Annotated in this window: 107 protein-coding genes, 1 tRNA gene and 1 riboswitch (1 of these 109 running past the window's edge); of the genes, 88 read left to right on the forward strand and 20 right to left on the reverse strand. The window is 38.1% G+C overall.

The window, feature by feature from the left end; genetic code table 11:
* Positions 1-467: 467 nt before the first annotated feature.
* Together VXN63_RS06320 and VXN63_RS06325 are read left to right on the forward strand one after the other, a co-directional pair.
* Positions 468-1,043, forward strand: coding sequence for a hypothetical protein (locus VXN63_RS06320; protein WP_327757170.1), 576 nt, complete (start codon positions 468-470; stop codon positions 1,041-1,043).
* 28 nt (positions 1,044-1,071) lie between these two features.
* A complete protein-coding gene (locus VXN63_RS06325; RefSeq protein ID WP_327757386.1) occupies positions 1,072-1,383 on the forward strand; it encodes a polymorphic toxin type 44 domain-containing protein in 312 nt (103 codons plus the stop codon).
* Positions 1,384-1,562: 179 nt separating this feature from the next.
* Here VXN63_RS06325 and VXN63_RS06330 read toward each other — a convergent pair whose 3' ends face one another.
* Positions 1,563-1,934 carry a winged helix-turn-helix transcriptional regulator gene (locus VXN63_RS06330; protein WP_327757171.1) on the reverse strand — a complete coding sequence of 124 codons (372 nt, stop codon included), beginning with the start codon at positions 1,932-1,934 and terminating at the stop codon, positions 1,563-1,565.
* A gap of 203 nt (positions 1,935-2,137) precedes the next feature.
* Between VXN63_RS06330 and VXN63_RS06335 the strand changes: the two genes are divergently transcribed.
* The 6 genes from VXN63_RS06335 (at position 2,138) to VXN63_RS06360 (ending at position 7,828) form a co-directional block, all read left to right on the forward strand.
* Positions 2,138-2,860, forward strand: a complete 723-nt coding sequence (locus VXN63_RS06335; protein WP_327757172.1) for an NADPH-dependent F420 reductase — start codon at positions 2,138-2,140, stop codon at positions 2,858-2,860.
* 139 nt (positions 2,861-2,999) lie between these two features.
* Positions 3,000-3,425 (forward strand): MarR family winged helix-turn-helix transcriptional regulator, encoded by a 426-nt coding sequence (locus tag VXN63_RS06340; RefSeq protein WP_327757173.1) that lies wholly within the window; start codon positions 3,000-3,002, stop codon positions 3,423-3,425.
* A gap of 182 nt (positions 3,426-3,607) precedes the next feature.
* On the forward strand, positions 3,608-4,102 hold the full coding sequence (locus VXN63_RS06345; protein WP_327757174.1) for a flavin reductase family protein: 495 nt from the start codon (positions 3,608-3,610) through the stop codon (positions 4,100-4,102).
* A gap of 123 nt (positions 4,103-4,225) precedes the next feature.
* On the forward strand, positions 4,226-5,557 hold the full coding sequence (locus VXN63_RS06350; protein WP_327757175.1) for an NtaA/DmoA family FMN-dependent monooxygenase: 1,332 nt from the start codon (positions 4,226-4,228) through the stop codon (positions 5,555-5,557).
* 179 nt (positions 5,558-5,736) lie between these two features.
* Positions 5,737-6,696: an NAD(P)H-dependent flavin oxidoreductase gene (locus VXN63_RS06355; RefSeq protein WP_327757176.1), complete on the forward strand. Its 960-nt coding sequence runs from the start codon at positions 5,737-5,739 to the stop codon at positions 6,694-6,696.
* Positions 6,697-7,279: 583 nt separating this feature from the next.
* Positions 7,280-7,828 (forward strand): GNAT family N-acetyltransferase, encoded by a 549-nt coding sequence (locus tag VXN63_RS06360; RefSeq protein WP_327757177.1) that lies wholly within the window; start codon positions 7,280-7,282, stop codon positions 7,826-7,828.
* Between the two features lie 272 nt (positions 7,829-8,100).
* On the opposite strand, the gene VXN63_RS06365 is transcribed toward VXN63_RS06360, so the two are convergent.
* Both VXN63_RS06365 and VXN63_RS06370 read right to left on the reverse strand, forming a co-directional pair.
* On the reverse strand, positions 8,101-8,424 hold the full coding sequence (locus tag VXN63_RS06365) for a hypothetical protein (RefSeq protein WP_327757178.1): 324 nt from the start codon (positions 8,422-8,424) through the stop codon (positions 8,101-8,103).
* A 372-nt stretch (positions 8,425-8,796) separates the two neighbouring features.
* Entirely contained in the window at positions 8,797-9,822 is a 1,026-nt protein-coding gene (locus VXN63_RS06370) for a N(5)-(carboxyethyl)ornithine synthase (protein ID WP_327757179.1), read from the reverse strand.
* Positions 9,823-10,171: 349 nt separating this feature from the next.
* Here VXN63_RS06370 and VXN63_RS06375 point away from each other — a divergent pair, with 349 nt between their 5' ends.
* The 6 genes from VXN63_RS06375 to VXN63_RS06400 all read left to right on the forward strand — a co-directional run bounded on the left by VXN63_RS06375 (position 10,172) and on the right by VXN63_RS06400 (position 16,268).
* Positions 10,172-11,497 (forward strand): ABC transporter substrate-binding protein, encoded by a 1,326-nt coding sequence (locus tag VXN63_RS06375; protein ID WP_327757181.1) that lies wholly within the window; start codon positions 10,172-10,174, stop codon positions 11,495-11,497.
* A gap of 97 nt (positions 11,498-11,594) precedes the next feature.
* Positions 11,595-12,455 carry a carbohydrate ABC transporter permease gene (locus tag VXN63_RS06380; protein ID WP_327757182.1) on the forward strand — a complete coding sequence of 287 codons (861 nt, stop codon included), beginning with the start codon at positions 11,595-11,597 and terminating at the stop codon, positions 12,453-12,455.
* Positions 12,455-13,273, forward strand: a complete 819-nt coding sequence (locus VXN63_RS06385; protein WP_327757183.1) for a carbohydrate ABC transporter permease — start codon at positions 12,455-12,457, stop codon at positions 13,271-13,273. The genes VXN63_RS06380 and VXN63_RS06385 overlap by 1 nt, the downstream gene beginning before the upstream one ends.
* A 26-nt stretch (positions 13,274-13,299) precedes the next feature.
* Positions 13,300-14,025: a DUF624 domain-containing protein gene (locus VXN63_RS06390; RefSeq protein ID WP_327757184.1), complete on the forward strand. Its 726-nt coding sequence runs from the start codon at positions 13,300-13,302 to the stop codon at positions 14,023-14,025.
* 49 nt (positions 14,026-14,074) lie between these two features.
* Complete coding sequence (locus tag VXN63_RS06395) at positions 14,075-15,151, forward strand: mechanosensitive ion channel family protein (protein WP_327757185.1); 1,077 nt, start codon at positions 14,075-14,077, stop codon at positions 15,149-15,151.
* 250 nt (positions 15,152-15,401) lie between these two features.
* Entirely contained in the window at positions 15,402-16,268 is an 867-nt protein-coding gene (locus tag VXN63_RS06400; protein WP_327757186.1) for a helix-turn-helix domain-containing protein, read from the forward strand.
* 109 nt (positions 16,269-16,377) lie between these two features.
* On the opposite strand, the gene VXN63_RS06405 is transcribed toward VXN63_RS06400, so the two are convergent.
* Positions 16,378-17,298 carry a VOC family protein gene (locus VXN63_RS06405; RefSeq protein WP_327757187.1) on the reverse strand — a complete coding sequence of 307 codons (921 nt, stop codon included), beginning with the start codon at positions 17,296-17,298 and terminating at the stop codon, positions 16,378-16,380.
* Positions 17,299-17,521: 223 nt separating this feature from the next.
* Here VXN63_RS06405 and VXN63_RS06410 point away from each other — a divergent pair, with 223 nt between their 5' ends.
* The 9 genes from VXN63_RS06410 (at position 17,522) to VXN63_RS06450 (ending at position 24,753) form a co-directional block, all read left to right on the forward strand.
* The gene (locus tag VXN63_RS06410; RefSeq protein ID WP_327757188.1) at positions 17,522-18,586 is read left to right on the forward strand and encodes a DUF871 domain-containing protein; all 1,065 of its coding nucleotides are present in this window, start codon (positions 17,522-17,524) and stop codon (positions 18,584-18,586) included.
* The gene (gene murQ / locus VXN63_RS06415; RefSeq protein ID WP_327757189.1) at positions 18,587-19,468 is read left to right on the forward strand and encodes an N-acetylmuramic acid 6-phosphate etherase; all 882 of its coding nucleotides are present in this window, start codon (positions 18,587-18,589) and stop codon (positions 19,466-19,468) included.
* 36 nt (positions 19,469-19,504) lie between these two features.
* On the forward strand, positions 19,505-20,356 hold the full coding sequence (locus VXN63_RS06420; RefSeq protein ID WP_327757190.1) for a MurR/RpiR family transcriptional regulator: 852 nt from the start codon (positions 19,505-19,507) through the stop codon (positions 20,354-20,356).
* A 105-nt stretch (positions 20,357-20,461) separates the two neighbouring features.
* Positions 20,462-21,394, forward strand: coding sequence for an aminoglycoside phosphotransferase family protein (locus VXN63_RS06425; RefSeq protein ID WP_327757192.1), 933 nt, complete (start codon positions 20,462-20,464; stop codon positions 21,392-21,394).
* Between the two features lie 259 nt (positions 21,395-21,653).
* Positions 21,654-22,205, forward strand: a complete 552-nt coding sequence (locus VXN63_RS06430) for a GNAT family N-acetyltransferase (protein ID WP_327757194.1) — start codon at positions 21,654-21,656, stop codon at positions 22,203-22,205.
* Positions 22,206-22,357: 152 nt separating this feature from the next.
* Positions 22,358-22,786: a VOC family protein gene (locus VXN63_RS06435; RefSeq protein ID WP_327757195.1), complete on the forward strand. Its 429-nt coding sequence runs from the start codon at positions 22,358-22,360 to the stop codon at positions 22,784-22,786.
* A gap of 2 nt (positions 22,787-22,788) precedes the next feature.
* The gene (locus VXN63_RS06440; RefSeq protein ID WP_327757196.1) at positions 22,789-23,553 is read left to right on the forward strand and encodes a DNA alkylation repair protein; all 765 of its coding nucleotides are present in this window, start codon (positions 22,789-22,791) and stop codon (positions 23,551-23,553) included.
* A gap of 21 nt (positions 23,554-23,574) precedes the next feature.
* A complete protein-coding gene (locus VXN63_RS06445) occupies positions 23,575-24,159 on the forward strand; it encodes a TetR/AcrR family transcriptional regulator (RefSeq protein ID WP_327757197.1) in 585 nt (194 codons plus the stop codon).
* A gap of 75 nt (positions 24,160-24,234) precedes the next feature.
* Positions 24,235-24,753, forward strand: a complete 519-nt coding sequence (locus VXN63_RS06450; protein ID WP_327757198.1) for an RDD family protein — start codon at positions 24,235-24,237, stop codon at positions 24,751-24,753.
* Positions 24,754-24,810: 57 nt separating this feature from the next.
* Here the strand turns inward: VXN63_RS06450 and VXN63_RS06455 are convergent, their stop codons facing one another.
* The gene (locus VXN63_RS06455) at positions 24,811-25,422 is read right to left on the reverse strand and encodes a DJ-1/PfpI family protein (protein WP_327757199.1); all 612 of its coding nucleotides are present in this window, start codon (positions 25,420-25,422) and stop codon (positions 24,811-24,813) included.
* 126 nt (positions 25,423-25,548) lie between these two features.
* Entirely contained in the window at positions 25,549-25,935 is a 387-nt protein-coding gene (locus VXN63_RS06460) for a YtxH domain-containing protein (protein ID WP_327757200.1), read from the reverse strand.
* 617 nt (positions 25,936-26,552) lie between these two features.
* Between VXN63_RS06460 and VXN63_RS06465 the strand changes: the two genes are divergently transcribed.
* From VXN63_RS06465 to VXN63_RS06515, 11 genes are all read left to right on the forward strand, one after another.
* Positions 26,553-27,092 carry a hypothetical protein gene (locus tag VXN63_RS06465; RefSeq protein WP_327757201.1) on the forward strand — a complete coding sequence of 180 codons (540 nt, stop codon included), beginning with the start codon at positions 26,553-26,555 and terminating at the stop codon, positions 27,090-27,092.
* Between the two features lie 19 nt (positions 27,093-27,111).
* Positions 27,112-28,374 carry an efflux RND transporter periplasmic adaptor subunit gene (locus VXN63_RS06470; protein ID WP_327757202.1) on the forward strand — a complete coding sequence of 421 codons (1,263 nt, stop codon included), beginning with the start codon at positions 27,112-27,114 and terminating at the stop codon, positions 28,372-28,374.
* A complete protein-coding gene (locus VXN63_RS06475) occupies positions 28,367-29,041 on the forward strand; it encodes an ABC transporter ATP-binding protein (RefSeq protein ID WP_327757203.1) in 675 nt (224 codons plus the stop codon). The genes VXN63_RS06470 and VXN63_RS06475 overlap by 8 nt, the downstream gene beginning before the upstream one ends.
* Positions 29,042-29,045: 4 nt before the next feature.
* A complete protein-coding gene (locus VXN63_RS06480) occupies positions 29,046-30,251 on the forward strand; it encodes an ABC transporter permease (protein ID WP_327757204.1) in 1,206 nt (401 codons plus the stop codon).
* A gap of 399 nt (positions 30,252-30,650) precedes the next feature.
* Complete coding sequence (locus VXN63_RS06485; protein WP_327757205.1) at positions 30,651-30,965, forward strand: PadR family transcriptional regulator; 315 nt, start codon at positions 30,651-30,653, stop codon at positions 30,963-30,965.
* Between the two features lie 13 nt (positions 30,966-30,978).
* On the forward strand, positions 30,979-31,686 hold the full coding sequence (locus tag VXN63_RS06490; protein ID WP_327757206.1) for a hypothetical protein: 708 nt from the start codon (positions 30,979-30,981) through the stop codon (positions 31,684-31,686).
* 46 nt (positions 31,687-31,732) lie between these two features.
* The gene (locus VXN63_RS06495; protein WP_327757207.1) at positions 31,733-32,428 is read left to right on the forward strand and encodes a hypothetical protein; all 696 of its coding nucleotides are present in this window, start codon (positions 31,733-31,735) and stop codon (positions 32,426-32,428) included.
* Positions 32,429-32,468: 40 nt separating this feature from the next.
* Positions 32,469-33,200 carry a hypothetical protein gene (locus VXN63_RS06500; RefSeq protein ID WP_327757208.1) on the forward strand — a complete coding sequence of 244 codons (732 nt, stop codon included), beginning with the start codon at positions 32,469-32,471 and terminating at the stop codon, positions 33,198-33,200.
* 255 nt (positions 33,201-33,455) lie between these two features.
* Positions 33,456-34,625, forward strand: a complete 1,170-nt coding sequence (locus VXN63_RS06505; protein ID WP_327757209.1) for a hydroxymethylglutaryl-CoA synthase — start codon at positions 33,456-33,458, stop codon at positions 34,623-34,625.
* Between the two features lie 59 nt (positions 34,626-34,684).
* Positions 34,685-35,902 carry an acetyl-CoA C-acetyltransferase gene (locus tag VXN63_RS06510; RefSeq protein ID WP_327757210.1) on the forward strand — a complete coding sequence of 406 codons (1,218 nt, stop codon included), beginning with the start codon at positions 34,685-34,687 and terminating at the stop codon, positions 35,900-35,902.
* A gap of 140 nt (positions 35,903-36,042) precedes the next feature.
* Positions 36,043-36,453, forward strand: a complete 411-nt coding sequence (locus VXN63_RS06515; protein WP_327757211.1) for a hypothetical protein — start codon at positions 36,043-36,045, stop codon at positions 36,451-36,453.
* A 53-nt stretch (positions 36,454-36,506) separates the two neighbouring features.
* Here VXN63_RS06515 and mscL read toward each other — a convergent pair whose 3' ends face one another.
* On the reverse strand, positions 36,507-36,893 hold the full coding sequence (mscL, locus tag VXN63_RS06520; RefSeq protein WP_327757212.1) for a large conductance mechanosensitive channel protein MscL: 387 nt from the start codon (positions 36,891-36,893) through the stop codon (positions 36,507-36,509).
* Between the two features lie 361 nt (positions 36,894-37,254).
* Here mscL and VXN63_RS06525 point away from each other — a divergent pair, with 361 nt between their 5' ends.
* From VXN63_RS06525 to VXN63_RS06635, 23 genes are all read left to right on the forward strand, one after another.
* Complete coding sequence (locus VXN63_RS06525; protein ID WP_327757213.1) at positions 37,255-38,316, forward strand: phosphate/phosphite/phosphonate ABC transporter substrate-binding protein; 1,062 nt, start codon at positions 37,255-37,257, stop codon at positions 38,314-38,316.
* Positions 38,317-38,422: 106 nt separating this feature from the next.
* The gene (gene phnC / locus VXN63_RS06530) at positions 38,423-39,202 is read left to right on the forward strand and encodes a phosphonate ABC transporter ATP-binding protein (protein ID WP_327757214.1); all 780 of its coding nucleotides are present in this window, start codon (positions 38,423-38,425) and stop codon (positions 39,200-39,202) included.
* Between the two features lie 12 nt (positions 39,203-39,214).
* Positions 39,215-40,042 carry a phosphonate ABC transporter, permease protein PhnE gene (phnE, locus tag VXN63_RS06535; protein ID WP_327757215.1) on the forward strand — a complete coding sequence of 276 codons (828 nt, stop codon included), beginning with the start codon at positions 39,215-39,217 and terminating at the stop codon, positions 40,040-40,042.
* A 14-nt stretch (positions 40,043-40,056) separates the two neighbouring features.
* Positions 40,057-40,872 (forward strand): phosphonate ABC transporter, permease protein PhnE, encoded by an 816-nt coding sequence (gene phnE / locus VXN63_RS06540; protein WP_327757216.1) that lies wholly within the window; start codon positions 40,057-40,059, stop codon positions 40,870-40,872.
* A gap of 104 nt (positions 40,873-40,976) precedes the next feature.
* Positions 40,977-42,299 (forward strand): MATE family efflux transporter, encoded by a 1,323-nt coding sequence (locus VXN63_RS06545; protein ID WP_327757217.1) that lies wholly within the window; start codon positions 40,977-40,979, stop codon positions 42,297-42,299.
* A 168-nt stretch (positions 42,300-42,467) separates the two neighbouring features.
* Positions 42,468-43,028, forward strand: coding sequence for a DUF1697 domain-containing protein (locus VXN63_RS06550; protein WP_327757218.1), 561 nt, complete (start codon positions 42,468-42,470; stop codon positions 43,026-43,028).
* Positions 43,029-43,371: 343 nt separating this feature from the next.
* Positions 43,372-43,485: riboswitch (FMN riboswitch) on the forward strand.
* 246 nt (positions 43,486-43,731) lie between these two features.
* A complete protein-coding gene (ribD, locus tag VXN63_RS06555) occupies positions 43,732-44,799 on the forward strand; it encodes a bifunctional diaminohydroxyphosphoribosylaminopyrimidine deaminase/5-amino-6-(5-phosphoribosylamino)uracil reductase RibD (protein ID WP_327757387.1) in 1,068 nt (355 codons plus the stop codon).
* Positions 44,800-44,813: 14 nt separating this feature from the next.
* The gene (locus tag VXN63_RS06560; protein ID WP_327757219.1) at positions 44,814-45,467 is read left to right on the forward strand and encodes a riboflavin synthase; all 654 of its coding nucleotides are present in this window, start codon (positions 44,814-44,816) and stop codon (positions 45,465-45,467) included.
* 14 nt (positions 45,468-45,481) lie between these two features.
* Complete coding sequence (locus VXN63_RS06565; RefSeq protein WP_327757220.1) at positions 45,482-46,669, forward strand: bifunctional 3,4-dihydroxy-2-butanone-4-phosphate synthase/GTP cyclohydrolase II; 1,188 nt, start codon at positions 45,482-45,484, stop codon at positions 46,667-46,669.
* Positions 46,670-46,694: 25 nt separating this feature from the next.
* A complete protein-coding gene (gene ribH, locus VXN63_RS06570) occupies positions 46,695-47,156 on the forward strand; it encodes a 6,7-dimethyl-8-ribityllumazine synthase (RefSeq protein ID WP_327757221.1) in 462 nt (153 codons plus the stop codon).
* Between the two features lie 252 nt (positions 47,157-47,408).
* A complete protein-coding gene (locus VXN63_RS06575) occupies positions 47,409-49,685 on the forward strand; it encodes a glycosyl hydrolase family 95 catalytic domain-containing protein (RefSeq protein WP_327757222.1) in 2,277 nt (758 codons plus the stop codon).
* Positions 49,669-51,468 (forward strand): cache domain-containing sensor histidine kinase, encoded by a 1,800-nt coding sequence (locus VXN63_RS06580; protein ID WP_327757223.1) that lies wholly within the window; start codon positions 49,669-49,671, stop codon positions 51,466-51,468. The genes VXN63_RS06575 and VXN63_RS06580 overlap by 17 nt, the downstream gene beginning before the upstream one ends.
* A gap of 1 nt (position 51,469) precedes the next feature.
* Positions 51,470-52,963 (forward strand): response regulator transcription factor, encoded by a 1,494-nt coding sequence (locus VXN63_RS06585; protein WP_327757224.1) that lies wholly within the window; start codon positions 51,470-51,472, stop codon positions 52,961-52,963.
* Complete coding sequence (locus tag VXN63_RS06590) at positions 52,960-53,625, forward strand: DUF624 domain-containing protein (protein WP_327757225.1); 666 nt, start codon at positions 52,960-52,962, stop codon at positions 53,623-53,625. The genes VXN63_RS06585 and VXN63_RS06590 overlap by 4 nt, the downstream gene beginning before the upstream one ends.
* A gap of 143 nt (positions 53,626-53,768) precedes the next feature.
* On the forward strand, positions 53,769-54,749 hold the full coding sequence (locus VXN63_RS06595; RefSeq protein ID WP_327757226.1) for an ABC transporter permease: 981 nt from the start codon (positions 53,769-53,771) through the stop codon (positions 54,747-54,749).
* Between the two features lie 14 nt (positions 54,750-54,763).
* Positions 54,764-55,696, forward strand: coding sequence for a carbohydrate ABC transporter permease (locus VXN63_RS06600; protein ID WP_327757227.1), 933 nt, complete (start codon positions 54,764-54,766; stop codon positions 55,694-55,696).
* Between the two features lie 49 nt (positions 55,697-55,745).
* Positions 55,746-57,422: an ABC transporter substrate-binding protein gene (locus tag VXN63_RS06605; RefSeq protein WP_327757228.1), complete on the forward strand. Its 1,677-nt coding sequence runs from the start codon at positions 55,746-55,748 to the stop codon at positions 57,420-57,422.
* Between the two features lie 93 nt (positions 57,423-57,515).
* Entirely contained in the window at positions 57,516-58,427 is a 912-nt protein-coding gene (locus tag VXN63_RS06610; RefSeq protein WP_327757229.1) for an ROK family protein, read from the forward strand.
* Position 58,428: 1 nt separating this feature from the next.
* A complete protein-coding gene (locus VXN63_RS06615; RefSeq protein WP_327757230.1) occupies positions 58,429-59,898 on the forward strand; it encodes a glycoside hydrolase family 1 protein in 1,470 nt (489 codons plus the stop codon).
* Between the two features lie 10 nt (positions 59,899-59,908).
* Positions 59,909-62,224 (forward strand): alpha-xylosidase, encoded by a 2,316-nt coding sequence (gene yicI / locus VXN63_RS06620; protein WP_327757231.1) that lies wholly within the window; start codon positions 59,909-59,911, stop codon positions 62,222-62,224.
* Positions 62,225-62,244: 20 nt separating this feature from the next.
* Positions 62,245-64,269: a beta-galactosidase gene (locus VXN63_RS06625; protein ID WP_327757232.1), complete on the forward strand. Its 2,025-nt coding sequence runs from the start codon at positions 62,245-62,247 to the stop codon at positions 64,267-64,269.
* Between the two features lie 63 nt (positions 64,270-64,332).
* Positions 64,333-66,543, forward strand: coding sequence for a cellulase family glycosylhydrolase (locus tag VXN63_RS06630; protein ID WP_327757233.1), 2,211 nt, complete (start codon positions 64,333-64,335; stop codon positions 66,541-66,543).
* A 123-nt stretch (positions 66,544-66,666) separates the two neighbouring features.
* On the forward strand, positions 66,667-66,999 hold the full coding sequence (locus tag VXN63_RS06635) for a tRNA-binding protein (RefSeq protein ID WP_327757234.1): 333 nt from the start codon (positions 66,667-66,669) through the stop codon (positions 66,997-66,999).
* 71 nt (positions 67,000-67,070) lie between these two features.
* Here VXN63_RS06635 and VXN63_RS06640 read toward each other — a convergent pair whose 3' ends face one another.
* Positions 67,071-68,360: a hydroxymethylglutaryl-CoA reductase, degradative gene (locus VXN63_RS06640; RefSeq protein ID WP_327757235.1), complete on the reverse strand. Its 1,290-nt coding sequence runs from the start codon at positions 68,358-68,360 to the stop codon at positions 67,071-67,073.
* Positions 68,361-68,498: 138 nt separating this feature from the next.
* Here VXN63_RS06640 and VXN63_RS06645 point away from each other — a divergent pair.
* Both VXN63_RS06645 and VXN63_RS06650 read left to right on the forward strand, forming a co-directional pair.
* Positions 68,499-68,571 (forward strand) — tRNA-Val (locus tag VXN63_RS06645).
* A gap of 219 nt (positions 68,572-68,790) precedes the next feature.
* The gene (locus VXN63_RS06650; protein ID WP_327757236.1) at positions 68,791-69,258 is read left to right on the forward strand and encodes a LapA family protein; all 468 of its coding nucleotides are present in this window, start codon (positions 68,791-68,793) and stop codon (positions 69,256-69,258) included.
* Positions 69,259-69,516: 258 nt separating this feature from the next.
* On the opposite strand, the gene VXN63_RS06655 is transcribed toward VXN63_RS06650, so the two are convergent.
* A complete protein-coding gene (locus VXN63_RS06655; protein ID WP_327757237.1) occupies positions 69,517-70,020 on the reverse strand; it encodes a hypothetical protein in 504 nt (167 codons plus the stop codon).
* 286 nt (positions 70,021-70,306) lie between these two features.
* Between VXN63_RS06655 and VXN63_RS06660 the strand changes: the two genes are divergently transcribed.
* From VXN63_RS06660 to VXN63_RS06670, 3 genes are all read left to right on the forward strand, one after another.
* Complete coding sequence (locus VXN63_RS06660; RefSeq protein ID WP_327757238.1) at positions 70,307-70,750, forward strand: hypothetical protein; 444 nt, start codon at positions 70,307-70,309, stop codon at positions 70,748-70,750.
* 44 nt (positions 70,751-70,794) lie between these two features.
* The gene (locus VXN63_RS06665) at positions 70,795-71,172 is read left to right on the forward strand and encodes a hypothetical protein (RefSeq protein ID WP_327757239.1); all 378 of its coding nucleotides are present in this window, start codon (positions 70,795-70,797) and stop codon (positions 71,170-71,172) included.
* A 138-nt stretch (positions 71,173-71,310) separates the two neighbouring features.
* Positions 71,311-71,838: a topology modulation protein gene (locus tag VXN63_RS06670; RefSeq protein ID WP_327757240.1), complete on the forward strand. Its 528-nt coding sequence runs from the start codon at positions 71,311-71,313 to the stop codon at positions 71,836-71,838.
* A 103-nt stretch (positions 71,839-71,941) separates the two neighbouring features.
* On the opposite strand, the gene VXN63_RS06675 is transcribed toward VXN63_RS06670, so the two are convergent.
* From VXN63_RS06675 to VXN63_RS06685, 3 genes are all read right to left on the reverse strand, one after another.
* On the reverse strand, positions 71,942-72,373 hold the full coding sequence (locus tag VXN63_RS06675; protein ID WP_327757241.1) for a MarR family winged helix-turn-helix transcriptional regulator: 432 nt from the start codon (positions 72,371-72,373) through the stop codon (positions 71,942-71,944).
* 61 nt (positions 72,374-72,434) lie between these two features.
* On the reverse strand, positions 72,435-73,598 hold the full coding sequence (locus VXN63_RS06680; RefSeq protein WP_327757242.1) for an NADH-dependent flavin oxidoreductase: 1,164 nt from the start codon (positions 73,596-73,598) through the stop codon (positions 72,435-72,437).
* Positions 73,599-73,769: 171 nt separating this feature from the next.
* The gene (locus tag VXN63_RS06685) at positions 73,770-74,549 is read right to left on the reverse strand and encodes a helix-turn-helix transcriptional regulator (RefSeq protein ID WP_327757243.1); all 780 of its coding nucleotides are present in this window, start codon (positions 74,547-74,549) and stop codon (positions 73,770-73,772) included.
* 523 nt (positions 74,550-75,072) lie between these two features.
* Here VXN63_RS06685 and VXN63_RS06690 point away from each other — a divergent pair.
* On the forward strand, positions 75,073-76,203 hold the full coding sequence (locus VXN63_RS06690) for an LCP family protein (protein WP_327757244.1): 1,131 nt from the start codon (positions 75,073-75,075) through the stop codon (positions 76,201-76,203).
* Positions 76,196-76,564, forward strand: coding sequence for an endolytic transglycosylase MltG (locus tag VXN63_RS06695; protein ID WP_327757245.1), 369 nt, complete (start codon positions 76,196-76,198; stop codon positions 76,562-76,564). The genes VXN63_RS06690 and VXN63_RS06695 overlap by 8 nt, the downstream gene beginning before the upstream one ends.
* 186 nt (positions 76,565-76,750) lie before the next feature.
* Here VXN63_RS06695 and VXN63_RS06700 read toward each other — a convergent pair whose 3' ends face one another.
* A complete protein-coding gene (locus tag VXN63_RS06700; RefSeq protein ID WP_327757246.1) occupies positions 76,751-78,379 on the reverse strand; it encodes an ABC-F family ATP-binding cassette domain-containing protein in 1,629 nt (542 codons plus the stop codon).
* Positions 78,380-78,808: 429 nt separating this feature from the next.
* On the opposite strand from VXN63_RS06700, the gene VXN63_RS06705 reads away from it, so the two are divergent.
* Entirely contained in the window at positions 78,809-79,729 is a 921-nt protein-coding gene (locus VXN63_RS06705; protein WP_327757247.1) for a methyl-accepting chemotaxis protein, read from the forward strand.
* 119 nt (positions 79,730-79,848) lie between these two features.
* On the forward strand, positions 79,849-81,219 hold the full coding sequence (locus VXN63_RS06710; RefSeq protein WP_327757248.1) for an aldehyde dehydrogenase: 1,371 nt from the start codon (positions 79,849-79,851) through the stop codon (positions 81,217-81,219).
* Positions 81,220-81,262: 43 nt separating this feature from the next.
* Here the strand turns inward: VXN63_RS06710 and VXN63_RS06715 are convergent, their stop codons facing one another.
* Together VXN63_RS06715 and chrA are read right to left on the reverse strand one after the other, a co-directional pair.
* Positions 81,263-81,547, reverse strand: coding sequence for a hypothetical protein (locus VXN63_RS06715; protein WP_327757250.1), 285 nt, complete (start codon positions 81,545-81,547; stop codon positions 81,263-81,265).
* 40 nt (positions 81,548-81,587) lie between these two features.
* Positions 81,588-82,778, reverse strand: coding sequence for a chromate efflux transporter (chrA, locus tag VXN63_RS06720; protein WP_327757251.1), 1,191 nt, complete (start codon positions 82,776-82,778; stop codon positions 81,588-81,590).
* 174 nt (positions 82,779-82,952) lie between these two features.
* Between chrA and VXN63_RS06725 the strand changes: the two genes are divergently transcribed.
* The 4 genes from VXN63_RS06725 to VXN63_RS06740 all read left to right on the forward strand — a co-directional run bounded on the left by VXN63_RS06725 (position 82,953) and on the right by VXN63_RS06740 (position 86,675).
* Positions 82,953-83,282 (forward strand): ArsR/SmtB family transcription factor, encoded by a 330-nt coding sequence (locus VXN63_RS06725; RefSeq protein ID WP_327757252.1) that lies wholly within the window; start codon positions 82,953-82,955, stop codon positions 83,280-83,282.
* 15 nt (positions 83,283-83,297) lie between these two features.
* Complete coding sequence (locus VXN63_RS06730) at positions 83,298-84,959, forward strand: FAD-dependent oxidoreductase (RefSeq protein ID WP_327757253.1); 1,662 nt, start codon at positions 83,298-83,300, stop codon at positions 84,957-84,959.
* A gap of 113 nt (positions 84,960-85,072) precedes the next feature.
* Positions 85,073-86,125, forward strand: coding sequence for an ACR3 family arsenite efflux transporter (arsB, locus tag VXN63_RS06735; protein WP_327757254.1), 1,053 nt, complete (start codon positions 85,073-85,075; stop codon positions 86,123-86,125).
* Positions 86,126-86,258: 133 nt separating this feature from the next.
* Positions 86,259-86,675, forward strand: a complete 417-nt coding sequence (locus VXN63_RS06740; RefSeq protein WP_327757255.1) for a GNAT family N-acetyltransferase — start codon at positions 86,259-86,261, stop codon at positions 86,673-86,675.
* 89 nt (positions 86,676-86,764) lie between these two features.
* On the opposite strand, the gene VXN63_RS06745 is transcribed toward VXN63_RS06740, so the two are convergent.
* Positions 86,765-87,223 (reverse strand): GNAT family N-acetyltransferase, encoded by a 459-nt coding sequence (locus tag VXN63_RS06745; protein WP_327757256.1) that lies wholly within the window; start codon positions 87,221-87,223, stop codon positions 86,765-86,767.
* Between the two features lie 665 nt (positions 87,224-87,888).
* Positions 87,889-88,776: a helix-turn-helix domain-containing protein gene (locus tag VXN63_RS06750; RefSeq protein ID WP_327757257.1), complete on the reverse strand. Its 888-nt coding sequence runs from the start codon at positions 88,774-88,776 to the stop codon at positions 87,889-87,891.
* Positions 88,777-89,145: 369 nt separating this feature from the next.
* Here VXN63_RS06750 and rsmG point away from each other — a divergent pair, with 369 nt between their 5' ends.
* From rsmG to VXN63_RS06790, 8 genes are all read left to right on the forward strand, one after another.
* Complete coding sequence (gene rsmG / locus VXN63_RS06755; RefSeq protein WP_327757258.1) at positions 89,146-89,862, forward strand: 16S rRNA (guanine(527)-N(7))-methyltransferase RsmG; 717 nt, start codon at positions 89,146-89,148, stop codon at positions 89,860-89,862.
* Between the two features lie 28 nt (positions 89,863-89,890).
* Positions 89,891-90,655, forward strand: a complete 765-nt coding sequence (locus VXN63_RS06760; protein WP_327757259.1) for a ParA family protein — start codon at positions 89,891-89,893, stop codon at positions 90,653-90,655.
* A complete protein-coding gene (locus tag VXN63_RS06765; protein WP_225742964.1) occupies positions 90,645-91,526 on the forward strand; it encodes a ParB/RepB/Spo0J family partition protein in 882 nt (293 codons plus the stop codon). The genes VXN63_RS06760 and VXN63_RS06765 overlap by 11 nt, the downstream gene beginning before the upstream one ends.
* Positions 91,527-91,544: 18 nt before the next feature.
* Complete coding sequence (locus VXN63_RS06770; protein WP_327757260.1) at positions 91,545-91,748, forward strand: DUF951 domain-containing protein; 204 nt, start codon at positions 91,545-91,547, stop codon at positions 91,746-91,748.
* A gap of 58 nt (positions 91,749-91,806) precedes the next feature.
* Positions 91,807-92,907, forward strand: a complete 1,101-nt coding sequence (ychF, locus tag VXN63_RS06775) for a redox-regulated ATPase YchF (protein ID WP_327757261.1) — start codon at positions 91,807-91,809, stop codon at positions 92,905-92,907.
* Positions 92,908-92,937: 30 nt separating this feature from the next.
* The gene (locus VXN63_RS06780; protein WP_327757262.1) at positions 92,938-93,657 is read left to right on the forward strand and encodes a DUF1129 domain-containing protein; all 720 of its coding nucleotides are present in this window, start codon (positions 92,938-92,940) and stop codon (positions 93,655-93,657) included.
* 289 nt (positions 93,658-93,946) lie between these two features.
* Positions 93,947-95,425 (forward strand): IMP dehydrogenase, encoded by a 1,479-nt coding sequence (gene guaB / locus VXN63_RS06785; protein ID WP_327757263.1) that lies wholly within the window; start codon positions 93,947-93,949, stop codon positions 95,423-95,425.
* A gap of 122 nt (positions 95,426-95,547) precedes the next feature.
* Positions 95,548-96,315 carry a CPBP family intramembrane glutamic endopeptidase gene (locus tag VXN63_RS06790; protein WP_327757264.1) on the forward strand — a complete coding sequence of 256 codons (768 nt, stop codon included), beginning with the start codon at positions 95,548-95,550 and terminating at the stop codon, positions 96,313-96,315.
* 56 nt (positions 96,316-96,371) lie between these two features.
* Here the strand turns inward: VXN63_RS06790 and VXN63_RS06795 are convergent, their stop codons facing one another.
* Positions 96,372-96,881, reverse strand: a complete 510-nt coding sequence (locus tag VXN63_RS06795; protein ID WP_327757265.1) for a methylated-DNA--[protein]-cysteine S-methyltransferase — start codon at positions 96,879-96,881, stop codon at positions 96,372-96,374.
* A 33-nt stretch (positions 96,882-96,914) separates the two neighbouring features.
* Positions 96,915-97,568 carry a deoxynucleoside kinase gene (locus VXN63_RS06800; RefSeq protein WP_327757266.1) on the reverse strand — a complete coding sequence of 218 codons (654 nt, stop codon included), beginning with the start codon at positions 97,566-97,568 and terminating at the stop codon, positions 96,915-96,917.
* Positions 97,569-98,088: 520 nt separating this feature from the next.
* Between VXN63_RS06800 and VXN63_RS06805 the strand changes: the two genes are divergently transcribed.
* Positions 98,089-106,692 (forward strand): LPXTG cell wall anchor domain-containing protein, encoded by an 8,604-nt coding sequence (locus VXN63_RS06805; protein ID WP_327757267.1) that lies wholly within the window; start codon positions 98,089-98,091, stop codon positions 106,690-106,692.
* 93 nt (positions 106,693-106,785) lie between these two features.
* Here VXN63_RS06805 and VXN63_RS06810 read toward each other — a convergent pair whose 3' ends face one another.
* On the reverse strand, positions 106,786-107,478 hold the full coding sequence (locus VXN63_RS06810; protein WP_327757268.1) for a class A sortase: 693 nt from the start codon (positions 107,476-107,478) through the stop codon (positions 106,786-106,788).
* 219 nt (positions 107,479-107,697) lie between these two features.
* On the opposite strand from VXN63_RS06810, the gene VXN63_RS06815 reads away from it, so the two are divergent.
* The 9 genes from VXN63_RS06815 to VXN63_RS06855 all read left to right on the forward strand — a co-directional run.
* A complete protein-coding gene (locus VXN63_RS06815; protein ID WP_327757269.1) occupies positions 107,698-108,813 on the forward strand; it encodes an SDR family oxidoreductase in 1,116 nt (371 codons plus the stop codon).
* 138 nt (positions 108,814-108,951) lie between these two features.
* Positions 108,952-109,686 carry a glycerophosphodiester phosphodiesterase gene (locus VXN63_RS06820; RefSeq protein WP_327757270.1) on the forward strand — a complete coding sequence of 245 codons (735 nt, stop codon included), beginning with the start codon at positions 108,952-108,954 and terminating at the stop codon, positions 109,684-109,686.
* Positions 109,687-109,930: 244 nt separating this feature from the next.
* Positions 109,931-110,623: a glycerophosphodiester phosphodiesterase gene (locus tag VXN63_RS06825; protein ID WP_327757271.1), complete on the forward strand. Its 693-nt coding sequence runs from the start codon at positions 109,931-109,933 to the stop codon at positions 110,621-110,623.
* On the forward strand, positions 110,595-111,503 hold the full coding sequence (locus VXN63_RS06830; RefSeq protein WP_327757272.1) for an ABC transporter permease: 909 nt from the start codon (positions 110,595-110,597) through the stop codon (positions 111,501-111,503). Before VXN63_RS06825 ends, VXN63_RS06830 begins: the two co-directional genes overlap by 29 nt.
* Before the next feature lie 41 nt (positions 111,504-111,544).
* Entirely contained in the window at positions 111,545-112,522 is a 978-nt protein-coding gene (locus tag VXN63_RS06835; protein ID WP_327757273.1) for an ABC transporter ATP-binding protein, read from the forward strand.
* Positions 112,523-112,527: 5 nt separating this feature from the next.
* Complete coding sequence (locus VXN63_RS06840; protein ID WP_327757274.1) at positions 112,528-113,676, forward strand: extracellular solute-binding protein; 1,149 nt, start codon at positions 112,528-112,530, stop codon at positions 113,674-113,676.
* Positions 113,677-113,786: 110 nt separating this feature from the next.
* Positions 113,787-114,653 carry an ABC transporter permease gene (locus VXN63_RS06845; RefSeq protein WP_327757276.1) on the forward strand — a complete coding sequence of 289 codons (867 nt, stop codon included), beginning with the start codon at positions 113,787-113,789 and terminating at the stop codon, positions 114,651-114,653.
* Complete coding sequence (locus VXN63_RS06850) at positions 114,650-115,105, forward strand: hypothetical protein (RefSeq protein ID WP_327757277.1); 456 nt, start codon at positions 114,650-114,652, stop codon at positions 115,103-115,105. Before VXN63_RS06845 ends, VXN63_RS06850 begins: the two co-directional genes overlap by 4 nt.
* 4 nt (positions 115,106-115,109) lie before the next feature.
* Positions 115,110-115,343, forward strand: partial view of a CehA/McbA family metallohydrolase gene (locus tag VXN63_RS06855; protein WP_327757278.1) — the start only. It continues 738 nt past the right edge of the window; the window shows 234 of its 972 coding nt (coding positions 1-234); it begins with the start codon at positions 115,110-115,112; its stop codon lies off the right edge, out of view.

The raw sequence follows: 115,343 nt of genomic DNA on the forward strand, positions 1-115,343 counted from the left end.
AAAACAAAGTATCGTACATTTTACACAGAAGTCTGGACTTGACTAGAGAAAAACTGATTATTTAATGATCTAATTTCGATTCATACCAACGGTTAATTATTAAGTATCAAAACATTATTAGCGAAAGGAGAGGGGGATTTTTTAGGTGAATACAAAAAAGAGTTTACTTGCATTAATGGTTATAGATATTCTATTTATTGGAACATATGCAGTGTATCTTTTTAGTCCAATTTATCTTGGATATTATCCGATAGGAATTACTCAAATTTTATTATTAGTAGTATGTCTAACTTTCTTTATCCTCTATGGAAAAAATATGCTTAATGATACAAAAAAAGTCCAGTCGCAAATTATATACTTTTTATTTTACTTATTATTGGATATTTAGTTTCTATGGGGGCGCTTGCTTTTAGTATATTTTGGTGGGCTGTTTTTATGCCCTTATAATAAAAAGAAGGTGGATTTTTATGAAATTAAAAAGAAGTTTTATTCTATTAAGTACAACTCTATTATTAAGTCCAGTGATGTTCAATATGAGCACTGTATCTGCTTCTGAAGCTAATATGCGTACAAATATTTCAAATGGCGACAAAATTGATATTGATGAGTTCGAAGATAACTACTTAAATTCTGATAACTTAGATAATATAGAAGATGTTGATCAAATATTTTTAGATACGTACAATGAATCTAAAAATTTGGAAGTAGAAGATATAGAAGCTGATGAAGATCTGTATGGAATATTGCTAAAAAATCCAGAACAAATTTTTTTAAACTCAGCGGGGCTTTTAGAAGTTGATTATGTAAACATATCTGATTTTGAAAATTTTTCTGAGAATGATAAAAATATGTTGATTGATTTTGTAGAAAGAATGAATTTTTTAGTAAGTAATCGAGCGCTTTCGATCGATGATAACCTTTTATTTTCTTATCCCTATGATCTAGAAATTGAAAAGGAAGTAGAAACTAAATCTGGTTTTTCGATTCAAGCTAATATAATTTCAATTATGACGAGTACTAGAAAAAACGCTAAACTTCTATAACGCAGCTCCTTTTAAAACGAAACATATCATCGGCGGAGTATACTTTGCCGGTAAAGTTAAAAGCGGTGGGGATTGGGATTATAAAGCAACTTTAGGTACTAAAAAAGTTTACAATGTTTCTGATTTAGGACGATCAATGTCAGGTGAAGCTATTGGCAACTTTCACTATGGTTATGTAGGAAGAGCTATATTCTCTGATGTTACACTCAAAAGCGCGGCTGGAATGTATCAATTAGTCAGTGGAACTTCAAGCGCTAAATTTTATAATTCTTTCTTCGATGACCCTAAAGATCAGACACAAATTCAACTGGGAATTAATAAATATAATTCAGAACATTAATTAAAATTAAATCAATCAATCTCAAAAATTTAGAGGCGGGGACTTATGTCCCAGCCTCTTTTTTGCATACAACATTCTTACTTATTGTTGCGTTTTTACGAATCTTTCACTAAATCACATTTTTGCTGTCCGAAGAATAAACAACAAATACTATTTAATATTAGTTAAATCAAAATCCATTACTTTGATTTTTCACCATATTTTTTCCCAAAACTTTCCATAATATCAATAATAGGAATGAACTCCTGACCTTTGGTGGTTAATGAATATTCTACACGTGGAGGTACTTCTGGAAAAACTTCTCGTTTGATTAATCCATCTGCTTCTAATTCTCTCAACTGTTTTGTAAGGGATCCTTGCGATATATCCCATAAAAATACCTTGATTTCACTATACCGTCGTTCTTTATTTTTTAAAAACCAAAGAATAATATATTTCCAACGTCCAGAAAGTATATTTTGCGTATATGCAATGCCATAAACATCTCTATGTTCATTAATAAATTCTTTTTCAAATCCATCCTTACATATTCTAGCCATACTAATATCCATTCCTTCTCATTAGTACAAAAAAATGTACTACGTCTTTTTTTATTGCCTACTTCAAAAGTTAGAGTAATGTGTTTAGTATAGTGTTTGTGATTATAATAAGCAATTACCTCTTCATAATATTAGATTGCACTCAAAAGGGTATAAATCACTTGTAATAGTTATTAAATCGCAAATGAAGAAAATTAATTTTAGGAGGAACACTAATGAAAATTGGAATAATCGGTGCTGGACCAATAGGGACAAATATTGCTAAAAAATTGGTCAATAAAGGGCATGATGTAAAAATTGCAGATACCCTTGGATTCGATAATATGGCAGGAAAAGAAATTTCGGGGACACCTGTGATTGTAGAAGATGTCATAAAAAATATTGACAGTCTTATCATCTCTCTACCTTCTCATGTAATGCCAAGTATTCGTACGATTATCGATCAAGCGGGTAAAGATGTAATCGTTATAGACACATCAAATTACTATCCATTTAGAGACAGTAAAATTGAAGACATTGAGAATGGTATGGTCGAAAGTGTTTGGGTTTCCAACCAATTAGGCAGACCTGTCATTAAAGCGATTAGTAATCAATTAGCTCATACTTTGGAAAATAAAGGAACCCCAGAAGATACTAGTGGACGTATTGCAATGACGGTTTCAGGCGATGATCAATCACAAAAACAACTAGTCATGGACCTAGTAAATGATTTAGGTTTCGATCCAGTAGATAGTGGTTCTTTAAGTGAGTCATGGAGACAACAACCAGGTACCCCTGCTTACTGTACGGAATTAATAAAAGCAGATTTGAAAGACGCCTTAAAAAGAGCAGATAAAGAAAAAGCACCTTTACTAAGAGATAAAGTGATGGAGAACTTTTCAGCTGATTTTACTCACTCAGATATCGTAAACTTAAATAGAGAAATTTATAATTCATAAATTTAGTAGAGTAAATATTTACTAGTTAATCTTCAGTTTTTTAAAAGTTGCTAAAATTTATCATAGTATACTATTGACACTTTAAATATTTCATTATATGCTTAGCAAGCTAAGTATAACGGGGAATTGGAGGTGCTACATGGAAGACAGCCTTGATTGTCAAATTCGTGAGCTATTAGATAAAGTTTCATTCCGTATGCGTCGCGATTATAGTGAAAGTCTAAGAGAAATCAATTTGTATGTTGGTCAAGATAAATTACTTAATCGCTTATGGTCTGGAGATGGAATTACACAAAAGCAACTATGCGATTATTTAAATTGTGAACCACCTACTGTAACGAATATGGTTAAATCACTAGAGGAAAATGGATTTATTTATCGAGAACGTGACCAAAAGGATTCAAGAATTATGCGAATTTTTTTAACCAAAGAAGGAAATGAACTGAGAGAACCAATTGACGAAAGATGGACGAAGCAACAAAATAAGTTGCTTAAATCGACTATACCAGAAGAACGGTTGCTATTGAGACGTCTTTTAAAGCAAATGGAAAGTAACTTGTCATAGCGTCTATTCACAAAAAAGGTTTAAAAAACTAAACTTTTTTGTGAATAAATAGATGTTTATATATAATGAGAACTTCCAACCAAAAACTTAGCTTGCTAAATAAATATTCTGGTTTATCAATAGGGAAATTCATTGATTTATATCATAATAAACTAGAATAATAGTAAAAGGAGACTTCATAGATGTTAGATAAAGCTGATAAGCAGTTATTTAAAGAAGCTTTAGGTAATTATCCGACAGGAGTAGCTATAGTTACGACGATAAATAGTGAAGGGGATCCAGTTGGACTAACAATCAATTCATTTACTTCTCTATCTATGGATCATCTTCTCATACTCTGGTCTATCGATCATCAATCTTCCTCAATCCATACGTTTAAACAAGCCGGAAAGTTTGTAATACATTTACTGGCAGAAGACCAAAAAGAACTAGTAAGAACTTTTTCCAAAAAAGATTCCGATCGTTTTAGTGAGATAAACTGGTCACTTTCAGCTAGTAAATTGCCAATTATTGAAGGCGGGATTGCTGTTTTTGAATGTGAAACAGTTCAAACAGTAGAGGCAGGAGATCATACTATTTTAATAGGATCAGTGAAAAATATACGAGTAGAAGGAAAAAGTCCGCTACTGTATCATCGTAAAATAGCTGGCTCAATACCGTTAGGATTTCATGTTTAATCAGGAATAAATGTATAACGAATGATGTGGCAGATAAATATATCCCAGTATCAATCAAAATTAATAGTTAGCAAACTAAGTATTAATACTTTTGATAACGTAAACAGTAAGGAGGAAGATAGAATGGAAAACAAAAAAATGCAATTAGCACTACAAATGGTTGCTGGCTATGGTGGAGAATTCACTTCTTGGAGAATGCCTGGCGCTGACCCGACAAGTTATATCAATATTGATAGTTATGTAGAAGGGGCAAAATTAGCAGAAAAAGGTAAATTTCATATGATTTTCATTGCTGACACGCCAGCATTGAGTAACGATTTGGGCACTCACTCGCCGATGTATCCTATGGATCCAATGTTATCTTTAATGGCTGTGGCTAGAGAAACTGAATATATTGGTCTAGTAGCTACAATGTCAACAACATTTAACTATCCGTATAATATAGCACGTCAATACAAAGCGTTAGATATTATTAGTAGAGGCCGTGTGGGGTGGAATGCGGTGACAACATCTGCTCCCGAAGCAGCAGCCAATTTTGGGAGTCGTGTGGATAGTCGCGAAATAAGATATAGTAAGGCCCACGAGAGTATTCAAATTGTTCAATCACTATGGGGAAGTTGGGGAAAAGACGCATTAACTTTGGATACTGAAGAGGGCGAATTTGCCAATATGGGCAAAGTACAACCAATTAATCTTCAAGGGAAATATTATGCTTCGAAAGGTCCTTTACCCATTCCTCCTTCTGAACAAGGCCAACCTGTAATTTTTCAAGCAGGTGGTGGAACGGAAGGGTTGGAATTGGCTGGACGATATGCTTCAGGGGTCTATGCTAATCCTTACGATATAGAGTCAGCCCGTGAGCATAGAGCTGCTATTCGCCAAAGTGCGAGCCGTTTTGGTAGAAACCCAGATGATATCAAGATGCTTACAGGTTTTATGTTTTCATTAGGTTCAACTGAAGAAGAAGCTTTGGAAAGACGCAGACAAATTATGAGTTTTGATCCTAAGGAAATACCAAACAGAGTCAGTTATCTGGGGATGATGGTGGGTGTACCGATGTCAGTAGAATCAATAGACATTGATCAACCTTTGGAAGAAAAGCTGTTGAAAAGAGCTCGTCCTAATCCTAGAGATCCTCGTTCTGAAAAAGCCTTAGAATTATTGAAAAAAGGTATATCGATTCGCAATGTTCTCGCTCACGGTGTAATTAACTATCACCCATTAGTTGCGGGGACACCAGTACAAGTTGCTGACTTCTTAGAAGAATGGTTCTTAGCTGAAGCATGCGATGGATTTTCTATTGTTCCCGATGTTGCTAATGAAGGAATTGCAGATTTTGTAGAACTAGTGGTACCAATTTTACAAGAACGTGGCTTATATCATAAGGATTACGAAGGGAAAACACTTCGCGAGAATATGGGAGTTCCTTACCAATACGGAATGCTCAACTATTAATCTTTATAGCTCAATAATAAAATAAGGGATTAATCAGGCTTTTAACTTGTTAGAATTTTATCAATAGACTGTAGATAAACATTGGTTTCCCATCACCAAGTTTAAAAATGAGATGTATAAGTAGTAAAGAGATTTATTATTATATTTTAGGTTAAAGAAAATTTCAGGAGGAGATAATAATGACAAATAGAATATCCGAAATATTAAATATAGAGAAACCAATTGTACAGGGGCCAATGGCTTGGATTACTAACGCTGAATTTGTTTCAGCTGTAAGTAATGCTGGAGGATTAGGTATCTTAGGTCCAAATGCCGGTCAAGTTGACGTTACTCGTTCACCCGAAAAAACTGCGGAGAGAATGAGAACGGAAATTCAAAAAACAAAAGCATTAACTAATAAGCCCTTTGGATCAACCTTGATTGTAAATGGTGACTTGACTTATACGTGGCCAATTTTAGAGACAGTTATTGATGAGAAAGTTCCCGTTGTTCTTGTAAATGGCATACTAGATGAAAAAATTTTTAAACCATTAAAAGAAAATAATATAAAAATTATCTTTAGACCTCAAACTCCTACTATTGAAGATGCAAAAGCTGCAGAAGAGATGGGAGCAGATATTTATGTAGCAACTGGATTCGATGAAGGTGGATCAGTTCCAGAACGTATCATTGGAACGTTTTCGATTGTCCCAATGATTGCGGATGCTGTAAATATACCAGTAATGGCAGCTGGTGGGGTTGGGGACGTTAGAGGCGTACGTGCCGCATTTGCTTTAGGTGCTGAAGGGGTATTTGCAGGAAGTGTATTTATTCCAACAAAAGAAAACCCAGCAGCTGAAAATGTGAAGCAAATGATTGTAGATGCTACGGCAGAAGATTTATTGTTATTCCGTACATGGCCAGCTTACTATCGTTCGTTATCCACTAAATTAGCGAATAATTTAGTAGAAATGGACGAACAAAATGCTAGTCCGAAAGAAATAGCTAAAGCAATGGGATTAGCAGGTGCACTGCGTTTTGGTATGTTAGAGGGAAATACGAACGATGGTATTGTTTCCGTAGGTACTGGTATTACAGCAATTAAAGAAATTAGAACTGTAAAAGAAGTAGTTGACAGCTTAATGCAAGACTTTAAATAATGTACTTCAAAAGAAGTAGTAGAAATTGTTTATCTACTACTTCTTTTTTTATTAGCATGATATTAGTTACAGGTATAATTTAGGACAACTAATATATGCTTCCTAAAGGATACAAAGGTTTGGAAGGGATTCATGCTGATAAAAAGTATTCAGATAGAATAAAGAACAGTTAGAGCCTTCAAAAGCTTACTGAAAAATAAACACAACGTTGGGCGCAAGATGGTTACAAATAAAGATATAGATAATAAGCGAATTGAAAAATTGATAGCCAATAGGTTTTATTGAAAATATACTTTGTATTTAGCGCCATAACATTAACTAAATAGAATATGAATTATAAAGCTAGAAAGACTGAAACTACTAGATAAAAATTATCTATTGGTTTTATTCTTCTTTTATTTTTCTTTTGAAGATTCAAAGATTACTGTATACAAAGTACCAGAGTGCAAGGTTTTTAGAGATTGTTGCATTTATGATTGCTCAATTAAATAAACTATTTTATTATATAATATGTAAGATCTATTAATAGAAGATCATATTATATATCGAAAAAAATTCGATATTGAAGGAGCGAATAGCTGAAATGGTAGAAATAAATAAATGTGAACTCAAAGATGTAGATACGTTACAAGAAATAAGTATAGAGACATTTAGAGAAACGTTTCAAGAACAAAATACACCCGAACATATGAATGACTACTTGGAAAATGCATATAATCCTAAAAAATTAGAACAAGAAATATCCAATCCTTATTCATTTTTTTATTTTTTATATGTAAATTTAAAAATTGCAGGATATTTAAAAGTTAACATCGATAGTGCTCAAACAGAAGTAATGGGTAACGATACGCTCGAGATTGAACGCATTTACTTAAAAAAGGATTTTCAAGAACTTGGTCTCGGAACATACTTAATAAATAAAGCGGAAGCAGTTGCCAGAGAAAAGAATAAGAGTAAAATTTGGTTGGGTGTTTGGGAAAAGAATGAAAAAGCACTTATCTTCTACCAGAAAAAAGGCTTTTCCAGAGTTGGTCAACATTCATTTTTCATGGGAAATGATGAACAGACTGATTTAATTATGCTTAAAAAGCTTTATAATCCAGTACCAATAGTTCAAAATGTAAACGATTAGTACTGGATTTTTTATGTGGATAAACATAATGGTTTTAAGAATTTTGGGTATAGTAGATAAACAAAAAGTACTGGAACTATTAATATAGATAAACATAACAATATTAGAGAATGTTGCGTTTTTAATTTTGGTCTGAAATTTTTTAAAAAAACAGCGTCTATTCGGGATGACTATTTAATAATCAGGATAAGTTTATTGAACACTAGCTTCAGATTGAAATAAAAAAAGAGAATAAGCTATTATAGCTCACTCTCTTTCTCAAATTCTAAAGTTTATTCTTCTTGATTATTGATCCAGTAAGCAATCAATTCGGAGGCGCTCATATTGACTGACTGAGCCATGTCTTTTAATTTCTTTTTATTAGTAGGCGTGATTGAAAGGTTCATGGAGCCTTTTTTTTCTTTTTCCAATTCGGGTAAACTCGATGGTTTCGTTACTTCAGACTGACTGTTATCTTCTTTGTTTACTTCTGAAGGGCTCTTCAATTCTTTTGGACTTTTTTCTAATGGCGAACTACTTTTTTCTATTTCTTTTTTTCTAGCCTTTTTAGCTTTTTTTTCTTCTTTCTTTTTGGCTTTATCTTTTTTCTTACCCATAATCCACTCTCCGTCCCGTATATCATTAGTAACATACGTTTTATTAATTATGCTACGTGTATTTCACTCAGTCAAGCGAGAGCATTGAGGGGTGAGTTTGGTTTGATAAAGTTGCCTACTATTTTTATTCTGACAGGCGTTACCACTTCATTTTCTCCCCAAAGGAGAAGTACACTAAATAAAGTGAACATACATGCAAATAAAAAGACCACCGAATGTTAGAGTAATGATTTAACATTCGGTGGTCTTTTACAGTATGCGCTACAATCATTAGGTGCCTATTCCCAATAGTCAGATTAGCATAACTTCTGGGAATAAGCACCTAATAATGATGTACGTTTATACTTTATACGATTCTATTGAAAGTTCATTTTAGCTAAATGAAGTGGAATCTTCTGTATCCAGTACGTTCATTTCATCAGAGAGCGTTCTGTTCTGGTACTGATTGATGCGTTCGTCTATGATTAGTCCGTTGTCGATAATCAGAGCATTATCTAAAATCTCATTAGGACGATTTTCGACTAAATCATCTATATACTTAACGGTTTCAGTGGAAATAGCACTAGATGAGGAACGATAAAAAATAGTGGGTGTATGGTCGACTGCGTAATGGATGACATTGTCTATTTCGTAGATGGGGTCTTCAAGAGAAGTAGGGACAGTGGTTTCGATGGCACCGTGCTCGTCGCAACTGACGTCAATGAGCATTGTACCTGGCTTGAATCGGTTTAAATCAGACTGATAAATTAAATGATCTTCGCGTGATGTATCCCATAATATGGCATTAACGATCACATCGAATTCTGTCATTTCTTTTTGGAATAATTTTTCTTGATTACGATTATAAACTTTGATATCAGCTCCAAGACTTGTCAGGATTCGTTGTGCTCCGCGAGCAGTATTCCCGCGTCCTAAAATAGCGACTTTTGTGTCATAAGGCATAACACCATTTGACTGATAAGCGTGCATGACGGCAGCTTCTCCTGCAAGTTCATTGTTACGCCAATAAGAGTGTCGATTGTCTTCATACATATCTTCCCAAGCATAGGCAGTGAGCTTATTATCAATTAAAGTATCGGTAACATCTTCACTTTGAACAGCATGAACCCATCCAAATAAGGTTTGGCCTGGAAGTAAGTCTTTAATAAAAGTAGAATCTCCAATTTTAGGATCACAGACGATATCTTGAGCTAAAGCAACCTCTCTAGGTACGATTTGACACCCTAAATCAGAGTACTCCGCATCAGAGATGTTTAAATCGCTTCCATAACCTTCTTCAAAAAATAAGGCTCTTGTATGCTTGAGTTGCACAATGTCTTTGGGTAATAGGGCAATGCGCTTTTCACCGGATTTATGACTGTTCACAAATCCAATTGTTCTAACGGTTTTTTTTAGCATATTTGCAACCTCCTGTTTTTAATAAAAGTAAACGAAAAAACGGTACATGATAACCTATTATGTCACTAATAGAAAGGGTTTACAAATAAACAGATAAATAAAATCGTAATAAAAATAAAGTTTTTTGCTCCAAAGCTATGCTAGGTATAGGAATGAAGATGAATGCGAACTTCAATTATTTATTTTTAAAAATCAAAAATCATAGAAATTAGAGAGAAGCTTAATCGTTTGAATTGCAAAAATGGAAGCGGTTGTATTAAAGTTAAATTATTAATAAATAGGATATTATTAACTATATGATATCAATCGGCAGATAAGCGCAGTTAGGAGAATAAGAAAGGAGAACAATATGTTAATACAAAATAATTTAAATAATAGTAACAAGATATTTTTTGTAGGAGCCTGTGCATTACTTTTAGGGGCTTGTGGGAATGAGGACGGCGCTGGTCCTGGAGGTATGGGCTCTAACGATGACTCAAGCGGAGAGACGATTCAACTGAATATCATGCAAGGGAAGGTCGAGTTTAATACGCAGTTCAATGAATTAGCAGATCAATATATGGCAGAGAACGATAACGTTCAAATTGAGATCACTTCTGTAGGTGGGGGGACGGATTATTTTACACAACTCACAACAAGGTTCTCATCAGGGGATGAACCGGATATATTCAGTGTTGCTGGTCCAAATGAAATTGAACAATTCCAAGATACGATGGCTGATATGTCCGACACAGATGCAGCAGCGGCAGCTTTAGAAGGAACGATTGAAAATGTTACTCATGATGATGGTAGAATCGATGCGATTCCGTATAATCTCGAGGGGTATGGATTCGTCTACAATATGGAAGTATTTGAACAAGCTGGAATTGACCCGGAAGCACTATCGACTTATGAAGAGTTGAGAGATGCTGTAGAGACGATTGATAGCCAAAAAGAAACGCTCGGAATCGAAGCGGTATTTGCGTTGCCGGGAGCTGAAAGCTGGGTTATGGGAGACCATCTAGCGAATGTTTATTTATCTCCTGAATTAAACGAAAGTCCACTAGAAGCTTATAACGCAGAAACATTGGCTTTTGAAAGAGCAGATGAATTCCAACGAATGTTAGATTTACAGGTGGACTACTCAATTGAACCTGTATTGAGTCTGGATTACTCTCAACAAGTTGAAGAATATTTTTCTTTGGGACAGGTCGCTATGATTCAACAAGGAAACTGGATCTATCCTACGCTAGAACAAATGGATCCTGAGTTTGCGGAATCTAATGTAGGGATGATTCCAATTCCGTTAGAAGGGTACGAAGATCGTTTACCGGTAGGTGTTCCAAATTACTGGGCAGTGAATGACAATAATGATGATGCAACGGTTCAAGCTGCAAAAGACTTCTTAGACTGGATGTATTTATCAGATGAAGGAAAAGATTTTGTCGTATCAGAATTTAATTTTGTTCCAGCTTATGAAGGATACGAAGATCTAGAAATTAGTGATCCACTTTCTCAAATTGTTTATGATTATTCTCAGAGTGGTGATACATTAGGTTGGGTTTTTACTGGCTTCCCGACTGGATATCAATTAAATGAATTTGGTCCAAATCTCCAAGCCTATATCGGTGGAGAAATGACTTGGGAAGAAGCCATTGAAGCTTCCAAAGAAGCTTGGGAGTCGATGAGACAATAATAGGATACTCAAAGAGAGCCGTTTGGTACATTAAAAAATGGCTCTTTTCAATTTAAGCATCAGCTGAATGTATGATTGTTAGAAAGGAAGTCCTAAGATGAAAAACAAAGAAATGACATTCTGGTTATTCATAACCCCTGTACTACTCAGTTTATCACTGGTCGTCATTCTACCCGTCCTTATGGGCATTTTCTATTCTTTTACGAATTGGGATGGATTAAATTTCACAGCATTTGTGGGAATGGATCATTACCGTAGACTGATTGGCGACGAGCAATTCTTGCAATCTCTCTGGTTTACAGTTCGATTTGCTTTAACGAGTATTATTTTACTGAACGTTATTGGCTTGGGATTGGCTTTACTAGTAACGAGCAAGCTGAAAAGCCGCAATCTTTTAAGAACCATTTTTTTTATGCCGAATCTAATTGGCGGATTAATTTTAGGATTTATTTGGCAATTTATCTTTATCCGCGTTTTTTCTACAATAGGAGATGTGATAGGTGTCGAAGTTCTGAAAGGCTGGTTATCGACGCCAGCAACAGGGTTTTGGGGACTCGTGATTCTGACAGTGTGGCAAATGGCTGGCTATATTATGATCATTTACATTGCCTACTTACAAGGCGTGCCAAAAGAATTAATGGAGTCTGCAGAAATAGATGGGGCGACACCGGGGCAGAAATTCAGACACGTTATTTTCCCTTTGATTGCACCAGCGTTTACCGTAACGATGTTTTTGACGTTGTCCAATTCATTTAAAATTTATGATCAAAATTTATCTTTAACAGGTGGAGGACCATATAATTCCACTCAAATGGTTGCCATGAATATTGTAGATACAGCATTTTCTGGAAATCAAATGGCTTACGGTCAGTCAAAAGCCATTGTGTTTTTTGTCATTGTAGCGATCATTTCTCTAAGTCAGGTTTACTACAATAAGAAAAGAGAGGTGGACCTATAATGAAAAAGAAAAAATGGTCGATTTATGTACTAGAAGTTTTTGGTCTTTTACTAGGACTCGTATGGATTTCTCCATTTTATTTGATGATTGTAAATAGTTTCAAAGACCCAAGAGGTATCTTTTCAAATGTATTGACCCCTCCCTCAGAATTGAATTTTGTGAATTACCAACAAGCTTTTGAAGATTTACAGTTTGTGCGTTCGTTTTTCAACTCATTAATGATTACGGTAGCGAGCGTAGTTATTATCATTCTCTTTTCTTCAATGGCTGGATATGCATTAGCAAGAAACAAAAGTAAATTGAGTAGTATGATCCTACTGCTATTCGTTGCTGCTATGTTGATTCCTTTTCAATCCGTTATGATTCCGTTGACCTCAAACTTTGGTCAAATTGGTATGCTGAATCGTGTTGGGCTCATTATTATGTATCTTGGTTTTGGTTGTAGTTTATCCATCTTTTTATACCACGGAGCGATGACAGGGATTTCCGTTACCTTAGATGAGGCAGCTAGAATGGATGGCGCCAATAAGTTACAAATTTTTTGGCGCATTATTTTCCCGCTACTTAAGCCAATCTCTGTAACGGTTGCGATTTTAAATGTTATCTGGATCTGGAATGACTACTTGCTTCCCTCACTAGTACTCGGAAATAGTAGTCAAACTATTCCGATTCGAATGTTTTATTTCTTCGGACAATACACAAGACAGTGGCATCTGGCTTTAGCAGGATTAACCATTGCAATCATCCCAGTAATTATTTTTTACTTCACTTCTCAAAAACAAATTGTTGAAGGTGTAGCAGAAGGTGCGGTCAAATAGGAAACCGCCAGTAAAGGAGTAAAAGAATGGCAAAGAGAAAATTCTATTTCACATTATATGAGCTTTCAGATAAGTTAACGACTCTTTTTTTATTCAATTTATTCTGGCTAATGTTGAATATTCCAGTGATTCTACTAGTAACGCAACTGTTGGTTGTGACCCAGTTGAGTAGTTATTACATTTTAGGACCATTGCTGGTGCTGACACTCCCGGTATTTTTCTATCCTAGTACACAAGCCTTGTTCTGCGTTGTCAGAGATCTTATCTTAGACCAGGGAAGTTTAACGTTGAAATCTTTCTGGACTTACTTTAGGACCAACTACAAGGAAAGTTTAATGACGGGTATTATGTTTACAGGTGGATTTGTTGGTGTGTGTACAGGTTTGTTCTATAGTTGGTCTATGAGTTTTGTGGTATTCACGCTATTCTTGGTTTTACTCTTTTATATCTTGATTATGATGATCCAGCTATTCTCTTTTCAAGCACACTTTAATATGCCTATCTGGTGGAAACTTAAGAGGATACATCAGCTGGTTTTTGCAAAAATCTTTTATTCTATTAGTTCACTTTTAGCAGTTTCACTGATTCTATACGCTACCCTTGAAATGAGTTTATTTGTCTTTGTATTAGCAGCACCTGCTGCCAGTGTTTATAGTGCCTTTTTCTTGTTCAAAGCGCAGTACAACAAGATAATGCGTCTGAGTAAACAGAATTCGAAAAGACTAGATACTAGCAAGATTTTAGAGGTTTAACACATAATTTGATACAATGGTAAATAAACAAAGTTAAAGGGGCGAGTGTGTGTCAATTTTTGAAAATTGGATCGAGTATTTAAATGACGCAGGATTATCGTATTGGCTAGGTGGAATCCTTGGCGTTATTGGGATATTCGTTATCAGGTTTGTTTTAAAGAAAATTGGAAAACGATTGATTCAATCTGAAAGATTGGTCGCTTTATGGAAAACATTTCTTAACTGGAGTACGCTTTTTATACTCATCATTTTCCTATTGAGTTATTTATCGAATACACCTTGGCTTTACGATACATTGTTTGTTTTCGGAGATACGAACGTCTCCATTTTCTTGGTTTTAGCTGTTTTGTTTGTTGTAGTGGTTGCTGTCCGGTTTTCAAATGCAGTCAAACGGTATGTGCTTCCTACTCTGTATTCAAAATATGAATTAGATAGAGGAATGCAGGCAACATTCAATACATTATTTCAATACGTCGTCGTAGCGATTGCGATTCTAGTGGCTCTTTCTTCTTTAGGTTTCAACCTAACAAGTCTGACCGTTGTCGTCAGTGTATTAGGAGTTGGAATTGGGTTTGGACTTCAAAACATTATGTCTAACTTTATTTCAGGTCTGATTATTTTATTTGAACGTCCCGTGAAGGTGGGCGACCGTATTATTATTGATGATACGATTGCGGATGTAGAAGAAATTAAAATGCGTGCAACGATTGTGCGGACAAGAGCGAATGAGCGAATGATTATTCCAAATTCATTTTTCTTGGAAGAAAAATTTATCAACCGTTCTTACGCCGATACTCGTTTAAGAATTTCCATACAGGTTGGTGTATCTTACGATAGTGACGTCAAACTAGTCAAAAGATTACTAGAAGAATCAGTTGTGGAGTTAAAAGAAGAGAAATGGCACAATATATTAAACGATCCAAAACCTAGAGTGTTTTTCGAAGCTTTTGGAGATTCCTCTTTGGACTTCAAGGTTTGGTTTTGGATTGATCAACAAACGGATGAAAGAGAATTTCGTGTACCGAGTGACTTAAGATTCAAGATATTTGAAAAATTCAATGAACATGATATTGAAATTCCTTTCCCACAAAGAGATTTGCACATGATTGACCCCTCTCAAAAATAAAGAATTTTCTAAAAATCTGACTCAATTGATGGGCCAGATTTTTTCTTTTAAAAGATCATGAGTTATAAAAAAAGTCAGTGAAAAAAATAATCAGTCAATTGCTTTGTAAGATCCATACAAAGAAACCGACTATACTATTCAATATATCCTATATATTTCCCAAAAAAAGTATAGAAATGTCACATGAGCTTAGGTATAATGAGATTATTATAATTATATTTATATTACAAAGGGAACGAGGCATCATGACATGAGATTAGGGGAGAAAATCAAAAGAAGAAGAAAAGAAATTGGCATGACACAAATCGATCTCGCTGAAGGTATCTGTACACAAGCTATGGTTAGTCGACTTGAGAAACAAAAAGTTCGACCTAGTCGAGATTTGATGGAAAAACTCGCGGATAGAATGGATACACCCATGAGTTTCTTTTATGGAGAAGATTCTTTGGAAACAAGACATTCTCAAGTGAGTCAGTTATGTAGAATGGTCAGACAACATCTTGATCGGAGAGAATATGATTCGGTGGCGTACTTAGTGGAGTCGAACCATGAGTTAATAGCGAGATCTGTAGGGGATGATAAGCTATTTTTCGAGTGGATAAAAGGGCTGTTGTATACGCACAGAGATGGAGATTACAAAAAAGCACTGAATCATCTGATTTCTATCGAAGAAGGCACGAAAAAAGGGGAATTACGTGTCGAAATCATTGATAGTATTGGAAACCAGTATCAAAGAATCCATGAATACAAGAAAGCTGAAGAGTACTACCAAAAAGGATTCGAGTCTTTCTCAGAATGGATGGGACATGAAAAGAAAGCGAAGCTATTGCTGAATTATTCTTTATGTCTTTCCAAGCAAGAAAAAAATCGCGAGTCACTGGAAAAAGTATTACAGGGACTGGAGTTACTGATTCAGAACAATACACTCTTTTTACTGGGGGATTTCTTTTATCAAAAAGGGTATTGTTTAGAACATTTGGATCAAGTTCGCCAAGCGGTCGAATCGTATAAGAAAGCTGCATTTATATTCGATATTCAACAAAATGAACGATTCGTTACAATGGCAAATCTAGCAATCGATGAATTGGCAGAAACGGAAGTAGAACAGAATGGATAACACAAAAAAGGCACAGTATCTGTCCCAGGCGGATCGATTCTGTGCCTTTTTTTGTAGAGAAGCAAATGAGACATCTAACTAAAAGAGAAGCAAATACTTTTTTATTACGTTAGCTTAATGGTGGTAAGTGATGTTCAATCAGAATTCTTTTTGACTCTAACCATTCAGGAAGCTGAAGCTTTTCGCCTAACTGCTCTATAGGTTCATCGACAGAAAATCCAGGTGTATCTGTAGCGATTTCCATAATGATATCTCCATGTTCTTTGAAGTACATTGCTTTGAAATAATCACGATCTTTGATTTCGGTCGTTGGGTAACCATTATCCATTAAGAAGTTTTGCCATTCTAATTGATCCGCCTCATCTTTTGCGCGAAAAGCAATATGGTGAACAGTACCGACTCCGAAACTTCCAGTAACGGGTTCTACTTTTTTGATATCCAACGTATGCCCAACTTGTTCGCTAGCTTTGAATCTAGTATAGGTGGCAGACTCTGCTACTTGTTCAAACCCAAAAAATTGTTTGACCAATTCTGATGTTTTGTGTACATGCGTTGATAATAATTGAGCGCCTGCGAATCCTAAAATCTTTTTATCATCGGGAATGTCTGAAGATGCCCATGGATGAGTGAGGGATCCCGAACGTGCAATTAAACCTAAACTCAAGCCGTGCGGATCACTGAAGTAAAGTGTTTCTTCATCAAATACTGTTTCGCGAGCAACTTCAATATTAAAAGATTGGAGTCTCTCTAACCAGAAATCCAACGCTCTTGTATCCACTTGAAAGAAGGTCGTACCAACCTGTCCAGTCCCAACAGTTCCTTTATAAGCATTTGGCCATGGGAAAAAGGTCATGATCGTTCCAGGGCTTCCTGTTTCATCTCCGAAATATAAGTGATACGTTCCTGGATCGTCAAAGTTTACCGTTTTTTTGATTAATCGTAATCCAAGAACGGATGAATAGAAGGCGACAGTCTCTTTAGGATTACCAACAATTGCGGAGACGTGATGAATACTCGTTGTTTTTTTCATTTTTTACCCTCCTAATATTTACCTCATATAAATTTATCTCTAATTCGTAATAATATTCATAAATGTATTCTATTCCTATCGGATAACAATGTCAACAGATCATCAAGTACATTTAAAATTAAAATAAATCACTAAAATAGTAGTGTAAAAATTGAAATATTATTTCATTTCATACATAATAAAGTGGAAATGAACTATTGCGAAGCAGAGAGGATGTTCGATTATGCTGGGAGCATCGATTTATTTGTCAGAGAGCGAAGAAATGAATCTTAAAATGATAGATATTTTACACATGAGAGGCATCAAAAAGCTATTCACCTCTCTTCATATACCAGAAGAGAATCCTAAACAAACCTTAATTGGACTTAAAAAGATTCTATCCAAAATCCAATTGAATCATATGACGCTTACGGTCGATGTTTCAGCAGGAACACTTGAGCAGTACGGTCTATCTAAAGAAGAAGCAACAGTTTTTTTTACAGATCTTGGCGTGACAAGTTTGAGAATGGATTATGGTTTTTCTCACAAAGAAATCAAACAACTCAGTGACACTTTTGAGATTGTATTGAACGCCAGTACAATTACTGAAGAAACGTGCCAGTCCTTAATAGAAGCTGGTTTGGATCTCACCAATATTACGGTATGCCACAATTACTATCCTAGAGAAAACACAGGATTGGACTTGGCCTTTTTTCTCAGAAGAAATCAGTTTTTAAAAGAAAAAGGATTCACTATTCAAGCTTTTATTCCAGGTGATTTAAAGAAAAGAGGTCCAATTTATGCGGGACTACCAACACTGGAAGCACACAGAGGGACAGACCCTTTACTAGCTTATCTTGAACTTAAGGAACACTACCTTGTAGACGAGGTTTTGATTGGAGATATCATGATGACAGAAGATGCTCTGGATAGAATCGTTAAATGGGAAAAAGAGCATCTGATGGTTCTTCCTGTTCAATTACTATCGAAGGATCTGCCAGAAAACTTTTATGCTATCCATCGAAATAGACAAGATGTGGCTAGGGATGTGGTTCGTTCAGAAGATTCTCGCGTTGTACTGAAAACAAAAGAAATCCAGCCACGTGCTGTAAAGGATCGACCAATTGGAACGGTCACACTGGACAACGACTTATACAGAAGATATAAGGGAGAACTACAGATTACAAAAAGGGCGTTACCAGCAGATGATAAAGTCAATGTACTGGCCAGTGTTCAAGAGAAATCGCTTGGATTACTCGAGTACATTATTGAAGGCGTAAAATTTCAATTTATGGAGGGGTCAGAGTAAATGAGTACAGAAAATAGAAATCAGAAATCGATGGAGCTGGACCGTTTATCTATAAAAGAAATGACGCGATTGATGAATGAAGAAGATGCAACTGTTCCAACGGTCATCCAAGAAAATCTGGATGCAATCAACCAATTGATTGAAGCGGTATACGAACGTATGGAAAAAGGTGGGCGCTTGTTTTATATGGGCGCTGGAACGAGTGGGCGCTTAGGCATACTAGATGCTGCTGAATGTGTGCCGACTTTTGGTATTTCACCTGAATGGGTGCAAGGCATCATTGCGGGTGGAGAAAAAGCAGTCGTAGAAGCGGTAGAAGGAGCAGAAGACTCCTCGGAATTGGCTGAAGAAGATTTGAAACATGTTGAATTAAGTGAAAAAGATGTTGTGATCGGTATAGCAGCAAGTGGAAGAACACCATATGTAAAAGGAGCGCTTCTTTATGCGCGTTCAGTCGGTGCTCAAACTGGATCCATTTCTAATAACGCAGATGCAGCCATCAGTAAACTGGCGAATTTCCCTGTAGAAGTAGCAACTGGCCCAGAAGTCTTAACGGGATCTACAAGACTAAAAGCTGGGACGGCTCAGAAATTTGTACTGAATATGATCTCTACCGTGACTATGGTAAAATTGGGTAAAGCTTACGAGAATTTGATGGTAGATGTTCAGGCGACAAATGAAAAGTTGGTAGATCGTTCTAAAAGAATTATTATGGAAGCGACGGAGTGTTCATTTGAAGAAGCTGAAAAGTACTATCAAGAATCTGGTTCTGTCAAAACAGCCATCGTTCAGATTCTAGCTAACACAACCATGGAGGACGCTAATGCGCTGCTAGAGGAACATAACGGTCGTGTGCGTCAGTCCATTCAATCAAGAGACTAAAGGGCAGTTCATTAAAAGCATCAAAGGACGGATCATATGACTGAGAAAAACATTTTAGGAAGAATCAATAGTATTAAAGACCAATTACCCAGAGCGGAAAAGAAAATTGCTGAGTTTATCTTGGATAAACCAGAAGAAATCGTGAACATGACGGCTTCTAAATTAGGGACAGCTTCTGAATCAAGTGCAGCGACCGTCATCAGGTTGTGTAAGCGAGTGGACATTTCAAGTTTTACTCAGCTCAAGGTACTGATTTCAAGAGAAGTTACGCATACCAATCCGGTTGGCTATTCAGATATTACGCCAGACGAACCACTAGAAGATATTATGGATAAGTTACTTGGAAACGCCTTTCAAACGATGCAAGATACTGTTTCTGTTATTCAAGAACAGCCCTTGTTAGAAGCTGTAGAAGCTATGAAAGCTTCTTCCATCATCTATCTATTTGGAATTGGCGCTTCAAGTTTGGTGGCAGAGAATATTGCGCATAAGTGGAGTAGAATCGGCAAAACATGTATCAGCTTCAAAGACCCACATGCCTTACTTGCGGCAATGTCTTCTACAAAAAAAGGACAGGTTTTTATAGGTGTTTCCAATTCTGGAGAGACAAAAGAAATCATTAAAATCATGGAACTGGCTAAAGAAAATGGGAGTCAAACGATTGCGCTAACCCAATTTGGTAAGAATAGTTTAACGAAAAAGGCAGACATCTCACTTCAACATGTTAGAGCGCAAGAAGGGGCAGTCAGAAGTGCCGCAACCAGTTCTTTACACGCTCAGTTTATTTTAGTAGATATCTTGTTTTATGCGTATGCTTCAAAAAACTACGATAAGATTATTGATCAAATAAGGTATTCAAGAGAGCAGATCGAGAAATATAGTTCGTAATCGTCCATACAAATCAAACCGCTAAAAAGCAATTGTGATTGCTTTAGCGGTTTTTGTATATACAAGTGGATCAAGTATTATAAAAAAATAGAAAGGGTGGTAACAATGACGAAGATTCCTAAGAATTTTAAGGAATTAATGGTAAAGAACTACGGTTCTAAAGTTGAGAACTGGGTCAGTGCGCTACCTGATCTCTTATCAAAGAGCGAAGCGATTTTTGGTGTTCACCACCTCAGACCGTTCGATGACTTATCCTATAATTATGTTGCAGAAGGCATGGTTGGTGGGTTACCTGTTGTACTGAAACTATCATTTGAGAAAGAATCACTCAGAAAAGAAAAAGATGTTCTAAAGGCATTTGAAGAAAGAGGGGGTGTTCGAGTTTTGGATTACAATGAGGAACTTGGTGCACTCTTACTCGAAAAAGTTGTCCCTGGAAATTCTCTAGTAGAGATAGGAGATGATCAAAAAGAGGTTGAACAGTTTTGCCAAGTCTTTGATCGACTCCATCAAAAGCAAGATAGTATTAACAGTGAAGGTGTACCGACATTGGTTGAATGGTTCTCTGCTCTAGGGCGGTACCGAGAAAATGAGGGAACTACTGGCGTTATTCCAGAAGAAGAGATGATCTTAGCTGAACAGTTATTAGAAGAACTGATTCAAACGACTACAAATCCTGTGTTGATTCATGGAGATTTGCACCACGGGAATATATTGAAGAACCAAGGCGGTGGCTGGAAGGTTATTGATCCAAAAGGATTGTTTGGAGATACTCATTTTGAGACCATTCAATATTTGTTGAATTACATAAATCGGCAGGGCGATTCAGATATTGTTTTAGAACGGAGAATACGGTGGATGTCCTCTTATTTGAATTTAGACCAAATACGCATCACAAAATGGGGAATCGTCCGTGGTGTTCTTGAAGCCTGTTGGGCATTGGAGAATGGAGAAGAGCCAAACAATGGACTTGAAATAACTAACCGGTTCAAAATGCGACTAAGATCGTTAGTAAAAAGTGAAGAAGGAGAAAAATAATAAGCGTTATTTTTGATAATAGAGAAGAATTTTGACATTAGATTGAAAATCGATGTAAAGGGTTGGCTTTTTGTATATCTACTTGAGTTATTGACAAAAGTAAACCTAGCTGTTGAAAGGTTTGGTATGCTAAACTAAACATAATAATTTAAAGGAGTGATTTAAATGACTTACATAATGAATGAACTGGTGACTGAAAAGTAAGAAGCAACAGTATTCTTCTTTTCAGCGTAAAAACAACTGAGGAAAGAGGAATAAAATGTATACGGATAATGAACTGACGATTCGCCCAATAGAATCAAAAGATTTATTGAGGTTTTGGGAGCTAGATTGTAAAGAAGAAGCACCGGAGTGGAAACAGTGGGATGCGCCTTATTATCCTCATCAAAGCAAAACGTACGAGGAATTTCTGACCGATTCTGATCATTGGGTAGGACAAGATGACGCATGGGCGATAGAAGTTGCGGGTGTATTTGTAGGTGTGGTCACGTACTACTGGGAACATGAACCGTCTAAGTGGCTAGAGTGTGGGATTGTTCTTTATGAATCTGAGAACTGGGGAAAAGGGATTGGAACACGTGCGTTGAATCTATGGGTGAACCACTTGTTCCAAACACTACCGTTAAGGCGAGTAGGTTTTGCGACTTGGTCTGGAAACAAACGGATGATGGCGCTTGGAGATAAATTAGGGATGACCCTTGAGGCAAGGCTTCGAGAAGTCAGATTCCATAATAATCATTATTATGACTCCATTCGTTACGGTGTTTTGCGAGAAGAATGGCAAGAGTCAACAAGAACATTAAGAGAATGACTTCAGATAAAAAGACAAGCGAGCAGGCTATTAGAGGCTTCGCTTGTCTTTTTATATAGAACAATATAATTCAGTTTAAAGGACTGCACTATTTTACATACGTACTGTATGTATGTTAAAGTGTATTTATAAATTAAAGGAGAGTGATTTAAGTGAATTGGAATAGTTTCTACCCTGTATTAATGACGGATAAGATTGCAGCTAGCCGTGATTTTTATACAAAATATTTTAATTATTCAATATCGTTTGAAGCAGATTGGTACGTTAGCCTGGTCAATAGTAAAACTGGGGATGAGCTAGCTTTACTAGATTCCGAACACGAGACTATACCCGAGAAATTTAGAAAACCAGTACAAGGGCTACTACTAAATATAGAAGTGGATGACGTAGACAGTATTTATCAAAAATTAGTCGTAGAAAATCACTTGCCGATTCACTTATCCTTGCGTGATGAAGCTTTTGGTCAACGACACTTTATGATTAGTGATCCAAACAACATTCTTATAGATGTTATAGAAGTGATTCCTATGGATGAAACCTATATCGAGAATTACAAAGAGGATACGAGAGAAGAGGGATAATCTTGGGAGCGTACTATCCGATCAAATATTATTTTGATAAAGCATTAGCCGAAAAATTGGCTTTATTGCTCACAACTCAAGATCAGAGCTTTCCGAGCAAACAGTTTATCGAAACCGTTTCGATCAGAGTTCAAGATAAGGAATTGAAAGAGAGAGTCGCAGTCATTGCTGAAGAGTTGTACGCTGCACTACCTAAAGACTATCCGCAGGCACTTTCACTTTTGATGATGATTTTGGGGCCGAAAAATTTAAAAGAAAGTGGTATGTTCACAAATGGTTATTTTCTCATGCCGGTTGCTTATTATGTGGAGAAATATGGAGTGTCACATCTAGAGCAATCTATGGATGCTCTTTATGAAATCACACAACGTCATACTTCCGAGTACGCAATTCGTCCCTTTATACTGAAGAATACTGATCAATGTCTAGCGTATCTATATCAATGGAGAGAAGATTCAAATGCTCATGTACGCCGTTTGGTAAGCGAGGGGACACGACCAAGACTTCCGTGGGCCAAAAAAATGGGGTTTCTAAAGTCGGATATTCACCAAAATCTTCTTTTACTGGATGCTTTGAAAAACGACTCCTCTGAGTATGTTAGAAAATCCGTGGGAAATCACTTAAATGATTTATCCAAAGATGAACCAGAAATCGTGTTATCATGGATACAGGAAAAAGGACAGTCAATCCACCCGGGCGTTATAAAAAGAGGACTAAGAACCTTGGCAAAACAAGGAGATAGTAGAGCTCAATCTTTTTTAAAATGATTTTTAGAAAGGCACGATAGTATGAAAAGAACAAAAAAAGTAACAGACCAAACTATTCAACAGTTAATAGATATTGCAGCTAGATTATTTTCAGAGAATGGATACCATGATGTTTCGTTGGAAGAGATTGTACAAACCGCTCAATTAACCCGCGGGGCAGTGTATCATCATTTTAAAAACAAAAAAGGCTTATTTTATGCCGTGTTTGAACAGACTCATGAACGAGTAGCGGAAGAAATCAATAAGGTAGATGAAGAGATTCAAAATCCTTGGGAACAATTGATACAAGGATGTCTGCTTTTTGTTCAGACTGTTTCCAAAGAGACGTTTTATCGAATATTATTAATAGACGGACCCGCAGTATTAGGTTGGCAAACCTTTCGTGAGCTTGATCAAAAACACTCTATGCGCTTATTACAGGAACAGATCGAATATCTACAAAAAAATGGGACAATTAAGAAAACATCTTCGGCTGCTCTAACAAGTGCTTTATCAGGAGCGATAAACGATCTATCTTTGTGGGTAGCGGAGCAAAAAGATAAAGAAGAAGCCACCAAAGAAGCTGAGAATATTATTAACGGAATATTGAATGGCTTTAGAAAATAGATATTCTGCGAACAAGATATTTTGAAGATTTATAACTAATCGTGAAATACGACTCTTATGGGAGGAGTACACGTTGTGAAAAAACAAAACCAGATTAAATTTAACCTAAGAATCAAAGAAATAGTGATTGATTATGTAATAATCTTGGTCTTTTTATCCGCCGTGTTACTTTTAAATGTAACTTTTTACTTTTTAATATTAGGTAGAATTCCCGAGTTAACGATGCAGGCGTCTCAGATCGTAGCCACAGTAGAAACCGTTGTTCCAGTTATACTGATTTTTTCAATACTAGATTACAGAGCTCCTTATGGTTCATGCGGGAAAAGAAAAGTAGGACTCAAATTAATATATATAAAGCGGAATTACTGGAGAAGTCTACTCAGAAATGCTGTAAAATTCCTACCATGGCAGTTGGCCCATATCGGTGTAATCGAAGGTATATACACCGAATTCAGTACGCTAGGGTCGATTATTTATACAAATGCAGGGATTTTGCTCGCGCTTATCCTATTCGGAATGGGGGTGTTCCGCAAAGATAAACGGCATCTTGGAGATTTACTAGCGGGGACTCAAGTCGTTCAAAGCTTTACTTAACTACAAACGTTTCAAACAAATAAAGCGGTAGACTTGTCATCAAACAACTCGACCGCTTTATTTGTTTTTTTGATGCCCAAATTGAATATCATACTCCATCTGCCTAGCCGTGTTTTCACTCACGTTGCTTCCCAGTAGTTTCCCTACTAAATACAGAGATAATTCGATTCCTGCACTAATGCCTGCAGATGTCAGGATATGACCTTCGTCTACAAACTTTGTACTTCGTTTTACGTTAAGTGATGGAAAGCTCTCCGCCAGCCTGTCTATAGCGCTAAAATGCGTTGTTACTGTTTTACCTTCAAGTAATCCTGCTTTCGCTAGTAAGAATGCACCGGTACAGACAGAGGTAGTATATTCTGTTGTTTGATCTTGTTCTTTTATCCATTGATGCAAATCTTGATTATGTATTTCGAGTTCACGTGCTCCGTATCCACCGGGGACGACAAGGATATCTAAATCTGGATGGTCTTCAAAGCTGAAATCTGGTTGAACGCGAAGTCCGTTTCTAGCTTTAATCATCTGACCATCTTGAGAAATCGTAACAACCTTAAATGGCTTATCGTTTTTAGAGGAATCTTCTGTAACGGAAAACACTTCAAAAGGACCTGCAAAATCGAGTACTTCGACTTCGTTGAATAAAAGAATACCGACGATTTTCTGTTTCACTTTGATTACTCCTTTGTATAGTTACGCGTCTTTGCAATGTAATATGCCTGAATTGAGTATGGTTACAGAAAAACCATCCATTTAGGGCGAACCCAAAACGGATGGTCAACTATTTATATTAAAAGATTAGTGGTTCGTATTGTTATTAGAGTTTGATTTGTTCGAAGCTTTATCGACTTCTTTTGAAACGTCGTTTGCAGCTTGTTTTGTTGTTGATTTAAGATCTTCAGAAGCATTTACAGCTTCAGATTTGATGTCTTCAGATGCAGAATGTAATTGTTCTTTAAGATCTTGTGCAGTTTTAGCTAAAGTGATTTTGATGTTCTCAGATGCTTCACTTGCTGCGTGTGAAACTTCTTCTGATTTTCCTTTGGCCATACTTGCGTAGTCATTTGCCATTTCTTTTTTCTCGTTGAATTTTTTAGAAATGTCTTCACGTGTCTCTTTACCGCTTTTAGGTGCGAATAATAAAGCTACTGCTGCACCGAATAGTGCTCCTTTGATAAATTTCATGGTCATTTCCTCCTAATATCTAATTGCCTTACTAGTTCTTTCCCCTCATTATAGCGAATGTTATCGAACTTTCAAACAAGAAGCACTTACAAATTCAAAAATGCAAAAGGTAAAAAGATAAAATCTTCTAATTTACACTACTCCAAACTGAATAAAATTCGTTTATCAAAGCTAGCTGCAATCCGAAAGCTTGTTTTTAAAATGGGTAAAGATAGAGGACAAGATCAAAATTTATAACGATTGTGTTGATTTGACAAGGGGGCAACGAATCGTTGCTCACTGTTTTGAACCAGATAGCGTATAGTACTTACATAAGATACAAGAAAAAATCTATTTAATGGCGTTCAACATTAGTTGAGATTTAGTTGTTAAATGTGTTCGGTTTCTATTTAAAAGAACATTGTTATGTTATAGAGGTTTTGGTACAATTTTAATAGTTCGGGACTTTGTACGTTGAAACACATGATGATCGTTTTGTTCCATTATTTTAAAATACTTTTTCATCAAGAATCAATTGTACAAAAAGGTCAAAAAAGGAGTGTCGGTCGAGGTACGAATGACGATTTATGGTTTAGTTAGGGAAAAAATAATTAATCGAATTTGGAGGAGCATACTTAATGAATGAAGAAGTAAGAGTTAATCAAAGCAAGACCTTTCCATGGGGAGCGTTAGCAATATACATAGTGGTTGTACTTGGAATAGCAGTATATGGAGCGTTTTCGACAGATCCGATGATCCCAGAAGGTATCGATACAGAATCTCTAGCTGCTTTTGGAGTTATTGGCGCAATCGTTGGTGCAATTTTCTTGGTCATTGCTACGGCTATCCAATATGCCTTTATAAAATTTCCAACTCAATGGGTATCAAAAGAAGAACATGTTTACAAGTACGATATCTGGTCAGCGCTATTTTATTCAGGTGCAATTGGAGCGGTGATCAACTTTATGATCGGACAGCTTGGATATGGAGAAAATCTAATTTTAACATCTACAGTCAGTTTGATAACAACTGTGTTATTCTTATTATTTTATTTTTCAGGTGAAGAAAAAGAAAGCCACATCAAACGTGCAATCACAATTGTTCAAGTAGCGTGGTTAATTATTGGAATTGTATTGACGATTGCATTCCAAACAATTGGAAACAATATTTTACTTTAATCGAAAGAAGGACAGAAAATTGAAAAAATCTACTAAACCAACACCGACTCGCTCTTTTTCTAAGCGAGTTGGTGATAAAAAAGGGTTAATCACAGTAGGGATTATTGCTGTATTGATTGCCATCTTTTTTATCGTTCAAGCTTTTCAGGGGTCTGCTATTGGGACTGAAACAGAACAATTTTATTCTATCTATACGGTTAGAGAAGAAGATCCAGTATTGTTTGATGGGATCGTTCAAGCATCTGAAGTTCAGGAAGAATACTATGATGCATCAAATGGTGTGATTGGCGAACTACTCGTAGAGAACGGTCAGGAAGTAGAAGAAGGTACAGACTTATTTACATATACAAATGAAGAAAACCAGCAATTGTTGAATGAACAAAATCGTCAATATAGTCGATTGGAAAAAAGACGTTCTGAAGCTGAAACAGAACTAGCCAACGCTCGTAAAGCATCGGAAACAGCAGATGCAAATATTACTAAAAGTAACCGTGCAATAGAATCTGCCGGACAAAGCTCAGTAGATCAATTTGACGAAGAAAGTGAACAGTTTACGGTGAATACAGAACTGGACACTGCTCAAAATGATCTTTTACGTTATGAGTCGGATAAAGCAGAAGCAGATGCCACAGTTGATTCTGCTCAAATGTCGATAAGAGATTTGAACGAACAGATGGAAGATATCGAATTTGAAATCGAGCGATTACGCGGGGATATTACAACAACGGTTCAAGCGAATTTTGATGGGATTATCGAGTTGAATCAACCAAACATTTCAAGTATTCAAGCAAGTGAGGAACCGGTTATTCGTTTGATGTCTAAAGAACAAAAAATCGATGCATCTGTATCTGAATATGATTACGATAAAATCACTTTAGAGGATAAAGTGGAAATTAGCTTGATCACTTCAGATAGAGTCTTAGGTGGTACCGTTACAAAACTGAGTACGTTACCCATGCAAGCAAGTAGTGAAGGTGCTTCGTCCTCTTCTAGATACCCCTTTACCGTTATTCCGGAAGAGTCTATTCAATATGGATTTTCTGTTCAAATCGGAGTGAATGAAGGAATCGTTTACTTACCGCAGTCGGTCGTAGTTGAAGAAGAAGAAGGGACGATTGTCTTCGTTCATAATGAAGGTATTGTAGAACGCAGAGAGGTTCAAGTCACTGAGGATGGGAGCTTGTATATTCTAGAATCGGGTCTTGAAATGGATGAAGAAGTGATTATGGATCCGGATATGGAACTGGCTGATGGAGACGAAGTCGGTGTGTTCTATGATTAAATTGGAAAAAATTCGTAAAGCTTACAAAGCAGATAACGACTGGATTCCTGTATTAAAAGACGTAGATCTAGAAGTCATGGAAAAAGATTTTCTAGCGATCATGGGTCCTTCTGGTTCTGGGAAATCCACTTTACTCAACTTGATTGGTTTTGTAGACCGCCATTATTTAGGGAATTACAATCTTGAAGGAGAAATTGTAACGTCTAAAGGAGATGCAGATCTTTCTAGATTACGAAATCAACGTGTAGGATTTGTTTTTCAACAATTCAATTTGATTGAAACCTTAACGATTGAAGAAAATGTTGAATTGCCGCTACTTTACGATGGCTGGAATTACACTCAGACGAAAAGCAAAGTGCAAGAACTCCTAGAGAAATTGGGAATAGGAGACAAGGGCAAGAAATATCCAAAACAATTGTCCGGTGGCCAGCAACAAAGAGCCGCGATTGCGCGCGCGATTATTAATGATCCAGATTTCATATTAGCAGATGAACCAACAGGCGCGTTAGATACACAGACATCCAGTGACATAATGAACGTATTCAAAACATTAAATGAAGAAGAAGGTGTGACCATTATTTTAGTCACGCATGATCCTTCCACGGTCGAGTACTGTAATAGAGTCGTTCATATGCAGGATGGCGTACTGACCGAAGAAGTGAGGTAAGCAAATGAAGCCTATTGTATTTTTTAAAGGCGCGTGGAACGCGCTACTTAGAAACAAGAAACGAAGCTTTTTAACGATGATCGGGATTGTTATCGGAATTGCAGCTGTTAGTACGATCATGTCTATCGGTAGAGGATTCGAGAATTATGTTCTGGACTCTTTGAATCCTGATGAAGGAGAACTGTTGACCGTCAATATTCAATTTCAGTCAACTGATCCAGAGTGGATGTACGAGACAAACGAACCTTTATACTCTGACATGGATTTACAATCCATTCGCTATCTCCCAGGGGTGAATGATGTAGAAGTCGTGAATATGGATTATTTGTATGCCTCTTTAGAAACAATGATTGATGGAGAAGAAGGCTATGCAGAGGCTACACTGACAGAAGAGCAAGGAAGACCAGTGATCGCAGGTAGATCGCTTGATTCTATTGATAATGATCGAGAAAAAAGAGTGACCGTTGTACCTTTTTCGCTGATTCAAGACGTATACAGTACGGAAGAAAATGCGATTGGAAAAGGATTAACGCTAGGCGGTCAATTGTACACGATTGTTGGTGTGCACGGAGATGAGATTGATACATCAGGTTTCTTAGGTGGTTTCATGTCTGAAGAAATCGAAATTCCTTTAAATAGCTACAAACGATACCATGATCAGTTTTCTGTAGGAAACGAAATCAGTATCACAGTCGACAGAGGTTATCTTCCTTCAGAAGTAGCGGATGACACAGTTTTCCTTTTAGAAGATAATGGAACAATGCGCAACATGGGAAGCTACGAGTACTTTGATATGTCTGCTTTGGATGATGGTCTTTCTCAAGTATTGAGAGGGATTACACTGTTTGTTGCAAGTGTAGCTGGTATTTCACTATTTATAGCTGGAATCGGCGTTATGAACATGATGTATATTTCCGTATCTGAACGTACAAAAGAAATCGGGATTCGACGCGCATTAGGTGCTTCCCAGAAAAGCATTCGAGCACAATTCGTTTTAGAAGGCGTGATGATGACGAGTATTGGTGGCGTCGTGGGCTATTTACTAGGATGGATTTTTTCTGGAATCGCCTCAGTTTTCTTACCTTTCTCAACAGGAATAGATGTGTTGACGATTGTGATCTGTATTGGCGTTTCTGCTCTGGTTGGTCTGATATTCAGTTATGCACCAGCGAACGCTGCTAGCAAGAAAGAGATTATTGAGATTCTTTAAGACTGATGGGGGCGTTAGACTAGATGAACCGATATGTTGAGTTCACCAAACATAAATTTTTAGAAGACAAGTGCAATCAGCAAAAACAACTCGTATTCTTAATGATTTTCTTGATTCTTTTGTTCTTACTAAGAAATCGTCTCGATCTTTTCTTAATCACTTACACTGTGATTTATCCTATAAGTTATCTTTTAAATTGTGTAGTGCAATTCAAAAATCAAGACAGTGAAATACCGATAGAGTAACCATAAAAACTCGAGCAAAAGAGGATGATTCCTTTGCTCGAGTTTTCGTTATTTTACTACTGTGCTTTACAAACTAGTGAGTATGAAGTAAGATGAACTTAACTACTAAGTAATACAACTTAGTGAAGTGGAATGATCAGACAAAGGTGATGGAATGAAGAAGACACAACTATTAAAAGGCGTCCTGGAGGGATGCGTTTTATTAATTATTAAAGAAAAGGAAGTTTATGGATACGAACTCGTGCAGCAACTCAAAAAATCAGGTTTTGAAGAGATTGTTGGTGGGACAGTTTATCCGATTTTACAAAAACTTGAAAAGAACGCTTTGACGACTAGTGTCAAAAAACCATCATCAGATGGACCCGATCGAAAGTACTATCAGATAACTGAAAAGGGTAGAGAATATTGCGATGACTTCGTACAAAACTGGAAGGAACTGGAAAGTAGCGTCCATCATTTGATAGATTGAAGGAGGAGACAACATGAACAGTACTAAATTAGTTATCCAACAGAATAATGAACTAAGAGAAGAACTGAACGAAGAGAACAAAGCATATTACGAAGAAATGCTTGTTTATATGAGGGTTAGAAGCTGGCTTAAGGATGAAGAAAAAGTAGAAGAAGTATTAATGCAGGTCCTTCAAGACATGGTCAGTGCTCAAGAAGAAAGCATACCGGCTGAAAAGTATTTTGGAAAAAATCCCCAAACTTATGCAAATCAAATACTTTCTAACCTAGAACGGAATTGGGTAGATCATTTGCAATTGGTCTTTTCAATTGTCGGTTTTACTCTAGTCCTTAGTATATTGAACAACATCATCACTATGGCTACAGGTTTAAATCTGGTTACGGTACTATCTAGATCGTTCCTCATTTATGTAGCTGTTTTTGCAGTCTTTAAGTGGATTGAAATGGATAGCTTTACGAACACCTCCTCAAAATGGAAAGACTTTCTATTTATGGTAATAATTCTAAGCGTATTTGTTCTAGGAATGATTGTTGAAACGATGCTACCCTATCAGTTATTTATTAACATTCCTATAACGGTGTCTTGGGGGATTTTGATTCTATGTTTAATAGGCGCTATTTGGAAATTTTTTGTGCTATCTAAAGAAGAACGGAAAGCATGGGTATTCCCCCTTTTATTTCTAGTGGGCGCTTCATGTATCGGTCTAATTAATTACCTCTAAATAGTAGTGAAAAGAAGCTGGCTAAATAATCTTAGGAGGAAACTTAGTGAAACATACAAAAATACACGAAAGAAATAATCAACTCAAGAAAGTACTCACAGAAGAAAACAAGAAACAATATACTAAGATTGAAAGCTATATTCAATTCGGAAACACATTTAAAAATCCGATAGAATTAGAGTCAAGTCTGAATGGTTTTCTTCACGAAGTGATTGAAGCGCAAGAAAATGGTAAGACTGTTAACGAATATGTAAACGACCAGCCCAAAGAATTTGCACGTAACTTTTTATCAAAGTTAAAAAATAGACCGCAAGAACTTCTAAAAACAATTGGTATTTATCTGTATGTGTTATTTTTAATTAATTTTGCTTTAAACAGATTTTCAATAGACATTGTTGATCTCATTACACTGACATTGCAAACAGCTGTCTTTTTGGGGATTATGAAGAAATTACTGCAGTGGGACGTTTTCAGTGAAACGGAAACACTGTTGAGACTCATTACTGGTGGTGCACTGGCGGGAATAGCGTTCGCACTAGTAGGCATCTTGAGAGATCAGATGGGATTTTTAACGTGGATAATTGAAATTCCTTTTGTTGTTTTTGTAGGTATGCTGTCTGTAGTAGCTCTAACAATAACGGTTCTGATGGTTGTTTACAAAAATAAGAGCAAAGCAGACTGGTTTGTGAACATCATTCTCTTAGGGGGTTCTTTGATAATCGGAATACTGAATTACCTGTAATAAAACTTACGAACGACGGTTGAACAGAAAGAGGCGAACCATGAAAAATACAGAAAGCGTCAAAGTGTTAGTAGAACGCAACGAAGAAATCAGCAAAGCATTGTACATAGAAAATCAGAAGTATTATCAAAAATTAGCAGATTACGTTAGATACGGTAGCTATTTAAAAGATGAAAAAGAAATAGAAGAATTTTTACTACAAGTACTAGAGGATACACTTCAAGCTCAAAAAGAGGGTGTATCAGCTGAAAGTTACTTCGGAAAAGATCCAAAATCATCGGCAGATGAATTGTTAGCTACCTTAAGATTTGACTGGATTGGGATCTGGAAAATGCTTGGAGTAGTATTTAGCTTCTACTTTTTCTTCACTTTCGCAGTGGGGAATTCAAGTGTCGATATTATAAGCTTTGTCGTTCGGATTGTAGGGATTGTGATTGCTGTAGGCATGATATTCAATATCCAAAAAAGAAGCATCTATAGTAAAAAGAATACCCGAAAAGACCGTCTACTTTCTAATGTTCTTATAGGACTGGTTCTTTTGCCGATTATTCTATTAGAGTTTTTCTTTAAAACAAATTTATTTGTAGTTCAATTTCCCTACTTACTAGTAACCTGCGCAGTCTTTATTGCAGATTTGATGGTTACGTGGAAATGGTTTAAAACACCTAAAGAAAAACGGGATATTTGGTCGATTTTTATGATGGCTACCTGGATTTCATTATTCATGGGTATTATCAATCATGTCTTATTACCCATGATAATAAGTAGATGACGAAGTTAGAATATAGACTTCAATCCTAAACACCTCTTTAGTTAGCATGAAAAATTGTCGCTTTTGAGCATATAATACTAATTAGAGGTATTTCCTATGTTACGATATAAGTGAGAAAATTGATCTGATAGAAGTTGACCAAGTAACAAGTAATGCGCTTTTATGATTCTTAACTCTTTTTTTAAGAAGGTCCTTTATAATAGAGGCAAGATGATAAATACGTTGCATAAAAAGGAAACATAGGAGGACGATCGTTTGGAAATCGGGATAGATAAAATGGGGTTTTATACCCCAGAATTTTTTATAGATATGGAAAAGTTGGCTGAGGTTAGAGGTGTTGAACCAGCTAAGTATACGATCGGAATTGGTCAAGAAAAAATGGCTGTAGCGCCATTGTCTCAAGACGCAGTAACCATGGCTGCGAACGCAGCGCTTGAAGTTTTGGACGAAGAAGATAGAGAAGCCATTGATTTTGTTTTACTAGGAACAGAATCTGGAGTAGATCACTCAAAATCTGGCGCTGTATGGGTACACCGTTTAACCGGTATCCAAAAGTATGCACGTTCGGTTGAATTGAAACAAGCTTGTTATAGCGCGACCGCTGCTATCACAATGGCTATGGGGCATATTTCATTGCATCCTGAACGCAAAGTACTTGTATTAGGAACAGATATTGCGAAATATGGGTTAAATACTGGTGGAGAACCCACACAAGGTGCGGGTGCTGTCGCAATGGTCTTATCTGCTAATCCTCGCATTTTAGCACTGGATACGGATAGCGTGTCTATGTCAGAAGATATTTCGGATTTCTGGCGTCCACTACACTCAGACTACGCCATAGTGGATGGTAAATTCTCGAACCAAGCTTACTTAAACTTCTTAGCGGATGTTTGGGGTGAGTACAAACAAAGAAACAATCGTGACCTTAGTGATTTTGAAGCATTATGCTTCCATGTACCGTACACTAAAATGGGTAAAAAGGCATTGAAAGCTTTAACGGAACAGGCTTCTGAAGAAGATGCTGCTCGTCTGATGGGATATTATGAGCCAAGCATTTCTTACAATAAAGCAGTTGGAAACATTTATACAGGATCACTTTATTTAAGTCTGTTATCTTTACTAGAACAAGGACCTGAACTGCCAGAAGACGCACGTATCGGTTTATTCAGCTATGGTTCTGGTGGTGTTGGGGAATTCTTCAGCGGAAAAGTCAAACCTGGATACAAAGAACACATGCTAAAAGACGAACACGAAGCGCTACTCAATAATCGTCGTGAATTATCTATAGAAGAGTACGAAAATATTTTACAGCAAGCTTTGCCAAAAGATGAAACAGACATCGAGTTGGACGTTCTGGAAACAACTTCTGGTACGGTTGTACTGAAAGGTGTTCAAGCGAACATTCGTCATTACGGTAAAAACTAACCAGACAATTGAACAATATAAATCTAAAGTTGTCTTTAAATAAAGGAGACGTTTCTTTTATGCAAAAAGTATATATAGCAGGTGCTAAACGTACACCAATCGGTTCATTTTTGGGTGCTTTAAAAGACGTGTCTGCTTCAGATTTAGGAAAAACGGCTATTGAAGCTGTATTGAGTCAAAGCGGAATCAACCCTTCAGAAGTCAATGAAGTATCTTTAGGAAATGTTTTGTCTGCCGGTCAAGGTCAAGGTGTAGCTAGACAAGCATCGATTAAAGCTGGGATACCGGAAACGACTCCTGCTTATAGTACGAATATGGTCTGCGGTAGTGGACTCAAAACAGTCATGAACGCTTTCACCGGTATTCGCGCAGAAGAATATGATGTTGTGGTTGCAGGTGGAACGGAATCGATGAGCCAGGCACCTTATTTGTTACCAGGACGAACTCGTGACGGGATCAAGATGGGAAACTTCCAGACAATTGATCATATGGTCCACGACGGACTAACAGATGCGTTCGAAGGATACCATATGGGGATAACAGCTGAAAATATTGCAGAACAATACGAAATATCTCGTGAAGATCAAGATGCTTTTGCATATGATTCTCAGCAGAGAGCGTTGACTGCACTAGATGAGGGTATCTTTGATGATGAAGTTGTACCTGTCAGTTGGACTTCAAGACGCAAGCAAGAGATCACTGTAGATACAGATGAATATCCAAACCGTAACGCGAATCTTGAAAAAATACAGTCTTTGAGACCAGCATTCAAGAAAGACGGAACAGTGACCGCGGCAAATGCTTCTGGTTTAAACGATGGCGCAAGTGCAACGGTCATTGTGGGTGAAGAATATTTGACGCAGCACGACATTCAGCCACTAGCTGAAATTGTCGCGATCGGTCAAGGTGGCGTCGATCCTTCTATTATGGGAATGGGACCAGTACCTGCGGTCAAACAAGCTTTGAAGAAATCGGGATTATCTTTTGAGGATATCGATCTGCTTGAGTTGAATGAAGCTTTTGCCTCACAAAGTTTAGCCGTGATTCAGAAATTATCTGAAGCTTTTGAAGTAGACAAAGAAGTATTAAAACAAAAAACCAATCTTCATGGTGGCGCAATTGCTTTAGGTCATCCGATCGGGGCAAGCGGTAACCGCATCTTAGTGACTTTGTTATATACATTGAAGCGCAAAGGACTAAAATACGGGATCGCTTCACTTTGTATTGGTGGCGGAATGGGTGCCGCTGTCATTATTAGAAATACAGATGTTGATTAAATACCTAGAGACCAACCTTTGAACATGAAGGTTGGTCTTTTTTAGCTTTAAATTGACTTTTATGGTGATGGTTGTCAATGAATTCATTATAATCAGAATATCGAATAGATTTAAAAATACGTTTCGACGAGGAGAAAGCCATGAAATTAACCAAATGGATGATCTTGCCCTTGTTTTTAATGGGATGTAGCAGTCAGGAATCAAATGAGACCATTGAACCAGCAGAAGAAACGAGTGAAATTACTAGTGTAGAACTAACAGAAACAAAGGATGTTGATCAAAAATACTTATTTGATTCTTCAGATGATAGGGAGTTAGAGATTATAAACGAAATATTATCTACCGCAACTGAGATGGATGGGATCGTAGACATGATAGACCCGAACTATAAAATGGTTGTTGAACGGGAAGATGATGAATCAGAAACTTATTCTATCTGGTGGGAAGAAGAAGATCCAACTCAGCTTTCTTTGATGGATTGGGTAGATACACATACAGTTTATAGACTTGAAGGAGAATCAGCACGTCAGTTTGAAGAACTGATAAAGTAAAAATAAAAGTAGAAGGTCCTCTAAAACCAGATTAGAGGACCTTCTACTTTTAATTATTCTACGTCTTTTTTAGCTAGTAAATCTCTAATATCTTCCAATAACTCTTCTACTGTAGGTGCTTCTACAGGTGTTTCTTCTGGTTCAGGTTTATTTCTAAGCGTCAATGTATTGATAAACTTGATGATGAAGAAAAGAACCAGTGCAACCAAGAAAAAGTTGATAACAGCTTGTAGAAATTCCCCATACTTTAGCTCTGCTGTCCCAATCTCTAAGTACAAATCTGCTATTTCTGCTTGTCCGGTCAATGCAACGATAATCGGTGTAATAATATGTTCAACAAGTGAGTTCACAATAGCTGTAAAAGCAGATCCCATCACAAGTCCAACCGCTAACTCCAATACATTTCCTCTAGCAATAAATTCTTTGAATTCTTTGATCATATTTAATTAAAATCCTTCCTATAAATAAAATTGCGCATACGCCTATTCATTCTACTGAAGAATGAGAAGATTTTCAAATTTGACTATTTCCCTTTACGCGATTTTTACATAAATTTGATAGAAAGCCTCTTTAGAAACGGGGTATACTAAACATCCAGAAAACGGGACTTGTACAAATTGCAGTAGTTTGTAAGAAAAACAGACTTGATCGTTCGTGTTTTAATATGTGTTTTTAGAAAAGTGTTCACAAAATTGAGTAGACTTTTGTAATATCGAATGTTACTATTTTAGGTGGACAAGAAATATGCATATTTGAAATAATTGTAAAGTTGTACTTAGTTAAAACTAGGAGGAAAAAATTTTGTCTAACAAATGGTTAAAAGGTTTAGGAATTACTTTTGCTTCAACTTTAGTACTAGCAGCATGTGGAAATGGTGGCGACGACAACTCAGCTTCTGAAGAAACAAACGAAGATGGAAACGTAGCAATTGAAGAGCTTTCTGTTCAATTCGTACCTTCACGTGATCCAGAAGAAATCGTAGCTGCAACTGCACCCTTAGAAGACATCCTTAAAGACGAGATGGCTGACTTAGGATATGAAATTGGCAACGTTAAAATCGATGTCGGAACTGACTATGAAGCTGTTGGAGAAGCAATGTCTGCAGGTTCTGTAGATGTAGGATTCTTACCTGGTGGAACTTATGTCCTTTACGATGACGGAGCAGATGTTATCTTAACTTCAACTCGTGCAGGCTTAAGCAATGATTCTGAAGACCCTGCTGAATGGAATGCAAATAAACCAACTGACCCAACGGATGAACAAGTAACTTACTACCGTTCAATCCTAGTAGCAGGTCCTTCTGCAAAAGGCCGCGAATTAGCAGACAAAGTAAATAATGGCGAAGAATTAACATGGGAAGATTTAGACTCTGCTTCTTGGAGTGTGATGAGTTCTTCTTCTTCAGCTGGATACATTTATCCAACAATATGGATGCAAGAAAATTACGAACAATCTTTATCTGACTTGAGCCAAATTTCTCAAGCAGACTCATATGGAACTTCAGTATCTCGTCTTGCGACTGAACAAGCAGACGTTGCAGTAATGTATGCAGATGCTCGTCGTGACTATGTTGAAGACTGGGAAGGTACTTTCGGTGGAGAAGACACAATCTGGGACTCTACAGATGTAATTGGCGTAACACCTGGTATCTATAACGATACAATTAGTGTAAGTAAAAACTCTGACGTTATGACAGACGATTTAAAAGCAGCATTACAAGATGCATTCATCAATATTGCAAACACAGATGAAGGTAAAGAAATTATCGCTATCTACTCTCACGAAGGATACGAAAAATCTGAAAGTTCAGATTATGATGTTGAGCGTGAAGCACAACAAATCCTTAGAGATCTAACAAACTAATCAATAGATATCATCAAACTTAATACTCAATACCCAAAGATCAAGCTAGGAGACTCAATCTCCTGGCTTTCTTTTTGAGTATGTCTTAGAAAGGACAACGTGAATTATGATCGAATTTATTAATGTAAATAAAACCTATCCAAATGGGGTTACTGCATTAAAAGACGTAAACCTGAAGATTGAACAAGGAGAATTTGTAGCGATTATCGGCTTGTCTGGAGCAGGTAAATCTACTTTGATCCGTTGTATTAATCGTATGCATGAAATCAACGAAGGTACTTTAAATGTAGACGGTGTAAATGTAAGCAACTTAAGAGGAAAACAGGTTAGGGACTTCCGTCGTAAAATCGGTATGATTTTTCAATCTTTCAACCTTGTAACGAGAACGACTGTATTAAATAATGTGCTGGTTTCTTCTGTTCCAGAATTGTCTTTTTGGAGAAAAACGTTAGGATTATTTCCTAAAGAGAAAAAGATTGCAGCTCTTGAAGCATTGGATAAAGTCGGTATCTTAGATAAAGCTTACAACCGTGTAGATCAATTATCTGGTGGGCAGCAGCAACGTGTAGCGCTTGCGCGTACACTAGCTCAAAATCCTTCGATTATCTTAGCAGATGAGCCTGTAGCTTCTTTAGATCCGGTAACGGCAAAAGTGGTTATGGACGATTTCAAACGTATCAATCAGGAAATGGAAATGTCTATTTTGATCAATATCCATCACGTTGAACTAGCTTTGGAATACGCAGACCGCGTTATCGGCGTTCGTAAAGGTGAAGTCGTTTATGATGGGAAATCAGAAGATGTGACACAAGATGTGTTGAACAACATCTATGGTAGTTTGACTGAAGTTCCGCATATGGATGATCCCGAAGAAGCAAAAGTGTAAGGAGGAGAAACATTGGAAGAAACAGTTTACGATAAGATTTTCAAGCCGAAAACTTACACATTAGAAAATGGTAAAACAGTCAAACAAAGAGCTTCTAGAACGCCACTGATTCTCTTGCTTGTGCTGATTGCTACGTACGCTTCGTTTAGAACGACTGGTGCAGATTTATCTTTATTATTAAAACGTGGTAACCAGTTTTTTGTCATTATCATTGGAATGTTCCCGCCTAACTTTGAGTTTCTTTCAAACATTTGGGGACCTTTATTCGATACAATTCAAATGTCATTATTAGGATCGCTTGCAGGGGCTCTAGTAGCTGTACCGCTAGCCTTACTTTCATCTAGTAATATTATTAAAAATGCATTCGTTAATGGATTCTTCAAATTCTTCTTAAGTATTCTAAGAACTTTACCGACATTGGTTCTGGCATTGATCTTTACCTTTTTATTCGGATTAGGGACAATGGCAGGGATGTTATCCATTTTCATCTTTACCTCTTCTTACGTCGGAAAACTAATGTATGAACATATTGAAAATGTGGACATGGGCGCTTTTGAAGCAAACGAATCGATGGGATTATCGAAAGTAGAAGCTTTCAGGTATGCGATTATTCCAGAAGTATTGCCGACATACTTGTCAGTATCTCTGTATGCATTTGAAGGAAACGTTCGATATGCGGCAATTTTAGGATATGTAGGTGCGGGTGGTATTGGGCTAGTTCTTAATGAGCGTCTGGGCTGGAGAGATTATCCTAGTGTAGGAATGGTTCTTTTAGTCTTAATGATCGTAGTGTTCATTATTGAACGCGTCAGTGAATACTTTAGACGTAAATTGTCTTAGAGAGGAAGAGTTAAATGAACGAAGCAATTCAAACACAATATAACAAAGCCCCGAATCGTAAATTGTACTTTATAACAATATCAATTATTATATTAGCTCTTCTGATCTGGTCATTTATAGGTGTCGATATTACAGGCTTAGATCAAAAAGGAACAGGTCTTGCAGTCAACATTGTCAGAGGGATTGTAACGCCAGATTTAGAATTTTTATTTGACTTTTCAACTCAAGGTGTACCGTACCTATTGTACGAAACAATTGCCATCGCTTTACTGGGAACAGTATTTGGTTCTTTACTAGCTATTCCAATTTCATTTTTGATGGCGCCAAGTGTAGTTAGTGGACCAGTGGCTTATATCACAAGACTGGTTGTTATCTTTATTCGTACGATTCCATCGCTGGTTTACGGGATTATGTTTATTCGTGTAACAGGTCCAGGGGCTTACGCAGGGGTACTCACGATGTCAATCACTTCGATTGGTATGATTTCTAGACTGTATGTTGACGTTATTGAAAATCTAGACCGTGGTGTACTAGAAGCGATGACTTCAATGGGCTGTACGACGTATCAGAAAATTCGTTATGGTATTTTACCACAGCTATTTTCAAGCTTCTTATCTACAACGATTTATCGTTTCGATATGAACTTACGTGATGCGACGATTTTAGGATTAGTTGGTGCTGGTGGTATCGGTGCACCATTGATTTTCGCAATGAGATCTTATCGTTGGAACCAAGTTGGATCTATTCTGATTGGACTAGTCGTACTGATTCTTTTAGTGGAACTATTCTCAAACAAACTAAGATCTAGATTAGTTAGCGGAACAAAATAAAATATAGTATACTCGAGAAGTTGCATCTTGGAAAAGGTGCAGCTTTTTATTATAATTGGAAAGCGCCGGTTGTAAGCAAGAAAACCGTGCTGCGGAGGGTTTAAATGAATACCAATAAATTGTTTTTTAAATATGTTAGTTTAAATGTTTTAGGTATGATCGGAATTTCTTTATATATTCTAGCGGATACTTTTTTTATCGCACAAGCTCTGGGCTCCAACGGAATCGCTTCTTTGAATTTGAGTATACCGGCTTACGGTGTGATTCACGGGATCGGACTGATGCTGGGACTAGGTGGAGCTTCGCGCTTTAGCATACTGAATGCACAGCGGAAAATTAAAGAAGCACGAAGTGTTTACACGCAATCTCTTCTATTTGGATTGATTGTGGGAATCGTATTTTCTATTATAGGTGTTGTAGGTGCAGATACTATTGCACGCATGCTTGGTGCTAACAACGAAACGTTTGCGAATACGTCTATTTACCTAAGAACACTGTTGTTCTTTTCTCCATTTTTTATTTTGAATAATGCTATGCAATCTTTTGTTAGAAATGACGGTGATCCATCACTAGCAATGTACGGCATGTTACTGGGTAGTTTTTTGAATATTGTCTTGGATTATATTTTTATTTTCCCGTTAGATATGGGGATGTTTGGAGCAGCTCTAGCAACGAGTATTGCGCCGATCAGTAGTTTGGCCATTTTAAGTATGCACTTTAGACGTCCAACGAATCAGCTGAAATTTGTGTTCCAAGGTATTCAACTAAAAGTGATGAAAGATATCTGTTACTTGGGTGCAGCTGGATTTATCAATGAAATTGCAGCCGCTGTGGTTATGTTTTCATTTAACACGATTATCTTTACACTTGAAGGAAATCTAGGACTAGCCGCTTACGGTATTGTCGCAAATATCTCTTTTGTCGTATTATCGTTGTTTACAGGGGTCGCACAAGGAGCACAGCCGCTTTTAAGTGATAGCTATGGGCTCAAAGACTTAGACAAGATGAAACACGTACTAACGCTTTCTATAGCCACAGCGCTCTCTATTAGTACGCTGATTTATGTCTCGACTTTTGTATTCAGAGACGGCATTATTTCTGCTTTTAATAGCGATCAGAATCTGCACGTTAAAGAGATGGCAGTTTTTGGTCTTTTGATTTACTTTATCGGTTTTTTCTTCGCAGGAGCCAATACGATCCTGACAACGTATTTCAGTGCAACGGATCAACCAAGGTTGGCATTATTCTTTTCCCTTCTTAGAGGTGGATTTATCATTATTCCAGTTGTTTTATTATTGAGTCATCTTTACGGGATGACCGGGGTATGGTCTTCTTATGTAGTGGCGGAAGCAGTCGTCATTGGCTGGATTATGGTTAAAATGAATCCGAAAAAACGCATTAAGCAGAAAAAAGTACAAACTAAATAAACTTCAAAAATTTATAACTAAATTAACCGCTGATTTGTTCTGTAACGGAACAGTTAGCGGTTGTTTTTTATAAGATAACATCTTTTAGAGACTGATTACATTAATTAAACATACGAAGATAAATAAGCGTACAATAAATCTATCTTGTAGTTGAAGGGATTTGAGAGGATGAACAAGTATGTTGTGCTACTTCGAGGAATCAATGTCGGTGGTAAAAATAAAGTGAAGATGGCAGACTTGCGTACTGAATTAATAAAAGAAGGATTTGATACTGTTCAAACCTATATTCAAAGTGGAAATATAGTCGTCGAATCTAACCTAGTTAGTGAAACGATTACCCAAAAAGTAGCGACTCTACTAACCCAAAAATTCACATTAGATACGACTTCATTAAAAATATTGACGTTAAACAAAGAAAGCTATGAATCAGTCATAGCGGAGGCACCTGAAAACTATGGAAGAGTTGATCAGACAGTTGATTATCGTTATGATGTCTTATTCTTGATAGACATTACTGCTGAAGATGCTATGAAAGAAGTCGAAACACGTGGTGGGATTGATCAATCTTGGTGCGGAACCAATGTAATCTATTACCGTAGACCTGGACCAACGCACCCGGATTATACTAAAAGTGCATTAAGCAGACTTGCAAAAAAAGATATTTACCAGTCAATGACCGTTAGAAATTGGAAGACAACCACAAGGCTATGGGAAATGATTCAAACCTAACCATTTACAATAAAAGTTATCCTATTATCGGTAACTTCTGGTAGAGAAATTAGTATTTTTTTAATTTATTGTGGTGTACGGAAATTTACAAATCTTTCTAAAATTTAACTACGTTAAATGCACGAATTGTTCCTAATTACTGAACATCATTTGTTGGGTTGAAACGCATTTGTCAGTATCCATGTAAAGATACCTAGAAGACATGAAGGTTTTATATTAAGAAACAGTAGTGGTAAAAAGAATTAATAAATAATTAGCTTTTTTGAAAATAGAGATAGTTATACAAAAGAAAAAGTTATTGACAAAAGATTTTTGACTCTTTATTCTTAGACTTACAAAAGTGAATAGTCTTCAGGGCAGGGTGAAAGTCCCTACCGGTGGTAAAGCCCACGAGCCGCAAGGCAGATTCGGTTAAATTCCGAAGCCGACAGTATAGTCTGGATGAAAGAAGACATTGAATGATATAGTGAATATTCTGGGAGTCTGTAATTTTTGACTTTTAGGACAGTAGCTAGTTGTATTCAGAATGCCCTGGGAAAATTTTTTTTCCAGGGTTTTTAGCGTTCTCTACTGTATAGGAGCAATCGTATACTAGGAGTCTGTTTATTTGAATACAGTTAAATTCAAAAGCCAAGCCCTGAATCTCTAATAAAGATTTAGGGTTTTTTTTGATGGAAGGAGAATCTATGTGGACAGATTCTATATGAGAATCGCATTAATGTTAGCAGAAAAAGGTAGGGGACAAACCTCACCAAATCCGCTCGTCGGAGCCGTTATTGTTAAAGAAGGAAGAGTCATAGGTCACGGATATCATGAACAATACGGGAGACCGCACGCTGAAGTTAATGCTATTAAAAATGCAACTGAGCCGGTGGGAGGCGCAACAATTTACGTCACACTTGAACCTTGCGTACATTTTGGGAAAACGCCGCCTTGTACGGATTTAATTATTAAAAGCAAGATAAAAAGAGTCGTCGTAGCTGCAACGGATCCCAATCCATTGGTAGCCGGTAAAGGCATTCAACTTCTCCAAGAAGCAGGTATTGAAGTAAGAGAAGGCGTACTTCGAGAAGAAAGTGAAAAATTAAACGAGGTATTCAATAAATTTATTACAACTAAAAAACCCTTTGTCATTATGAAGTATGCAATGACGTTGGATGGGAAAATTGCTACTGAATCAGGGGAATCTAAATGGATTTCATCTAAAAAATCTAGAAATCATGCGCATAAAATCAGAGGGAAGGTTGCTGCAATATTGGTAGGGATTGGGACGGTACTTAAAGATGATCCATTACTAACCTGTCGCATTGAAGGGATGTCGAATCCTATAAGGGTTGTGTTAGATAGGAACTTGAGTATACCAGAGTCATCAAATATTCTTCAGACTTTAGATCTAGCGCCTACGATTATTTTTACATCCGAGTCAGCTTGTGTAGAGAAAATAGATCGACTGAAGCAAAAGGGTGTGCAAGTTTTATTGATGCAGTTGGATGACGGAACATTCGACTTCAAAAAATTAATGACGATTTTAGGGGACGCTTGTATCGATAGTCTATTGATTGAAGGCGGGGCTTCAACTCATGCAGCAGCATTCGAAGCTGGTGTCGTAGATAAAGTTGCTGTGTATATTGCGCCCAAGATACTCGGAGGTCAGAATGCTTTATCTCCTATTGGGGGGGAAGGGATTCAGAAGATCAGTGCAGCTTTGGAACTCAAAACGTATGAGTTGAGTCAATTAGGAGAAGATATTTTAGTAGAAGGGTATTTGTAAGAGGAGGAATCAAAGTGTTCACAGGGATAGTCGAAGAAATTGGAACAGTGACAAACATCAGAAAGTCTGTAAAATCTAGTCGAATAACCATTAGTGCGAGTGAAGTCTTGCAAGGAACAAAAATCGGGGACAGCATTATGGTTCAGGGCGTTTGCTTGACCGTAGAGAAGATGACTACTCAAACCTTTGAAGCAGATGTCATGGCTGAAACAATGACTAGGACGAATTTTCAACAGTTAACGAATCAATCACGTGTAAATTTAGAGCGTGCATTAACCTTAGAAACAAGGTTAGGTGGCCATATGGTTAGTGGACACATTGACGGAACAGGGATTATTAAAAGGTATCGACAGGAAGAGAATGCAGTTTGGGTAACCGTGGAAACTGGATCCGAAATTCTCAAATATATAATCGAAAAAGGGTCCATTGCTATAGACGGTATTAGCTTGACTGTCGTTTCAGTAACGGACAAATCTTTTTCTGTATCCATTATTCCACATACCGCTGAAGAAACAACATTGCTCAAGCATAGCATAGGTGATTTGGTCAATTTAGAGTGTGACCTTATTGGGAAATATGTGGAAAAATTGCTAAAAGTATCAAGTGAAAAAGCAACAAATCAGTCATCGATAACAGAGAGTGTTTTATTGAATGCTGGATTTATTTAGATGGAGGTAGACGTATGTTTAATGATATAGAAGAACTAATTGAAGATATCAAAAACGGAAAAAACGTTATTATCGTAGATGACGAAAACAGAGAAAATGAAGGAGACATTATCTGCGCAGCAGAATTTGCAACGCCAGAAAACGTTAACTTTATGGCTAAATATGCTAGAGGACTCATCTGTATACCTATGACAGGAGAATATACAAATAAATTTAATTTATCTCAAATGGTTAGTCGGAACACTGATGACCATGGTACTGCCTTTACCGTTTCAATTGATTTTAAAGATACGACTACTGGTATATCAGCCTATGAAAGATCACTCACAGCATTAAAACTTGTGGAAGAAAAAACAGAAGCTAAAGATTTCAAGCATCCAGGTCATATGTTTCCACTTGAAGCAGTAAAAGGAGGTGTTCTAAAAAGAATCGGACACACGGAAGCTACAGTCGACCTCGCACGTCTTGCTGGCTTAAAGCCAGTTGGACTTTGTTGTGAAATCATGAATGAGGATGGAACGATGGCGAGAAGAGATGACCTGATCGGTTTCGCGGCTGAGCATGGGTTGAAAATTGGTACAATCAAAGATTTAGTGGAGTATCGAAAGAAAACCGAACAAGTAATGATTAAGGATTCTGTTGCGAAATTGCCAACGAAGTACGGAGAATTTACAATCCACTCTTATCAGCATGCTTATACAAATGAGCATCATATCGCTCTAGTAATGGGCGTCGTCAGTGACGGAGAGCCGGTGTTGTGTAGGGTACACTCGGAATGTTTGACAGGAGATGTTTTTGCATCGAAAAAGTGTGATTGTGGAGAGCAATTAGACTTAGCCATGAAGAAGATTGCAGATGAAGGTAGAGGGATTCTGCTATATATGAGACAAGAGGGTAGAGGCATAGGTTTAATTAATAAAATTAGAGCATATGCTTTACAAGATCAAGGGCACGATACGATTCAAGCAAATTTACTCTTAGGGTTACCAGTCGATGCAAGAGAGTATCATGAGTGTAAACAAATTTTCGATGATTTGAGAGTCAATCGACTAAATTTGATGACAAACAACCCTTTGAAAGTATCTAGTTTAAAAGCATACGGATTAACGATTGAAAGTCTAGTTCCTATCAGCATAGAATCAAATATCTATGACCAGGATTATCTACGAACAAAAAAAGAAGAAATGGGTCATTACTTATAATGATACCTTGTATGGAGGGAAAAGTATGAAAGTATTAGAAGGAAATTTGATAGCGGAAGATTTGAAAATTGGTATTGTCATTGCTCGATTTAATGAATTTATTGGATCTAAATTATTGGACGGGGCAGTAGATGCCCTCATTAGACATGGTATGAAGGAAGCAGACATCGATGTTGCCTGGGTACCAGGGGCATATGAAATTCCTTTGGTGGCTAAAAAAATGGCGGCTACAGGACATTATGATGCAGTCATTACGCTTGGTGCGGTTATTAAAGGATCAACTTCGCACTACGACCATGTTTGTGCTGAAGTATCAAAAGGTGTGGCTTCAGCTTCTGATAGTACTGGTGTACCCGTGTTGTTCGGCGTATTAACAACAGATACAATCGAACAAGCGATTGAAAGAGCGGGAACAAAAGCAGGAAATAAAGGCTTTGAAGTAGCTACAGGAGCTATTGAAATGGCTAACTTAATGAAAGAATTTTAAGATAAATAGGGAAAGAACATAAAGCAAGTATGTGTTTAAATAAAATAAGAGGAGTGGAATCTGCTATAAGATTTCACTCTTCTTTGCATAAAAATGACTATAATTACTTAAATTTTAAAAGAGAAATTGCCAATCACTGTGACGAATTGAATCTATCAAGATAAAGCGTATAATGAAATTATCTATAAACACCTGAAATTGTGTGCTATAATTCTATAAAAATTAAGCGGTTACATAAAAGGAGCGGTTAGATTGACTGATTTTTTAAATAAAGGTGTGTGGAGTGCGAAGTCAGCTGAGAAGTGGGAAGACGGTTATATCGTTGGGAATGGTGCATTGGGCGGCATATTATTTGGTTCACCGAATACGTTTAGCGTAGTCGCAAACCACCACACATTATTTCTAAAACAAAATAAAATGGACAACATTCCAGATATGTCAGACCATTTGGACTCGCTTAGAGCGGTTATTGAAACAGAAGGTTATCAAAAAGGTGTCGAATATTTTGAAGAAGTCGCTTTAGAAAAAGGTTATCACGGTTTAACAATGAGTGATCCTTATCATCCAGGAAGTGAAATTCAGCTGGGCATCAAAGTAGATGAAAAATCCATTACTGACTTTAAGCGACAACTCGATTATGAAAAAGGTCTAGCGATTGAGACTTTTTCGATAACAAGACAACGATTCAAAAAGACCCTCTTTTGTTCTAAAGCAAATAGAGCGTTGTATTTGAAAGTAGAGTCGACTGATCCTTTCGATGTAGTTTTTTCACTGAAAGATTATCAAAATCCTGAGCTGAATCAGGATTTTGATCAACTGACAGATTGTAGACTCGTTCAAAAATCAACCTATCTCGATCAAACGAGTTACGTCTCTAACTTGGACTGGACCATTTCAGAAGGAACTGTTGCTATTTTTCAAGATCAGGTCGAAATTAAGCAGACAAGAGCAATCTGTTTTGCTTTATCAATCCATCCGGAAGCCGTCATCAATCCTATTGATGACTTTGAACAAATCCAACAAGCGCATATCCAGGAATTTCAATCAACCTACAATCAAGTTTCATTAACGCTGGTTGATGATGAAGAGAGAAGAAAGTCTTTAGATGAAATTGTAGAAGAGATGCATGAAACGCATACTGTTCCCTTGGTACTGTATGAGAAACTGTATGATGCAAGTCGTTATGTCATTCAGTCGATGACTGGGGAAGCTCTACCAAACCTTCAAGGCATTTGGGGCGGAGACTTTTCACCTGCCTGGAGCGGGGATTACACCTTGGACACCAATGTTCAGCTTGCCATTGCTTCTTTAGCAAGTCTTGGATTATTCGAACAGTTTGATGGCTTGTTCAAAAAAATGGCAGATTATGACGAGGATTTCAAAGAGAATGCTGCTCGTTATTATGGATGTCGGGGATACCTAATGCCTGTCCATGCAAGCACGCGTGCGCTTCATGTGCATTGGAATAGCGAATGGCCGATGGTTCTATGGACTGCCGGAGCCGGTTGGATGAGTCACTTTTACGATGAGTATTTCGAATACACACAAGACAAGAATTTTCTAAATGAAGTTGCGATCCCTTTTTACGTTGAAACACTCTTGTTCTACGAGGATTTCTTGACAATTCAAGAGGGGAAAGTACATTTGAGACCAAGTTACTCAGCTGAAAATGGAATGGGCGATACGGCGACAATGGATATTGCAGTCATCAAAGAAACGATTTGGAATCTACAAAAAGCTTATCAGCTGCTTGACGAACCAGTCCCTGAAAAGTATGAGACACTATTAACCCAACTACCGGATTATATGATTGATTCGGAGGGCATTTTAAAAGAATGGATTGATGAAACCAAGGCCGAGCACTTTAATCATCGTCATTTTTCTAATTTATACCCTGTATTTCAAAGTAAAGAAATCGACCAGAAATCACCTGTTTTATGGGAAGCAGCGAATAAAGCATTTGATAAACGAATCGAAGCTTGGTTATTGAGTGAAGACGGTGATACGAGCTCTTCACATGGTAGGATTCACGCAGCAATGTGTGGTATTGCGCTTGAGAGACCGAATGAAGTGGAAGCTGCGTTACGCGAACTTGTTATCAATGAATCGTTTTTCCCATCGCTCGCGACGGCTCATTATAATCAAGCACATGTTTTCAATGTGGATGCAAATGGCTCTTACCCTAAAGTCCTTCACGATGCCCTGATCTATACTGAGGCAGACGGCGTTTTAACATTGTTTAAAGCAATGCCGAGTTGGTTAAGTAAGGGATCCTTGAAAGGGATTCGCTTGCCTAAAAATATACGCGTGGAACAACTGGAATGGGATTTGGTAGGGAAAGAAAAAACTTGCCGTTTAACCTTACAGTCGGATCTAGACCAAACGGTTATGGTTCAGTTACAATCGCAATACACCCAAGGGAAAATAAATAATGAAGAAGTAAAAATCGTTTTGACCAATCAAAAAGCGCAAACGATAGACTTACAGTTCACCATGCTAGAGGATGTGTCTGATGGAGAAACCGACTAAACAAGGACGTTACATTTCAATCAAACAGAAATTACTGGGTTCTTATTTCATCATGCTGATTATCCCAATTTTACTTGTCGGCATTTATTTGACAGCCAGTATCCGAACCAATCTGATTAACAATAAAATGGCGGAGATTGAAAATAACAACGAGCGGATCCGAATGGACTATGCAACGCTTTTGTCGTCCGTCACAAATGTTTCTGACTGGATCTATCAGGATGGAGACTTAGCTGATCTTGTTCAAACGCAGTACGCAAATCCTTTTGATGTATACGAAGCTTACCAGCGCTACCAGATGTTTGAAGATTATTTGCGGTACTATGATGAGATTGAGCACATTCGCTTTTACGTTGATAATGACACACTGACGAGTACAACAGGCATTTACAACGCTAACGAAACCATTAGAAATACCGATTGGTACCAGAGTAGTGTAAGTGGGAACGGTGGAATTGAATGGCTCGTTTTAGAAGACGAAATTACAAAGGATCAGCATTTGAATCTCGTTCGTTCGGTTTACCGAAATTACGAGTTAGTCGGTGTGCTGACGATTGCAGTAAACGAGGACATGATCAAAAGTTTGCTAGCCGATTCAGCAAGTACCGTTTTTATCACGTTGAACAACCAGACTCCACTTTACAGTTACCCTGAATACAACAATATTTTAGATACGTATAATCAATATAGACCCGTTTTAGACGCCGTTGAAGACACAGAAGGTAATTACGAAACACTCGATTCTCAGCGATACGATCGAGAATTTACCTTGAATATCCGAGACGTTCACATTCCTAAAACCTTAGATTCTCAAATGCAGGTCGTGGGTGTCGTACCTACGGATAGCATATTACAAGATGTGAATAGAGATTTACGATTGGCTTATATAATCATTCTAGCGGTTTTGAGTATTAGTATACTGATGCTGGCAATTTTCATCCGGACCTTTAACAAGCGGATCATCAAGTTGAAAGACGCCATGACAATGGTAGCTGCCGGACGATTCACCATTCCACCTTCCATCAAGGGAAATGACGAATTGTCTGATGTTTACAAGCATCTGGTAATGACAACGAAAAGCATTGAAGACTTGATGGCGTTGAATGCTGAACATATTGTGAATGAGAAAGACTGGGAACTACAAGTAAAAGATGCACAGTTCAAAATGCTCGCAAGTCAAATCAATCCGCATTTCTTGTATAATACGCTCGAAATGATTCGGATGAAAGCCTTAAGAAATCAGGACCGAGAAGTCGCGGAGATTGTCATGATTCTCAGTAAACTGATGCGGAAATCACTGGAAAGAAAACAGAAAGAAACGAAATTGAGCGAAGAATTAGCATTCACTGAACTCTATTTACAGATTCAAAAACTACGCTTTGGAGAGCATATTGATTATGAAATCGAACAGGATGTACAGTTTGACTACACGATCGTACCTCTGATTATTCAGCCACTTGTGGAAAATTCCTTTATTCATGGGATTGAACCAAAAATCGATAAAGGGACTATTGAGATCAAAGTAGTAGAAGTGGACGGGTACCTTGAAATCACCGTAAAAGATAATGGGATTGGAATGAAGTCCGAGCAGCTGGAACAGATCCGAACGCTATTGGCCTCTAATGGGGATAGTAGCCATCTGGGTGTTTATAATGTTCACCAGCGTATTCGGTTCACCTATGGACCCCATTCTGGATTATCCATTGATAGCGTTGAAGGAGAAGGCACGGTAGCAAAAATTAGACTACCTATACAAGAACACCTTAATCGACAGGAGGAATAACATGTACACGGTTGTTTTAGTGGACGATGAACCGATTGTAAGAGAAGGCATGGCGTATATTATTGACTGGAAAAAAGAAGGATTTCAAATTATCGATTCTGTAGACAATGGCGTAGCAGGTCTGGACGTTATCGAAGAAAAAGAGCCAGATCTTGTGATCACAGATATCAGAATGCCAGGATTAAATGGTTTGGAAATGGTCGAAGCAGCAAAAAAGCGCCAGCTGCATTCGAAATTCATTGTGTTATCGGGCTATTCAGACTTTGAGTATGCGCAAAAGTCTGTTTCTTTAGGAGCGCTCCATTATTTATTGAAGCCAATCGATGATGTGCAGCTTACAGAAATTTTGAGAAAGATCAAATTGCAAATTGAAGAAGAGCAAACGAAAAAGACAGAACGTACACATGTAGAGAAATACTTGTTTGCGAATCAATTATTTTCTTACATTATGTATAGAGAAAAAGCGTTTGATTTGGGTCGCTTGAATCGATATCAAACATTTAGATTGATGAAAATTTCCAGTAAAGAAACGCGTGTCAACTTGCAGTTACTGTTGGATTTTGAAAAAACGTTGATTGGAGAAGAACACTTTTATACGTATACTGATGGCAGAACGATTTTATTGCTGATCTGTAATGAAGAACAGCATCAATTCGAGCGTGTCGTGAGACGCTTCAGCGAAGTGGAGAGTGTCCAGTTGAAGATCAGCTCAGTAACTGAAAAGAGTGAAGAACTGCCGGTCCTTTATGATGAAATCAGAGGGCTAGATAATCTATCTTATATTTTTCCAAATGAACAGATCCTACTCAGCTCTCTTTTGAAAACAAAAGCGGCCTATCCACTATCGGTCAATCAGTTACTAACAAAACTCAAAAAAGCGATCAAAGATAACAATAAAAAACAAATTGAAAGCGTATTAGACGAATGTGTTGCGTTCTTTCAACATTCAAATAAATCAGTCGAAGAAGTTAAAAGAGAGTGGTCTTACATTTTTATTGAGTGTGTTGAATTTCTAGAAGAAAGTATGCATAAACCGGTCAAGGAAATTGAAAAAGACAAGATCTTATCGGTTATCTGGAAAGAATCCTCTATTGACCAGACAGCTCACTTTTTGAAATTCACTTTCTATGACTTTGGTAGGTTTTTCTACGAAGCTTTCGAAAAACAAGATATCGTAGAAGAGATCAAGCGATATACGAAGAAAAACTATCATTTGAATTTAAATTTAAAAGAATTGGCGCAACACTTTAACTATAGTCAATCTTATTTAGGAAAAAAATTTAAAGCAGATGTGAAAGTCAGTTATCATGATTATCTGGATACAATCAGGCTTAATAAAGCGAAGCAGTTTCTGGAAGAAGGTTCACTGTACGTTTATGAAATTGCCAAGATGGTTGGGTATTCAAATTATGATTATTTTCATAAGAAATTCAAGAAACAGTTCGGGGTTAGTCCAAAAGGCTACCAGAAAGACCAGCAGGAGGAAGTTGAATGAAAGAGAAAAATTCCACAGACACACTTTTTTACAAAGCGTCGCAGTATATTTACTATTTTTTATTAACCAACGCTTATTTTCTAGTCAGCAATGCGCTCATTCTTCTAGCGCTTATTCTGTTGCCGCTGAGTATTTCTAATTTACTGGTTTACGGAGTGGCGCTCATTCCAACGGGTGCTAGTTTGACTGCTTTGTTTTATGCAATGGGGAAACTCTACAGAGAAAAAACGATTCAGCCCACAAAGGACTACTGGAAAGCCTACCTAGATAACTTCAAGGAAAGCACGAAGTATTGGTTGATCATGATTGCTTTACTTATCGTTTTAAGCGTAGATATCTTATACGTACTAGAACGCGGGTGGATTTTTTTAACGGTCGTTAGCTTGATTGTATTAGCGATTATGATGGTGACCATGATTTATGCTTTCTCAATTCTAGCGCGCTTTGAAGTGACCACTAAAAATCTTATGATTTTTTCTATCCTACTACTCTTCAAAAATAAACTAAACTCACTGTCTCTATTGTTTTTACTTGTAGCTTTTATAGTGATCCTTTACGGATTTGCTGGCTATGCGCTATTGTGCTTGTTTGCGATCGCCAGCTATTACTTTATGCGAAGCAATCATAAAATACTGGAAAAGTTGATGCAGGATTTCCAATAAGTGAATAGAGTATTCGTAAAAAATGGTTACTTTTTGATAAAGTGTCCATTTTTTACTATGTTGAGGGCAGGATAGTACTATATTAATTGTAAGCGTTATCACTTATTATAAGGTTAAGAAATAAATCAAAGAGGGTGGTATAGATGGAATCTTCCAAAGTATTGGACGTGGAGAAGCAGGGACTGGTCAAATCTAGGCCAAGAAAAATACCGAAAAAAAGAATTACTTGGGCAGCTATTAAACGACAGAAACTATTAATCCTAATGACCCTACCATTTGTTATCTGGTTACTGATTTTTGCTTATACACCGTTGATTGGGTGGTTAGTTGCTTTTCAAGAATACAGACCGCAAAATGGATTTTTCGGATCTGAATGGGTAGGTATAGAGCAATTTGTCACACTATTCAATGATTCACTATTTTATACAGCATTAAAAAACACATTGGGTATGGGTGGGCTAGGACTTGTATTTGGAACAGGTACAGCTATCATCTTTTCTTTATTACTAAACGAATTAAGATTTTCAAGGTTCAAAAAGTTCACACAAACGATTTCTTATTTACCGCATTTCGTTTCTTGGGTCGTTGTTGCCAACTTAGTAACGACAGTTTTAGCGAATACGGGCGTTGTTAATGAGTTATTACAGTTCTTGAATATTACGAGTTCACCGATCAATTTTATGGCTAAACCCAATATGTTCTGGGGAATCGTGACGGGTGCAGATGTCTGGAAATCAACCGGTTGGAATGCCATCATTTACTTGTCAGCGATGACGAGTATTGATCAGGAAATGTACGAAGCTGCTCACGTAGATGGGGCAAGTCGTCTTCAAAAAATGTGGCACATTACATTGCCATCGATTAAAGGCATTATCGTGATTTTAATGATCATGAATATCGGAAATATTATTAATATAGGATTTGAGCGACAAATGCTTTTAGGAAATAATATTGTAGCAGATGCAGCGATCGTTATAGAAAAGTACGCACTGGATTATGGTATCGGGATGTTCAGGTATTCTTACGGTACTGCTATCGGAATCTTCAAGTCTGTGATCTCCATTGCTCTGATCGTTACGTTCAATTCAATTGCTAAGAAAACTAGTGACATTTCAATTATGTAGAAAGGAGGCAAACTATGGATGCACCAGTAAATAAGGTCGTTACAAAAAAGAAGAAGAGGAAATGGAGTGATCGTGCAACCCCGCTAGATTATGCGATTGCTGTACTAATGGTGGTTGTGGTAATCGTGACGCTTTATCCTTTCCTACACGTACTTGCGATTTCTTTCAACAGTTCTGTAGATACAGCAAGAGGAGGGCTAACGATCTTCCCCAGGGAATTTACATTACAAAATTATCGAGAGGTTTTTGGGTCTAATAATAATCTGCTCATTGCGTTTAGGAACTCTGTATTAAGAACAGTTATTGGAACGATTACAGCAACGTTCTGTTGTGCGGTACTGGCTTATATTTTAAGTAGAAAAAGTTATATATTAAGAAGACCTCTTGGAATTCTGCTTGTTCTGACTATGTATGTAAGTGGCGGGTTGATTCCGACCTATTTAGTCATTAGAGGACTGGGACTCGTTAATACGTTCGCTGTGTATATAATCCCAGGACTGATCAATGCGTTTAATGTTATCGTTATAAGATCCTTTATTGACGGACTACCGGAAGCGCTGGAAGAATCTGCAAAAATGGATGGCGCGAATGAAATTACGATTTTCTCTAAAATTATCATGCCGCTCTGTGTACCAGTACTGGCAACAGTTGCCTTATTCGTAGCGGTTGGTCAGTGGAATAACTGGTTTGATACGTATCTTTATGCAGGCGCAAATGTTAATCTGACAACCTTACAGTACGAATTGATGCAGATCTTGAACAACGCCTCTTCTATGAGAGCCGCGGATGTTAGTGGTTTAGGTCAAACAGGCGGTACTGCTGTCCGAGTCAACCCAGAATCGATTAGAATGGCTATCACGATTATTGTAACTTTGCCGATCGTCTGTGTGTATCCATTCCTTCAGAAATACTTCGTATCTGGTCTGACACTTGGCGCAGTAAAATAATGAATGAGCTTGAGCAGTTTAAAAAAGAAAAGGAAAAGAGGAGAAAATAATGAAAGCACTTACGTTAAAAAGCACGGTTATGTTATCCAGTTTATTCTTATTAGCAGCTTGTGGTAGTGGTAACAGTGAGGGTGACGGCAATTCAGGATCAGCTGAGGGTGATGATGAAGTATTAACACTAACCATGTTCAGTGCAGATATGACTCAAAATGATCCATTCGATAATGCTGTTGCACAAGAAATTCTTGAAAAAACAGGTGTAAAACTAGAATTTTCTTATCCAGTTGGTGGAGATGACCAAGAAGCGGTCGCACTTATGATTGCTAGTGGGGATTATCCAGATTTGATTTATGGAAAAGGCGGACTGAACCAACTAATTGATGCCGGTGGCGTTATTCCTTTAGAAGACATGATTGAAGAAAATGGTGAAAATATCAAAGCCATGTATGGCGATCAGTTAGACCGCTTAAAACGTAGTTCTGATGATCCAAGTATTTACCATGTTGGAACTGCTGGCGTTGAAAATATGTATCTAGAAACAAGTGGTACTTTGAGACTTCAAATGGAAGTTTTGAAAGAACTGGGTTATCCAGAAATCAATACGCTTGAAGACTATGAAAATGCCCTAACAGAATACATGGAAATGCATCCGACCAATGAAGAAGGCGAACCGTGGATTCCACTATCTCTATCGGGTAGTGACTGGCGTTGGCTGATCACAGTAGGGGATCCAGCAAGTGCAGTAGGTGGTATTGAAGGTGATGGTCAATGGTATGTAGCTGAAGACGGTGAAGCAACGTACAAATTCCAACGTCCAGAACTAAAAGAGTACTTCCAGTGGTTAAATGGCATGAATGCTAAAGGCATGTTGGACGAAGAGTCATTCACACATACAAATGACACATACGTATCCAAACTTTCTTCTGGTAACGTACTAGGTATTGCCGATCAGGATTGGAATTTCACAGAAGCAGAAGCAGCACTTAGAGCAGATGAAGATGAGTGGTCTCTATGGGCACCACTACCTGTAGGTCTGGACGAAAGTGTGGAAGTTCAAACACTGAAAGATTATGGCTTCACAGGAATGACTGGTGTATCTATTACATCTGGATCAGAACATCAAGAAGAAGCTTTTGAATTCCTAGATTGGTTTGCAACAGAAGAAGCACAAATCCTTATGAACTGGGGTGTTGAAGGCGTCCATTATGAAATCGTAGATGGCAAACGCGTTCAACTAGAAGAAGATCTTAAAAGTGCTCAAACAAATCCGAACTATTCAATCGAATCAGGAGTAGGCGCTTATATCCACCCGTTCCCACAATGGGGTTCTGCAGCAGAAGATTCTAACGGACAAACAATCGGTAGAATGGGCGCAGATGATATTATTGCACAATACTCTGAACCTGAGAAAGAAGCATTAGCAGGATACGGTGCTGACCTTTGGGTAGACTTGTTCCCAGCAACAGAAGACCTAGAAACACCAAAACATGGTCGTGCCTGGGAAATTGCTTTACCAACGGGTAGTAACGTAAACGTGATCCAACAAAGAGCCGATGACTATACAACTCAAAAAGTTACAGAAGCGATACTAGCAGATCCAGCAGATTTCGATGGTATCTGGGAAGAGATGCAAAGTGAAATGGAATCAATGGGGATTGAAGATGCAAATGCTGAAATGACGGAAATCATTAGAGATAGACTAGAACTATGGGGAGAAACTGAATAACTTGTTCAACCAGATGAAAAGTATATATCCTCCTTTTATAGGAACATATACTTTTCATCTCTTTTTTTATCAGACTGTGAAGGAGCTTAAACGATGGTCTATATTTGTTTCGACATCGGGGGTACAAACTGTAAGCATGCTTTAATCAATGACGAAGGCGCTATTTTAAAACAAGGATTCTTTCCAACGATTCATACTAATACAAAAGATTTTGTTGCATCGATGGTCGATCAGATCCACTTATATGAAAAAACAACAACCATTCAAGGGGTAGGCGTCAGTATTCCAGGCGTAGTGGAAAGAGGCACGGGGAAACTGATTACAGCTGGAGCGATTCTACATTTGTATGGAAAAAACATACAAGAATTGTTGCTTCAGTACATATCGTATCCAATTTTTGTGGAGAACGATGCAAAATGTGCATTAATGGCTGAGCTAACTTTTGGCGCAGCTGAAGGTCTGAGAGATGTTGTTTTGATGACTGTAGGAACAGGAATTGGTGGAGCGGTTGCTTATGATCAACAGATTTTGTATGGGAGTGAATACAAGATCGGAGAGTTCGGCATGATGCGTATGGGAATAGACCAAAATCCAGACAAAACGATGCACGAATATGCTTCTACTGCCGCTTTGATTCGAGAATATAAAGCGCTAAAAAATGTTTCACAAGAAACATTGGTGGATGCTCGAACGATTTTGGAGGAGATGGATACAGATCCTGAAGTTTATGCGCTTGTTGATCGTTGGACCTACTATCTAACGACAGGCATATTTAATGTTTCAGTCTCATTCAATCCACAAAGAATTGTGATCGGTGGAGGGATTAGTGCGAATCCTAAACTACTCCCAATCCTCAAAAAGCAATTAGAAAAAAATATTCACTGGAATGATCACCGGACAGAAATCGAAACAGCAGTTTATAGAAATGATGCTGGCATTATTGGAGCATGGATCTTTTTAATGAACAAAATCAATACAAAAATAAGTGAAGAAAAAGGAGCCTAACATGTATCAAGAGAAACTAGACGCATTCCCGTCATCTTTCTTATGGGGAGCAGCTTCGGCGGCTTACCAAATAGAAGGGGCATATGATACGGATGGAAAAGGACCGTCCATCTGGGATGAATTCACGAAAATAGAAGGCAAGACATTTGAAGGGACTAATGGAGATGTAGCGATCGATCACTATAATCGCTACAAAGAAGACGTCAAACTGATGGCGGACATGGGATTAAAAGCTTATCGTTTCTCTGTGTCATGGGCTAGAATATTGCCGGATGGAGAAGGCCGGGTTAACGAAGAAGGTTTGGCATTCTACGAAAATCTAGTAGATGAACTGAACAAATATGGCATTGAACCAGTGTTGACTCTATATCATTGGGACTTACCGCTTGCTCTTCAAGAGAAATATAATGGCTGGGAATCTAGAGAAACGATTTCGGCTTTCAAAGAATATTGTAAAGTGCTTTATGAACGACTAGGAGAAAAAGTGCGTTATTGGGTCACTTTTAATGAACAGAATGTCTTTACAAGCATGGGCTATAGATGGGCAACACACCCACCAAATGTAACGGATACGAAGCGAATGTTTGAAGCTAATCACATCATTAATCTGGCGAATGCGGAAGCCATCGTTTTATTCAAAGAAATGGTCCCTAATGGAAAGATTGGTCCAAGTTTCGGTTATGGTCCGGTTTATCCACTGACTGCAGATCCTAGTGATGTACTGGCAGCTGAAAATGCCCATGAATTCAGTAATAGCTGGTGGCTAGATGTCTATTGTAAAGGGCGATACCCAGTAGCAGTATTCAAGCAACTAGAGCGCAAAGGGATTGCACCGACTGTAACATCAGAAGACAAAGCATTACTTAAAAAAGCGAAACCAGATTTCCTTGGAATCAACTATTATCATGGTGGAACGGTCAAACAAAACAAGATTGAAAAGCCTGCGCAGGAAAATGAACAGGATAAAAAGTTTTCGTCAACTGATCCTTACTTGATGCAACCAAAAGAAGAGCAATCGCAAAGTCCTGAGATTCCAATGTATCAATCACTCGATAATCCCTATCTTGAAAAAACAGAATGGGGCTGGGAAATCGATCCAGTTGGTTTCCGTTTAGCACTCAGACAAGTTTATGCAAGATATGATCTTCCGATTTTCGTAACAGAGAACGGCTTAGGTGCAAAAGATGTGCTGACAGAAGAAGGCGAAATCAATGACGATTACCGTATTGATTATCTTAATCAACACGTTGTCGAAATGAAAAAAGCGATCACTGATGGTGTAGAAATGATTGGGTATTGTGCTTGGTCATTCACAGATTTGTTAAGCTGGTTGAATGGCTACAAGAAACGATACGGATTTGTTTTTGTCAATCGAACAGAACAAGATGAAAAAGATTTGAAGAGAATACCGAAGAAAAGTTATTTCTGGTACAAAGATGTCATCGAACAAAACGGCGAAAATATAAAATAGGAGTGACAGGATGAAGTTTCTAGACGGAGGATGGCTGGTTAAAGAAGGATACGAAGTTGAGTACCCGGCCCATGTATATGCAACAAGAAAAACGGATAAACAATTAACGGTTTATGCACCATTCAGACATATCGCAGATAAAGGCGGCACGTTGGACGGTGGGATGATGACGGTAGAACTGAGCTCACCACACGAAAATATTATCGGTGTCAAAGTTTATCATCACAAAGGATCTGTTGCAGTAGGTCCATCATTTGAACTGAATAAACAAAATCCTTCTGTTGAAATCACGGATGGAGAAACAGAAGCTTCCCTAAAAAGTGGCGCACTTTCTGCTCACGTTAAGAAAGGTAATCAATTTGAAATTAGTTTTGAAAAAGACGGAGAAGTGTTGACCTCCAGTAAATCTAGAGGACAAGCTTATATTCGAAAACCTCTTGAAAATCAGTCTTATATCAGTGAACAATTAACCATCGACGTAGGTGAACTGGTTTATGGACTAGGCGAACGCTTTACTTCTTTTGTTAAAAACGGTCAGACAGTCGATATCTGGAATGCAGATGGCGGAACAGGAACAGAACAAGCTTATAAAAATATTCCCTTTTACATGACAAATAGAGGCTACGGTGTATTCGTCAATAGTCCGAAAAAAGTCAGTTACGAAATCGGTAGTGAAAAAGTGTCGCGCGTTCAGTTCAGCGTGCCTGGAGAAGAAATGGAATACTTTATCATTGCAGGTGACTCGATGAAAGAAGTGCTTGAAAACTATACGAATTTGACCGGCAAGCCGGCACTTCCACCAGCTTGGACATTCGGATTATGGATGAGTACTTCATTCTTGACAGATTACGACGAAGCTACTGTTAATCATTTTGTTGATGGCATGATCGACCGAGACATTCCGTTAGAAGTATTCCATTTCGACTGTCTGTGGATGGAAGAATACGAATGGGTCAACTTTGAATGGGATAAGCGTACGTTCCCAGAACCACAAAAAATGCTGACAAGACTGAAAGAAAAAGGGCTTAAAATTTGTGTCTGGATCAATCCGTATGTTGGGCAAAAATCACCCTTATTCGACGAAGGAATGGAAAAAGGCTACTTTATCAAACGACCAAATGGAGACGTTTGGCAGTGGGACAAATGGCAAGCAGGACTGGCGATTATTGATTTCACCAATCCAGAAGCCGTTACGTGGTACCAAAATCATCTAGCGAAACTCATGGATATGGGTGTTGATTCGTTTAAAACCGATTTCGGCGAACGGATTCCAGTAGATGCTGTCTACTATGATGGATCAGATCCTGAACGGATGCATAATTATTACACACAACTCTACAATCAAATTGTTTTTGACTTATCAAAATCTAAAAATAAAGACAACGAAGCGGTTGTATTTGCTCGCTCTGCAACAGTAGGCGGACAGAAATTCCCAGTCCACTGGGGCGGAGACAGTACGTCGGATTACCCTTCTATGGCAGAGTCATTAAGAGCTGGCTTATCCTTTGGTATGAGTGGATTCGGTTATTGGAGTCATGATATTGGTGGATTTGAAGAAGGTTGTACGCCTGACTTGTACAAGCGCTGGACACAATTTGGCCTACTTTCTTCTCATAGTCGATACCATGGTAGTAAAGAATACAAAGTGCCTTGGATCTACGATGAAGAAGCAGTAGATGTCACACGTAGCTTTACAAAACTGAAACTGAGCTTGATGCCTTACTTGATGAATCAAGCTGTTGTAGCGACTGAAGGGATACCAATGATGCGCTCAATGGTCCTCGAATTCCCGGAAGATATGACGAGTCATACGCTAGATAGACAATTTATGCTAGGCGATTCTTTACTGGTAGCGCCAATTTTCAATGACAAGGGAACGGTTAACTATTACGTACCTGAAGGAACATGGACGAATTATCTGACGAATGAGAAAATCGAAGGTGGAAAATGGCATAACGAAACACATGGTTATGATACCTTGCCACTGCTAGCAAGACCGAATAGTATCATCGTTGAAGGAAATCAAAATACACAAGCAGAATATAACTATGCCGAAGCCGTTACTTTGCATGTCTTTGAATTGTCTGTTGGTGCAATAGCCAAAACGCGTATTGTAGACCGTTCAGGTAAAGTCATCGGAACAGCACACGTTCAATTTTCTGAAGGTGCTTATACAGTTAATGCTGAAAACATAGATGTAAAAGCTGTTTTATTCCATAATGTTCATGATGTAGATTCAGTTGAAAGTGGCAAGATGGAAGCGACTGATTTGGGTACAATGGTTTATCTAGATGGATCAGAATGTAAGATTCAGTTAACGAAATAAGATATTTCAGGAGGGCATCAATGAGTAAACAATTGTTTGACCGCATGCTATACGGAGGAGACTATAATCCAGAACAATGGCCTAAAGAAATTTGGGACGAAGACCTTCGTATGTTTAAAAAAGCCCATATCAATTCAGCGACAATCAATGTCTTTTCATGGGCAAAACTACAGCCATCTGAAGAAGAATACCACTTTGAAGAGTTGGATGAGATCGTTGAACGACTTTCAAATGAAGGTGTGGATATCGTGCTGGCGACTTCTACAGCAGCTTTACCAGCTTGGATGTGTAGAAAATACCCTGACGTTACTCGAGTGGATTTTGAAGGTAGAAAACATGGATTCGGACATCGACACAATCATTGTCCGAACAGCCCGAACTTCAAGCGATTTGCTAGTGAATTGGTTTATAAACTGGCTGAAAGATACGGAGAGCACCCAAGCATCAAACTTTGGCATATTTCCAATGAATATGGCGGGGAATGTTACTGCGACAACTGCGCAAAAGCCTTCCGGGTTTGGGTGAAAAATAAATATGGTTCTATCGAAGCCGTTAATGAAGCTTGGAATATGCATTTCTGGGGCCACACACTCTATAGTTTTGACGACATTATTCCTCCAAACTATTTAGGTGATGGGATCAGCGATACAGCTGCAGCCTTTGCAGGACTTTCGATTGATTATCGTCGATTCAATTCGGAAAGCTTGCTGGATAATTACAAGATGGAACGAGATATCATTCGTTTATTTGATCAGGAAACACCCGCAACGACGAATCTAATGGGAAGCTATAAAGGGCTTGATTACTTTAAGTGGGCAAAAGAGTTGGACATCGTTTCTTGGGATAATTATCCCAGTCACAATACCCCCCTTAGTCATGTAGCGATGAATCATGATTTAATGCGTGGACTGAAAGATGGACAAAGCTTCATGTTGATGGAACAAACGCCAAGCCAACAAAACTGGCAGCCTTATAACTCGTTAAAACGTCCTGGTAAGATGCGTGCGCAAAGTTACCAGACAATTGCTCATGGAGCTGATACGATTCAATTCTTCCAGCTTCGCCGCTCAAAAGGTGCCGTAGAAAAATTCCATGGCGCTGTTATTGAACATGCGGGACATGAAAATACGCGTGTCTTTAGAGAAGTCACGGCGCTTGGAAAAGAATTGGAACAACTGGGTGATCAGTTGATTGGTGCAGAAACGAAAGCCAAAGTAGGGATCTATTTTGACTGGGATACCTACTGGGCTTTAGAGTATACAAGTGGTCCGACGGTTGATCTGCGTTATGTTGAACAAATCCAGCACTATTACGACGCATGCTACGCTAAACAAGTAGCGGTCGATATGCTTCATGAAGGGTCCGATTTTAGTCAGTACGACGTCGTTCTTGCGCCTGTTTTATATATGGTAAAAGAAGGACTGACAGAAAAAATTGAGCAGTTTGTTGAAGCAGGCGGGACTTTTGTTACGACCTTTATGAGTGGAATTGTGGATCAAAGTGACAATGTTCATTTAGGCGGATATCCAGGTCCACTAAGAAATGTACTAGGTATCTGGGCAGAAGAAATCGATGCTTTAGCACCTGACCAAACGAATGCTGTGCATACACAATCAGAATTTTTCAAACAATCGACTTATACGTGTCGGATGTTATGTGATCTCATTCATCCAGAAGCTGCAGAAGTCGTGGCGGAATACGGCTCCGATTTCTACAAAGGAATGCCGGCTGTAACGAAAAATGTATTTGGCAAAGGTGAAGCTTGGTATGTTGCGACCGTACCGGAACAAGGTTTGCTGAATGAATTGATTGGACATATACTAAATGAGAAAGCCATTGAAGGTTTTGATGATCTACCAGAAGGGGTAGAAATTGCTTGTCGCGTAAAAGAGGAGAAACACTATTACTTTGTGATGAATCATACTGAAACACGTCACGAGATCGATCTTCCATTTGAAGGATACAAGAACCTGCTGAATGATGAGACCGTGGAGAAGACGGTAACGCTTGAACCTTTTGCGGTAAACTTACTTATCGCACCATAATCAGACGAATCATTTAGAACGACATCCGATGTTTTTACTGTTAAAAAACCGGGAGGACAGTCAATGATGAAAAGATTGATGGCAATACTCGCTACTTTAATGGTCGTGATACCTTGGGCTTCAACGAAGAAAGTTCATGCAGCAGAAGATACGCCGTCTCAGCGTTATGTAGAGGCGATGGGTAGTGGATGGAATCTAGGAAATACGTTTGATGGCTTTGATGAAGCGGGGGATACCGGCGAAACATCTTGGTCTAACCCAGTCGTGACAAGAGAACTGATTAGCAGCGTGAAAGACAAAGGTTACGACAGTATCCGACTGCCGTTCACGGCCCATATGCGCGTTGGAGGAGCGGAGTCTGATTATCAACTAGACGAAGCCTTCCTTGATCGCTATGAAGAAGTTGTCAACTGGGCATTGGAAGAGGATCTGTATGTCATGGTCAATGTGCACCATGATTCGTGGATTTGGCTAGCAGATTGGGATGGTAGTACAGAATCAGAAGACTATACGAAATACGTTCGAATCTGGGAACAGTTGGCAGATCATTTTAAAGACTATGACGAACGTGTCATGTTTGAATCGATTAACGAACCACAATTCTATACAGATGATGAAGCGACTGCTTTAAGTCATCTTGAAACAATCAACGATTCGTTCCATACGATCGTTCGAAACTCAGGTGGACAAAATGCAGAAAGAATGCTTGTCTTACCTACATTAGTAACCGATGCGGCGCAAAGCAGATTGGATGCTTTGTACCAACAAATTATTGGATTTGAAGATGAGAATATTATTGCGACGATTCATTATTATAGTGAGTGGGTATTCAGTGCAAACTTGGGAACAACGGAGTTTGACGAAGAATTGTGGGATGGTGTCACTGCCAGAACCAGTTTGATCAGTGTGTTTGACCGCATTGCTGCGACCTTTACGGAAAATGGAATTGGTGTAGTGGTCGGAGAGTATGGTTTACTGGGTTATGATAAAGGGGACGAGGTAAACCAGTTAGGTGAAACGCTGAAATTCTTGGAGTTTATCAATTACTATGCTGAGGAAAAAGGATTCAACCTGATTCTTTGGGATAATGGTCAGCATATCGATCGATATACGTACGAATGGAAAAATGCGTTATTTGGGGATATGATTGAAGCTTCAATGGAGGGGCGTTCCGCTTATTCAGAAGGATTGGATACAGTATTCTTGAATCCTACAGACCTTGAAGGCGGTGTAAGTATTCCGCTGACATTGAATGGACGAGCACTGGAAGAGATTAGTGAAGGCGATACTGCCTTAACAGAAGGTGAGGATTACACGATTCAAGGAACGATGCTTCAACTAACAGAAGCTTATCTAAATCAATTGCTAGAAAGAACTAGTGGTGTGACGGGAAGCGAAACAATCCTTAGATTGCAATTCAACGGTGGGGCAGACTGGTATCAAACACTCGTTTACAGCGAAGCACCGGTGATGTCTGAAGCACAAGGCACGGTCAGCGAGGGCATCCGTATTCCAACAGCATTCAATGGAAGCCAACTGAAGTCAGTGGTTTCTCAAAATGAAGCAGGAGCCATTGTTTCAAATAACAACTGGTGGGGATTCCTAGAACACAGTAGTGAATTTTTACCCAATGAAGAAGAAAATACAGTGAATATGTTGGCAAGATATACGTCAATTCTTTCAGATGACCTGTATACTTTAACGTTCACGTATTATGACGGAACAGTGATTGAGTATCAATTGACCGTTCAAGATGGTATGATCAGTGGCCAAGCTATAACGGCAGTGGATGTACCGGAAGAAGAACCGGAAGTCGTGCCAGATCCAGAGATAGAACCGGAACCAGAGACAGAGCTTCCAGTAGAGCAAGTGCCTGAAGCACCGGTTGAAGCAGTACCTGGAGAAGGGATTGACCCAGAAGTGCCCGTTGAAGAAGAACCAGCGACACAACCAGACGAAGAGGTTACCGTACCTGAAACGGACAGTCCAACGGTAACGGAACCGGAAACAAGTCCGGAAGCTGTCGATGAAGACACTTCAGAGGATTTAAATGAAGAAGCAACTGAAGGCAGGAGTGAAGCTATTTCTAGTAGCGAAGGAGCTCATCATGTACGATTAACGGAGGAACCCACACGTTCTCACGGAAAAGAGGATGTTACTAAAGCACAGATGCTACCTAAAACAGGAATGGCAGTCCCTATTACTGGATTGATTGGATCCCTATTTTTAAGTAGTGGCTTAGGCATGGTTTTCTGGAATAAAAAAAGAAAATAAATCGAAAGACGCTATGCGAATAATCTCATAGCGTCTTTTTGGTGGCTGGCGATAAAAAAGGTATTGAAAAAGCATGGAGAGTTCTTTACCATAAAGCGTAAATAATAGTAGGGAGTCATTTCCATGCCAAACATTGAGGACTTTCAATCGTTAGATATCAGAGTCGGAACCATACTAGAAGCGACATTTTTCGAAGAAGCCAGAAAACCAGCTTATAAAGTACAGATTGATTTCGGAGATGAACTAGGCGTTAAACAAAGCTCTGCTCAAATAACAGATCGGTACGAATCCGAACAGCTTGTGGGAAAACAAGTCGTAGCGGTCACCAATTTCCCGCCTATGCGCATTGCGGGTTACAAATCTGAGGTATTGATACTTGGCGGTGTACTCGCAAACGAACAAGTCGTCTTATTGAATCTGGATGAAGCAGTACCCAATGGGACGAAAATTAGTTGATACAACAAATAAAAAACGACCAAATAGCAGAAACGTGATCTGCGGTTCGGTCGTTTTTTAGTGCATCCTGTTTACGTTAACTCTTTTAAAAAGTCTCTTGCGGTTTGTAGATTCATATGCGCTGCTTGCTTCAGTCGTTCGGCAACCTTTTCCACCTGTGGGCCTTTAGCACCGGCACTGATTGCAAGTGAACGAGCATGTAATCCCATATGTCCTTTTTGAATACCATCCGTAACCAGTGCTCTAACGGCAGCGAAGTTCTGAGCAAGACCTACGGATACTAAAATGCTTTCTAATCTTTTAGCATCGGGATCCATCATGATTTTTCGAGCTAATTTAGCACCAGGATGAATACTGATCGAACCACCAACGGTTCCAACCGCAAGCGGTAAAGTCAGTGTCCCAACTAAATCTCCTTGATCGTTGGCATGCCACTTAGAAAGTGCACGATATTGTCCAGAACGAGCAGCATAGGCGTGACTACCGGCTTCGATAGCTCTCCAATCATTTCCAGACGCGATGACGACTGCGTCAACACCATTCATGATGCCTTTATTGTGCGTGACCGCTCGGTAAGGATCCGCCCAGGCTACTTGAGCTGCCTCAATAATCCGGTCACGCACATCCTCACCAGAATACGTACCGGTTTTTAATTTGTGAGCCGGAATGGTACAAGTTGCTGTTGCCAAGCACTCAGTTGCGTAATTTGAAAGAATGCGTAATAATGCTTTGCCACCAGTTAGCTCTTCGATGTAAGGTGCAATGCCTTCCATCATCGTGTTGACGATGTTAGCACCCATTGCTTCTTGTGTATCGATGTGAAGGTGAACGACTAAAAAGCTTGGCGTTCCTTCTTCAGGATCCGCTTCAATTACGCGTGTTTCAAGTGATTTTGCCCCACCACCACGCTTCACAATAGAAGGATGCGCTTCGTTAGCACGTTCCAAAATCGTTTGTTCAGCTTTCTTGATTTCAGAAATAGCATTCTCTATATGCTGAACGTTCTTCAAAGTCACTTGACCAATCATTAAACGATCGGTCACTGCAGTGGTAAAGCCCCCTGCAGATCCAATCATCTTCGCCGCAAAACTAGCCGCTGCGATGACGGATGGTTCTTCGATTGCCATCGGCACAAGAACCTCTTCGTCATCGATTACAAAATTAGTTGAAACTCCTAAAGGAAGAGAGTAATTTCCAATGTAGTTTTCAATCATATGCTCACCAACTGAGGGATCTAAATCCAGACCTTCTTCAGTTAATAGAGTGGCTTCTTCTAAAGAAATCACACCAGCCTCTTTAAGGGCTGAAACTTTTTCTTCATGTGTTTTTTTATAGAATTTCGTTAACTTGCTCGTATCCATCTGGTTCTGTCCCTTCTGAATTTCGTTACTCTCATTATGAGGTACAAAGCAGAAAAAGAAAAGGATTGAATCTTTTTAACTTAAGTGAATCTTTACAAGCATCATAAAAAGAAGTATACTAATAAAGTACGAAAAAAAGGTTCCTTAGCTCAGTTGGGAGAGCACTACCTCGACAAGGTAGGGGTCGCTGGTTCGAGCCCAGTAGGGACCATCATAGTTGAAAAAGTCTTATAATCGTTGACCAATTGTTGGTTTACAAGATTATAAGGCTTTTTTTATTTCCTTAAGACTAGTTATTCTCTTATATAAAAGAATATATTTAGTAGTTACCCTGAATATTGCATGCGTATGATTATATTTTTCTATCATTTAGAATTAGAATGAGCCTATAAAGAGTTTGCAATGCACTATACTATAGGAGGAATTAGAAATGAGCATATTAGCAATAGTTTTATTACTATTAGTGGGTGTCGTAGCATATTTAAATATAGCAGAAATGGTCATGATCGATCTTTATTTCACTAGCTTTAATATCCCAGTATGGTTGCTTATTGTCGGTACGCTTTTAATAGGTATGGTCATAGCAGGATTGTTAGCAAGTTCTGTGATTGCACGTAACAAGAAAGTTTTAAAAGATAAAGAAGAAGAGATGGACCGAGCTGAGGCAGAAAGAAAAGAATCCGTTGATAAAGTGAAACAAGACGCAGAAACTCAGATCGAATTGCAGAAAAAAGAAGCTGAAATACAACGACTAAATGCAAAGTTATCTCAAGACCAAAGTGGCAATAGAGCTGTTCCAGTGAAAGAAACCAAGGTAGAAGTACCTGAAGATAATCATACTTGGGTAGAGACGCGTGAAGAAGACCATCAAACTAGAACTAAAAAGAATCCAAGATAACTAAAAAGTATCACAAGCTTATCATTGTTGACCAACTGTGATAAGCTTGTTTTTTATGCTTGCTGTTCTTAAGTCTACTTGTTATCGCTTCTCGACATTAATGGAAGTACTTTTTTGCTCTTAAGCTATTTAAAAAGGGGCGCCGCTGATTCGATTCTAACAATTACTATTATAAATAAAGATTCAAAAAAGGCAGTAATGTTCTCATTGAGAAAACGTTACTGCCTTTTGATGTATAACCATTTTTTACAAGAAAAATTAATTGAGGTCTAGTAAAAATGCATAGCTCGCTGAACCTTCATCCCATTGTGCCAAAATCTCAAAGACAAATTCTCCTTCTATCGAAGAAATATCGCCATCCCGAACACTTTCAACCGTCCCATCTTCCTTCCAGATTTTTATTGAATAGTGGGTTGGTTGTTCTTCAAAGTCTAGTTCGAGCGGTGTACGAGCATCTATAGATGTAGGCTGACTCAGTTTGACGAGTTCTGGCGGACTATCGCTATCGGCTTCTATTCCCTGACCATTTTCTATACTCCAACTGTATGTACCAAGTATCGGTTCAATGACTGCGTCCCCAGCATGAATGGTTAATTCTGGAGGTTTAATATCAGAGGGATCTAAAGAAACAAAGGATAAACTAGTCTCACTAGCTTGCTTCGTATTTTCGGTATCATCAACTTCTCCATTTGTATCGGAACAGCCACCGACTGTTAGAAAAACAACGAATGATAGTGAAGAAAATAATAATTTGATTTTCATAGTATGTATTTCCCTCCAATTATTTGAAATCATCAAGCGGTAAAAGATCATCAGTGTATAGACTGTTAATTGGGTATTGAACAACGTAACTATAGCATACTAGTTTGTAAAAATCTTACTTTATAGTTGTCTAAAAAAGTATAAGTTGTATCATTTTTTTAACAGAAGATAGAGGATATGAGTTGTTAATGAAACAGATAATTGTTATGTTTTTTATAGGAAATCGTACAAACTACCATCACTTTTTTGTAAAAACATTCTATTGCAACGAAAGGAAGAATACGTAATGAGAAAATTACTTTTATTCAGTACATCGATTTTACTGTTAGCAGCTTGCGGTAATACTGAAACCGATGAAACAAATGAAATAGAAAGTGAAGAAACCTCTGAAATAGTCGAATCAAACCAAGATCAAGAAGAAGCGGATGCTGATACAGAGGATGCAGAAAATGGTGAAGAGTCTTCAGAGAATTTAGATACTGAACCATCAGATGAATCAAACCAAGAAGAAAATGAAATGACAGAAGAAGAAGCTGAAGAGCTCGTTATTACTTATATAAACGAACAAGATGGGCCCACAGAAGCCGAGTCTTACAATTTCGGTATGAAGGATGAAGGGGAGGTTTACACTGCTTCGATGTATACCTCTGTATCTACAGATGAAACAAAAGGAGCACCGATCATTTCAATGCATGAAATCAACAAAACAACGAGTGAAGTAAAAAAATAGAGGTAGGGCCTCATGAACCGAATACAATCAGTGAAATTGCCTCTATGGGTAAAGAAGAAAGAAAAGCGCATCACCAAGAATTGGTTGCCGAAGGAGAAAGTATAGACGAAAGCGTCTTAGAACAATTGATGCTTCCAGGCGTTCATGAGAATACTACGTTTTATGAAGGAAGGATAAATGCTGGAGATACTGTGGAACTTTCTCTCGCCACTGCGGATACACCACCGGAATATGAAGAGTTAGCATTTTCTCCGGATATAGATACGGAAGGGTACTTTACCATTAGTCTCAATCAATATGATTTAAGTAATAAATCCGTTTTGCGCTTCTTCATCAAAGGAGACTATCCAAGCGAGCAAATCTTTGATATTCCAATATTTGAAGCACAAGAAGGAATGGAAAATATTGGCGTGAGAGAGTAATAGCGTTAGTACGCTTGGCTTTTTCTTTAAGTTATATCTAGACATATCATGAGTTATTTCCGTTTAATAGAGCATTGACATTTTATTTAACGAAATTATAGAATAGTATTTCAATGCTTTTTAAGGGGGGGAGAACTGATGGAAAGAGTCACAATCGTAGGACCTTCAGGTTCTGGAAAATCTACGCTAGCTAAACGATTAGGGAAGAGATTTGGTCTGCTAGTTTTCCATATGGATCAATTGTTTTTTGATCCGGGTTGGATAGAAAAGTCCAAAGAAGCATTACTGGAAGAGACAAAACAGATTCTGGATGAGAATGAGCACTGGGTTATAGAAGGGAATTATGGGAAAACACTACCTTCTAGATTATCGAAAAGCACGAATGTATTCTTTCTTGATTATCCGCGCCGAATTTATACTTATAGAGTTTTGAAACGATTAGTACAAACTTACGGGAAAGTTCGAGAAGATATGGCACCGGGGTGTCCAGAAAGAATCGATTTACCATTTTTAAAATATGTTTGGGATTTTAAGACACGGAGACGGGATAAATTACTAAAGCTTGTTCAATCAGAATTACCGAGTAACTGCAAACTAGTTATTTTTAAGCATCCAAAAGAATGTGAGCGGTATTTAGAAAATGAAATTAACGTTTATTCTAATTAATCTGTATTTAAATGATGACTCTTTTACGTAGACAAAAAAAGCTAGAACAGAAATCACTTTCGATTCCTGTTCTAGCTTTTAGTGTACGTTAACCCATTTCAAATCAAGATTTAGGTTTTAATAAATCAAATAAAGCCTCATGATCAATATCGTATTCTTTATAAATGTCAGATATCAAGCGTTCTACGAGCTTAAGAGCGGCCTCGTACTTTTCAATACCACTATCCGTTATAGATAGAAGGACATCGCGACGATCTCCATGAATGTTTTGTTCTTTTATAACACCACATTTTTTGGAACCCATATTAGTAATCAACCTCGACATCGCACTTTGGCTAAGTCCTACAAAGTCAATTAAGTCTTGGATTCTAACGATTTGATCGTCTGAAGTATTGTAAAAATACATCAAAACGAAAAACTCGTTTAATGTTAAATCATGCTCTTTTTTTAATTCTTTTTTACATATAGCTTCTGTTTTAGAATGAAGTTGATGGACTAATAACCAACTGTCCATTGTACGGTTAGGTTGAACCATGGTATCTCTTCCTTCATGATATATTAATCATTATTATATCATAAATAAAAGCGGAGTCATGCTACATTGTTAATTCTTTGAAACGAGAGCCGCCTTTTGGCTGTTCCTTGATATTTAACCAGCCAGCAGGAGATTGGATATATTCAACAATTTTGGCAGGAAGAACGAGGTCATCTAATTTTTTCAAACTAATTTCAGTACGGATTTCATCTAGACGATCCGTTCTCACTTTTTCTAACCAGTCTGGTTCCATAATAAGTGCGCGTCCAATAGCAACAAGCGGGATACCCATTTCCATCATGTCTAGTGCATCATCAGGATGCAAGACTTTACCAACACCGATTAATGGAATAGCGTCTTCTAGATGTTCTTTGATCAGTTTCAAGACAGGCGTTTTATTAGCTGTATCACGAATAGATGTTTTTTTATAGTCTCCAAGTGACACGTGGATATAGTCTACTTTAGTTTCACTGATTTTTTGCATCAATTTAAGAGTATCACTAAGTGTGATTCCTGGATTTTCTAGTTCTTCCGGTGATAGTCGGTATCCGATGACAAATGGGTTTTCAGCGTATTGTTCGACCATTTTTTCTGTGATTTTGATGATTTCCATCGGAAAGGTCATTCTTTTTTCTATATTTCCGCCCCATTGATCTTCTCTACGATTTGAGTGTGGAGAAAAGAATTGCTGAATCAGATAAGTGTTTGCTCCATGGATTTCAATACCATCAAATCCGGCTTGAATGGCTCTTCTTACAGATTCTCCAAAAGCAGTTACGGCATCACTAACTTCTTCATCTGACAATGCTCTTGGTGTTTCAGCAGCAGGTCGATTTGATGGTACTGCACTTGCACTAACGGGTTGTTCACCTTTTAATGTTGCAGCAGATCCCATTCTTCCAACGTGAAAAATTTGTAAAATCGCTTTTGCTCCATCTTTTTTTACAGTATTAGCAAGTTTTCTAAGACCCTCGATTTGAGTGTCAGAACTTACACCTAATGAACCGGAGAAGCGACCGTTTTCCAAGAATTGTGCACAGGATGTAATGATCATTCCGGCACTTTTCGAGTGTCTTGCGAAATAATTCAATTCATCTGTAGTCACCATTCCATTTTCAAATGATGATTCTGAAGTCATTGGCGCCACAACAATTCTGTTATCAATCGAAACCCCAGATTTAAATGTAAATGATTCAAATAATTGATCGTATTGATTCGAACTCATAACGTAATCCTCCTAAAAAATATATGCATTCACATACATATATTTACACATATCATAATTAAAGTCAATCCAAGTGACACGAATGGTTTTTTAACAACATAGATCTAGTATAAAAAGTAGTCATTTAAGTTTTCAAAAATTCAAATGACTACTTTAATTATATCTATTTCATTAATCAAATGAATCGGTCATTGATTCATCTATATAGTTGTCCATGATAGACAGATCCTTGTGCATATTTTGAGACAGGATCTTACTGTACTCGTTACCGTCAATATCTCGGATGATGGAGTCGCTTAGCTTTTTGAATCGTTGGCTATAGCCATTGGCGGTAACAACATAGAAGTCACTGTCTAATTCGATATTCAAATCAGAGTACTGTTTTGTACCATCTTCAATACCTTTTTCAAGTAATTCTTTTGTGCCGGGTAATGGTTCACCATTATCTTCGGCGGTATTAGATCTCAAGGGTCTGCTAGAATCGCGCATGTTATAAATAGCAATACTATTATGATCAAATGAGAGAAAAGATTGGTTTACTTCTTTAGAAGGAGAGTAGTTCAGTTCCCAAGAAGATTCGATTAGGTCTTTGGGACTCAGTCCGCTGTCGTTCACGATTGCGTTTTGGCGACTTTGTACAAAATGCATCAAGACAAATCCAAAGACGACAACCAATGAAGCAGCTAGTATAACATTCGTGACTTTTCGTCGTTCACTTTTTCTGACTTTTTTTGAAATATCTTCTACTATCGTAGAATCTTCTTTCAACAGTTCGTCCAAAGCAATGGTATAAAATTGACTAATCTTAACCAACATATCCAAATCAGGATAGGTTCTACCAACTTCCCAGCTAGATACCGTTTGTCTAGATACATGTAGGTGCTCTGCCAGTTCTTTTTGAGAAAGATTTGCTTCCTGCCTTTTTTCTTTAAGATGTTCTCCAATTGTCATCTAATCTTCCACCTTTCGTTGGTTTTATTGTAACGGATGAGAAGGATGTATAGCTACTACTAAAAAACAAAGAAGTCTCAGAAACCCTATAGGTACGGGATGCTACAATTTGTTGCACAAATATTAGTGCACTTTTCATCCTCTTTTAGACTTTATTTCAGTGCACGAAATTGGTCAGTCTGATTTTTAATATCTACTATAATTTCTAACCGTCCTGTTTTAATGTATATCTTAATTATTACTTGATTTTAGTTTTTATCCTATTTTAGCTACTTTTATTTCCTTTATTCATTTTTCTATTTTTACCATTTATAAATTACAACTATATAAACTTAAGGTTTAGTTATATTTTTAATTAAATAGTTATATTTTCGGTCGGTTATATAAACACAAACAATCTTCATAGATTCTTTATGTTCGTCTGATAGACTGTTAAATGATTGAAGTGCGGTGACGGTTGTTATTTTCAAAGTTTAACTTAACACGTATCGTTCTATTAAAATGGGTTTAAGGAGTTTTATAAATGTCTAAAAAAAGAAATGCTCGTAAAAGGGGCAGTCGTAAATTGAATAAGAAAAGAACAGGTTTTGTTCTACTGTTCGTGGTTCCGCTGTTTATGCTTTTAGCGGGTGGGGCTGCTTATGCAGCGAACTTATTCAAAACAACCGAGAATGTGCTCGAATCTTCTTATCAAGAAATTGAACGATCGGAGCCGGTTGAGAAAGTCGATCCGATTGAAGAGCCGATATCGATTTTGTTGATGGGGATTGACGATGATGATGAGAGAGGGCTTGGATCTGCAAGGGCGGATTCGATTATCTATGCGACGGTGAATCCTGAAACACATCAATTGGATATGGTTTCGATCCCTAGAGATACTTACGTTCCAATCATGAACAAGGGCGAAGAAGTGAAGATGGATCGGATTAACACGGCCTATGCTATTGGAGAAGAAAATGCAATGGTAGAAACTGTAGAGTCGTTTTTAGATTTACCGGTTAATTATTATGCTACTTTTGACTTTCGTTCGTTTTTAGATGTGATTGATGCTCTTGGAGGTATAGAAGTTGATGTCCCGGTCGATATTGTAGAAATGGATTCTAAAGATAATAGCCAGGCTGTCACACTTGAAAAAGGTCTACAGACATTAGACGGCGAACAAGCGTTAGCTTTAGCCAGAACGCGAAAAATTGATGATGATGTTGCTCGTGGTCGAAGACAGCAATTAGTGATTGAATCTGTCATCAACAAAGCGACTGATTTGGGTTCCATTACAAAGTACAATGATATTTTAAGAGGTATCGGTTCAAATATGAAAACGAATATGAAAATGAGTGAGATCAAAAGTGTCCTGCAGACGGGACTGAATGAGTCGTTTGATACAGAATCTCATGTATTTGGATGGACGAGCTTTAGAAATGCTGGAAGAGACCTTGTGAAAATCGAACCGAATAGTTATGAAGATATTCAACAATCCTTATCTGAGTCATTAGAGTTAGAAGAACAAACGATTAATGATATTCCTGATGGCATTGAAGCTCAAGATGTTCTCGGTGAATCAGAAGATGATGGTCGATACAGTAAAGATTATCCACAAACGGACTTGAAGAAGCGGAGTGGATCGGCGCTAGCTGATTCCGATAGCTATGAATAAAGGCGCTCGAAATCTAGAATCAGGTGTAGAAGAAACGGTATCTGTTCATCTGCTTTACCGAAGAATCAAATATCTTCTGTTCTTCTTAGTCGTCTTGTTAGGGATATCGGGTTATCGATATTGGGTTGGTGCAATCGAACCATTAGACGAAACGAGTACAGAACAAATTATTGTGCAGATTGACAGAGGTCAGTCTCGCGCTGATATTGCAAGAAAACTAGAGAGGAAAGGCGTGATCAAAAGCGCCTTTGTCTTCAATTATTATGCAAGATTTACGAGTGATCGCATATTCGTTGCAGGAGAATATGTGTTCTCTCCAGCGCAATCGCTTGCTTTCATATTAGATGAAATGCAAAAATAATATAACTTAAAATAAAACCATTTAAAAATAAAATGTTTAAATGGTTTTAAATTTTTGAAAATATTTATTGCCATACTCAATTGTTTAGAAAAAGGTGGAAATAGGTATCTGATATTCCTTTTTAAATAGGTGCATTCATCCTATAAAAAAAGCCAAGTGCTCATCGGCACTTGGCTTTTTCGTCGTTTATTGAGCGTATAACGCTTTGATTTGATCTTGTACAGTTTTGTTTTCTAGGAATTCGTCATAAGTTGTTTCTGAGCGGTCAACGACTCCATTAGGTGTAATTTCAATGATACGATTAGCCAAAGTCTGAATAAATTGGTGGTCATGCGATCCAAAGAGAATAGCGCCCTTGAAGTCGATCAATCCATTATTCAGTGCAGTAATAGACTCTAAATCCAAGTGATTTGTAGGATCATCCATTACAAGTACATTTGACTTACTTAACATCATTTTAGACAGCATACAACGGACTTTTTCTCCTCCGGAAAGGACAGATACTTGTTTCAATACTTCTTCTCCTGAAAATAACATTCTGCCTAAGAAACTGCGCAAGAAAGTATTGTCATTTTCTTCTTTAGAAGCATATTGACGAAGCCAGTCTAAAACAGTTGAACTACTGTTGTTGAATTCAGCAGATGTATCTTTTGGTAAATAAGATTGAGAAGTAGTGACACCCCACTGGAATGATCCGGTATCAGGTTCCATTTCGCCCATGATGATTCTAAAAAGTGTTGTGATAGCTACGTCATTCAAACTTGTGAAGGCAACTTTGTCGTCTCTACCTAAGTTGAATGAAACATTATCCAAAACTTTTTTACCATCGATCGTTTTGGAAAGGTTTTCTACGCGCAGAAGATCATTTCCAATTTCGCGCTCTGGACTAAATCCAACAAATGGATAACGTCTAGAAGAAGGTTGGATATCATCTAGAGTGATTTTATCTAGCATTTTTTTACGAGAAGTTGCTTGTTTTGATTTAGAAGCATTTGCACTAAACCGAGCAATAAAATCCTGAAGTTCTTTGATTTTTTCTTCTTTTTTGCTATTAGAATCTGCAGCAAGTTTAGAAGCTAATTGACTAGACTCTAACCAAAAATCGTAATTACCAACGAATAATTTGATTTTACCAAAATCGACATCAACCATGTGCGTACAAACTTTATTTAGGAAGTGACGGTCATGGGAAACAACGATAACAGTGTTATCAAAGTTGATCAAGAAATCTTCTAGCCACTTGATTGATTGCGCGTCTAAACCGTTGGTAGGCTCATCAAGTAACAATACATCAGGATCTCCAAATAAAGTCTGAGCAAGTAGGGCTTTAACGTGTTGTCCACCTGTCAGTTCGCTCATTTTTTGATTGTGCAAAGCTTCAGGAATACCCAACCCCTTTAAAAGAGTCATCGCTTCAGGTTCAGCTTCCCAACCATTTAATTCAGCGAATTCACCTTCAAGTTCAGCAGCGCGAATACCGTCTTCATCTGAGAAATCGGCTTTTGTATAAATCGCATCTTTTTCCTGCATGATTTCATATAAGCGTTTGTGTCCCATAATAACTGTATCGATAACAGTTTGTTCTTCAAAGTCATAGTGGTTTTGTTTTAAAACAGCCATACGTTTATCAGCTGGAAGAGAGACATTTCCAGAAGTTGGAGAAATTTCTCCAGAGAGTATTTTTAGGAAGGTAGATTTACCAGCACCGTTTGCACCGATAACACCGTAGCAATTGTCATTGTTAAATTGTAGATTCACGTCGTCAAATAGTTTTCTATCTGAAAAGTTCAAACTTACATCTGTTACTGTGATCATTTAATGATAGCCTCGTTTCTTTTTGATCTTTACCGTAATAAGGCGAAATATGCCCATTACGTTCTATTATACGTCATTTTAAAAATAATGCATTGTTTATGAGAGTGGAAAAAGAAAAAAAGTCTATTTTTTTAAAACTGTCACAATTTATCTGTTGTGTACAATTAGATTGTTTAAAAAAAGACGAATTTGTGCATAAGTGATACTATTCTGTGTAAAACTATCGAACGAGTAAACTAGTTTTGTAAAATTTTTTATTGAGTCTAGCTATGAACAAAAGGAATTTAAGTTATTCCTAATTCGTATTAAATGACATTTAACTATTTTGAACTTATAATAATCTTACTTTCAATTTTTGACGCCCGTAAAATCTTGTATTCTTGGGCAACAATATGGAAAAGTCTAAGAAGATAGAGGAGTCGTTTAAAAATGATGGAGAGTGTAAGTGTTGAAAAAAGTGGTTTGCAAGATGAATTGATTGTAAATGCACTAGAACAAAATATTGCGATTATTCGCTTTGATACAAATAGAAGAGTGACTTATGTAAATGATAATTTTGCAAATGTTTTAGGGTATCATAAAGAAGAACTATACGGAAAAGAACATAGATTGTTCTGTTTCCCTGAATTTGTAAATAGTCCTGCTTATGAAGAACTATGGGCGAATTTATTGAATGGTGTTAGTTTTCAAGATAAAATTGTTCGACGTAATGTACATGCGCAAGAAGTATGGTTAGAGGCGACTTATTTCCCAATCTACAATTCGGATCATACAGAAGTTATTGGGGTCGCAAAAGTAGCAACAGACATTACCGAGAGACAAAAAAATATCGAAACCGTTACAACAGATTTGCTAGATATGTCTAGTAAACTGACTGAGTCTTCTCAAAAAGGTATCAATAAAGGTCGAGAACTATTAACGGGAAGCAAAGAAATGATTGATTTGTCAACAGTTAGTACAAGCAATCTGAGTGAGCTACAACATAAAAATAAATCTATTCAGAGTATCGTTGAAACCATTCAAGATATTGCTTCAAATACAAATTTGCTGGCCATTAATGCGTCGATTGAAGCAGCGCATGCAGGAGATTATGGACGCGGGTTTGGCGTCATCGCTCAGGAAGTGAAGAATCTTTCTCAAAAAGTATCGGAATCTGCTAATACGATTGGCGAAGATATTTTAGCCGTTACTAACAATATTGACCTAGTTGTAGATGGAAATAATCAGTTAAAAGATCACATTTTGATGAGTGAAAAACAAATTGATGGAACCATCACGGAATTTAATCGAATCGATTCGGAGTCTCAGAATCTACAGAAACAAGCCGGTAAATTAGAAACGATTATTTAAGGAGTCAAAAAAGATTTTGTTGTGTCCTCTATATTTTATCGATAAGTCTTAATACTATCTTCATCTCTATCTTGTAGACTAAACTGATAGAAAATAGATAAAGAGGTGGGCGTGATCTGATGGGAAACTATAGAGAGATTTTGACTAAGCAGCGAGCTTTCTATGAATCTGGCACAACCAAAACACTGGAATTTAGATTAGAATCGTTAAAAAGATTAAGAGAAGCCTTAGCTTCGAACGAGCAAAAACTGACAGATGCTTTGAAAAAAGATTTAAATAAATCAGCTTTCGAAACCTACTCGTCAGAAATTGGGATCGTCCTTCAAGAAATCAGATTCATCATACAAAATTTAAAAAAGTGGACTAAACCAAAGCGGGTTAAGACAGCCTTCACTCATACAGGTTCCAAAGGCGTTATTTATTCTGACCCCTATGGAGTTGCACTGATTATCGGTCCTTGGAATTATCCGATTCAACTTATCTTATCTCCTTTGATTGGAGCGATTGCTGGCGGTAATTGTGCAGTAATTAAGCCCTCTGAATTGACTCCTGAGACTTCAAGAGTACTTTCAGAAATGATTTCAGATTGTTATCCAGCAGAGTATATTACCGTTGTTCAGGGAGATGCTGACATAACGAAAGAACTGCTATATGAAAATTTTGATTATCTTTTCTTTACAGGTAGTGTACCTGTAGGGAAAATTGTTATGGAAGCAGCGGCGAAGCACCTAACGCCGGTCACTTTGGAGTTGGGCGGAAAAAGTCCCGGGGTTGTTCACGAAGATGCAGACTTAAAACTGGCGGCTAAGAGAATCGCCTGGGGAAAATTTATGAATGCTGGACAGACTTGTGTGGCACCAGACTATTTGTATGTGCACAAGAGTATCAAACAAGCTTTCCTTGAACAAGTAATCAAAGAAACGCAAGCTCTTTACGGAGCAGAACCAATCGAAAACGAGCAATACACGCATATTGTGAATCAGAAACACTTTAATAGACTAAAGGGCTACTTGAAAGAAGGACAGCTTGTCTATGGAGGGAAGAATAGAGGAGAAGTGTTAGTGATTGAACCGACGATTCTTGAAAAAGTGACTTTTGATGATACAGTCATGCAAGAAGAAATCTTTGGACCAATACTTCCAATCTTAGAATATACGGATATAAATGAAGTCATCAAAGGTGTTAAACAAAATCCCAATCCACTAGCACTCTACTTGTTTACAGAAAATAAACAGATTGAGAATAAGATTATTGGTTCTCTTTCGTTTGGTGGAGGTTGCATCAATGATACGATTTTCCATATCGTTACACCCTATCTTCCTTTCGGTGGAGTTGGAACGAGTGGGATGGGCACCTATCATGGGAAAAGCAGTTTCGATACGTTCACGCATCAAAAAAGTCTGTTAAAGCAAACAACCAAATTTGATAATCCTTTTAGATATCCCAATGCTAAAAAAGGGATGGATATCATCAAAAAAATCATGAGATAGAAAAAATAGGCAATCCTAAATGATATTAGGGGTGCCTATTTTTTTAAGATTCTTTTTCAAATCCAAGCAAAATGCCTCGGACGTACTTGATGGTAAGGTATCCTAAATAGAGTTCTAGAGAAAAAGCTAGTAGATAAATCCACCATTCATTTAACTCTATAAACATCGGTGTAGCGTACATTAAAAGTAGAAGGGGCAGAGCAAATAGAATCAGCGCTACAATCAAACGAATAGAAGGATGGATTTTTTTATTCTTGAAAAAATGCCGAGTCATCGAAGTTACTAAAAAGTATACAAATTCTAACACCATTTCAAATAGATCGAACACCCTGATCGCTCCCAATCTTAAGTTAGTTAGGTATAGTATATTAGAAAAAGAAGCCGATGGATAGTACAATCAAAACAATGATTGGAGCAGGTATTTTTCTAGTAATCAGTAGTAATACAGTGGTGATCGTAATCAGAAGATTATCCCAACTCAAGCCACTTTGTTGAGTCAATAAGACAGCCGCTATTGCTATCAGTCCGCCGGCTACGGCAGCAACACCTTTCAAAGCGATTTTAAATCCTTTAATATTTTTGATCGATGCCCACATGGGATAAACAAAGTAGATCAACAGTAGACCGGGAAGGAAAATGCCAATTCCACCAGCAACAGCACCTAAAACTTGTAGAAAAGCAGAGTCTGCTTGAACAGATAAGCCGCCTGCGTAAGCACTGAAGCTGAACATGGGACCGGGGATGCCTTGAACTAAGCCGTAACCCGTTAGGAACTCTTGGCTGCTCATCAACTGATTGACTTCTACAAGTTCGCTATACATAACAGGAATGACGACTTGGCCACCCCCAAAGACAAGATAGCCATAACGGTAGAAACGTTCGAAAATTTGAATCAGTTCATTTTGAAAAACCGTAGCGAGAATCAAAGAACCGCCTGTGAAAAATAAAAATAAAGCTAGATAACCATAAGGCGGTTTGAGTGCAACGCGGTTCCATAATTGCTTTTCTTTTGAAGCAAAAACACTGACTAGGCCGCCGGTGGTCAATACTAAAGGGAAAATCCAAGGATCTCTTATAAAGTAGGTTGTTACAGCACCGAAAACGAGTAAGCCTAAAGTGAGTTTATCTTTGATGACTTTTTTACCGATACGGTAAGAAGCTACAATAATGAAACCAACAGCCATTGGACCAATATAACGTAAAATATCAGTGGAGATATCTTGCATATCTAAAAACTGATACAAAAAAGATAGTATCGTCATAATCACTAATGCTGGAAATGCCCAAACAAGCATGGTCAAAAAAGCCAGTAAGGGACCTCCGGTTTTGTGACCAATCGCAACGATTGTCTGCGTGCTGCTCGGTCCAGGAAGGAAACTGCATAAGGCAATTAATTCAACCAGTTCTTCTTCAGTGAGATATCGTTTCTTTGTGACGAGTTGGTCGGTGAGAACGCTATAATGTGCTTCGGGTCCACCGAACGCTCCCAGAGAACAGATGAAAATATCTGTTAGAAAAGTTTTCCAAGTAATCGAAGAATTTTTTAAAGTTTGCTGCATGATTTAAGCTCCTTATTGTCAGTATATTGTACAGTCTCTTCAAAGATACAATAAATAGAAAGACATATCTATGCTTGAAGAGAAATTTACAAACTTTACAATTCTCTAGTTGAAATTTGAAAATTCAATTGATATGATTACTTCATCAAAATAATTTGATTAAGGAGATAAGCGATGTCTCATATTAAAACGACAAAAATCGATTTACCGGATGTAACGATTTATGCGAAACAATTCAAAGCACTATCCGATCCTATCCGACTATCCGTTTTACACTTACTAGCAATGAATGGAAAGTCTTGCGTTTGTGATTTAGAAGAATTACTTGATCTACCGCAGTCCAAACTGTCCTATCATTTAAAAATCTTATTAAATGCTGAATTGATCCAGAAAGAAATTTCAAAAACATGGAGTTATTATTGGGTAGATGAAAACAAAACAAATGAATTATTATCTGATCAGTTCTGTTACTTTTTAAAATCTGCAGAGGAAGATTGCTGCTAAAAGGAGATTAAATCTATGAAAATCGTTATTATCGGTTCAGTTGCTGCGGGAACCTCTGTAGCTGCAAAAGCAAGAAGAAATGATGAAACAGCTGAAATCGTTGTTTATGAAGAAGGTCAGGATATTTCCTATTCAGTTTGTGGGATGCCTTATTTTCTTGGTGGCGAAGTAGAGACGATCGATGAATTGATTCCAAGGGATGCTAAGTGGTTCAAAAAACGTTTTGAATTTGATATTCATACAAATCATCGTGTCACGGCTATTCATCCAGATTCTAAAGTGATTGAAGTACAAAATAAAGAAACTGGGCATACAAAAAAAGAGTCTTACGATAAGTTGGTTCTGGCAACTGGATCCTACTCGCTGACGCCACCACCATTTAATCTAGCAACATACAACAACGTTTTTCATGTAAAAACGATGGACAATACGAAACGAATTGATCAGTATATGCAAGAAAATAGCGTCAAGCATGCGGCGATTATTGGTTCAGGATTTATCGGATTAGAAATGGCGGAGCAACTAACTCAAAAAGGAATAAAAGTTTCAATGATTGAATTAGCCAAGCAAGTATTTCCTAAAATCGACGCAGATATGTCGTATCATCTCGAAGAGAAGCTAAAGGAAAACAATGTGGATCTTTATTTAGGAGATAAAGTGGATAAGTTAGAAGGTGTTCAGGAAGTCACGAAACTACAGACTGTAAACGGAGTCGTCCTTTCTGTGGATCTTGTCATTCTTGCAGTTGGCGTCAGACCCAATACGTCACTAGCGGAAGCTGCTGGTATTCAGTTAGGAGAAACTGGAGCGATAAAGGTCAATTCAGTTATGCAGACATCAGAAGAAGCCGTTTACGCTGTTGGAGACGTTGCAGAAAGTTACCATTTAATTACTGAACAATCCATTTATCATCCATTAGGTTCCACAGCGAATAAGATGGGAAGGGTCGTCGGAGATCATCTTACGGGTGGTTCATTATCTTTTAAAGGAACGCTTGGAACAGGGATTTTCAGATTATTCGACCTAACTGTTGGTTATACAGGGTTGTCTATAGAAGAAGCTCGGGATGCAGGGTTTGATCCGATTGTGATTCATAACATCAAACCAGCTCATGCAACGTACCTTGGCGGTGAAAATCTTTTGATTAAAGGCGTGGCTGACAGGAAGACGGGAAGGGTGCTAGGTGCACAAATTGTTGGCCCAGAAGGTGTCGACAAGAGAATCGACGTTCTTGCCACAGCCATTACATTTAAAGCGAAATCCGAAGATTTGTTCCATTTAGATTTAGCCTATGCGCCGCCATTCAGTACGACAAAAGATCCCATTCACTATACAGGCATGGTACTTGAAAATGCTCGTCACTCACTTCCGATCGTTACGCCAGAAAAATTAATGGATGATTTAAACAATCAAAAGCCTATTCAAATTATAGATGTTCGCTCCAAGTCAGCATATGACAAAGCGCATGTTGAACAAGCCGTTCATCTACCAATGCCGGAATTGCGCAAAGGCGCGTCAAAGCTTGATAAAAAAAGATCTACAGTCGTCTATTGTAATAAAGGTGTGACAAGTAATACCGCTCAAAATGTACTGTTAAATCTAGGGTTTGAAGAGGTTTATGTGCTATCAGGTGGTCATACGAATTATCAGTATTATAAAAAGAGTATTAAAGATTAATCAATTGGCTCATCTTCGTACATCTCTAACTGATTCAGTAGAAGACGTGCGAAGATAGCAATTTTTTTAAAAAATTCATCAAAAAAAATTGATAAAGCAAACTGGAGGAAGCAATGAGTAAAGTAGCAAAGAAAGATATTAGTGTGTTTGAAAGATATTTAACTGTGTGGGTGTTATTGTGTATGGCAATAGGGATTTTAATTGGGCAATTTTTCCCTCAGATTCCAGATTTATTAAGTCGATTTGAGTACTATCAAGTGTCCGTCCCAACTGCGATACTAATCTGGATCATGATTTTTCCGATGATGCTTAAAATTGATTTCGCCAGTATCTTAAATGCGACTAAGAAGCCTAAGGGGCTTTTATTGACGACAACGGTCAACTGGTTAATCAAACCGTTCACGATGTTTTTTATCGCATCTTTTTTCTTCTTAATAGTATTCAACGGACTAATTGAAAGTGATTTAGCGAGAGAATACATTGCAGGAGCAGTCTTGCTTGGAGCAGCACCGTGTACAGCAATGGTATTTGTATGGAGTAAACTGACAAATGGAGATCCTGCGTATACATTGGTTCAAGTTTCTGTTAATGATATCATCATTTTGGTGCTCTTTGCTCCAATCGTTGCACTACTACTTGGTGTAGGAAATGTAGTTGTACCTTGGAATACATTGCTGCTATCCACCGTGTTATTTGTAGTCGTTCCTCTAGTGCTAGGAATTGTGGTTAGAAAACTTATGGTTAAGAATAAAGGGAAAGAGTACTTTGAGAAGACGTTCATTAGTAAATTCGATCGAGTAACGATGGCGGGGTTATTATTGACATTGATTATCATTTTTTCTTTTCAAGGTGAACGAATTGTTCAAAATCCGGTACATATAGTACTGATTTCAATCCCTTTGATTATACAGACATTACTTATTTTTGGAGTAACTTATTTTGGGGCATATGCTTGTAAATTGCCATACAATATTGCAGCACCTTCAGCGATGATAGGGGCTAGTAATTTCTTCGAACTATCTGTAGCAGTTGCGATTTCTTTGTTCGGTCTCAATTCTGGTGCTACATTAGCTACGGTAGTTGGCGTTCTCGTAGAAGTTCCGGTTATGTTAATGCTCGTAAAAGTAGCAAATCAAACACAGAACTGGTTTGATTTTAACAAGTAAAATAAAGCGTGAAGAACAGATAAGGCTTCGGTCGGATTTGTTCTTTTTGTGTACCTTAGATTAAGAATCCAGTAGAATAAGGATAGAACTATTCAGTAAATGAGCATCAACAAGTTTAGAAAAGAGGTAGAAAATGAGTATTGTATACAAAGAGACAAAAGTTATACAGAAAGATAAAGTTAGAGAATTATACTTAGACGCTGGGTGGATGGCCTATACTGAAAAAGGGAACATCATTAATTCAATCATACCGAACGCGCTGCAAGTGATTTCTGCTTGGGAGGGAGAGGAACTTGTAGGATTAATCAGAACAGTTGGAGATGGTGTTTATATTATGTACATTCAAGATATCTTGGTGAAAAAAGCGTATCAAGGTAGAGGGATTGGAAGTCATCTGTTACAAACGGTGTTATCGGGTAATAAACAGATTCCTCAAAAAGTATTAATGACGGAAGATACGGAAAAGACGATTAAATTTTATGAGAAAAATGGGTTTACAAAGGTGAACGGAAAAGAAACCGGTGTTGCCTTTTCCAGATATGATCGTTAAATCTATAAAATCATAAAGTATAGGCATCTTTCCTTAGAAAGATGCCTATACCAATTTGTAATATATACACTAATATTCGTCAAGGGCACTTAAACTTCTGTTAAAGTCAGGGGTTCTTTTACTTTGAGTAACATATCGTAATGAGCAATGTTCTCGTCGTAATATATATCGGAAATGATTTCGAACCCAAATGATTCGTAAAAGTCCTTCAAGTAAGCTTCTGCTTGAATCTGAACTTCTCTTTTAGGATAACGAACGGAAATGTAATTTAAGGCGACTTTAAGTAGCTCTCTTCCGTTTCCGATTCCTCTGGAATGCTCAGGTACAAGAACACGACCTAGCCAAATTTTTTTATCTTTATAGTAGATTCGACAATAAGCATTGATGGTATCTTTACATCGTTTAACCAAATGGGTAGCTTGTAGATCGACATCGTCCACTTCTTGAAAAGCGGCTCCCTGTTCTACAACGAAAACCTTGGTACGTTCTCTTAAAATCGAATGAAGCTCTTTAGCGCTTAATTCCTCTAATTGTTTAAACTGCCACATATGATTAAAGTAATCCTCCTAGTCGATGACGAGCTCTTTAAGCTGCGCACCTTCAGTAAATGAGAAGTTATCCGCCTCTCGCGAAATGATGTTCTTCCTGTACAGTATACATAAAATAATAGGATTCTCAAATGTCATTTTAAAGGGGCTGTTTTGGAAACGAATTAAGCTAGATAAATGGCGTGAAAACGGCATAAATTAGAGAAAAGTTATACTATATTACTTATGAATAAGAAGTGATAGCTTGCGGTATGATCTAGGAGATTAATTATCTGAAGTAAAAAGGAGGAAAGCGAGCAAGGTGTTCTTAACTGACGAAAAAAATAAAAGAACTGAAAATTTTTATATACAACAAAAGAGTCTGAACTTTTCAGTTCAGACTCTTTTAAGGGTCGCGAGTATAAAGTTGAGAGGCATTATACTCGCTAGGGTAGAGGTATTTATCATGCTACGAATCGACTTATATCGGCTTTAAGCAAGGAGAAAAAATAGATAGGAGTCAAGCCGTCGATTTCATAACTTGTCACTAATTGTACTACAAAAGAAAACGGTTTTTAAATTATAGTCATATAATGTTAAAACTTGTTAAGAAAGGGGAACAAGCTATACCAATTTGATCTTTTTGTTCCCTTTTAAGAGTTATCCGTAAAGAATACGTAAAGGGATCAAGCTAAAAAAGCTCGAACTTCTTCCTCTAAGCGTTGCTTTAAAGTGTCTTCTTCTATAACTTCGAGTATATTCGTTCCTTTACGGATCCAATTTTCTCCACTAGAATCTCCAGACTGGATTAATGAGACGCCTTTTCTGGTGTAACAAACGGCAAGCATGTCATGTTTCTTTAATTCTTTTGCATCGAGAATTAAATTCTCTAAAGAAGTTAAAGCTTCGCTATATTGATGGTTATCGATTAATAAGTAAACGAGATTAAACTGAAAATTGAATCTTAAATCATTACTAGCTCTATAACCTTCGTACTTATCTAATTGAGTGACCGCTCTACCTGATATGTGGATGGCTGAGTCAGCATTAAAAAAATACAAGATGTTATTTACTAAATAAATTTCAGTGAGTCTCCAGTCATCAAAGCGTTCAAGACGATCCCAGACAGGTTGGACATATTTTCTAGCAAGCCGGATATCGTGAGTTTGAGCAAAGACAATTAATCCTGTATAAATTGCTTCTATGTCTTTAATAACGGGGTCTTCATTGTATTTCAAGTAGTGAGAAACTTCGTCTTTCAATTTCTCTAATTCCTTAGGGTTATTGTAACTTTGAGAAATAAAGGCATAAACGAGCGAACCTTTTTTTGAATGGCTGTAGTTTCCTTGAATGAATAGAAATTCTTCCACTGTCATTTCAAGACGATCTAAGATTGCGAACAATTTTGGAGCAGAAGGTTCGGTTTCTTCTCGCTCGATTTTAGAATAAGTGGATTGACGCATGATGCCTTGAGCAACTTGCTTTTGAGTATACCCTTTTGATTCTCGTATCTTTCGAAGTAGCTTTCCGGATAGTTGATTAAAAGGTGCTTGGTTCTCTTCGAAATGATCCATATTTACCCTCTTTTATAAATTTCTGTTTATTAAAATTATACTATTTATTGGGTTAGTTTACCATATGGTGATGCATTTTAGCTATTTGAAATAGGGGTAAATGTGCATATAGATATCTCGTTTATTTTGTAAGATTGTTTAACCAAGTGATTAGATAAGGTAGAACGCTTTTTCAAAGAGAATCAAAGGGAGTCACTGAATTTTGATAATGATTGAATTCTGTACAGAAGTGTGTCTGATTTTTTGCGGTTTTTATGAAACAATTATCCTCAAAGCATTGTATTCATAAGGGATTTAGTATAAAGTGAAGAGAGTGATTTTGTGAAACAAATAGCTGTTTCACGAGTCAATATAAAAGGAGTTTTGGTTATGAATCCAGAAGAATTTAGAGCCGAGTTAGAACGTCGTGGTTTGCCAATCACTGACGAAAAAATGACTCAATTCAAACTTTATTTAGAACTACTTCAAGAATGGAATAAAAAAATCAATCTGACTGCCATTACAGAGCAAGAAGAAGTGTATCTAAAACATTTCTACGACTCTTTGACAGCTGGACTTTATGTAGATTTTAGTAAAGGGGTCCACAGCTTATGCGATGTAGGCTCAGGTGCTGGTTTTCCCAGTATCCCCCTCAAAATTCTTTATCCAGAATTATCGATCACAATCGTAGATTCATTGAAAAAAAGAATCAACTTTTTAGAAGTTGTCGTAGATGCACTGAACTTAACGGGTGTAGAGCTCTTGCATGACCGCGCCGAAACATTTGGCCAGAACAAACAGTATAGAGCAACTTATGATTTTGTAACCGCTAGAGCTGTTGCTAGAATGAGTGTGCTTGCTGAATTATGTTTGCCACTTGTTAAAAAAGGTGGATCCTTTATTGCGATGAAAGCAGCACACGCGCCTGAAGAATTAAAAGATGCGGAAAAAGCCATTGCTACACTCGGTGGGAAAATCCGAAAAGACTTTGCTTTTGAGTTGCCACGCGAAGCAGGCGAAAGACACATTATTATGATCGACAAAAAGAAAGAAACACCAAACAAATACCCTAGAAAACCTGGAACACCAAACAAGACCCCATTATAATTAGAAAATGAAAGTCTGGAGGATTCAAATGGCGCAGATTATTGCCGTTGCGAACCAAAAGGGTGGTGTAGGTAAAACAACTACGACTGTCAATTTGGGTGCATCACTTGCTTATGCAGGAAAGAAAATATTATTGATTGATATGGACGCACAAGGAAATGCTACAAGTGGATTAGGCATTCGTAAAGGAGAAGTTGATAGAGATATTTATGATGTTTTAATCAACGAAGTACCTCTTGAAGAAGTGATTTTGCCGACTAGTAGAGAAAATCTTTCTATTGTACCTGCTACAATCCAACTCGCAGGAGCAGAAGTCGAACTAACGAGTCTTATGGCTAGGGAAACACGACTGAAAAGAGCCATTGAGACCATTGATGAAGGTTATGACTATGTATTGATTGATTGCCCGCCATCTTTGGGTCACTTGACGATCAATGCTTTTACAGCGAGTGATTCTGTCTTGATACCGGTTCAGTGTGAATACTATGCGCTCGAAGGATTAAGTCAGTTACTGAATACCGTTCGTCTTGTTCAAAAACATTTTAATAAAGAACTGAAAGTAGAAGGCGTACTCTTGACGATGCTAGATGCAAGAACAAACCTTGGATTCGAAGTCGTTAACGAAGTGAAGAAATATTTCCGCGAAAAAGTTTATAACACCATCATCCCAAGAAACGTTCGCTTGTCCGAAGCACCAAGTTATGGACTTTCGATCATTGACTATGATTTAAGGTCGAAAGGTGCAGAAGTCTACCAAGAGTTAGCGAAGGAAGTGATGACGAATGGTAAATAAGAAAAAAGGACTAGGCCGTGGAATCGACGCATTATTTGATGTGCCTGATTTTGAAAAAGAAGTGAATCGTGATGACGAACGTGTAGAATTGATTGCACTTGATGAAATTCGTCCGAATCCCTATCAGCCCAGAAGACATTTTGACGAAGCAGCATTGAATGAACTTGCAAGTTCTATCGAAGTATCTGGTGTACTTCAACCCATCATCTTGAGAAAATCTTCCGTAAAAGGATATGAAATTATAGCGGGAGAACGTCGTTTTAGAGCATCCAAGATAGCTGGTAAAGAGACGGTTCCAGCGATTATTCGTGAACTAGATGAAGAAGTCATGATGCAGGTTGCGATACTTGAAAACTTGCAAAGGGAAGATCTGACATCACTTGAAGAAGCGGAAGCTTATAATATGATGATGGAAAAATTGTCTATGACTCAAGAAAAAGTAGCCGAAAAACTAGGCAAAAGCCGTTCTTACATCGCCAATCATTTAAGACTACTAACATTACCGATAGAAGTGAAAAATCTTCTTCAGGAAAACAAATTGTCTAATGGACAAGCGAGAACCTTGCTAGGTCTTAAAGATAAGAAAAAACTAACAAAGCTTGCAAGACGTACGGTCAAAGAAGGCCTTACAGTAAGGCAGTTAGAACTTCTGGTAGCGGAAGCCAATCAAAAGCCTAAAACAGAGCCTAGCGCAAAAGTAGAAGTAGATAAATCTATTTACATCAAACGTTCAGAAGAATTGTTAACAGATAAGTTCGGGACGAGCGTAGTGATAAGAGAAAAAGGTAAAAAAGGTAAGATTGAAATTGAGTATGTCTCTCAAGATGATTTGAATCGGATATTAGAAGATTTAAATATTGATTTTGATTGATTCAGGAGGCAAAAGCAAATGGATAAAGCATACGAACTGAATGATATCGTTGAAATGAAGAAAAAGCATCCTTGCGGTGTGAACCGTTGGGCCATTATTAGAATGGGCGCAGATATTCGTGTAAAATGTGAGGGATGCGGCCAGTTAGTATTAATGCCTAGACGAGAGTTCGAAAGAAAAATGAAAAAGATTCTAGTTAAAGCAGATGCAACTGAATCTTAGTTATTCTATAAAATAGCTACACTAAAAATTATGAGGAAAAGAAAGGTGAATACAAAGAATGCCTTTAACAGCAGGAATCGTCGGTTTACCAAACGTCGGAAAATCGACATTATTTAATGCCATTACAAAAGCGGGGGTTGAAGCAGCAAATTATCCATTTGCGACCATTGACCCTAACGTAGGAATCGTAGAAGTACCAGATCGTAGACTAGACAGATTAAAAGAACTCGTCAATCCTAAAAAAGTCGTTCCGACTACTTTTGAATTCACAGATATTGCAGGTATTGTAAAAGGTGCCAGTAAAGGGGAAGGACTAGGAAACAAATTTCTAGCCAACATCCGTGAAGTAGACGCGATTTGTCACGTTGTGCGTTGTTTTGAAGATGAAAATATTACGCATGTATCTGGATCCGTAAATCCAGCTGATGATATCGAAACCATCAACTTGGAACTTGCACTTGCAGACTTAGATGCGGTAGAAAAACGCTATGATCGCGTTAAAAGACAAGCTAAATCTAAAGACAAAGAGTCCATGGAAATGGTAGCTGTTTTAGAAAAAATCATACCTGTTTTAGAAGAAGGTAAACCAGTTAGAATGCTTTCATTTACACCAGAAGAGTTGCCGATTGTGAAATCACTATTCTTGTTAACAAGTAAACCTGTTTTATATGTAGCCAATGTTGCAGAAGAAGACATTGCGGATGCAAAGGGTAACGCATACTTGGAGACAGTGAAAAGTATTGCAGCTGAAGAGGGAGCAGAAGTTGTCACTATTTCTGCGGCGATTGAAGAAGAAATTGCAGAACTAGACGATGAAGAAAAAGCGATGTTTTTAGAAGATCTTGGTGTAGAAGAGCCTGGATTAGATAAATTGATTCGTTCTTCTTACGACTTGCTCGGACTTGCGACATTCTTTACTGCAGGTGAACAAGAAGTGCGTGCGTGGACTTTCCGTAAAGGGATGAAAGCTCCCCAAACAGCTGGCGTCATTCATAGTGACTTCGAGCATGGATTTATTCGTGCTGAAACAATCGCCTACGCTGACTACGACGCTTTAGGAAGCGAAAAAGCAGCAAGAGAAGCGGGTAAATTGCGTTCAGAAGGAAAAGAATATGTCGTACAAGATGGAGATGTCATTCTTTTCAGATTCAACGTATAAGAATGCGCATATTTAAAGGGGGACATCATCTTGTTCAATAAGAAAAAACAGGAGCCGATCGAACAGCCAGAAAAAGTAGCTGAGCTGGCGACTAAGCAAGAAGAAAATGCAAGAATGAGAGAACAGCTTACAAATAAAAATAGTGAGTATCTATTGAAACTAAACCGAAGCTTAGATGAGCGCGGTGTTTCAGAAGAAAGAAAAGTACTCATCTTTAACGATATGTTGAAAAATATTGTTGAACAACAAGATCATCACCTTACTGCCCGTAAAATTTACGGGACGGTAACTGACCAAGCAAATTATTTAACAGAAAATCCAACATCCAGTGAACAAAAAGAGGTCGTTCGATCAGAACCTTGGAAGCTATACATTGATGGTGGACTACTGTTAGGTGGGATGTTTGCGATCCTTTCAGGTATTTCTGGGATGTTTGGTAGAGGAGATAGTCAAGCAGTAGGTATGCAATTAATGGTACTCATTCTAAACTTTGTTTTAGGTGGTTTTGCCTTTATGATTATTACCAAGTATGCACCGGTACCAGGAGAAAAAGGTGGATTCATCAAGTATATTCTGGCAACAGTATTAGCGATGATGGGGTTTGTGCTTTTTATCTCTCTAGGGGCATTGATTCCAGAAGCAATCAATCCAGTTATTCCTTCACCAATTACTTTAGTCATAGGTGTTGTGGCGATTGCAGCCAAATGGTATTTGAAACGTAAACTGAATATTCAAGGAACCTTGTTTTAAAATTAAATTGTAAAGGAGTCTCTTCGAAGCGAATCAAACTTTGGAGAGGCTCTTTTTTGAATCAATACTGAGTGAATGTAATATAGATCGAACTCTTAAAAGCGTATTATAAAATAAATTATATACAAATCGTTCGTTATTGTAGCGCTAACAATGAAATTCTTTGTCAAGTTTATTAGAAAGTTCTTACATGGAGGAAACGGGTGTTGACCTGACCAGATATGGGTGGTAATTTAGTTATTAAAAATTACGATAGCTAAGAGATAAAGTATAATTGGAGGAGAACAATATGGGAAATTGGGAAACGAAATTCAATAAAAAAGGATTTACGTTTGATGATGTGCTGTTACTACCAGCAGAAAGTCATGTTTTACCAAACGATGTCAACTTACAAGTAGAACTATCAGACTCCGTTAAATTGAATCTACCGGTTCTTAGTGCGAGTATGGATACTGTTACGGCATCAGGGATGGCCATTGGGATGGCTCGTCAAGGTGGTCTTGGAATTATCCATAAAAATATGACCGTAGAACAACAAGCCGAAGAAGTTCGAAAAGTAAAACGTTCGGAATCTGGTGTCATCATTGATCCATTCTTCCTTACTCCAGAACATTTGGTTTCAGAAGCTGAAAAACTGATGTCCACTTATCGAATCAGTGGTGTTCCAATTGTAGAAACAATGGAAAACAGAAAATTCGTAGGGATTTTAACTAATCGCGATATGCGCTTTATTACAGATATGAATGAAAAAATTCAAAATGTGATGACGAAAGAGAATTTAGTCACCGCTCCTGAAGGCACATCACTTGAAGAAGCGGAGCTTTTATTGAAGGAACACAAAATTGAAAAATTACCTTTGGTCGATAAAAACGGCTGGTTAAGTGGTCTAATTACAATCAAAGATATTGAAAAGATTACACAGTTCCCAAATGCAGCAAAAGATAAACATGGTCGCTTACTTGCGGGTGCGGCTGTAGGTATTACTAAAGACACCTTTGAGCGTGCTCAAGCGCTGATTGACGCTGGAGTGGATGTTATTGTAGTCGATACCGCACACGGCCACAGCGCGGGTGTATTAAGAGAAATGAAAAAAATCCGTGAAGAGTTCCCAGATGTCACACTGATTGCAGGTAACGTTGCAACAGCAGAAGGTACACGTGCGCTGTTTGAAGCTGGCGCGGATGTCGTAAAAGTTGGGATTGGACCGGGATCAATCTGTACAACTAGGGTAGTTGCAGGTGTCGGAGTTCCTCAGATTACTGCGATTTACGATTCAGCTTCAGTTGCGAGAGAATATGGTAAACCAATTATTGCGGACGGTGGAATCAAATATTCAGGTGACATTGCAAAAGCACTAGCAGCAGGTGGACATGCAGTCATGCTCGGTAGTATGCTTGCGGGAACAGATGAGTCTCCTGGTGAATTCGAGATTTATCAAGGTCGTCGTTTTAAAACCTACCGTGGTATGGGTAGTCTTGGAGCAATGCAAAAAGGCTCAAGTGACCGTTACTTCCAAAGCGGCGAAACAGAAGCAAACAAATTGGTTCCAGAAGGAATCGAAGGACGCGTTGCGTACAAAGGTAGCGTTCAAGATATTATCTTCCAATTAGTTGGCGGATTACGCTCTGGTATGGGATATGTAGGCGCAGCAGACTTAAAAGAACTGAGAGAAAATGCACAGTTTATCGAAATGTCTGGAGCGGGTCTTAAAGAGTCCCATCCACATGATGTGCATATAACAAAAGAAGCACCGAACTATTCGGTATAATAGAAGCAATCATTAAAAGCATCGAGATTTTCTCGATGCTTTTTTTGTACCAAAACAGACTATCTTTTAAAGGAGTGGTTTGCTATTCTATAAGGTATAAACTTAATTTGAAGGAGAATGAGATGAACATATTTGAAGGATATCCCTTAAGAAAGATATTAAAGAGAGAACAAGCCTTGATGTGGTTACTATCTCCACTTGCATTGCAATTGATATTAGGTATTATTGTCCCCATCCTACTTATCGCAACTAATCCAGATATTGTCACCCGTCTTTCAGAAACCGAGCTTCTTGAGGCGATGGCACCTATGATAAATGTCGTAGGCTCAGTGGCTTCTATATTGCCATTATTTATTTTACCTTTAGTCATTATCGGTAGAAAGATTCCATTAATTAATCGAAAACAACTTAGTCGTGACGAATGGAAAGTGATCCCGGGGTTAAATACTAAGGACTGGAACTTTTTAGCATGGTACATACCTGTTTCTTTTATTCTTTTAAATGTCGGAAGTACGTTACTGTCTATGGTATTTGAAAATTCGGAAGCTATCAATCAACAGGCTATCGAGGATCTCGTGGGAGTAACTCCTGTATGGGTGATGTTTTTAATGGTTGTAATTGCTGCTCCAATCGTTGAAGAATGGCTGTTTAGAGGGTTAATTTTATTTCGTCAAGACTCACTCGATGCTACTTGGGTTTCCGTTATTGTAAGTTCTGTAATATTCGGATTAGTTCACGTTCCAACCAATATTCCTTCAGCCTTTACGTATATCGGTATGGGCTTCATGTTTGCTTACGCAGCTAAAAGGACAAGAAGTGTAGAAGCTTCCATTTTTTATCATATGTTAAATAATTTTATTGGATTTATAGCATTGTATGCATTTATATAAAAGTAAAATAAAAGACCGTTATATCCGCCACTTAGTTGGGAAGATATAACGGTCTTTTATTTGTTATTTTCTAATTCAAGCAAATCCAATTTCATCGGTAATCCACCTCGAAAACCTCTCGGTGCACCATTTTTTGGTCCCACACGATGACAAGGATAAACAATTAGTAAGGGATTCTTACCAATAGCCGTCCCGATTGCTCGAGAATGAGTGGCACCTTTGTTTAACGTGGCGGCAATATCACTATAGATGACTGTCTGACCATAAGGAATATCATATAATGCTTTCCAAACCTTTATCTGAAAGGGGGTACCAATGAGTTCAACTGGAAAGGTGAATACCTTTCGTTTATAAGAAAGATACTCTTCGAATTGCTGAACGTAAAGAGAAAGTTTCTGATCATCTCTTATTAAAGTTGCCTTAAATGGTAAACGACTCACCCAATCTTCAAGTTCCTTTTTGTTTTTAGGAGAAGACCCCACAAAAATTAATCCATTATCACTGGCGAGAATGTAAAACGACCAATGGTCATAGACAACTTCTGAAAAGTAAAGTTCTGTCTGCATACGCACTACTCCTTAAGTTTCAGTCATCTTTTACTAAATAGAATGCTCAGTCAATGCAGATTTGATTTCCTGCATAACATAAATTTTATCTTCGTTGCGATCAAGATCAATCGAATCGATATCAATTACTAATGTAGGACTTTGATTGTAAGCATCGAACCAGTCGTCGTAACGACTATGTAATTTAGTATAATACTCCAACAATTCAGGGTTACCATCCACTTGCTCAAAAGAGCGCCCTCTTTTTTTAATTCTCTCCAAATGTGTATCTAGGGAGCCACGTAAATAAATCAATAGATCCGGAGCTTTTTTAGGAATATCTTTAAGTTCTTCCATCATATTTTCCAGAAGATCTGTATAAAGAATCATTTCAGCCTCACTCATATTGCCTTCTTCATAATTAATCTTAGTAAATAAGGCATCTTCATATATGGAGCGATCCAAAACGTTATGTCTATGGACTAAAGCCTCTTTAATACTTCTAAAACGTGTATTCAAAAAGAAAATCTGTAAAGAAAAGGCCCATCTCTTAGGGTCTGCATAAAACTTCTCAAGAATAGGATTATCAACTACTTGCTCATAAAAAGCCTCACTTTGAAATTCCTCTGAAATAAATGTTGTAAATGTACTTTTTCCTGCGCCGATCATACCTGCTAAAACGATCACTGACATCTTATCTCCTTCCATTCTTTAAAAAATACTCCCTAATATCATACCACAGGAATCTTCCAACTATTATTAAGATTTCTGAAACCTTTCCATCTTATCCATACGAAAGTCTCGAAATAGAGTTTATTACATAAAAATAATAATTGAAATATTTATTATGAAAAATTTCACTTTTAATCGTATCACCCATAAAAAGAAACTTTAAAGAGTTTATTTGATAGCCTTTCCAATTGTAAATTGATAGAAAAACATTTTCAAACAAATGGGTCTATTTGTTATAATCATCAAATTTAAATATAACAAAATTAGTGGTTTTAAGGTATCAATTTAATTGTTTTGTTCTTTTTGATACTATTTTCTCGAGAAGTTACGGAAATTAATCGAACATTTCAAAAGATTAAATTCGTAACAAAAATTACGGAAGGGAGAGAAAAAGTATAAGTAGGATAGATACATAAAGACACCTGAGAAGCGTGTTATCCTGCTGCTTCATTACTAAACGGAAAACTAAGCAAGAGTTTTGAAGGAGGACAAAGAATTGAAACAGTATACTCGAACGAAAAAAGCGAAAAATAAAAAAGTAAACAGATATGTGAAGAGAGCATCTTACGCGGCCATTGCGACGACGCTAGCTTTTCAACCGATTGCCCCACTATTTCAAAATGGACAATTTGTCGGTTTTTCAGACCAGAAAGTGAATGCAGCATTAGCAGATATTAGTTTATTAGGTGCAGGAAGTACATTACAAAGTAACGTTGGACAGGCTGAAGAAGAAGGAACGAGAATTTTTCAAAACGCAGATGGGACTTATAATCTTGATGTAACCTTGCGTGGGCAAGGTGGTGGGGTACAAGCTGGACTAATTGATCCAAAGAATGCAGTATTTGTTATCCCCCCAGAATTGAGTGATGAAATTAATACGAATAGCGCTACGATTGACATCAATGTAAACGTTCTACTGCCAAATACGTTAACAGCTTTAGATAATGCAGCTTTAAATAGTGTAACTGGATTAGTCGGTGCGTTGATAGGCGCAGTTGGTGGTGTCGGCGAAGGATTGGGTGTATCTGGTTTAGGGCGGTTACAAACTGCTGTCCAAGCTTTACAAGATTCACTCACGCTTCCATACAGTGCTACGGTACCCGCTACAGTTTCAAGAGCAGCGGATGGTTCGACCATCCTTAGAGCTGATTTTACTCAAGGATTGGGGCAAGCCATTACGCAAAACTATGCAAGAATTGTTAATGAAGTGATTGCAGCAATCAACGGAGTCAGAGTAACAAATCTTTTACTAGGACCAGTTGTTAATCCATTACTAATCCCTGTAAGAAACTTAGTCGCTCCTCTTACAACTTTAGTAAATGGGGTAGTATCGGGAACGAACCCGATATTAAATCAAACAGTAGATTTAAGTGTTGCTGGGAATTCATCCTTCAGACTTAGAAATGTGACAGTTACAGAACCAGATACTGAAACAGCGGACGTAAGAGCTGCTGTGGTTTCCGTTACAGGTCCAGAACTACTAGATGTTAACATCCTAACAGACATTCAAACCGAAGCACCTTTTGTAACTTATCTATTTGATGGTGTAGTCATAGAAGGTCCTTTCAGTCCTGCTGCCCCATCAGTCGATCCATTAACGGAAGTGGCGACAGAAATTACAGGATCTACAACAGATATTGAAATACCTGACGATGTTACATTAACAGCTATTTCAACTTTACCGGATGGATCAACCGTATCTGCAGAAGTTGCGGAAGATGGTAGCTTCTCTATTCCGTTAGGGGGCTTTGATCTTACAGCAAACGATATAGTCACAACAGTCATTAGCGCATCAAATACGGCTGGGACAGTGAACAGTTCTCCAACAACAACGATTGTAGAAGCCGTTGAAGAACCAGAAGATCCAGACTGGCAAGGGTATACACCAGGAGTACCGACTACACAAGAAGTAACCGTTGATTCAACAACGTTATCGGGATACGTGACAGATGATCTAGAGGCTATACCCGCAGGAACCTTGCTCGAAGCGACTTTACAAATTGGAGAAGAAGCAACGCCCGTTATAGTGAACGTTAATCCCGACGGAACATTTGATTTTGATTTAACAGGAATTGAACTGACTGAGGGGCAAGTGCTCAACATAGCAATACGAGCTACTTTAGAAGGTGAATTTCGAACAGGAGACGCCGCAGTAAGAGTCGTAGGTCCGGCGGTTGAAGAACCAGAAGAGCCAGAGGATATAGACTGGCAAGGGTTCAGTCCTGTTGCACCTACTGTTCAAAACGTAGTTCTGGTGGGTACTACAGAAGTGTCGGGTACAACAACAGATTTACCTGCGGATGTACCCGATGGTGTGACGCTTTTCGCTCAAGGGTTTGTGCCGGGGCAAGGCGCTTTTGAAACAGAAGTAGCTGAAGATGGAAGTTTTACGATTTTTACAGATGGCTATGAGTTTCAAGAAGATGATAGTATCTTCGTATCCATTGTAGCCAGATTGGGGAACGAGTCTAGAAGTAGTACAGTTGTAGAAAGAATCATTTCTGCAGAAGATCCTTTTGGTGGATTTGTACCAGCTGCTCCTACCGCTGGGGAATTAAGAACGAATTCTGAAACATTATCAGGATCTACCACAACTTTACCTGGCGATGTGCCAGATGGCGTAGAAATCATTGCGTTTATGAGAGTGGTTACTGAAGATACAATTATTTCAGCTACTGTCCAACCGGATGGAAGTTTTACTTTTAATTTAGAAGGAGTCGACTTACCAGAAGGTGAAACTTTTGAAGTATTCATAAATGGTCTAGCCGAAAACGGAGCGACAGTTCAAAGTGAATCGTATTTTGATATTATTCTACCTGCTGAAGAAGAACCAGCAGATCCATGGGCAGACTTTACCTTTGAATTGCCAACAATCGATGAAGTTACTGCAGATTCTGAAGCAATCAGTGGAATAATCGGTAATGATGTTGCAGATGTCCCTGCGGGAGCGGAATTAGTTGCTTCTATTACCTTGCCAAACGGTGTTGTTGTTCAAGTAGATGTTGCAGATGATGGAACTTACTCGTATGATCTCGGGGACATAGAGTTACTTGAAGGTCAAACGGTAGCAGTTCAAATCATCGGAACACTTGATGAAGTGACATTAACGAGTGGAACAGCCACAGCGGAAGTGTTAGCTGGAGAAGAAGATCCAGTAGATCCGTGGGCAGGATTCGAGTTTGGCCTACCAATAATCAACGCAGTCACAGAAGATTCAACAGTGATTAGTGGAGCGATTGGTAATCCTATTGAAGATGTACCAGCAGGAGCTGATTTGACTGCCTTAATTACATTACCAAACGGGGATGTATTAAGAGCACCACTGGCAGCTGATGGAACTTATACCGCTTCATTAGGTGGTTTAGTATTAACTGAGGGAGAAGAGATTTCGGTAGAAATTTCTGGGGTTCTCGGTGGAGAAACAGTCACAAGTAATCCTGCAACAGCGACGGTGCTAGCCGGTGAAGAAGAACCGGAGCCAGAAAATCCTTGGGGTGACTTCACATTAGATGCACCAACGATTAATACTGTGACAACCGATACAGAAGTAATCAGTGGAGCAATTGGAAACCCAGTTGAAGAAATTCCTAGTGATGCAATTCTTACAGCTCGAATCACTTTACCAAATGGAGCTATTTTGAATGTCCCAGTAGTAGATGGAGCATACTCAGCATCACTAAGAGGTCTAGCACTAGCTGAGGGAGAAGAAGTTTCAGTCCAAATTATCGGTCTTCTTGATGAAGTTAGTTTGTCAAGTGATGTAACAACGACTACGGTAACAGCTGGAGAAGGAGAAGAACCTGCAGATCCATGGGGTGACTTTGAATTTGGTCTACCAGTTATTGACTCATTGACTGCAGATTCGGAAACGATTAGCGGAGCAATTAGCAACGATCCAGAAGAGATTCCGGAAGGCGCAGAATCTATTGCTTACATCACTTTACCAGGTGGAACAGTTGTCCAAGCGCCAGTCTTGCCAGACGGTACATTCGTTTACGATCTTGACGGACTAGAATTGTCTGAAGGAGATATCGTCGCTGTCGAAATTATCGGTACATTAGGTGATGTAAGTTCAATAAGTCCGACAGCAGTCAGTGTAGTTGCGGCCGGCGAAGAGGATGAAGAGCCGACTGATCCAGAAGAACCAGAAACGCCGGATTGGGGTGGTTTCTTACCAAGTGCACCAACAGTCGGTACGTTACCAGCCAATGCAACAAGTTTGACTGGTTCAACACCTGATACTCCTGAAACGTTACCAGAGGGTATGGAATTGGTCGCACAGTTTAGAATGCTACCAGATGGAGAATGGATTACAGCAGACGTAGCTGATGATGGTTCATTTACATTTAATCTAGAAGGTATGTCATTAGTTGTGGGTGAAGAGTTTGAGGTTAGAACGTTTGCTTCATTTGGAGGAGAAACTCGTTCAAGTGTACCAGCTACGGGAACAATCACACCGTTTGAAATAGATCCAGAAGATCCATGGGGAGAATTCGCCTTAGGTGTTCCAACACTCAATGCATTAACGGAAGATTCTGAAACTGTTGGCGGAATGATCGGAAACCTTGCAAACACTGTACCAGATGGAGCGGAACTTAGAGCCGTTATTACGTTACCTGACGGAAGTACTTTAGATGTAGACGTAGACGAAACAGGTATGTTTACAGCAGCTCTAGGAGACTTTGAGTTAGTTGAAGGGCAAACTGTATCTGTTCAAATATTTGGGGCGTTAGGTGGAGAAGAAATATCAAGTGCAATCGGAACAACAACTGTTGGAGCTGGGGCAATTGATCCAGAAGAACCAACAGATCCAGATGAAGCTTGGGAAAACTATGCACTATCTACTCCATTAGTGAATCCAGTAACAGCAGATTCAACTGTACTTTCTGGAACAACAGTGAATTTACCAAGTGATGCTCCAGAAGGAACAACCTTAAACGCAATCGCTACTTTAGCAGACGGCACGGAATTGGATGCTATTGTAGACGCAGCGGGTAACTTTGAAATTTCTCTAGATGGCCAGACATTAACTGCTGGAGAAGCGATATCCGTAACCGTTGAAGCAAGTAGAAATGGGGAAGTTATCACTAGTCCTGCTTCTACAATTACAATTGGTACGGGCGCACAAGATCCAGATGATCAATGGGATAGCTTAGTGCTGACAGTACCATCGGTCAACCCAGTAACTTCGGAGTCTGTAGAATTGACAGGTTCTACATTGAATACTCCAGGCTTGTTACCGGATGGAGCTACATTAAACGCTCAAGTAACGTTACCAGATGGTACTGTTTTGAACACACTAGTAGCAGCAGATGGAACATTTGTTGTATCACTTGAAGGTCAAGATTTACCAGAAGGTGAAACCATTTCGACACTGATATTTGCTGAACGTAATGGCGATAGGATTGACAGTCCAGCAGCGACTACAACAATCGCTACGGGTTCTGTAGAAGTTCCAGAAGATCCGTCAGATGAGGAATGGGAAGCATTCAACCCAGTTGTTCCAACCGTTAATCCGTTAACGAATGCATCAACTACAGTAACAGGGACCACTGAGAATCGACCAGGAGAAGTTCCAGCAGGAACAGTATTGACTGCGATAGTGACTTTACCAGGTGGCGGTACACTTACAGCGCCAGTTGGAGAAGATGGATCCTTTACAGTTGATTTAGAAGGAAATGATTTGACACCAGGACAAGATATTCTTACAACAATTCTTGCGGTTCGTGAAGGAGAAGAAAGAGTTAGTTTACCAGCGACAACAACCGTAGGGGCTAGTGAACCAAGTACTCCAGAAGAACCTGGAGAACCGGCTGATCCATGGTTAGGTTATTCACCAGCAATTCCAAGCCTATCAGGTGTAACGGAAGATTCTACAGTGTTAACAGGTAGTACAAACGATATCGCCGGCACTTACCCAGAAGGAACAGCACTGACAGTAAGCTTTGTAATTCCTGGACTAGGAACAGTTACTGAGACAGTCGCAGCAGATGGTACTTTCAGTACACCTCTAGCAGGAGCGGCGCTTGTAGCAGGAGAAACAATTACTGCAACCGTCACTGCTTCATTAGAAGGGCAAGAACCGTTAACAAGTGCACCAGCTACGATTACAATTGGTGAAGGTACACCGGATCCACTTCCTGAAGATCCAGATGAAGCATGGGAAGCTTATACTCCGGCAACGCCAACGCTTAACGCAGTAGATGCGGATACTACAGTTGTCAGCGGAAATACAGTTGATGTCGGAGATGCAGTGCCGGCGGATGCTACACTGTTCGCAGTACTAAGTATTCCGGGAGTAGGAGACGTTGAAGCAACTGTTGTTGATGGCGCCTTTAGCTTTGAAGTAGCTGCAGGAACGCTTGAAGCAGGCTCAACTATTACAGCTACGATAAGAGCAGAACGAGAAGGTGAAGAGCCTAGATTCAGTGGTACAGCTAGTACGACCGTTGGTACAGGAGCCGTTGATCCAGTTGATCCTGAACCTGAGTTAGGCTTGGGCGATTATATCCCAGCAGTACCAACCGTTAATCCAGTAACAGAAGATTCTACTGAACTAACAGGTACGACACCAGATATACTAGCTAATCTTCCTGAAGGAACGGCATTGAATGCGGTAATCACTTTACCAGGAGGCGGCACTGAAACGGTTGAAGTTGTTGACGGCGCCTTCAGTTTACCATTAGATGGAATTGAATTGATACAAGGAGAAACGTTAACAGTAACGATTGTTGCGACATTAGGAGACGAAACAGCAACAGGGACTCCAGCTACAATCACGATTGGTTCTGGAGCAATTGATCCAGTCGATCCTACTGATCCCGTTGATCCAGATGAAGAATGGGCAGCCTTTACGCCAGCGATTCCAGCGCTGGATCCAGTGTCAGAAGATGCAACTTCACTGACAGGGTTTACAGCTAATACACCAGAGAATACGCCAGAAGGAACAACCTTGACAGCTGTTCTTACATTACCTGATGGTACTGAAGTAGACGTAGTGGTCAGTCCAGACGGATCGTTTGAATTCTCGTTAGAAGGTGTAACTCTGGAAGAAGGAGATGTACTTTCAGTCGCGGTTGTTGCTTCTAGAGAAGGTAATGATCCGATAACAAGTGGTACTTCTGTAGTAACTGTCACTGCAGGTGCCGTCGGTGAGGATGAAGCTTGGGATAACTATACGCCAGCGATTCCAGTCGTCAATCCAGTACCAGAGAATACAGATGAAATTACAGGTTCAACTCCAGATCTACCAGCAAATCTTCCAGAAGACACTGAACTGGAAGTGGTTGTAACATTGCCGGATGGAGAAGTAATAAGGGTTCCTGTCAATGATGATGGAACATTTACTGTACCAATCAATGTTGAATTAAGTGAAGGAGATACGATCGCTGTCGTCGTCGAAGCTACTAGAGGAGATGAGACGAAAGCAAGTGATCCTTCAAACGTTACAGTTGGACCAGAAATCGTGGATCCAGTTGATGAATGGGGAGACTTCGTTCCAGGAGTGCCAGCCGTTGATCCAATAACGGAAGATTCTGAAACAATTACAGGACGTTCACCAAACTTACCATCAAGCTTGCCGGAAGGTGCTACTTTGACTATCGAAGTGACATTGCCAAATGGAGACGTCTTAATAGGTGTTATTAACGAAGATGGAACATTTGAAGTAGATCTTGAAGGTAGAGAATTGGAACCAGGAGAGACAGTTTCAGTAGTCGTTGTAGGAGAATATAACGATGATAGAGTAGAAAGCTTGCCTTCTGAATTAACTGTAGGATCTAGTCAAGAAGAACCAGGAGGAGAAGAGCCGGATGAAGGTGTATTCGAAGGAATTGAACCACTCATCCCAGCTGTTAATCCTGTAACTGAAAATGCCACAGTTCTGACAGGTAGAACAACAGATACACTTGACCGTTATCCAGAAGGAACTGTCTTGTTTGCTAGATTGACACTTCCAGATGGAAGAATATTTATGGTCATGGTGAACCCTGACGGTACATTCGCTTTTTCTCTTGATGGTCTCGCGCTGGAACCAGGAGACTTGCTGAATGTTGATATTGTAGCGATGAATGGTGGAGAAACAGTTGCTAGTATGCCTGCTACTGTTACTGTAGGTGCAGCAGAAGTACCAGTTGATCCGGAAGAACCGGGTAATGAATGGGCTGACTTTGAGCCAGCAGTTCCAACACTTCAACCAATATTTGAGAATTCGACTGAATTGGTTGGTAGAACACCAGATATGACTTCTAATATGCCAGAAGGAACAGAACTATGGGCATATATCACAATTGAAGGTATAGATGAAACATTTAGAGTGTTGGTAGACGAGGATGGATTCTTTACACTGTCATTAGATGGAATCGACTTAGAGCCAGGAAGCTGGATCACAGCTAGGATGGTTGCTTTCAACGGAGATGAAATGAGAATGAGTCTTCCAGCATTTACAACAGTAGCTAGTGTAGAAACAGGAGAGCCAGGAGAACCGGGAGAACCAGGAGAACCAGGAGGACCAGGAGAGCCAGGAGAACCAGGAGAACCGGGAGAGCCAGGAGAACCGGGAGAGCCAGGAGAGCCAGGAGAGCCGGGAGAACCGGGAGAGCCAGGAGAGCCGGGAGGACCAGGAGAGCCAGGAGAACCAGGCATTCCAGGAACACCAATAGTCGACCCAATTAATCCTGGAGATACTGAAGTTGGTGGAGTAACAACACCACCTTCTGAACTTCCAGAAGATTCTGAAATTGAGGTTGTAGTAGTATTACCTGATGGAACAGTCATTAGAGGACCAGTAAATGCTGATGGAAGTTTCAATATTCCAATAGGAAGACCAGTTGCTTCAGGAGAAGTTATTAGAGTTTATACTGAAGTAACAAGAGATGGTGAAGAAATGAGAAGTGATACGGCTGTTATGTCTGGAGGAAGAGGACAACTTGGAATCGTACCAGGTAGAGATAGTGTTCGTGGACCATCATCTAGACCTAGTGGATTTTTACCTCAAACTTCTAGCGCAGATACAATCACTCTGACAGCAATTGGTTTAGGATTGATTGGACTTGCTGGAGCATTGTTCTTCAAAAATAGAAATAGAAAAAATAAAGTATAAGAATAGTAGATTGAATTAAGTAAACAAAGACTAAAAAAGCCATTTCCCTGAAATCTTAGGATAATGGCTTTTTAGCACGAAATGAAATTTGAATTAGATTGATTCATTTAAATCAAAATAGGAAGCAATTTCTTCTGATTCGTCAACAGGAATAGTGTCTAATAATCTGCCTTGAGTTAAAAGTCGTTTATCACCTTCGTAATTACAAGTAATCAAGGTCACTAGAGCATCATCTGTATCTTCGATAACAGATACTTCTGTAGGGTTAATGATTTTATGAGTAGTAATTTCATAAATATAAAAGTTTGAAGCATCTGTTAAATAAACTTTCATTCCGGGTTCTGCTTTATGCAATGGAGCAAACAATAAAGTAGGATCCTTCATGTTGTGACTTGCTAGGGCGTAATTGTCTTGTCCCATTTGTTGGTCTTGTTTCATCGTTCCTGCACCCGTTAAGAGGTTATCATTCGACAGACCTTTTAATATGGAGAGGTGCAGATCAACTTCCGGTATGGCAATGGAACCAATTACTGGTAACTTGGAATCGGATAACTGTGCTCTAAGAACGTCTGCGATAGTAACTTCTTCCACAGATTCAAAGTCAAAGTTCCCATCTGCATAAGAAAGGTTTTGCTCTATATCAGATGTAGTGACTGTTAACGTTTCTGTGCTCCTCCGTTGCACTAAAAGATTTTGCAAAGGTTCTGCAGCTAAGAACATAAGGCCTAGAATAAGTAAAAAAGCAGCAAGAAAAGAAATGATTTTAGATTTTGTTTTATCAGACATGGATCTCACCTTTTGGATTTAGATTATGACGATATACACAGTATACAGTATTTAATGGACATATGTGTTAGAAAAAGTGAACGTGAGAAAGTAAAAAGAATCTTTTAATTATAAATGAAATAACATCAATGACTTTAAGCGTATTAGTTGTATACGGCTACATTTTTTCCTTAAGATAGGTATGAATTAGTTGAACAAATTCATAAGGAGGACTTTATAATGGATCAAAGAACAGTAGATACAGGAATGCCCTTAAATAGTATGAAGTTGAAATTGAAAAAATTAAAAAATCAAGTAATGGTGATTACTGGAGCAACAAGTGGAATTGGGCTTGTCACTGCGAGAATGGCAGCGGAGCAAGGTGTAAAACTAGTACTTGCGGCTCGAAATGAAGATGCGTTGAATATTCTTCAAAAAGAATTGAAAGTAAGGGGAACAGAGTCTGTTTACGTAGTAGCAGATGTATCTAAGGAAGAAGATATCGATAAGATTGCAGATAGAGCTATTGGACATTTTGGTGGATTTGATACTTGGGTCAATAATGCAGGAGTAGCGCTATATGGATATTCTGCAGAGATACCAGTAGAAGATATGCGTCACCTATTTGATATCAATTTCTGGGGTATTGTATACGGAACTAGAAAAGCCGTTGCGCATTACAAAGAAAAAGGAGAACCAGGATCGATTATCAATTTAGGGAGTGTAGTCGGCAATCGTGCTTTCCCAGTACAGTCGATTTATTCTGCCAGTAAACATGCTATCAGAGGATTTACAGATGGAATTCGTATGGAACTTGAAAAAGAGCATGCGCCGGTTGTTATTTCTCAGATACATCCAGCCAGAATAGATACACCATATACAGATCACGCAACCAGCTATATCGATAAAAAACCGACACACAAAGGGATTGTCTACCCACCAGAAAGTGTCGCAGAAGCGATTTTACATGTAGCTGAACATCCTACACGTGATATGTATGTTGGTACACAAGCGAAATTCTTTTCTATCTTCGGGATGGTACATCCAAGAATCACGGATAAAATCATGGAACTAAATACATTCCAAACAAATTACGACGAGAATCAGTCGTCTCCAGCTCCAGAAGCAGGAAATTTATTTGAACCAAAAGAAGATCTTTACGAACGCGGAACGAATTTAGGTTGGCATAGACCGAAAAGCCTTATGGTGAAAGCGAAAAAACACCCCGCACTTTCAACTATTGGACTCATGACGGTTGGAGCTGCATTAGCAGCGTTAAAAGTAATAGAAGTTAAAAAAGCAATGGAAGTCAAAAAAGTAATGGAAATCAAAAAACTCAAAAAAAGCTTATTCTAAAAAAACAAAAGCAGGGTAGCTGAACTTAAGCTACCCTGCTTTTTTGAGTCTAAGAGCTATGCATTTAAAAGTATGACATGTACAATTGGTTGCTGAAGTGATTTTTTTAGCATTAATCGTTAAAGAGGAGTAAAAAAGATGAAGAGTTTAAATTATGCACATAGAGGATTCAGCGGAGAATATCCAGAAAATACCATGATTGCCTTTGAAAAAGCACTTGAAGCAGGAGCTGGCGGCATCGAGTTAGATGTACAGCTAACAAGTGACAAAGAGATCGTGGTTTTCCACGATGATAAACTGGACCGATTAACCAATGGATCCGGATTTGTAAAGGATCATACATTAGAAGAATTGAACCAATTATCCTTTGATTTAGAAGAGCAAGAAGGTGCAGAAAACTGCAAGATTCCAACTTTGAACGAGTATTTAGAGTGGGCAGTAAATACGCCTCTATTAACCAATATAGAGTTAAAAGCATTGTCGGGTGAAGATACTGGGCTAGAACAGAGAGTTGTAACACAATTACGCAAGTATGACTGTATGGATAAAATCCTATTTTCTTCTTTCCACGAAGAAAGTTTGGCTCGCATAAAGCAACTAGAACCAGAGGTCCAAACTGGATTGCTTGTTTTGGATTGTAGAGAGAAAGAAATTCAAAAAGTTTACGAGATGGGTATAGATTGCATTCATCCACTCGGAAGCGCTGTAAATGAAACGGTTGTTAAACATATTCATAAAATGGGATTAAAAATTAATGTGTGGACAATTAACGTAGAAACGAATATAAAAGAAGCGCTGGAAAATGAAGTGGATGGTTTGATTACGGATTATCCTGACAGAGTGAATGAAATACAAAAAATTCGAGCAAACTAATATGTCAGAGAATTTTATGAAAAGAGGAAACGCGGAATCCCGTGCTTCCTCTTTTTTAGTACAAAATTTTATATTTTGATGGTGTAGAGGCACGGTATTCAAAATTTCCACAAAAAAACAAAAAAATGTGGAATATTTACACAATCTACAAAGTGCAAAGGTCTGAATTAACAAAAGATAGAGGAAGAACTTTACAGAGGATTTTTATACTTAATGTGTAGTTAAAGAAAGGGAGGAAACATACATGTTACTTACCGCTCATTCTGGAAGTGATGCTACACCAAATAACAGTCTAGAGTATATCGATAAGATGATTGACTATAACGTGGATTGTCTGGAAATAGATGTGAGACGTGCACAAAACGGACAGCTTTACTTAAGCCATGATACGATTTATTCGCCTGAGTCAATAGGATGCTTGCTAGATTTGGATACTGCCTTTAAGTACATCGCTAAAAGATCTTCAAAAATCAAAATTAATTGCGATTTAAAAGAAAAAGGATTGGAAGCAGAAGTGCAGTGGACCGCAGAAAAACGAGAAGTATTTGATCAAGTCATCTTTTCGGGAACCGTTGAACCATCGCATCTTTCTATGTGGGATAGAGATAAGATTTTTTACAATATCGAAAACTGTCTACCCAATATTTACACCGTTAAAGAATTGAAGAAAGCCCACTTTGATGTCCTACATTACTTCTGTAGGAAGTATAAATTACATACCTTGAATCTTTATTATGGGTATTGTTCAAAAGAGTGGATTGAACTTTGCCATCAGAATGATCTGCAGCTATCTGTCTGGACGGTAGATAACCTTGAAATGATTCAAGCCTTTGCACAGCAAGACTTGTATAACGTTACGACCAAACGAGCAATCGAATATATTGAGAAAAAAGGAGTTGGACAACAGATTGGCCAATCTACCAAAAGAACGCAATAAATATATTGTTTCAGGAATCCTGACAAGTATTGCCGATATGATCAAGATGTTAAACCCTAGACGGTTTTACTTTGCAGTTGGGAAAAAAAGGTTTATTGAATTTATCATTTTTTCTATATTCTTACTGATTTTTTACGGACCATTAATGAATACGTTTATGCTGGCATTCGCAAATGTCTACCAGTTTCCAGATGTAATTCCAAGAGAATTTGGACTTCAATGGTGGGACTTTATTTTATCCCAACAGAATTTGATTGATTCCATCTTTAATTCGTTTTTAATTGCATTTTTAAGTACCTCTTTGTCATTGATTATTTGCTTGCCAGCAGCATATGCCCTAGCAAGATTTGATTTTAAAGGCAAAAAGATTATTATGTTTTCCTTTTTATTCTCAAATGCTTTTCCAAAGATTGGACTATATACATCCATAGGGATTCTGTTTTACCGCTTGAATTTAATGGGTACATTCCAAGGGGTGCTGATTATTCATTTAATTAATACATTGATGTTTATGGTTTGGTTGCCAGCAGGAGCTTTTAGAAGCGTTCATAGACAGCAAGAAGAAGCAGCTCGGGATGTAGGAGCCGGACCTTTTAGAACTTTTACGAAAGTAACGCTACCCTTAGCCGCTCCTGGCATTGCCATTGCTTCTATTTATACATTTTTAGGTTCACTAGATGAAGCTCAAGGAACACTTTTAGTAGGATTCCCGAAAATACAAACTATGGCTACCTCTATGTATGGCATCATTTTCTCTTATCCACCAGCAGCAGGAGCCGTTTTTGCCTTAATCTTAATGATTCCGTCAGCTGTTGTTCTGTTCCTATTCAGGAAATATATAGGACCAAAAGCACTCTCAAAAGGCATCAAGATCAATTAATCATTTAAGTAAACTATTCAGAAAGAACAGGAGTAACGATATTGTCTCAAAAACCAGTCAAAGTACAAATCGAACAAGTTACCAAAACTTATACTAATGGAGATGGTGTTAGAGACGTAAATTTAGAGATTTACGAAGGAGAAATTCTAACATTGCTAGGACCTTCAGGATGTGGAAAGACAACGATTCTGAGAGTGTTAGGTGGGTTCAATGAAGTAACATCAGGTAAAGTGAAAATTGATGGAGAAGACGTTACAAACCTTTCTCCAGAAAAACGTCCGACAGGAATGGTTTTTCAGAGTTACAATCTTTGGCCACACATGACAGTGTACGAAAACCTAGCATTTGGAATGAAACTACGAAAGATAGCAACAAATGAAATCAAAAGAGATATAACAGAAATGCTGGCTTTATTGAAAATGGATGGAACAGAGAAAAAATATCCGACGCAGTTGTCAGGTGGACAGCAACAAAGAATTGCGATTGCAAGATCTTTATTACTTAAACCAGCCGTGCTTTTACTAGATGAACCTTTCTCTGCTTTAGATGCAAAAATTCGGATGCAGATGCGAGAAGAATTAAAAAGAATTCAGTCAGAATTAAACATTACGGTCGTGTTTGTAACGCATGATCAAGAAGAAGCGATGGCACTTTCTCATCGTATTGTGGTGATGAATAAAGGAGAAATGGCACAGATAGGGACGCCTTCTGAAATCTATGATGCACCAAAAGACGCCTATGTTGCTTCTTTTATTGGACAGATGAACTTTCTAGAAGAAGACAATAATAGCAAAGCGTTTCGACCGGAAGATATCAAAATCACAAAAACCGAAGATGCTGAGTTTTCGGGAATCGTTCAGTCTATCATGATGTTAGGCCATTACGCATCTGTATTAATTGAATACAAAAGTATGGTCATTAAAGCTTTCGTACCAAGAGAACAAGCAACGCAATTAAGTGAAAGACAAGTTATTTTCTTTGATATCTCAAAATTTCAATTATATAAAAAAGGAGCATAAATAGAATGAATAAAAAATGGGGATTATCGGTATTTGCGTGTGCAGCATTATTAGCCGGATGTAATATGACTGGAGGAGCTAGTGAAGGATCACCTAACGAGGTAACACTTTGGGCTGGAGGATCAGATAATGTACGTCAAGCAATGAGTGAAATTCAGACAGCTTTCAATAACAGTGAATATGGAGAAGACTATGAATTGAACGTGGAATTTGTCCTGTCAGGTGCTGGAGCTCAAAGTGTTCAGGATAGATTGTTAGCTGCTTATGAAGCCGGGGAAGAGAACACTGATTTCGACATGGTGTTATTGTCTGATGCTGAATATGCTTCTTACATATCAGAGTCTGATGAAGATTTATTTAATCCAATTGATTTTAGTAAAGTTCCAAATGCAGAAAACTTATTGTCTTCTGTAGCTGTGGGAGAAGATTATCTACTACCTTACCGAGGAACAACGGTTGTTTTAGCTTACAACTCTGATGTTGTTCAGACACCACCTCAAACATCTGAAGAATTGTATCAATGGATCAAAGATAATCCTGGACGCTTTTCTTATAACAGTCCAGGTTCTGGTGGCGCGGGTTCTTCGTTTGTAGCAACGTCTGTTTACAACTTCTTACCTGAAGAAGCGTTAACGTCTGACGATCCTGATTGGAAAACGGAGTGGGATCAAGGATTTGATTTATTAGAAGAGTTACATCCTTACTTGTATCAAACAGGTGGACAAACGATTTATCCGAATACAAACCAAGGAACACTTGATTTATTGGCTGCTCAAGAAGTCGATATGATCCCTGCTTGGGCAGATATGTCTATTCAACAACTAAGTGAAGGTACATTGCCAGAATCTATTAAGATCACTCAAATAGATCCTGCATTTACGGGAAATGTTGATGCACTTTCAATGCCATCTATTGGTCAAGCTAGTGATGAAGCTCGCCACGCTGTAATGGACTTTATGGTATCAAAAGAAGTGCAAGAGATTTTATTGGACCAGATGGCAGCTATTCCATTAATTGACAGTAGTGACTTTGAGTCAAATAATACAACTTTGTTAGAAGGATTAGATATTTCGAAATTCCGTGTGACAAGTACAGGGACTCTGGGCACAGAATTAACCGAAAGATGGGACGAGGAAATCGCACCATTGGATTAACCTCAGCACAGAGAATAGTATAAATTATATTCATACACCTTCCGTTCGATCCAAACCCTCGAGGGAGGGTTTATCCGGAAGGTGTATGCTTTTAGAAAGAGGGAAAAACATTGGTCGAATCAAGCGAAAAGAATCATCAAAAGCATAAATGGATGATACCGTATATTATGGTTGCACCGGCGATGCTCGTTGTATCAGTATTCGTAATATACCCTATCATAAATTCTATAATACGTAGTTTCCAGGTTAAAGAAACCGGAGCATTTACATTTGAACACTATCTCTACTTTCTAACGAACCCCTTACAGCAGAGTAATTTGATTTATACCCTAGGGATAGTATTAGCAACGGTCGTTCTTACCATCCTGTTTAGTTACATCATGGCTCTGTATATTAGGTTCAGCGATTCAAAGTTAAGTGAATGGATGGCAGCAATGAATTTATTACCGAGGTTTATACCTGGAATGGTAGCTGTTTACTCAGTCATCATGGTTATTCGCGACTCGGGCGTCATTAGTCGTGTAGGTCAAGTTATTGGAATCGAAATTCAACTTGGATGGATGTACAATTTCAGAGGTATTATTTTGATGAATTTATGGTTTAATATTCCGTTTGCTACTCTAATTATTTTAGCAGCACTTTCAAGTGTTCAGGATTCTATTATCGATAGTGCTAAAGACGTGGGTGCAACTAAATGGATGATATTCTGGAAAATGATTTTCCCTTTATCGTATAAAGACGCTCTTATCGCGGTTACTTTTGTGTTTATGAGTAATGTGGGATCCTTTACTACACCTTACCTTATGGGCGGGAATGCACCTAAAATGCTAGGTATTGCGCTATATGATCAGTTTAATAGCTATATGGACTATGAAAAAGCAGCAGCACTCTCTGTTATTATGTTTCTGATTTGTTCCGTTTCTGCCGGCATATATATTTACAACAATATGAAAGAACAGGAATGGGAAAAATCATGAAAGAAACGATTCTAAAACGAGAACTTCAGTTAACAGAAGATCACCACCAGACCAATATTAACCTACCATTTGATGTGATTGAACCAGCTAGTAAGCTCACCATTCACTTTGCTTACAACCCTGATGAAGCAGAAGAGGAAGTAGCGAAAGAAAAAATTCTAGCTGCTTTACAACGCTTTGTACCAGAAAGCGAACAGAAAAAATGGGGAAATATAGAACGATATCTTCCACTCAAAAATTTAATTACACTTTCGTTGAACTATGAAAAGACTTATGTAGGCGCACATCACAGGAAAGATAACCACCAAACAATCGTGATATCTGAACACGGATCAGACAAAGGATTTGTCAAACAAGCTATAAACGCAGGCGGTTGGGAAATTCAGTTGAACGCGCATTGTATCGCCACTAAAGAGGTTAATGTGTCCATACAAGTGGAGGTGGAAAGGTAAACAGATGAATCAGTATCCAGTAGAATTACATGCACATACCCACCATAGTGATGGGGATTTCTCAGTAACGGAATTAGTTGAATCGGCTTTGGACTTTGGATATAAAGGATTGATTTTAACGGATCATAATACGTATTCAGGTTATGAAGAAATAGTAGATAAATTGTTAGATCAAAAATTGGTTATCCTTAGGGGAATTGAATGGACAACCTACTTTGGACATATGCTAGTCCATGAT

The sequence above is a fragment of the Marinilactibacillus sp. XAAS-LB27 genome, assembly GCF_036039175.1.
Lineage (GTDB): Bacteria > Bacillota > Bacilli > Lactobacillales > Carnobacteriaceae_A > Marinilactibacillus.

Bases quoted from the DNA above. Each gene is read 5' to 3' on its own strand.
- VXN63_RS06630 (WP_327757233.1), top strand. From the start codon at position 64,333: ATGATGAAAAGATTGATGGCAATACTCGCTACTTTAATGGTCGTGATA.
- VXN63_RS06380 (WP_327757182.1), top strand. From the start codon at position 11,595: ATGAAAAACAAAGAAATGACATTCTGGTTATTCATAACCCCTGTACTA.
- VXN63_RS06840 (WP_327757274.1), top strand. From the start codon at position 112,528: ATGAATAAAAAATGGGGATTATCGGTATTTGCGTGTGCAGCATTATTA.
- VXN63_RS06375 (WP_327757181.1), top strand. From the start codon at position 10,172: ATGTTAATACAAAATAATTTAAATAATAGTAACAAGATATTTTTTGTA.
- VXN63_RS06475 (WP_327757203.1), top strand. From the start codon at position 28,367: ATGATTAAATTGGAAAAAATTCGTAAAGCTTACAAAGCAGATAACGAC.
- ribD (WP_327757387.1), top strand. From the start codon at position 43,732: ATGAGAATCGCATTAATGTTAGCAGAAAAAGGTAGGGGACAAACCTCA.
- VXN63_RS06480 (WP_327757204.1), top strand. From the start codon at position 29,046: ATGAAGCCTATTGTATTTTTTAAAGGCGCGTGGAACGCGCTACTTAGA.
- VXN63_RS06705 (WP_327757247.1), top strand. From the start codon at position 78,809: ATGATGGAGAGTGTAAGTGTTGAAAAAAGTGGTTTGCAAGATGAATTG.
- VXN63_RS06600 (WP_327757227.1), top strand. From the start codon at position 54,764: ATGGATGCACCAGTAAATAAGGTCGTTACAAAAAAGAAGAAGAGGAAA.
- VXN63_RS06345 (WP_327757174.1), top strand. From the start codon at position 3,608: ATGTTAGATAAAGCTGATAAGCAGTTATTTAAAGAAGCTTTAGGTAAT.
- VXN63_RS06400 (WP_327757186.1), top strand. From the start codon at position 15,402: ATGAGATTAGGGGAGAAAATCAAAAGAAGAAGAAAAGAAATTGGCATG.
- VXN63_RS06605 (WP_327757228.1), top strand. From the start codon at position 55,746: ATGAAAGCACTTACGTTAAAAAGCACGGTTATGTTATCCAGTTTATTC.
- VXN63_RS06615 (WP_327757230.1), top strand. From the start codon at position 58,429: ATGTATCAAGAGAAACTAGACGCATTCCCGTCATCTTTCTTATGGGGA.
- VXN63_RS06485 (WP_327757205.1), top strand. From the start codon at position 30,651: ATGAAGAAGACACAACTATTAAAAGGCGTCCTGGAGGGATGCGTTTTA.
- VXN63_RS06610 (WP_327757229.1), top strand. From the start codon at position 57,516: ATGGTCTATATTTGTTTCGACATCGGGGGTACAAACTGTAAGCATGCT.
- VXN63_RS06430 (WP_327757194.1), top strand. From the start codon at position 21,654: ATGTATACGGATAATGAACTGACGATTCGCCCAATAGAATCAAAAGAT.
- guaB (WP_327757263.1), top strand. From the start codon at position 93,947: ATGGGAAATTGGGAAACGAAATTCAATAAAAAAGGATTTACGTTTGAT.
- ychF (WP_327757261.1), top strand. From the start codon at position 91,807: ATGCCTTTAACAGCAGGAATCGTCGGTTTACCAAACGTCGGAAAATCG.
- VXN63_RS06360 (WP_327757177.1), top strand. From the start codon at position 7,280: ATGGTAGAAATAAATAAATGTGAACTCAAAGATGTAGATACGTTACAA.
- VXN63_RS06640 (WP_327757235.1), bottom strand. From the start codon at position 68,360: ATGGATACGAGCAAGTTAACGAAATTCTATAAAAAAACACATGAAGAA.
- yicI (WP_327757231.1), top strand. From the start codon at position 59,909: ATGAAGTTTCTAGACGGAGGATGGCTGGTTAAAGAAGGATACGAAGTT.
- VXN63_RS06340 (WP_327757173.1), top strand. From the start codon at position 3,000: ATGGAAGACAGCCTTGATTGTCAAATTCGTGAGCTATTAGATAAAGTT.
- VXN63_RS06390 (WP_327757184.1), top strand. From the start codon at position 13,300: ATGGCAAAGAGAAAATTCTATTTCACATTATATGAGCTTTCAGATAAG.
- VXN63_RS06745 (WP_327757256.1), bottom strand. From the start codon at position 87,223: ATGTGGCAGTTTAAACAATTAGAGGAATTAAGCGCTAAAGAGCTTCAT.
- VXN63_RS06760 (WP_327757259.1), top strand. From the start codon at position 89,891: ATGGCGCAGATTATTGCCGTTGCGAACCAAAAGGGTGGTGTAGGTAAA.
- VXN63_RS06465 (WP_327757201.1), top strand. From the start codon at position 26,553: ATGAATGAAGAAGTAAGAGTTAATCAAAGCAAGACCTTTCCATGGGGA.
- VXN63_RS06730 (WP_327757253.1), top strand. From the start codon at position 83,298: ATGAAAATCGTTATTATCGGTTCAGTTGCTGCGGGAACCTCTGTAGCT.
- VXN63_RS06635 (WP_327757234.1), top strand. From the start codon at position 66,667: ATGCCAAACATTGAGGACTTTCAATCGTTAGATATCAGAGTCGGAACC.
- VXN63_RS06350 (WP_327757175.1), top strand. From the start codon at position 4,226: ATGGAAAACAAAAAAATGCAATTAGCACTACAAATGGTTGCTGGCTAT.
- ribH (WP_327757221.1), top strand. From the start codon at position 46,695: ATGAAAGTATTAGAAGGAAATTTGATAGCGGAAGATTTGAAAATTGGT.
- VXN63_RS06445 (WP_327757197.1), top strand. From the start codon at position 23,575: ATGAAAAGAACAAAAAAAGTAACAGACCAAACTATTCAACAGTTAATA.
- VXN63_RS06405 (WP_327757187.1), bottom strand. From the start codon at position 17,298: ATGAAAAAAACAACGAGTATTCATCACGTCTCCGCAATTGTTGGTAAT.
- VXN63_RS06625 (WP_327757232.1), top strand. From the start codon at position 62,245: ATGAGTAAACAATTGTTTGACCGCATGCTATACGGAGGAGACTATAAT.
- VXN63_RS06500 (WP_327757208.1), top strand. From the start codon at position 32,469: ATGAAAAATACAGAAAGCGTCAAAGTGTTAGTAGAACGCAACGAAGAA.
- phnC (WP_327757214.1), top strand. From the start codon at position 38,423: ATGATCGAATTTATTAATGTAAATAAAACCTATCCAAATGGGGTTACT.
- VXN63_RS06725 (WP_327757252.1), top strand. From the start codon at position 82,953: ATGTCTCATATTAAAACGACAAAAATCGATTTACCGGATGTAACGATT.
- VXN63_RS06580 (WP_327757223.1), top strand. From the start codon at position 49,669: ATGGAGAAACCGACTAAACAAGGACGTTACATTTCAATCAAACAGAAA.
- VXN63_RS06700 (WP_327757246.1), bottom strand. From the start codon at position 78,379: ATGATCACAGTAACAGATGTAAGTTTGAACTTTTCAGATAGAAAACTA.
- VXN63_RS06815 (WP_327757269.1), top strand. From the start codon at position 107,698: ATGGATCAAAGAACAGTAGATACAGGAATGCCCTTAAATAGTATGAAG.
- VXN63_RS06670 (WP_327757240.1), top strand. From the start codon at position 71,311: ATGGAAAGAGTCACAATCGTAGGACCTTCAGGTTCTGGAAAATCTACG.
- arsB (WP_327757254.1), top strand. From the start codon at position 85,073: ATGAGTAAAGTAGCAAAGAAAGATATTAGTGTGTTTGAAAGATATTTA.
- VXN63_RS06355 (WP_327757176.1), top strand. From the start codon at position 5,737: ATGACAAATAGAATATCCGAAATATTAAATATAGAGAAACCAATTGTA.
- VXN63_RS06335 (WP_327757172.1), top strand. From the start codon at position 2,138: ATGAAAATTGGAATAATCGGTGCTGGACCAATAGGGACAAATATTGCT.
- VXN63_RS06655 (WP_327757237.1), bottom strand. From the start codon at position 70,020: ATGAAAATCAAATTATTATTTTCTTCACTATCATTCGTTGTTTTTCTA.
- VXN63_RS06680 (WP_327757242.1), bottom strand. From the start codon at position 73,598: ATGAGTTCGAATCAATACGATCAATTATTTGAATCATTTACATTTAAA.
- VXN63_RS06665 (WP_327757239.1), top strand. From the start codon at position 70,795: ATGGGTAAAGAAGAAAGAAAAGCGCATCACCAAGAATTGGTTGCCGAA.
- VXN63_RS06510 (WP_327757210.1), top strand. From the start codon at position 34,685: ATGCAAAAAGTATATATAGCAGGTGCTAAACGTACACCAATCGGTTCA.
- VXN63_RS06460 (WP_327757200.1), bottom strand. From the start codon at position 25,935: ATGAAATTTATCAAAGGAGCACTATTCGGTGCAGCAGTAGCTTTATTA.
- VXN63_RS06795 (WP_327757265.1), bottom strand. From the start codon at position 96,881: ATGCAGACAGAACTTTACTTTTCAGAAGTTGTCTATGACCATTGGTCG.
- phnE (WP_327757216.1), top strand. From the start codon at position 40,057: ATGAACGAAGCAATTCAAACACAATATAACAAAGCCCCGAATCGTAAA.
- VXN63_RS06770 (WP_327757260.1), top strand. From the start codon at position 91,545: ATGGATAAAGCATACGAACTGAATGATATCGTTGAAATGAAGAAAAAG.
- VXN63_RS06660 (WP_327757238.1), top strand. From the start codon at position 70,307: ATGAGAAAATTACTTTTATTCAGTACATCGATTTTACTGTTAGCAGCT.
- VXN63_RS06740 (WP_327757255.1), top strand. From the start codon at position 86,259: ATGAGTATTGTATACAAAGAGACAAAAGTTATACAGAAAGATAAAGTT.
- VXN63_RS06695 (WP_327757245.1), top strand. From the start codon at position 76,196: ATGAATAAAGGCGCTCGAAATCTAGAATCAGGTGTAGAAGAAACGGTA.
- VXN63_RS06850 (WP_327757277.1), top strand. From the start codon at position 114,650: ATGAAAGAAACGATTCTAAAACGAGAACTTCAGTTAACAGAAGATCAC.
- VXN63_RS06515 (WP_327757211.1), top strand. From the start codon at position 36,043: ATGAAATTAACCAAATGGATGATCTTGCCCTTGTTTTTAATGGGATGT.
- VXN63_RS06420 (WP_327757190.1), top strand. From the start codon at position 19,505: ATGACTGAGAAAAACATTTTAGGAAGAATCAATAGTATTAAAGACCAA.
- VXN63_RS06320 (WP_327757170.1), top strand. From the start codon at position 468: ATGAAATTAAAAAGAAGTTTTATTCTATTAAGTACAACTCTATTATTA.
- VXN63_RS06385 (WP_327757183.1), top strand. From the start codon at position 12,455: ATGAAAAAGAAAAAATGGTCGATTTATGTACTAGAAGTTTTTGGTCTT.
- VXN63_RS06825 (WP_327757271.1), top strand. From the start codon at position 109,931: ATGTTACTTACCGCTCATTCTGGAAGTGATGCTACACCAAATAACAGT.
- VXN63_RS06800 (WP_327757266.1), bottom strand. From the start codon at position 97,568: ATGGAAGGAGATAAGATGTCAGTGATCGTTTTAGCAGGTATGATCGGC.
- VXN63_RS06750 (WP_327757257.1), bottom strand. From the start codon at position 88,776: ATGGATCATTTCGAAGAGAACCAAGCACCTTTTAATCAACTATCCGGA.
- VXN63_RS06590 (WP_327757225.1), top strand. From the start codon at position 52,960: ATGAAAGAGAAAAATTCCACAGACACACTTTTTTACAAAGCGTCGCAG.
- VXN63_RS06710 (WP_327757248.1), top strand. From the start codon at position 79,849: ATGGGAAACTATAGAGAGATTTTGACTAAGCAGCGAGCTTTCTATGAA.
- VXN63_RS06790 (WP_327757264.1), top strand. From the start codon at position 95,548: ATGAACATATTTGAAGGATATCCCTTAAGAAAGATATTAAAGAGAGAA.
- mscL (WP_327757212.1), bottom strand. From the start codon at position 36,893: ATGATCAAAGAATTCAAAGAATTTATTGCTAGAGGAAATGTATTGGAG.
- VXN63_RS06595 (WP_327757226.1), top strand. From the start codon at position 53,769: ATGGAATCTTCCAAAGTATTGGACGTGGAGAAGCAGGGACTGGTCAAA.
- VXN63_RS06820 (WP_327757270.1), top strand. From the start codon at position 108,952: ATGAAGAGTTTAAATTATGCACATAGAGGATTCAGCGGAGAATATCCA.
- VXN63_RS06810 (WP_327757268.1), bottom strand. From the start codon at position 107,478: ATGTCTGATAAAACAAAATCTAAAATCATTTCTTTTCTTGCTGCTTTT.
- VXN63_RS06410 (WP_327757188.1), top strand. From the start codon at position 17,522: ATGCTGGGAGCATCGATTTATTTGTCAGAGAGCGAAGAAATGAATCTT.
- VXN63_RS06425 (WP_327757192.1), top strand. From the start codon at position 20,462: ATGACGAAGATTCCTAAGAATTTTAAGGAATTAATGGTAAAGAACTAC.
- chrA (WP_327757251.1), bottom strand. From the start codon at position 82,778: ATGCAGCAAACTTTAAAAAATTCTTCGATTACTTGGAAAACTTTTCTA.
- VXN63_RS06490 (WP_327757206.1), top strand. From the start codon at position 30,979: ATGAACAGTACTAAATTAGTTATCCAACAGAATAATGAACTAAGAGAA.
- VXN63_RS06585 (WP_327757224.1), top strand. From the start codon at position 51,470: ATGTACACGGTTGTTTTAGTGGACGATGAACCGATTGTAAGAGAAGGC.
- VXN63_RS06330 (WP_327757171.1), bottom strand. From the start codon at position 1,934: ATGGATATTAGTATGGCTAGAATATGTAAGGATGGATTTGAAAAAGAA.
- VXN63_RS06365 (WP_327757178.1), bottom strand. From the start codon at position 8,424: ATGGGTAAGAAAAAAGATAAAGCCAAAAAGAAAGAAGAAAAAAAAGCT.
- VXN63_RS06675 (WP_327757241.1), bottom strand. From the start codon at position 72,373: ATGGTTCAACCTAACCGTACAATGGACAGTTGGTTATTAGTCCATCAA.
- VXN63_RS06370 (WP_327757179.1), bottom strand. From the start codon at position 9,822: ATGCTAAAAAAAACCGTTAGAACAATTGGATTTGTGAACAGTCATAAA.
- VXN63_RS06550 (WP_327757218.1), top strand. From the start codon at position 42,468: ATGAACAAGTATGTTGTGCTACTTCGAGGAATCAATGTCGGTGGTAAA.
- VXN63_RS06765 (WP_225742964.1), top strand. From the start codon at position 90,645: ATGGTAAATAAGAAAAAAGGACTAGGCCGTGGAATCGACGCATTATTT.
- VXN63_RS06685 (WP_327757243.1), bottom strand. From the start codon at position 74,549: ATGACAATTGGAGAACATCTTAAAGAAAAAAGGCAGGAAGCAAATCTT.
- VXN63_RS06690 (WP_327757244.1), top strand. From the start codon at position 75,073: ATGTCTAAAAAAAGAAATGCTCGTAAAAGGGGCAGTCGTAAATTGAAT.
- VXN63_RS06650 (WP_327757236.1), top strand. From the start codon at position 68,791: ATGAGCATATTAGCAATAGTTTTATTACTATTAGTGGGTGTCGTAGCA.
- VXN63_RS06545 (WP_327757217.1), top strand. From the start codon at position 40,977: ATGAATACCAATAAATTGTTTTTTAAATATGTTAGTTTAAATGTTTTA.
- rsmG (WP_327757258.1), top strand. From the start codon at position 89,146: ATGAATCCAGAAGAATTTAGAGCCGAGTTAGAACGTCGTGGTTTGCCA.
- murQ (WP_327757189.1), top strand. From the start codon at position 18,587: ATGAGTACAGAAAATAGAAATCAGAAATCGATGGAGCTGGACCGTTTA.
- VXN63_RS06565 (WP_327757220.1), top strand. From the start codon at position 45,482: ATGTTTAATGATATAGAAGAACTAATTGAAGATATCAAAAACGGAAAA.